This window comes from Peptostreptococcus stomatis DSM 17678 (assembly GCF_000147675.1).
Taxonomy (GTDB): Bacteria; Bacillota; Clostridia; order Peptostreptococcales; family Peptostreptococcaceae; genus Peptostreptococcus; species Peptostreptococcus stomatis.
In genome coordinates, this window is sequence record NZ_ADGQ01000056.1 from 1 (window position 1) to 111,163 (window position 111,163).

95 protein-coding genes are annotated in these 111,163 nt (G+C 38.6%); 11 read left to right on the forward strand and 84 right to left on the reverse strand.

Going from position 1 to position 111,163, the window contains the following annotated elements; all coding sequences use genetic code 11:
* Positions 1–10 precede the first annotated feature (10 nt).
* The 16 genes from HMPREF0634_RS09785 to HMPREF0634_RS05145 form a co-directional block, all read right to left on the reverse strand.
* Complete coding sequence (locus tag HMPREF0634_RS09785; RefSeq protein ID WP_007789680.1) at positions 11–2,284, reverse strand: cell wall-binding repeat-containing protein; 2,274 nt, start codon at positions 2,282–2,284, stop codon at positions 11–13.
* A gap of 741 nt (positions 2,285–3,025) precedes the next feature.
* Positions 3,026–4,291 carry an ATP-dependent Clp protease ATP-binding subunit ClpX gene (gene clpX / locus HMPREF0634_RS05075; RefSeq protein ID WP_007789694.1) on the reverse strand — a complete coding sequence of 422 codons (1,266 nt, stop codon included), beginning with the start codon at positions 4,289–4,291 and terminating at the stop codon, positions 3,026–3,028.
* Between the two features lie 26 nt (positions 4,292–4,317).
* Positions 4,318–4,902: an ATP-dependent Clp endopeptidase proteolytic subunit ClpP gene (gene clpP, locus HMPREF0634_RS05080; protein ID WP_007789698.1), complete on the reverse strand. Its 585-nt coding sequence runs from the start codon at positions 4,900–4,902 to the stop codon at positions 4,318–4,320.
* 164 nt (positions 4,903–5,066) lie between these two features.
* Entirely contained in the window at positions 5,067–6,350 is a 1,284-nt protein-coding gene (gene tig / locus HMPREF0634_RS05085; protein WP_007789674.1) for a trigger factor, read from the reverse strand.
* A 124-nt stretch (positions 6,351–6,474) separates the two neighbouring features.
* A complete protein-coding gene (locus HMPREF0634_RS05090; RefSeq protein ID WP_007789714.1) occupies positions 6,475–6,948 on the reverse strand; it encodes a metallophosphoesterase family protein in 474 nt (157 codons plus the stop codon).
* A gap of 39 nt (positions 6,949–6,987) precedes the next feature.
* A complete protein-coding gene (rph, locus tag HMPREF0634_RS05095) occupies positions 6,988–8,466 on the reverse strand; it encodes a ribonuclease PH (protein ID WP_083799389.1) in 1,479 nt (492 codons plus the stop codon).
* 96 nt (positions 8,467–8,562) lie between these two features.
* Positions 8,563–10,584 carry an NAD-dependent DNA ligase LigA gene (gene ligA / locus HMPREF0634_RS05100; protein ID WP_207326443.1) on the reverse strand — a complete coding sequence of 674 codons (2,022 nt, stop codon included), beginning with the start codon at positions 10,582–10,584 and terminating at the stop codon, positions 8,563–8,565.
* Between the two features lie 211 nt (positions 10,585–10,795).
* Entirely contained in the window at positions 10,796–11,260 is a 465-nt protein-coding gene (gene bcp / locus HMPREF0634_RS05105; protein ID WP_007789712.1) for a thioredoxin-dependent thiol peroxidase, read from the reverse strand.
* 257 nt (positions 11,261–11,517) lie between these two features.
* The gene (locus HMPREF0634_RS05110) at positions 11,518–12,153 is read right to left on the reverse strand and encodes an ABC transporter permease (RefSeq protein ID WP_007789720.1); all 636 of its coding nucleotides are present in this window, start codon (positions 12,151–12,153) and stop codon (positions 11,518–11,520) included.
* A 29-nt stretch (positions 12,154–12,182) separates the two neighbouring features.
* The gene (locus tag HMPREF0634_RS10055) at positions 12,183–13,844 is read right to left on the reverse strand and encodes a glycine betaine ABC transporter substrate-binding protein (RefSeq protein ID WP_007789727.1); all 1,662 of its coding nucleotides are present in this window, start codon (positions 13,842–13,844) and stop codon (positions 12,183–12,185) included.
* A gap of 22 nt (positions 13,845–13,866) precedes the next feature.
* Positions 13,867–15,036 (reverse strand): ABC transporter ATP-binding protein, encoded by a 1,170-nt coding sequence (locus HMPREF0634_RS05120; protein WP_007789634.1) that lies wholly within the window; start codon positions 15,034–15,036, stop codon positions 13,867–13,869.
* A 192-nt stretch (positions 15,037–15,228) separates the two neighbouring features.
* Entirely contained in the window at positions 15,229–16,416 is a 1,188-nt protein-coding gene (locus tag HMPREF0634_RS05125; protein ID WP_007789654.1) for a CaiB/BaiF CoA transferase family protein, read from the reverse strand.
* 224 nt (positions 16,417–16,640) lie between these two features.
* Positions 16,641–16,922 (reverse strand): hypothetical protein, encoded by a 282-nt coding sequence (locus tag HMPREF0634_RS05130; RefSeq protein ID WP_007789625.1) that lies wholly within the window; start codon positions 16,920–16,922, stop codon positions 16,641–16,643.
* Positions 16,923–16,933: 11 nt separating this feature from the next.
* Positions 16,934–17,656 carry a YebC/PmpR family DNA-binding transcriptional regulator gene (locus HMPREF0634_RS05135; RefSeq protein ID WP_040565790.1) on the reverse strand — a complete coding sequence of 241 codons (723 nt, stop codon included), beginning with the start codon at positions 17,654–17,656 and terminating at the stop codon, positions 16,934–16,936.
* A 215-nt stretch (positions 17,657–17,871) separates the two neighbouring features.
* A complete protein-coding gene (gene nadE, locus HMPREF0634_RS05140) occupies positions 17,872–18,630 on the reverse strand; it encodes an NAD(+) synthase (protein WP_007789638.1) in 759 nt (252 codons plus the stop codon).
* 44 nt (positions 18,631–18,674) lie between these two features.
* The gene (locus tag HMPREF0634_RS05145; protein WP_007789747.1) at positions 18,675–19,316 is read right to left on the reverse strand and encodes a YigZ family protein; all 642 of its coding nucleotides are present in this window, start codon (positions 19,314–19,316) and stop codon (positions 18,675–18,677) included.
* Positions 19,317–19,588: 272 nt separating this feature from the next.
* Between HMPREF0634_RS05145 and HMPREF0634_RS05150 the strand changes: the two genes are divergently transcribed.
* Both HMPREF0634_RS05150 and HMPREF0634_RS05155 read left to right on the forward strand, forming a co-directional pair.
* The gene (locus tag HMPREF0634_RS05150; protein ID WP_007789756.1) at positions 19,589–20,266 is read left to right on the forward strand and encodes a HEAT repeat domain-containing protein; all 678 of its coding nucleotides are present in this window, start codon (positions 19,589–19,591) and stop codon (positions 20,264–20,266) included.
* Positions 20,267–20,322: 56 nt separating this feature from the next.
* Positions 20,323–20,745: an NUDIX hydrolase gene (locus tag HMPREF0634_RS05155; protein ID WP_007789725.1), complete on the forward strand. Its 423-nt coding sequence runs from the start codon at positions 20,323–20,325 to the stop codon at positions 20,743–20,745.
* Positions 20,746–20,977: 232 nt separating this feature from the next.
* Here the strand turns inward: HMPREF0634_RS05155 and HMPREF0634_RS05160 are convergent, their stop codons facing one another.
* The 4 genes from HMPREF0634_RS05160 to HMPREF0634_RS05175 all read right to left on the reverse strand — a co-directional run bounded on the left by HMPREF0634_RS05160 (position 20,978) and on the right by HMPREF0634_RS05175 (position 24,215).
* Positions 20,978–21,196, reverse strand: a complete 219-nt coding sequence (locus HMPREF0634_RS05160) for a hypothetical protein (protein WP_050786360.1) — start codon at positions 21,194–21,196, stop codon at positions 20,978–20,980.
* A gap of 95 nt (positions 21,197–21,291) precedes the next feature.
* Complete coding sequence (locus HMPREF0634_RS05165) at positions 21,292–21,966, reverse strand: DsrE/DsrF/DrsH-like family protein (RefSeq protein ID WP_007789623.1); 675 nt, start codon at positions 21,964–21,966, stop codon at positions 21,292–21,294.
* Between the two features lie 104 nt (positions 21,967–22,070).
* The gene (locus HMPREF0634_RS05170) at positions 22,071–23,801 is read right to left on the reverse strand and encodes a CoA-disulfide reductase (protein WP_007789689.1); all 1,731 of its coding nucleotides are present in this window, start codon (positions 23,799–23,801) and stop codon (positions 22,071–22,073) included.
* Between the two features lie 126 nt (positions 23,802–23,927).
* Entirely contained in the window at positions 23,928–24,215 is a 288-nt protein-coding gene (locus tag HMPREF0634_RS05175; protein ID WP_007789738.1) for an ArsR/SmtB family transcription factor, read from the reverse strand.
* Between the two features lie 167 nt (positions 24,216–24,382).
* Between HMPREF0634_RS05175 and hpt the strand changes: the two genes are divergently transcribed.
* Entirely contained in the window at positions 24,383–24,928 is a 546-nt protein-coding gene (gene hpt / locus HMPREF0634_RS05180; RefSeq protein WP_007789760.1) for a hypoxanthine phosphoribosyltransferase, read from the forward strand.
* Positions 24,929–25,110: 182 nt separating this feature from the next.
* On the opposite strand, the gene yihA is transcribed toward hpt, so the two are convergent.
* A complete protein-coding gene (yihA, locus tag HMPREF0634_RS05185) occupies positions 25,111–25,731 on the reverse strand; it encodes a ribosome biogenesis GTP-binding protein YihA/YsxC (protein ID WP_040565801.1) in 621 nt (206 codons plus the stop codon).
* Between the two features lie 111 nt (positions 25,732–25,842).
* Complete coding sequence (lon, locus tag HMPREF0634_RS05190; RefSeq protein WP_243440515.1) at positions 25,843–28,158, reverse strand: endopeptidase La; 2,316 nt, start codon at positions 28,156–28,158, stop codon at positions 25,843–25,845.
* A 1,036-nt stretch (positions 28,159–29,194) separates the two neighbouring features.
* On the opposite strand from lon, the gene HMPREF0634_RS05200 reads away from it, so the two are divergent.
* Positions 29,195–29,716 (forward strand): DUF2975 domain-containing protein, encoded by a 522-nt coding sequence (locus tag HMPREF0634_RS05200; protein WP_040565792.1) that lies wholly within the window; start codon positions 29,195–29,197, stop codon positions 29,714–29,716.
* Between the two features lie 17 nt (positions 29,717–29,733).
* On the forward strand, positions 29,734–29,973 hold the full coding sequence (locus tag HMPREF0634_RS05205) for a helix-turn-helix domain-containing protein (protein WP_007789742.1): 240 nt from the start codon (positions 29,734–29,736) through the stop codon (positions 29,971–29,973).
* A 70-nt stretch (positions 29,974–30,043) separates the two neighbouring features.
* On the opposite strand, the gene HMPREF0634_RS05210 is transcribed toward HMPREF0634_RS05205, so the two are convergent.
* The 4 genes from HMPREF0634_RS05210 to HMPREF0634_RS05225 all read right to left on the reverse strand — a co-directional run bounded on the left by HMPREF0634_RS05210 (position 30,044) and on the right by HMPREF0634_RS05225 (position 36,525).
* Positions 30,044–31,498: a carbon starvation CstA family protein gene (locus tag HMPREF0634_RS05210; RefSeq protein ID WP_007789661.1), complete on the reverse strand. Its 1,455-nt coding sequence runs from the start codon at positions 31,496–31,498 to the stop codon at positions 30,044–30,046.
* Between the two features lie 127 nt (positions 31,499–31,625).
* Positions 31,626–33,326, reverse strand: coding sequence for an arginine--tRNA ligase (gene argS, locus HMPREF0634_RS05215; protein WP_040565793.1), 1,701 nt, complete (start codon positions 33,324–33,326; stop codon positions 31,626–31,628).
* Positions 33,327–33,494: 168 nt separating this feature from the next.
* On the reverse strand, positions 33,495–33,962 hold the full coding sequence (locus tag HMPREF0634_RS05220; protein ID WP_007789650.1) for a DUF523 domain-containing protein: 468 nt from the start codon (positions 33,960–33,962) through the stop codon (positions 33,495–33,497).
* A gap of 139 nt (positions 33,963–34,101) precedes the next feature.
* A complete protein-coding gene (locus HMPREF0634_RS05225) occupies positions 34,102–36,525 on the reverse strand; it encodes an endonuclease MutS2 (protein WP_007789676.1) in 2,424 nt (807 codons plus the stop codon).
* A gap of 138 nt (positions 36,526–36,663) precedes the next feature.
* On the opposite strand from HMPREF0634_RS05225, the gene HMPREF0634_RS05230 reads away from it, so the two are divergent.
* Positions 36,664–38,112 carry an aminoacyl-histidine dipeptidase gene (locus HMPREF0634_RS05230; RefSeq protein WP_007789685.1) on the forward strand — a complete coding sequence of 483 codons (1,449 nt, stop codon included), beginning with the start codon at positions 36,664–36,666 and terminating at the stop codon, positions 38,110–38,112.
* 102 nt (positions 38,113–38,214) lie between these two features.
* On the opposite strand, the gene HMPREF0634_RS05235 is transcribed toward HMPREF0634_RS05230, so the two are convergent.
* The 20 genes from HMPREF0634_RS05235 to pepF all read right to left on the reverse strand — a co-directional run bounded on the left by HMPREF0634_RS05235 (position 38,215) and on the right by pepF (position 63,340).
* Complete coding sequence (locus tag HMPREF0634_RS05235; RefSeq protein WP_007789668.1) at positions 38,215–39,090, reverse strand: DegV family protein; 876 nt, start codon at positions 39,088–39,090, stop codon at positions 38,215–38,217.
* A gap of 19 nt (positions 39,091–39,109) precedes the next feature.
* A complete protein-coding gene (gene trmL, locus HMPREF0634_RS05240) occupies positions 39,110–39,580 on the reverse strand; it encodes a tRNA (uridine(34)/cytosine(34)/5-carboxymethylaminomethyluridine(34)-2'-O)-methyltransferase TrmL (protein WP_007789648.1) in 471 nt (156 codons plus the stop codon).
* Positions 39,581–39,612: 32 nt separating this feature from the next.
* On the reverse strand, positions 39,613–40,251 hold the full coding sequence (gene nth / locus HMPREF0634_RS05245; RefSeq protein WP_007789740.1) for an endonuclease III: 639 nt from the start codon (positions 40,249–40,251) through the stop codon (positions 39,613–39,615).
* 10 nt (positions 40,252–40,261) lie between these two features.
* Positions 40,262–41,917 (reverse strand): nucleoside kinase, encoded by a 1,656-nt coding sequence (locus HMPREF0634_RS05250; RefSeq protein WP_007789645.1) that lies wholly within the window; start codon positions 41,915–41,917, stop codon positions 40,262–40,264.
* Between the two features lie 59 nt (positions 41,918–41,976).
* Positions 41,977–42,582, reverse strand: coding sequence for a signal peptidase I (gene lepB / locus HMPREF0634_RS05255; RefSeq protein WP_007789750.1), 606 nt, complete (start codon positions 42,580–42,582; stop codon positions 41,977–41,979).
* A gap of 53 nt (positions 42,583–42,635) precedes the next feature.
* Complete coding sequence (locus tag HMPREF0634_RS05260; RefSeq protein WP_007789704.1) at positions 42,636–44,129, reverse strand: RsmF rRNA methyltransferase first C-terminal domain-containing protein; 1,494 nt, start codon at positions 44,127–44,129, stop codon at positions 42,636–42,638.
* Positions 44,116–44,706 (reverse strand): DUF3867 family protein, encoded by a 591-nt coding sequence (locus HMPREF0634_RS05265; protein WP_007789716.1) that lies wholly within the window; start codon positions 44,704–44,706, stop codon positions 44,116–44,118. Before HMPREF0634_RS05265 ends, HMPREF0634_RS05260 begins: the two co-directional genes overlap by 14 nt.
* A gap of 217 nt (positions 44,707–44,923) precedes the next feature.
* Positions 44,924–46,228 carry a pyrimidine-nucleoside phosphorylase gene (locus HMPREF0634_RS05270; RefSeq protein ID WP_040565804.1) on the reverse strand — a complete coding sequence of 435 codons (1,305 nt, stop codon included), beginning with the start codon at positions 46,226–46,228 and terminating at the stop codon, positions 44,924–44,926.
* Positions 46,229–46,442: 214 nt separating this feature from the next.
* A complete protein-coding gene (locus HMPREF0634_RS05275; protein ID WP_007789683.1) occupies positions 46,443–50,225 on the reverse strand; it encodes a phosphoribosylformylglycinamidine synthase in 3,783 nt (1,260 codons plus the stop codon).
* On the reverse strand, positions 50,209–51,477 hold the full coding sequence (purD, locus tag HMPREF0634_RS05280; protein WP_007789762.1) for a phosphoribosylamine--glycine ligase: 1,269 nt from the start codon (positions 51,475–51,477) through the stop codon (positions 50,209–50,211). Before purD ends, HMPREF0634_RS05275 begins: the two co-directional genes overlap by 17 nt.
* Positions 51,478–51,495: 18 nt before the next feature.
* Positions 51,496–53,028: a bifunctional phosphoribosylaminoimidazolecarboxamide formyltransferase/IMP cyclohydrolase gene (gene purH, locus HMPREF0634_RS05285; RefSeq protein ID WP_007789743.1), complete on the reverse strand. Its 1,533-nt coding sequence runs from the start codon at positions 53,026–53,028 to the stop codon at positions 51,496–51,498.
* Between the two features lie 102 nt (positions 53,029–53,130).
* Entirely contained in the window at positions 53,131–53,724 is a 594-nt protein-coding gene (gene purN, locus HMPREF0634_RS05290; RefSeq protein ID WP_007789646.1) for a phosphoribosylglycinamide formyltransferase, read from the reverse strand.
* A gap of 94 nt (positions 53,725–53,818) precedes the next feature.
* On the reverse strand, positions 53,819–54,895 hold the full coding sequence (gene purM, locus HMPREF0634_RS05295; protein WP_007789642.1) for a phosphoribosylformylglycinamidine cyclo-ligase: 1,077 nt from the start codon (positions 54,893–54,895) through the stop codon (positions 53,819–53,821).
* Between the two features lie 170 nt (positions 54,896–55,065).
* Entirely contained in the window at positions 55,066–55,542 is a 477-nt protein-coding gene (purE, locus tag HMPREF0634_RS05300; protein WP_007789687.1) for a 5-(carboxyamino)imidazole ribonucleotide mutase, read from the reverse strand.
* Between the two features lie 392 nt (positions 55,543–55,934).
* Positions 55,935–58,415: an FtsX-like permease family protein gene (locus HMPREF0634_RS05305; RefSeq protein WP_007789690.1), complete on the reverse strand. Its 2,481-nt coding sequence runs from the start codon at positions 58,413–58,415 to the stop codon at positions 55,935–55,937.
* 9 nt (positions 58,416–58,424) lie between these two features.
* Entirely contained in the window at positions 58,425–59,138 is a 714-nt protein-coding gene (locus HMPREF0634_RS05310) for an ABC transporter ATP-binding protein (protein ID WP_040565794.1), read from the reverse strand.
* Between the two features lie 136 nt (positions 59,139–59,274).
* Positions 59,275–59,556: a hypothetical protein gene (locus tag HMPREF0634_RS05315; RefSeq protein WP_040565795.1), complete on the reverse strand. Its 282-nt coding sequence runs from the start codon at positions 59,554–59,556 to the stop codon at positions 59,275–59,277.
* A 91-nt stretch (positions 59,557–59,647) separates the two neighbouring features.
* Positions 59,648–61,153 carry a glycerol kinase GlpK gene (gene glpK / locus HMPREF0634_RS05320; RefSeq protein ID WP_007789710.1) on the reverse strand — a complete coding sequence of 502 codons (1,506 nt, stop codon included), beginning with the start codon at positions 61,151–61,153 and terminating at the stop codon, positions 59,648–59,650.
* Positions 61,154–61,391: 238 nt separating this feature from the next.
* Entirely contained in the window at positions 61,392–61,538 is a 147-nt protein-coding gene (locus tag HMPREF0634_RS09790) for a hypothetical protein (protein ID WP_165480191.1), read from the reverse strand.
* A 14-nt stretch (positions 61,539–61,552) separates the two neighbouring features.
* A complete protein-coding gene (pepF, locus tag HMPREF0634_RS05325) occupies positions 61,553–63,340 on the reverse strand; it encodes an oligoendopeptidase F (RefSeq protein ID WP_007789699.1) in 1,788 nt (595 codons plus the stop codon).
* A gap of 289 nt (positions 63,341–63,629) precedes the next feature.
* On the opposite strand from pepF, the gene HMPREF0634_RS05330 reads away from it, so the two are divergent.
* Positions 63,630–64,157: a Gx transporter family protein gene (locus HMPREF0634_RS05330; protein WP_007789744.1), complete on the forward strand. Its 528-nt coding sequence runs from the start codon at positions 63,630–63,632 to the stop codon at positions 64,155–64,157.
* A gap of 200 nt (positions 64,158–64,357) precedes the next feature.
* Entirely contained in the window at positions 64,358–65,440 is a 1,083-nt protein-coding gene (gene htrA, locus HMPREF0634_RS05335; protein ID WP_007789752.1) for a serine protease HtrA, read from the forward strand.
* Positions 65,441–65,644: 204 nt separating this feature from the next.
* Here htrA and HMPREF0634_RS05340 read toward each other — a convergent pair whose 3' ends face one another.
* From HMPREF0634_RS05340 to prmC, 22 genes are all read right to left on the reverse strand, one after another.
* Positions 65,645–66,970, reverse strand: coding sequence for a C1 family peptidase (locus tag HMPREF0634_RS05340; RefSeq protein WP_007789739.1), 1,326 nt, complete (start codon positions 66,968–66,970; stop codon positions 65,645–65,647).
* 135 nt (positions 66,971–67,105) lie between these two features.
* Positions 67,106–68,416 carry a TIGR02679 domain-containing protein gene (locus HMPREF0634_RS05345; protein ID WP_007789706.1) on the reverse strand — a complete coding sequence of 437 codons (1,311 nt, stop codon included), beginning with the start codon at positions 68,414–68,416 and terminating at the stop codon, positions 67,106–67,108.
* A gap of 183 nt (positions 68,417–68,599) precedes the next feature.
* Positions 68,600–71,914 (reverse strand): cell wall-binding repeat-containing protein, encoded by a 3,315-nt coding sequence (locus HMPREF0634_RS09855; protein ID WP_207326442.1) that lies wholly within the window; start codon positions 71,912–71,914, stop codon positions 68,600–68,602.
* Positions 71,911–75,375 carry a hypothetical protein gene (locus HMPREF0634_RS09675; protein WP_040565797.1) on the reverse strand — a complete coding sequence of 1,155 codons (3,465 nt, stop codon included), beginning with the start codon at positions 75,373–75,375 and terminating at the stop codon, positions 71,911–71,913. The genes HMPREF0634_RS09855 and HMPREF0634_RS09675 overlap by 4 nt, the downstream gene beginning before the upstream one ends.
* Before the next feature lie 438 nt (positions 75,376–75,813).
* The gene (locus HMPREF0634_RS05360; RefSeq protein ID WP_007789644.1) at positions 75,814–76,758 is read right to left on the reverse strand and encodes an FMN-dependent dehydrogenase; all 945 of its coding nucleotides are present in this window, start codon (positions 76,756–76,758) and stop codon (positions 75,814–75,816) included.
* Positions 76,759–76,910: 152 nt separating this feature from the next.
* Positions 76,911–77,849, reverse strand: a complete 939-nt coding sequence (locus HMPREF0634_RS05365) for an AEC family transporter (protein ID WP_007789684.1) — start codon at positions 77,847–77,849, stop codon at positions 76,911–76,913.
* Between the two features lie 92 nt (positions 77,850–77,941).
* Positions 77,942–78,517, reverse strand: coding sequence for a hypothetical protein (locus HMPREF0634_RS05370; RefSeq protein ID WP_040565798.1), 576 nt, complete (start codon positions 78,515–78,517; stop codon positions 77,942–77,944).
* A 2-nt stretch (positions 78,518–78,519) separates the two neighbouring features.
* The gene (locus HMPREF0634_RS05375) at positions 78,520–78,789 is read right to left on the reverse strand and encodes a FoF1 ATP synthase subunit delta/epsilon (RefSeq protein ID WP_007789617.1); all 270 of its coding nucleotides are present in this window, start codon (positions 78,787–78,789) and stop codon (positions 78,520–78,522) included.
* The gene (atpD, locus tag HMPREF0634_RS05380; protein WP_007789718.1) at positions 78,789–80,189 is read right to left on the reverse strand and encodes a F0F1 ATP synthase subunit beta; all 1,401 of its coding nucleotides are present in this window, start codon (positions 80,187–80,189) and stop codon (positions 78,789–78,791) included. The genes HMPREF0634_RS05375 and atpD overlap by 1 nt, the downstream gene beginning before the upstream one ends.
* A 10-nt stretch (positions 80,190–80,199) precedes the next feature.
* Positions 80,200–81,198, reverse strand: a complete 999-nt coding sequence (gene atpG / locus HMPREF0634_RS05385; RefSeq protein WP_007789659.1) for an ATP synthase F1 subunit gamma — start codon at positions 81,196–81,198, stop codon at positions 80,200–80,202.
* A gap of 18 nt (positions 81,199–81,216) precedes the next feature.
* Entirely contained in the window at positions 81,217–82,719 is a 1,503-nt protein-coding gene (gene atpA / locus HMPREF0634_RS05390) for a F0F1 ATP synthase subunit alpha (RefSeq protein ID WP_007789647.1), read from the reverse strand.
* A gap of 18 nt (positions 82,720–82,737) precedes the next feature.
* A complete protein-coding gene (locus HMPREF0634_RS05395; RefSeq protein WP_007789754.1) occupies positions 82,738–83,280 on the reverse strand; it encodes a F0F1 ATP synthase subunit delta in 543 nt (180 codons plus the stop codon).
* Complete coding sequence (atpF, locus tag HMPREF0634_RS05400; protein WP_007789652.1) at positions 83,273–83,779, reverse strand: F0F1 ATP synthase subunit B; 507 nt, start codon at positions 83,777–83,779, stop codon at positions 83,273–83,275. Before atpF ends, HMPREF0634_RS05395 begins: the two co-directional genes overlap by 8 nt.
* Positions 83,780–83,814: 35 nt before the next feature.
* Positions 83,815–84,078 (reverse strand): ATP synthase F0 subunit C, encoded by a 264-nt coding sequence (atpE, locus tag HMPREF0634_RS05405; RefSeq protein ID WP_007789619.1) that lies wholly within the window; start codon positions 84,076–84,078, stop codon positions 83,815–83,817.
* Positions 84,079–84,130: 52 nt separating this feature from the next.
* A complete protein-coding gene (locus HMPREF0634_RS05410; RefSeq protein ID WP_007789632.1) occupies positions 84,131–84,835 on the reverse strand; it encodes a F0F1 ATP synthase subunit A in 705 nt (234 codons plus the stop codon).
* A gap of 4 nt (positions 84,836–84,839) precedes the next feature.
* A complete protein-coding gene (locus tag HMPREF0634_RS05415) occupies positions 84,840–85,241 on the reverse strand; it encodes an ATP synthase subunit I (RefSeq protein WP_050786361.1) in 402 nt (133 codons plus the stop codon).
* 66 nt (positions 85,242–85,307) lie between these two features.
* Positions 85,308–85,547 (reverse strand): AtpZ/AtpI family protein, encoded by a 240-nt coding sequence (locus HMPREF0634_RS05420; RefSeq protein ID WP_007789731.1) that lies wholly within the window; start codon positions 85,545–85,547, stop codon positions 85,308–85,310.
* Between the two features lie 212 nt (positions 85,548–85,759).
* On the reverse strand, positions 85,760–86,389 hold the full coding sequence (gene upp, locus HMPREF0634_RS05425) for a uracil phosphoribosyltransferase (protein WP_007789627.1): 630 nt from the start codon (positions 86,387–86,389) through the stop codon (positions 85,760–85,762).
* Between the two features lie 21 nt (positions 86,390–86,410).
* Positions 86,411–86,857 carry a ribose 5-phosphate isomerase B gene (rpiB, locus tag HMPREF0634_RS05430; RefSeq protein WP_007789766.1) on the reverse strand — a complete coding sequence of 149 codons (447 nt, stop codon included), beginning with the start codon at positions 86,855–86,857 and terminating at the stop codon, positions 86,411–86,413.
* 55 nt (positions 86,858–86,912) lie between these two features.
* Positions 86,913–87,950 (reverse strand): L-threonylcarbamoyladenylate synthase, encoded by a 1,038-nt coding sequence (locus tag HMPREF0634_RS05435; RefSeq protein WP_007789641.1) that lies wholly within the window; start codon positions 87,948–87,950, stop codon positions 86,913–86,915.
* 97 nt (positions 87,951–88,047) lie between these two features.
* Positions 88,048–89,112, reverse strand: coding sequence for a peptide chain release factor 1 (gene prfA / locus HMPREF0634_RS05440; RefSeq protein ID WP_007789614.1), 1,065 nt, complete (start codon positions 89,110–89,112; stop codon positions 88,048–88,050).
* A gap of 97 nt (positions 89,113–89,209) precedes the next feature.
* Positions 89,210–90,124, reverse strand: coding sequence for a peptide chain release factor N(5)-glutamine methyltransferase (prmC, locus tag HMPREF0634_RS05445; RefSeq protein ID WP_050786362.1), 915 nt, complete (start codon positions 90,122–90,124; stop codon positions 89,210–89,212).
* Positions 90,125–90,253: 129 nt separating this feature from the next.
* Between prmC and HMPREF0634_RS05450 the strand changes: the two genes are divergently transcribed.
* A complete protein-coding gene (locus HMPREF0634_RS05450) occupies positions 90,254–90,973 on the forward strand; it encodes an AzlC family ABC transporter permease (protein WP_007789670.1) in 720 nt (239 codons plus the stop codon).
* Positions 90,966–91,292, forward strand: coding sequence for an AzlD domain-containing protein (locus tag HMPREF0634_RS05455; protein WP_007789724.1), 327 nt, complete (start codon positions 90,966–90,968; stop codon positions 91,290–91,292). The genes HMPREF0634_RS05450 and HMPREF0634_RS05455 overlap by 8 nt, the downstream gene beginning before the upstream one ends.
* A gap of 111 nt (positions 91,293–91,403) precedes the next feature.
* Here the strand turns inward: HMPREF0634_RS05455 and rpmE are convergent, their stop codons facing one another.
* From rpmE to purR, 16 genes are all read right to left on the reverse strand, one after another.
* Positions 91,404–91,604: a 50S ribosomal protein L31 gene (gene rpmE, locus HMPREF0634_RS05460; RefSeq protein ID WP_007789643.1), complete on the reverse strand. Its 201-nt coding sequence runs from the start codon at positions 91,602–91,604 to the stop codon at positions 91,404–91,406.
* A gap of 105 nt (positions 91,605–91,709) precedes the next feature.
* A complete protein-coding gene (gene rho, locus HMPREF0634_RS05465; protein ID WP_007789737.1) occupies positions 91,710–93,152 on the reverse strand; it encodes a transcription termination factor Rho in 1,443 nt (480 codons plus the stop codon).
* Between the two features lie 131 nt (positions 93,153–93,283).
* Complete coding sequence (gene galU / locus HMPREF0634_RS05470) at positions 93,284–94,177, reverse strand: UTP--glucose-1-phosphate uridylyltransferase GalU (RefSeq protein ID WP_007789701.1); 894 nt, start codon at positions 94,175–94,177, stop codon at positions 93,284–93,286.
* A gap of 25 nt (positions 94,178–94,202) precedes the next feature.
* Positions 94,203–94,442, reverse strand: a complete 240-nt coding sequence (locus HMPREF0634_RS05475) for an RNA-binding S4 domain-containing protein (RefSeq protein WP_007789672.1) — start codon at positions 94,440–94,442, stop codon at positions 94,203–94,205.
* 138 nt (positions 94,443–94,580) lie between these two features.
* The gene (locus HMPREF0634_RS05480) at positions 94,581–94,862 is read right to left on the reverse strand and encodes an HU family DNA-binding protein (RefSeq protein WP_007789649.1); all 282 of its coding nucleotides are present in this window, start codon (positions 94,860–94,862) and stop codon (positions 94,581–94,583) included.
* Between the two features lie 160 nt (positions 94,863–95,022).
* Complete coding sequence (locus HMPREF0634_RS05485; RefSeq protein WP_007789677.1) at positions 95,023–96,036, reverse strand: SAM-dependent methyltransferase; 1,014 nt, start codon at positions 96,034–96,036, stop codon at positions 95,023–95,025.
* 4 nt (positions 96,037–96,040) lie between these two features.
* On the reverse strand, positions 96,041–97,663 hold the full coding sequence (locus HMPREF0634_RS05490; RefSeq protein ID WP_007789741.1) for a putative polysaccharide biosynthesis protein: 1,623 nt from the start codon (positions 97,661–97,663) through the stop codon (positions 96,041–96,043).
* Between the two features lie 306 nt (positions 97,664–97,969).
* Positions 97,970–99,031, reverse strand: coding sequence for a peptidylprolyl isomerase (locus HMPREF0634_RS05495; protein WP_007789764.1), 1,062 nt, complete (start codon positions 99,029–99,031; stop codon positions 97,970–97,972).
* A 12-nt stretch (positions 99,032–99,043) separates the two neighbouring features.
* Complete coding sequence (gene mfd / locus HMPREF0634_RS05500) at positions 99,044–102,448, reverse strand: transcription-repair coupling factor (protein WP_007789663.1); 3,405 nt, start codon at positions 102,446–102,448, stop codon at positions 99,044–99,046.
* 18 nt (positions 102,449–102,466) lie between these two features.
* Positions 102,467–103,027: an aminoacyl-tRNA hydrolase gene (gene pth / locus HMPREF0634_RS05505; RefSeq protein WP_007789635.1), complete on the reverse strand. Its 561-nt coding sequence runs from the start codon at positions 103,025–103,027 to the stop codon at positions 102,467–102,469.
* Positions 103,028–103,043: 16 nt separating this feature from the next.
* The gene (locus tag HMPREF0634_RS05510) at positions 103,044–103,694 is read right to left on the reverse strand and encodes a prepilin peptidase (protein WP_007789758.1); all 651 of its coding nucleotides are present in this window, start codon (positions 103,692–103,694) and stop codon (positions 103,044–103,046) included.
* Positions 103,685–104,749, reverse strand: coding sequence for a type IV pilus twitching motility protein PilT (locus HMPREF0634_RS05515; RefSeq protein ID WP_007789688.1), 1,065 nt, complete (start codon positions 104,747–104,749; stop codon positions 103,685–103,687). The genes HMPREF0634_RS05510 and HMPREF0634_RS05515 overlap by 10 nt, the downstream gene beginning before the upstream one ends.
* A gap of 190 nt (positions 104,750–104,939) precedes the next feature.
* A complete protein-coding gene (locus HMPREF0634_RS05520; RefSeq protein ID WP_007789733.1) occupies positions 104,940–105,896 on the reverse strand; it encodes a ribose-phosphate diphosphokinase in 957 nt (318 codons plus the stop codon).
* 99 nt (positions 105,897–105,995) lie between these two features.
* On the reverse strand, positions 105,996–107,387 hold the full coding sequence (gene glmU / locus HMPREF0634_RS05525; protein WP_007789657.1) for a bifunctional UDP-N-acetylglucosamine diphosphorylase/glucosamine-1-phosphate N-acetyltransferase GlmU: 1,392 nt from the start codon (positions 107,385–107,387) through the stop codon (positions 105,996–105,998).
* A 78-nt stretch (positions 107,388–107,465) separates the two neighbouring features.
* A complete protein-coding gene (locus tag HMPREF0634_RS05530; protein ID WP_007789686.1) occupies positions 107,466–108,116 on the reverse strand; it encodes a C39 family peptidase in 651 nt (216 codons plus the stop codon).
* Between the two features lie 372 nt (positions 108,117–108,488).
* Positions 108,489–109,322, reverse strand: a complete 834-nt coding sequence (gene purR / locus HMPREF0634_RS05535; RefSeq protein WP_007789735.1) for a pur operon repressor — start codon at positions 109,320–109,322, stop codon at positions 108,489–108,491.
* Positions 109,323–109,655: 333 nt separating this feature from the next.
* Between purR and murC the strand changes: the two genes are divergently transcribed.
* Complete coding sequence (gene murC / locus HMPREF0634_RS05540; RefSeq protein WP_007789691.1) at positions 109,656–111,017, forward strand: UDP-N-acetylmuramate--L-alanine ligase; 1,362 nt, start codon at positions 109,656–109,658, stop codon at positions 111,015–111,017.
* Positions 111,018–111,163: the final 146 nt, after the last annotated feature.

Sequence of the window (111,163 nt, forward strand, 5' to 3'; positions counted from 1 at the left end):
ATTTAATTTTCTACTTACCGACTAAATCTAAGATTACACTCTTTGGTAGGTACTTTTCTCCACCTATAGCTGTAATACTAGTTAAGTAAGATTCTTCTATATACTTCTTAACTACAGCATTAGTCTTCTTGTTTCTTGATGCCAGTAATGTTGGCCTGTTGTACTTACCAGATACTGGTGAGATAACTAGGGCATCTGCGAATTCTTCACCTGATGCTATAAAGGCCTCTCTGCTATCCTTAAACTTAGACTTGGCTATGGCAACTGATGTTTCATACCTGTCCTTACCTGCCATTCTCTCTAAAACGCCTGGAAGCTTGGCTTCTGTAGACTTAGATATTGTGTTAGTTCCACCTGCTATATAAGTCTTCTTGATGTCTAGGTCCTTGATAGCCCTTACAACCTGGTCTGGTACAAGGTTCTTCTTAACTAGTAATATTGGGTATCCATCCCTTGATGCGAATGTTCCTACTGATAGGGCATCCGGGAATACCTGGCCTGAAGCTATTACTCCTGTATTCTTCTTGCCTGTTATACCAGTTACTCTTCTTGCTACCATTTCAGATGTACCGTACCTGTCTACACCGGCGATTCTTTCTACATCCTTATCCTTGTCGTAGGCCTTTAGGTCTCCTCTTACCTTTTCAGATATAGAGTCTGGACCACCAACTATGATTACTTCTTCAGCACCTAGTCTCTTTATTTCAGCACCCACTCTAGGGTCTAGCTTGTTTGTTGGGTTAAGTAGGATTGGAGCATCCTTTAACTTAGCCAATACTGATGCTGTCATTGAGTCTGGGAATAGGTCATGTCTAACTACTATTACTGTCTTAGCCTTATCGTAGTATTTTTGAGAAATCTTAATTCCTGTCTCAATTCTATCGTCTCCGTCTACCCTACCAGGATCCGGCTTTCCTGGATTATATGGGTTGGATGGATCCTTTTTAAAATATGCGTATACTGTCATATCGCTATTAACTACTGTATCTCCAGTAAACTTATCTCCCTTACCATCTGGTTGAGTAAACCAACCTTTAAATGTATATCCTAGCCTTGTTGGATCTGATGGCATTGACTGGCTATCATCAATATCACCATTTATTGATTTTCCAGGCTCAACCAATACCTCACTTTGACTGCTTCCATTTATAAAAGTGACAGTACAACTCTTTACAGCCACAGTTATAGACATAATCTTGTCTAAATCCGAAGCTTCATCCTTACCTGCCTTTTCTTGCATTGTCGAAAACGCATTTACATCTCTTATATATGGTTTATAATCTGTACTTTTAGCCATATGAATGGGAAGTTTTGCAAGTATTGGGTCGTGGTCACCATTACTTAAATATCCATAAATACTTCCCTTTATAGTATATTTCTTGTCAAGACTTTTAATGTTATCAAACTTTATACCACCAACACTTAAGTCTATGTTTAAATTAGCCTTATTTTTAAAACCCTCCAAATTGACTCTTTCTACTCTATAAACCAACTCTATAGTTGCTTTTTTACCTTTTATATCAACTATTCTTATCTTATAATCCGGGTTCTTCACATCTACCAATTCTTTTATAGCTTCTGGATCATGTAGAAAGTCATACCTACCATCCGATTTAGTGTAGGACAAACCATCTGGCAATTCTAAGGCTAAATAAATCTTAGTATAAAAAGTACCTTCACGATTTATTGTGTCCTCATCATATGTAAATTCTTCCCAAGCTTTTAATGTACTAAGGTCTGACTTTATATCAATTGTCTTGTTTTTCAATTCATTCGCAGTTAGCTTGCAAACTTTATTGGTTTCACCCTTGGCAGACATATCACTTTCAGGATATTTCACTTTTTTATAAAGCTCACCTTTTCCAGATTGCTCAGCCACACTTCTAAATTTTTCAATTTCAGAACCGGTTACACCCAGAGAACCAAAAATATAACTATCGTATATATAATCAAACAGTTCTTCTTTTGCATTTATTCCTTCCGGTAATAAAAATCCTACAGGTTTTGCAGGTTCCGGAGTGTCTGGACCAAACTGAAAATTTTCAAGCTCATGTATAATCCCAGCTGCAATTAGATTATGTTCGCTATATGGTACTAATTTAAGCTTTAGCCAGTTATTTTTAATATCATAGCCTTCTTTTACACTATCGTTATATTCTTTAAAAAGATCTTTATTGTGAGACAGGATATCATCTTGCTCTTTTGCAAACGATACGAACCCCTGTCCCATAACTGCTAACATAGAAGCACATAATACCATGCTTGTTAATTTTTTAAATTTCATAAAATACCACCCCTATTAAACGTACACCTATTTTTATCTGTAAAAACAGTACAAAAACATTAGCCATTTGTGTCTATTTATATCTAGTACACCAAATCAAATAAAGCCAACGCTATTAAAAAAAAACGATTTCTAATATTATTATAAACCCCTTTTACAGACCGGTCAACTCTTATATAATAATTTGTAAAAACAATTTTATTATTGTTATAAATTATTATATAATAATTTATCTATTAGTCCCTCTTAAACAAATCTCATATTACAATAAAACCCATCTCTTTCCTTATCTTTTATTTAAAGCTTTCAAATTTGCTAGCAACTTTCATGCAATCACTAATATACTCTAATTATAAGTTTGATTTTTCTTTTTTCTACATATTTATTAAACAATAATCTTTTTATAGAAATAAAGCAGTTAATTGCTTATCCTTCTATATCTTGTAATACAGATACTATTAAAATTAGTCAATACCATAATAATAATAACACTTAGAAATACTTTCCATTATTCAAATATTGCTATTATAATAGTTCTATATCAAATAACTTTGGTAACAATTATATAAATATATAAAAAAGAGCAACATCCATAACTATCAGTTTGCTATGAATGTTGCCACATTTTAATAAATTTTATTAATTTGAATTTTCTCCAACCTTATTTGACATAGAGCCATTTTATCGGTCAAAAGATTGATACATTTGTATTTTTTTAATTATAAGCTATCCTATTCTGACTTAGTCTATTGGGCTTGCCTCTAAGGCCTGTCTAGGATCCATGTAAATTATACTTGGCTTGACATCCTTGTCTTCTATACACTCCTTTGTTACTAGGACCTTTTCGACATTCTCTAAAGACGGTATCTCATACATAGTCTCCATCAAAGAATGTTCTATTATAGACCTCAGACCCCTGGCTCCTGTATTTCTGTCAATAGCCTTCTTGGCTATGGCTGAAAGGGCTTCTGGTTCAAACTCAAGCTTAGTATCATCATATTCAAATAGCTTTGTATACTGCTTTACTAGAGAATTCTTAGGCTCAGTCAAAATCTTTACTAGGGATTCTTCATCCAATAGGTCTAGGGTAGCCAGAACCGGTATTCTACCTACAAATTCAGGTATCAAACCATACTTTAATAGGTCATCCGGTATTACCTGTGAATACAACTTACCTATATCCATATCTGTCTTGCTCTCTATCTTGGCGCCGAAACCTAGAACCTTGTCCTTGCCACGCTTTTGAACTATCTTTTCTATACCATCAAAGGCACCACCTAGGATGAATAGGATATTAGTTGTATCTACCTTCAAAAATTCCTGGTGTGGGTGCTTTCTTCCGCCTGATGGTGGAACATTGGCAACAGTTCCTTCTAGTATCTTTAGTAGGGCCTGCTGAACTCCTTCACCACTTACATCTCTTGTTATTGATGGGTTGTCAGACTTTCTTGATATCTTGTCAATTTCGTCTATATAGATGATACCCCTCTGGGCCTTTTCTATATCAAAATCGGCAGCCTGAACTAGTTTTAGGACTATATTTTCAACGTCTTCACCTACATAGCCTGCCTCTGTCAATGAAGTGGCATCTGCTATGGCAAATGGCACATTCAATATCTTTGCTAGTGTCTGGGCAAGTAGGGTTTTACCTGAACCTGTTGGCCCCAACAAAAGAATATTACTCTTCTGAATTTCTATATCTTCTGAAGCAATTTTATCACCATAGATCCTCTTGTAATGGTTGTATACAGCTACAGATAGAGCCTTCTTAGCCTTGTTCTGGCCTATTACATAGTCATTCAGGATAGCCATGATTTCTTTTGGCTTAGGAAGGTTACCCTCTACATATTCTTCACTATCATCTACTTCTTCCTTGATTATTTCGCTACAAACGCTCACACACTCATCGCAAATATAGACACCAGGTCCGGCTATTATCCTTTTTACCTCGTCCTGACTCTTGCCACAAAAGGAGCACTTGTACTGCTTTTCTTCTTGCTTAGGCACTCAATCACCTCTTTCTATCAATATGCTTACTCTCTGTTTTCAATCACATGGTCTATTATACCAAAGGCCTGGCCCTGGTCTGCAGTCATGAAGTTATCACGCTCAGTGTTTTCCTTTACTACATCATATGGTTGACCTGTTCTCTGTGAAAGTATAGTATTTAACTTTTCCTTAGTATTTAATAGGAACTTTGTATGAATCTCTACATCAGTCGCCTGACCTCTTGATCCTCCTAGAGGCTGGTGAATCATTATAGTACTGTTTGGTAGGGCATACCTCTTACCCTTGGCCCCAGCAGCCAATAGGAAGGCACCCATAGATGCAGCCATACCTACACATATAGTACTAACATCCGGCTTTATATACTGCATTGTATCATAAATGGCCAAACCTGCTGTCACACTTCCTCCTGGTGAATTGATGTATAGATGTATGTCCTTGTCTGGGTCGTCAGCCTCTAAAAATAGGAGCTGGGCAACAACTAGACTGGCTGTAGCATCATTTACTTCATCACCTAGGAATATTATTCTATCCTTTAGAAGCCTTGAGTAGATATCATATGATCTCTCTCCTCTTCCATCTTGCTCTACTACATAAGGTACTAATGCCATAATTTTCCCTCCTTAATCCGACTTTACTTGGTCTTAGTATAGTTTACAAATTTCACTTGATAAAGTTATTCTTTAAGACAAAGACCACATAGTCATGTGGTCTTTGTCTATATGTTTTATATTACAATATATACCTAAATTTAACCTATATAATCTAGATTTTATTACTTAAGTACAGCAGCTTCTAGTAGCATGTCTACTGTCTTAGTGTTCTTTAATCTAGCAATGATGCCTTCTCTTTCATCAGGACCAACCACTTCCTTGATCTTTTCAAGTTCTAGGCCGTACATATTAGCCATGTTTTCTAGGTCTGCATCAATGTCAGCTTCTGTTACTTCTACATTTTCTAATTCAGCTATCTTTTCGATTACTAGAGAGTTCTTAACTAGAGCCTTAGCTTCGTCCCTTCTAGCTTCTCTGATTTCTTCTAGAGTTTGGCCTGATAGTTCAGCAAACTTTTCAAGAGACCATCCCTGGTAGCTAAGCTGCATGTTTATTTCGTTCATCTGGTTGTCTAACTGGTTTTCTACCATTGAGTTTGGTATATCTACTTCAACAGTTTCAGCTATCTTTTCAACAACCTTATTTCTCATTTCATTCTTGGCTTCTTCATCAGCCTTCTTCTGAAGGTTAGCCTTGATGTCGTTCTTTAATTCTTCTAATGACTCAAATTCAGTTGTATCCTTAGCGAAGTCATCATCTAGGTCTGGTAATTCCTTTACCTTGATTTCCTTAATCTTTACTTCGAATACTACCGGCTTACCTGCTAATTCTTCAGCTGGGTAGTCCTCTGGGAAAGTAACATCAACATTTATTTCTTCTCCAGCCTTTTTACCTACTAGCTGGTCTTCAAAGCCTGGTATAAATGTACCAGAACCCACTTCTAGTGAATATCCTTCAGATGTACCACCTTCAAAAGTTTCTCCATCTAATAGTCCCTTGAAGTCTATAACTGCAATATTTCCATTTTCTATAGGGCCTTCTGTGTCTACCATCCTAGACTGTCTTTCAACTAGGGCCTTTAGTTCATCGTCAATCTGGTCTTCAGTTACTTCAGCATCAACCTTTTCTATTTCTACACCCTTGTAGTTTTCTACTGTTAATTCAGGTCTAACATCTACATCTACTACAAGTACTAGTGAACCGTCCTCTTTAACTTCCTTTATATCTATACTTGGCTGGCTAACAACATATAGACCTAGCTCGTCTACTGCTGTTGGATATACTTCTGGTAGTAGTATATCTAGGGCATCATTGAAGAATACACCCTTACCATAGTTTAATTCTATTATCTTTCTTGGAGCCTTACCCTTTCTAAATCCAGCTATATTGTATCTAGATTTAGTCTTCTTGTAAGCCTTGTCTATTGCTCCCTCGAATTCTGCAGCATCTATAGCGATCTCAAAATTTACGGAATATCCTTCTTTTTTTATTAACTCTGGTTTCATAAATAATCCTCCTACACGTCACCTAAATATACTATTATTGTTTTTTAATTATTCAAGTTATAATTTTAAACACAATTCAACCACATAATTATACTATAAAAAAGGTTAAAATACAATGCTTTCCTTAATTATCATAATATGAATAGGTATATTTTCCATTTTCCAGGTCCATAACTACATAAGACCCCTTGATTCCATCTCTAGGCAGGGACAAACTTCCTGGATTTATCATTTCAACCCCACCTATTATTTTATTTTCCTTGATATGGGTATGGCCGAAGATAACTATATCAGCCCCCTTTTCATGGGCATCCTGGGCTAGTACTTCCAGTCCGTACTTTACCCTGTGCATGTGGCCATGGACAAGCATAAAGGTTAGACCTTCCAATTCAAAGACCAATTCACCATCTGCTATTTCAAAGTCACAATTTCCCCTAACAGCCATTATCGGCTTGGAAGTCTTGTCCTTTAAGTAAATGGAGTCCCTAAAATTATCCCCTGCATGTATCATCAAGTCTATTTCTTGACTTATGAAGGGTACCAATTTGTCCATACTTCGCCTGTTCCCATGTGTATCAGACAAGATCAATAACTTCATTTTAAACTCCCTTCTCTAGCAATAGGCCTTTTAAAAAGCCTATATAATCCTCGAATCTATAATTTCCTTTAGCCTAAGTTTCATTTGTTCAAGGGCCCTTGACCTATGGCTAAAGGAATTCTTGACTTCAGGCGATAACTGACCAAAGGTTTCTTCATAGCCTTCAGGTATAAACATACAGTCATAACCAAAGCCATTTTGTCCCCTCTCTTCAAGGGCTATCCTACCTTCTACCTTACCCCTGGCCAACATTTCCTTGCCATCTGGGAATACTGTAGCTATTACACAGACAAACCTGGCTGTCCTTTTTTCCATTGGCACATCCTTTAGTTCTTCAAACATCTTTATCCTGTTTTCTTCATCTGTGGCATTTTCACCCGCATACCTGGCCGAATATATGCCAGGCCTCTTACCCAGGGCATCTACCTCTATGCCTGAATCATCACCTATGGCAATCTTGCCTGTCAACTTAGAGATAGTCCTTGCCTTTATTAGGGCATTGTGCTCGAAGGTCTTGCCATTCTCTATTATCTCTACACCATCTAGGTCTACATCCTTTAAAGACTTTATATCAAAGTCCATGTCTGCCAACATCTTCTGGATTTCTTCAAGCTTGTGCATATTGCCCGTTGCTATAATGGCCTCTCTTTCGTATTCGGTTCCAATAATTGCATCGGCGACCTCACCAAGGACCCTTCTCTGGATCCTCATCAGGTCCCTATTTCCTTTTTCTGCATATTCAAGTATCTTGTCCATTTCATCCCTAGTAAAGGGTCTTTCCTCGCCAGTACACTGGATTTCTATAAATTGACCCTTGTTGTTCATGATAATATTTGTATCAACCTCGGCATTTGAATCTTCCTGGTAGCATATATCCAGGCATACCTGGGAATCTACTACACCAACACTAACTGCTGCCAACATACTTGTTAAAGGCATTTTCTTGATGTCACCTGCCTGGTAAAGCTTGTATAGGGCATCTGCCAAGGCCACAAAGGCCCCGGTAATAGAGGCAGTCCTTGTACCACCATCGGCCTGGATAACATCACAGTCTATCCATATAGTCCTCTCACCAAGGTCTTCCAGGTTTACTACAGACCTGATGGACCTACCTATCAACCTCTGAATTTCCTGGCTCCTGCCATCGACCCTTCCCTTGCTAGAGTCCCTCCTCTTCCTTGTCTCAGTAGCAGAAGGTAGCATTGAATATTCTGCACTTATCCAACCCTTACCTGTACCCTTCATAAATCCCGGTACCCCATCTTCTACAGATGCTGTACAAATAACCTTGGTATTACCTACTTCTATTAGGACAGAACCCGCTGAATGCATAGTATAATTCCTGGTTATATTGACCGGTCTTAGCTGGTCATATTGCCTGCCATCTGGCCTTGGCCCTCTTCTTTCACCACCTAAGATAGGCCCTTCATTAGCTATTTCATTTTCTAGCCTTCCAGTAGACTTGACCACTTTGGTCTCTTTAATACTTGAATTTGTCACTAAATCCCCTCTTTTCATCTATATTCCATCTTGATTATATAATCAAGCAATTTATTCCTACTCATATAAAGATACAAGCATAAGTTCAAATAGATTTTTATCTTGCAGCAAGACCTATATTTCTTCTAATATTGCCTTGACATCTTCTTGACTCTGGCATCCAACCAATTCCATAAACTTGGCCTCATCTATTACCTTGACACCCAAGGATAGGGCCTTGTCCAGTTTAGAACCTGCCTCCTCACCAGCCAAGACAAAACTTGTAGACTTGCTGACACTTGAAGTGGCCTTACCCGCCCTTTCTTCTATTAGGGCCTTGGCATCATTCCTCTTCATACTAGGCAGGGTACCTGTAAGGACTATCTTCATTCCTTCAAATACCTTGGCTATACCCTGGTCTTCCTTTTCTATAACTTCCATGTTAAGGCCTGCCTGCCTCAACTTTTCCACTGTCAACTTGTTCTTGTCTTCGTGGAAAAACTTAACCACACTGTCTGACATTATCTGGCCAAATTCTTCTATCTGTATTAGGTCCTCTTCACTGGCTGCCATTATCTTATCCATAGAACCACAAGCATCTGCCAATAGTTTAGCTCCCTTGACTCCTACAAACCTTATACCTAGTCCATTTATCAACCTCCATAGGTCATTTGACTTGGACTTTTCTATAGATGCCATAAGGTTGGCAACAGACTTTTGTCCCATACGGTCTAAACTTACCAATATATCTGGATCCATATAGTAAAGGTCAGCTATATCCTTTATTACCCCCTTGTCCAGGAGACTTGTGATAATTGACTCACCCATCCCTTCTATATCCATGGCATCTCTTGATACAAAGTGGATAATGCCCCTCCTGATCTGGGCAGGGCAAGAAATATTGATGCACTTGACAGCTGCCTCCCCATCTAGCCTTACAGTTTCCTGACCACAGGCTGGGCACTCATGAGGCATATCAAACATGACTTCTTGGCCAGTCCTATCATCCAGGGACACCTCAACTACCTGGGGAATAATATCTCCAGCCTTTTGGACCAAGACCCTATCCCCTATCCTTATATCCCTTTCTTTAATGTAGTCTTCATTGTGGAGGGTTGCCCTGCTAACCATGGTACCTGCCAATCTTACAGGCTCCAGTATTGCAGTAGGGGTTATAGTACCCGTCCTGCCTACTTCTACCTCTATATCCAACAACTTGGTCTTCTTCCTCTCTGCCGGGAATTTAAAGGCAGTAGCCCACCTAGGACTCTTGGCAGTGAAGCCTAGGGCCTCTCTTTGGGCTATGGAATCAACCTTGATAACCATGCCATCAATCTCATAGGGCAGGCTAGACCTATTTTCTGTCCAATATTCTATATAGTCTATTACCTCTTCAATGTCCTTGCACAACTTGTACTCTTCATTTACCTTCAAGCCCAGAGACTTCATATAGTCAAATGACTGACTGTGCTTTTCTATCCCCAGGTCATCAATATTTTCTAGGTTAAAGATAAATATATCCAGAGGCCTCTTGGCTGCCAATTTTGGGTCCAACTGCCTAAGAGATCCTGCTGCTAGGTTTCTTGGGTTGGCATATGTCTGGAGGTCGTGGTCCTCCTGGTAGGCATTAACAGCCTCAAAATCACTTTTTGATATATAGACCTCACCCCTGGCAACTAGCTTTCTCTTTTCATCTATCTTGATAGGTATACTGGCTATAGTCTTTATATTCTCAGTTACATTTTCTCCTATATAACCATCACCCCTGGTAGCTCCTACCCTCAGATAGCCGTCTTCATAGGTCAAACCTACCGACAAGCCATCTATCTTGGTCTCAACCACGTAGTTTACCTGGCCATTAGCTGGCTCTAGACCCCCACGAACCCTCCTGTCAAAGTCTCTTATTTCCTCATTATTAAATACATTGGAAAGACTCAACATAGGCCTCTCGTGCTGGTATTGGTCAAACTTGTCAAGGGCCCTACCTCCTACCCTTACTGTTGGGGAGTCCTTCTTTTTGTATTCTGGAAAGGCCTCCTCTAGTAAAATCAGGCTCTTCATCAGCCTGTCATAGTCCATATCACTTATCTCTGGACTATCTGAATTATAATACCTGTCACTGTGGTAGTTCAGAATTTCAATAAGGTCCCCTACCATCAAACCTGCTTCTTTTTTTGAAATCAGATTTTGAGTCAAGCCATCCCTAACTTTTTCCATATATAAATTTTCATCTATTAACTTCATGTTTTTACCTACCTGTTTTTAATCATTTATAATATATAGCATTTAAACTTTAGCTGGTCTATCGCCTTTATATTATATCTACTATGCAAGTTTTTAAAAATACCTATATGCAGGCAACCTAGCCTTAGTCTAGAAAGCCACCAGCAATTATATCATCTGCATTTGTAGCAGCCTTCATCCTCTTGCCATTTACTATATCTACTATTATACCCTCTTCATCTATAAGGAAGCTTGTCCTTTCTATGCCCAAGAATGTCTTTCCATACATCTTCTTTTCCTTCCAAGCCCCATAGGCCTGGATTACCCTAACATCTGGGTCTGATAAGAGTATAAATGGTAGCTCGTGCTTAGTAGCAAAATTTGTATGAGTTTTAGCACTGTCCTTGCTGATACCTATAACCTCAGCCCCCTTGGCTACTATCTGGGGGTAATTGTCCCTGAAGTTGCAGGCCTGTTTAGTACAGCCTGGTGTATTGTCCTTTGGGTAAAAATACAAGATTACCTTCTTGCCCCTAAACTGACTTAAAGTTACTTCATTATTATCCTTGTCCATTAATTTAAAATCTGGTGCCTTATCTCCTATGTTCATAATCTTCTCCTTATTTTCTCCAAATTTTTATTGTTTTTAATATATATTCAATACATAAATTATAAACCATTCTTCCTTAAATATCCACGATATTGGGCCTAAAGTTAAAATATATTAAAAATACCGACCTAGCAAGACTCAGACTTTTAATCTAACCCTTGCCAGTCGGCACATTTTCTATCCTTGCTTAAAGTATCATAAGACAGTTTGCCTGCACTTTTATATGGAAATTTATAGGTTTACCCTCTTAAATATTCCTATGATACTCTTTTTGTTAATTTCGATTCCAAACCTCCTAGAGCCAAGTCAAACACGACGGCCATAATTGCTGTTGGTATCGTTCCAGCCCAAATAATGGCAGAACCATTAGTAACAACTATTCCCCTTGAAATTATATCTCCTAGTCCACCAGCACCTATAAAGGTACCTATTGTAGTAACACCCACTGCTATAACCAAGGCATTTCTAATACCTCCAATAATCACCGATAAAGAAAGTGGTAGCTTGACCTTAAAGAGAATCTGTCCCCTTGTCATACCCATACCCTTTGCTACATCAATCAGGTCATAACTCACATTGTTTAGACCTGTACAGGTGTTTTTCAAAATCGGCAATATTGAGTATAAAAATACTGTCGCTACAACCGTATTAGTCCCAAGCCCCATCGCTACCATTAATATTGATAGCAAGGCCAAAGATGGTATCGTCTGAATGACATTGGCTATACCTATAACAAATCCAGAAAGTTTTCTATACCTACTGATATACATACCGACTGGAATAGCTAGCAAGCATGCAAATAGGACTCCGTATACGGAAATTAAAAAGTGCCTTATAAACTGTTCAAATACAACATGTCCATTTATCTGATAATACTCAAACAATTCTTTCAAAGAATATCACTCCCTTCTCCATAGGTACCCTACATGCCAAGCAATTTTTTATACATGGCCCTAGACTGTAGAGGACTTATTTTCTTTGACTCAAAATAGTTGTTGGCTTTTAAAAACCTTTCTGCAACTACATTTGCTTCAATCTTGTGACCATCACATAGGTTATTTAACTCCTGCATTTTTTCACTAGGAATTGCTCCATCCAACTTCAATAGTACATCTACAATTTCCGGATGTTCTTTTAATATCTTCTTGTCTACAACAGGAGAAGCATCATATGGTGGAAAGAGTCTTAAGTCATCCTCTAATAATTTTAGACCATAGGCCTTTATCCTACCATCAGTAGAAAATCCTAAAACAACATCCATTTTGCCTGAATTAACTGCACTGTATACTAGACTAACATCCATAGGTAGTATGGACTTAAAATCAAAACCATATTTTTCCTTAAAGGCTTCATAACCATCGCCCTTTCTATTTATCCAACTCGTATCAACGCCCGCCATTATATCTTTGGATATCTTCTTTAGGTCACTGACCTTTTCGAGTTTATGTTTCTTGGCAAAATCTTCTCTTACCATAAATACATAGGTATTTTCAAATCCATATGTTGGCAACCAAACCAAGCCAAATTCTTTATAGAAACCATTGACTACTTTTTTTAGGGCAAAGTCAGTATCTGTCGTAGGCTCCATCTTTAGTTCACCAGTCAAGGATGTCCCTGTATACATTACAGAGGCCAAATTGGCATGTCCACCATCCATAGCCTGGAATAGTAGCATGGATGAAGACAGGTTGTTAATTATAGATACCTTCCTTTTAGGGTAGTAGTGTTCTATCATTTGCTTCTGTATTTGTGAGACTATCTGTCTTTCTGATGTACTACCACCAGCTATAACTATATCTCCCTTAGATGTATCTCCCTCCAAACCTGGTAAAGAACATGCGGTTAGACTTATCGATAAAAATAAGGATAAAAATAGAAGTGGTACTTTTTTAACCGTATTTTTCTTCTTGCCTTGTATATCTAACTCAACTTCTTTTGAACCTGACTTGCCCTTATACTGTGATTTGGTTTTAGGCTGAACAAATTTTTCTAACCTGGCTAATATAAAATCAATTACTAGGGCTATAACTGTAACTGGTAAGGCTCCCATTACAATCATGGGTACATTAAATAAGGTCAGACCAGAAAATATGAAATCTCCAAGACCTCCTGCACCTACATAGGATGCCAGCGTAGTCCAGGCTATGACATATACAGCCGACAACCTAATACCTGCCATTATTACGGGTGCAGCCAACCTAATCTGTATACGACAAATTATTTGTGAAAATGTCATCCCCATGCCCTTTGCAGCATCTAATATATTTTCATCTACTCCATTCATACCAAGAACTGTATTTCTAAGAACTGGAAGTAGGGAATAAATAAAAATAGCTATTATAGCAGGTAGCTTACCTACTCCAAAGATAGGTATCATTATAGCTAACAAGGACAAGGATGGTATAGTCTGAAATACAGATGCTATAGTCATTACTACCTTTGTTAGGGTCTTATTTTTTGTAATTAACACACCTACTGGCACTGCCACCAAAACACCTAAAGACAAGGCTATAAGTGATATATATAGGTGTTCTCCTATTTTTAAAAATAATTCTGGCCATTTTTCTATAATTAAATTTATCATTTAACCACCTACTTCAATTATTTTATTCGACTTCATACTCTTCAGTTAGCAAGACTTCTGAATCTCCAGGCTCATAATCACTCCAAAAATTATTATATAAGTAATCAACCATAGCAGCCCTAGTAATAAGACCCACAAGACAGCCCTTACTATCTATCACTGGTATATTCCTATATTTAAGTTCATTTATATAGTACAAGGCTGATTTGACCTTTGTATCCACACGTATTGCATAGGCCCTTTTGATAAAATCTTCTATCGGCCTAGAAAACTTATTTTCTTTTACCTTTACTGCGAATGCATCTATCACACCTAATAAAATGTTATTGTCATCTACCACAAATAGTGTGTCGACTCTTTTTTTATACATTAAATTCATTGCAGCTCTAAGGCTATCTTTTACATTTATTTTATAAGGATTCTTCATCATTATTTCTTCAACCGTGCTCAGATCAAATTTGGCTTCCGTCAGTCTATCTTCACCAATCATATTCTTGACAAATTCATTTTTAGGATTTAACAAAATATTTTCTACAGTATCGAATTGAATTAATTCACCCTTGTCCAATATGGCAATTTTATCCGCAAGTTTTATAGCCTCATCCATATCGTGGGTAACTATCACAAATGTCTTTCCCGTTTTTACTTGTAACTCTTTAACGATATCCTGGAGTGACTCTCTAGTCACTGGATCTAAAGCACCAAATGGTTCATCCATCAAAACTATATCCTGGTCGGCTGCCAGGGCTCTTATAACACCTATCCTCTGTTGCTGTCCACCAGACAATTCAGATGGATATCTATTTAAAAAAGACTCTGGCAAATCCACCATCTTAATCAATTTGACAGCCTTCTCTTTCATTTTATTCTCTGGCCACTTCAATAATCTCGGCACCATAGTTATATTTTCATATATAGTCATATGTGGCATCAATCCAATTTGCTGGATTACATAACCAATTTTTCTACGTAATTCAACCTCATTAAAGTCTTTTATATTTTTACCATCTATCGTAAGTTCGCCACTAGTTGGCTCAAGCATTCTATTTAACATTCTCATTAGGGTTGTTTTACCACTACCTGAGGTTCCTATAAAACAGACAAACTCACCCCTATTGAATTCCAAATTGATATCTTTAACTGCCATTTTACCATTAGGATATTTTTTTGTTATATTCTTGTACTTTATCATATGTTCTCCTTTCTAGGATTATTATTTTAAACATACTCCGTTTTTTATTTAAATATATCAAGTAAACCCTAATTCTCTCTTAACCGTATATGCTAATACCGACTGAACGGTCCTATCTAACCCCAGCAGTCGGCATTACAAATCATATTTTTCTTAATAAAAAGTACTTTTACTTATATACTTGTTTTTAATTTACTTAAATACATCTTCAGAATCCATGTCAGCTATATCCTGGTCACTATAGCCTAGCTTCTTCAGTATATCTTGAGTATCATGGCCTATTTCCCTACCAGCATACTTATAAATAACATCTGATTCTGAGAATTTTATAGGCATGGCAAACTGACGAACTTTCTTTTTGCCAGCATCCACCTCTACTATCATCTCTCTAGCCTTGATCTGTGGTTCATGATTGAAGGCTTGCTCAAAGTCTAAGACTGGTTCAATACAAGCGTCCAAGTCACCGAATACCTGGTTCCAATGTGCTAATGGTTTAGACTTGATTATTTCAACTAGTCTAGCCTTTAGAAGACCACCGTCATTTGGAGTAGGTCCCTTGTCTATTAATTCCGGTAAGCCGACTGCCTCAGCTAATTTCTTTAGGAACTTAGGCTCTAGAGACCCAACTGTTATATACTCCTTGTCAGAAGTTTCATATATATCATATATTCCCTTACCATTCAATTCAAAGCCTTCTCTTTCTCTCTTATTGCCATCCAGCAAGAAAGATGCCCCCTCAAAGGTATTCATCGGTATAATTGTATCCATCATAGAAATGTCTACATACTGACCCTTTCCACTCAATTCCCTATAATTTACAGCAGCTAGGATACCTATTACTGAATGCAGGGCACCACCTGCTATATCCCCTAACTGTGTACTCATTAAAGATGGTCCTGTAGACTTTCTACCTGCAACAGATAGGAGACCACTTAGGGCCATAAAGTTACAATCATGACCCGCCTTGTTCATGGCTGGTCCTGAATTACCATAAGAAGATACTGAACAGTAGATTAGTTTAGGATTAACCTTTGAAAGTTCTTCATATGATAGGCCTAACTTCTTCATTACACCCGGCCTGAATTGTTCAATCACTATGTCGTATTCCATAATCAATTCCTTGATAATTTCTATGGCCTTAGGTGATTTTAGGTTTAAGGAAATGGTTTTCTTATTCCTGTTAAGCCATAACTGATTAGCACTCAATCCTATTTCTTCATCAAAAGCTCCCATATTGTAAACTAGGTCTACCTTTGATTTTGAGCTTACCTTCAATACTTCAGCCCCCATATCAGCAAGCATTAGAGTTGCATATGGACCTGGCAAAAGAGTAGTAAAATCTAGGATTTTAAGATTTGATAAAGCTGTATTATTAGTCATAATAACCCCCCATAATTAATTTGTCTATGGTTTTATTATACATTATATTAGTAGAATTTTAAACAGCGTTGAAGAAAAGATTCTAAAATTACAAAAAAATAATAAAAACTTCTATTATTTATAAAGAGGCTAGTCATAAGACTAACCTCCCAATATACTTCTATTATAAGCCCTGCATAGCTACCTATTACATAAGCAAGGCTAGCTAGCATGATAAGCAGGATCTAGTTTTCAACAGAGTCTTCAGACTCCTGGTCTGCTGCCAGATAGAACTCTTCATATAGGGCTTCACAAACACCTACTGGCTCTGTTTCCTCAAAGTAAGGGGCCCTGTAAGTCTTTATATAAAGAACTACAGGATGGCTCAACTTGTAAACATCTATTTCAACAAACTTCTCACCATTTTCAACTTCTTCCCTATAATTAAAGACAAATGTGCCTATCTGATACATAGACATGTCATACTTTCTCACGTCAAATTCCTGACCTATATTCATATTTTCCATATATATCCTTCCTATGCTTCAGGCATTTCCCAGTTATGGTGTACATTCTGTACATCATCATCTTCTTCTAGTATGTCCAATAGCTTTTCCATAGACTTGATCTGGCCTTCATCTTCCAAAACACTAGTAGTCTGAGGTATTAGCTTAACATCAGCTGCCAGGAACTTGTAGCCCTTTTCTTCTAGTCCATCCCTTACATCATTGAAGTCTTCTGGGGCAGTTAATATTTCATAGCCGACTTCTTCGGCTATAAAGTCTTCCGCACCTAAGTCTAGTGATACTTCCATCAATTCATCTTCTTCTGCATCCTCTGCAGATATAAAGATCTGACCCTTCCTATCAAACATAAAAGATACACAACCTGGTGTTCCCAAGTTACCATTGTTCTTGTCAAAGTAGTACCTTACATTACCTGCTGTCCTGTTCTTGTTGTCAGTTAAAGTTTCAACGATTATGGCTACTCCACCTGGTCCATAACCTTCATAAGTTATTGATTCATAGTTTTCACCTTCACCGCCACCAACACCTTTCTTAATGGCCCTGTCTATATTATCATTAGGCATATTGTCTGACTTTGCCTTTACTATTGCTGCCTTTAGAGATGCATTGTATTCTGGATCTCCTCCACCCTCTCTTGCTGCAACTGCAATTGCCCTTGCATGCTTTGTAAATACATTTGATCTTGCTGCATCCTGTTTATTTTTTCTTCCTTCAATATTATGAATACGACCCATAATTTCACTCCTTAATACTTATTTATATATTTAAAATACTTTATACGGATTATCCTCAAATATTATATCACAAATTTTACCATTCGTTAATATAAATCGCCTTATAATAGGCCCTAACTCACATTTCCAAGTTGGGGCCTACTTTATCATTTATTTAAATCTCTTATTCTAACCAATGAAGCTGGTCTTTAAACTTTCTATGAAAAGGAGTTTCCCTATTCGAAAATTGGCGGCCTGGCTGCTGGCACCCTCTTGTGCTCACTAACCCTGTGTAGTCTATCAATTATAGCCTTATCTTTTTCAGGAACCTGGTCGGCCTTGCCTTCTAGAACCATATCTATATACTTGTAACTAGTTCCCATTTCGCTCTCATCTGTCTGCCCTTCCCATAGGCCTGCTGATGGGGCCTTATTAATCAAGTCTTCATGGATACCCAATTCCTTGGCCCATTCAAAAACCTCTCCCTTTGTAAGGTTTGCTATTGGTAAGAAATCGACACCACCATCTCCATGCTTCGTAAAGTAGCCTGTATGGAGTTCTGCTGCATTATCAGTACCTGCAACCAGATAACCCAGGTTATTGGCTACTGTGTAAACTGTTGACATCCTAATTCTGGCCCTAAGATTGGCATCAGTCATCTTTAATGATTCTTCCCTGTATAGGCCCTTGTCCCTTAACTTGTCAGTCACCATGTTTAGGATATCCACCTGTGGTTGGTCTAGGTCAAATTCCAGGTAGTCAATACCACACCCATCTATAACCTTCATGCCATCAATCTTGTCCTGGGGATTACTCTTGATGTTCATTATTACACCCATGGAATTATCAGGAAAGGCCTCCTTGATTAGGTAGGCAACTACTGCTGAATCAATACCGCCTGATACACCTACTACTACCCCCTTACAATGGGCTTCTTCAACCTTTGCCCTTATCCACTCTACAGTCTTGTCAATCTGCTGTCTTCTAGTCAACATAAAATCCTCCCAATTAATACAATTATATTTTTACTTTATATTTACTATAAAATCTTACCATCCTTTACAGATAGGTAAAAGCTCCCCATCTCCTTTATTTGGGCCTGGCCACTGGTCAATTCTACAAACAAGGCCTTCAAATCTTCTAGTCTATCTTGTTCACAGTTGATTATTATATTTACACTATCAGTGTATTCTATGTCCTTTACATGGTAGCCCCTATTGGCCAACTCATTTTGGGCCTTGCCTAGTAGTGTATAGTCCAATTCTACAGACACTTGGATAAAGGGCATTTTTTCAACAATCTGACCTGCATCCAGGCCAATCTTTGCCGTCTTAGTATAGGCACGAACCAGACCTCCAGCCCCCAGCTTGATCCCACCAAAGTAACGGGTACCTACGACAACCACATTGCATAGGCCTTCCTTTTTTATAACTTCTAGTGTAGGTATTCCGGCAGTACCTTGGGGTTCACCATCATCACTATACCTCTGTATATTCATATTTTGTCCAATCACATAGGCCCATACATTATGGGTAGCATCCTTGTGCTTAGAACTTATTTCAGCTATAAAAGCCCTAGCTTCTTCCTCACTTTCAACTGGCTTGGCATAACCGATGAAAAGGGACTTCTCTATTGTAACTTGGTCCATGCCATAGTCGTGTATAGTCCTGTATGTATCCACCAAAACACCCCCCTTTATTCAATAACCTTATTATACCACATATAAGAAAGTTTTTTGACAAAGTAGCTGATAATCTGTCAAGTATTGGCCTAGAGAAAATATTTCTAAATTAAATCGTTAAATATTTCCGAATATTTAAAAAATTTATAAAGAATTTTTATCAATAAAAAGGAAATCGTATACTTTTATAGAATAAGATTATAATATTATTTTTGGGTTCTGGTAGTACTAGTTCTCACCAAGCCTAAAAATCATAGAAGGAGGGGACAAAATTGGTAATAGGATGGGATAATGTCGACGACCTTGAGGATTACTTTATAACTTATCTCCTTTATAGAGACTCGCTAACTGTACCTCAGATAGCAAGGATAAGGAACTTGTCACAAGATGAGGTCAATCTTCAGCTTATCACTGCCAAGACCGAGATTCGTAAATCAAAGCAGGAAAGCAAGAAGGATGCTGAATGTGATATTATTGTAGACTACCTTACCTTGACTAAGGAGGAGCGCCTAGAGTTTTTGGATAATTTATCTGATAAGGATAAAAATGCTTTTAAAAGACAGGTCTATAAAGGTATCCTAAAACTTAATAATGTCGATGATTTGATGGTTCTTGTTTGGACCGTAGGAGAATTTAGGGATGACAGGTTTTTAAATATCCTCTACCCCCTAACTCAAAAGGGGCACTCAAATCTCAGGAGAATAGCCTACTCAGCCATAGGTAAAATTGGCAGTACCAGTAGTGTCTCCGTTGTGGAAATGGGACTCATGGATGACAATCCTCAAATCAGACAATATTGTGCCAAATTCTTAGGTGATATTGGCAATAGGGACAGTATAAAAGTCTTAGAAAATGTTATAAAAAACAAGACGGATTTTGAAAAGGAATATGTGATTAGGGCCTGTGTCCTTTCTTTGGACAAACTATATTTCAAGTACAAAATCAAATAATAGCCACGTAGATGCGTGGTATAGTAATATTACTTATTAAACTGGAGGGATTCAAGATGATAGTGAGACGTTGTTCTGGTGGTGTTGTGTTTTATGCAAATAAGGTTCTACTAGTTGAGAATGATAAGGGCGAATGGACTCTACCTAAGGGTAAGATCATTGGTGATGGTCTACCTCATGAAAGCGCAATAGATAGGGTAAAATTTGAAACTGGCGTTGATGCTAAAATACTCGATATAGCTGGTGATACTATATATGAATTTTTCTCAAGGAGTAGAAACCAGAGAGTATGTAATGCGATTATGTGGTATGTTATGGAATCACCTAACCAAGAAGTTAAATTAACAGGTGAATTTTTAGGCGGTGGCTTCTATAAGGTATCAGAGGCACTGGAAATGTTAACACATAGCAAGGAGAAATCTCTAGTGGACGTTTCTTATAAGAAGTATAAGAACTTCAAGAAAAGTGATGATAAATAATACTTTTTTAAAAAAGTAGGTCTTCTTTTATTTGAAGACGGGGGAGTATTATAAAAATTAATATATGAGGGACTAACTGGCATAGGTAGTCACCTTAAAAAGGGCATTGCAACTAATATTAGGTAGGTGTGGTGCCCTTTATTTTCTTCCTCCATTATAATTACTTTTACAAAAAAAGCAGGGTCAAACTATAAAACTTGACCCCACTTTTTTCTAATCTCTATGGATATTACTAATTCATTTTTCTATTCAAATTGTATCTTACATCATACTCTTTGTCTAAGTCTTTCCTTAGATCAAGATTTAACTCTAGTTCAAGAGCAAAGAAGGTATCATCCTCAAACATGTTGCCGAACTTTTCAATGGCTATCCTCTGCTTGGCTTCAAAAACTTTCTTTCTTTCGATGCTTGAAAAATTCATTTCTCGAATCTGTCTAGTCTTATCTTTCATAATGGATCTCCTTATATTGGATTTTTTACACTACCTTTCCATTATACCTTGAATATGATTTTTTTCAAGCCTTTTTTATAAGTATTTGAATATTTTTATATAAATAGGTTTAAGTTACCTTCTTCAGCATGTGCTAAATAACTTGCAACACCAGCTATTTCCACACCATCGATTAGTTCTTCTTCCCTGATACCCATTATATCCATACTCATAGAGCAGGCCACAAATTTTACACCCATTTCCTGGGCCCTAGTCATCAGTAATTCCAGACTATCGACATTTTTCTTGTCCATTACACCCTTAATCATCTTAGTTCCTAGTCCACCCATGTTCATCTTGGATATCTTAAGTTCATCGATTCCCTTAGGCATCATCATGCCGAACATCTTTTCCATGCCCTTCTTATCTACATTAGCATCACTTCTTCTAAGTATATTCAAGCCCCAGAAGGTAAAGAACATAGTAACTTCCTTGCCCATGGATGCCGCCCCAGTCGCTATAATGAAGGAAGCTATGGCCTTGTCCAGGTCACCACTGAAAACTACCATGGTAGCTCCATTTGATTTGTTGGCTGGTTCTTGGCCACTTGTCATACAAGATATTGGCTGGCATGGTCCATTTTTCTGGATTACAGCCTTAGTTACCATATTTTCTAAGGAGACATCTACCAAACTGTGCCCCATTTTCTGGCACCAAGCCCCTATATCCTTCCTAAAACCTGGATCTCCCGCTAATATCTCTATCCTGTCGCCAATGCAAGCCTCATCCATAGCCTTAAATACCTTGGCTATAGGGCCTGGGCACTGAAGTCCTCTTGCATCTATTCGTATAAGTTTACCCGTATAGGTATCGTCTGGTGAAGACTCTTCATTATCTAGTTTTTTTTTATAACATCTGAGTTATCTGTACAAGCAATACCTAAACCACCTAGGTTATCAGAATTTGATTCCTTATTTACATTTAACTTTAACTGGTCATATGAGCTGACACCACCATCAAGGTTGATTGGCTTGAAGCCCTTTTGAGTAAGAATCCTAGCAGCTAGGTAACCCCTTAGACCAACCTGGCAAGTTACATATAGGTCCTTGTCTTTAGGTATTTCATCTAACCTATCCCTCAATTCATCTAGAGGTATATTTACCGATCCTTCTATAGAACCAAGTTCATACTCTTCTGGTGTCCTAACATCTATTAGGAAGGCTCCCTGGGCAACCAAATCATCTATCTTGTCAACCGTAACAGTCTCTACTAGGCCATCTATTATATTAGTAGCCACATAACCTGCCATATTTACCGGGTCCTTAGCTGATGAGAATGGTGGAGCGTAGGCTAATTCTACATCTTCCAGGTCTCTTACTGTAAGACCACCTGCTATTGCTGTAGCTATTACGTCTATCCTCTTTTCAACTCCTGCAAAACCAACTACCTGGGCACCTAATATCTTACCACTTGGTACTTCAAATATTAACTTGAAGTCAAGAGGCATAGCTGTTGGATAGTAACCAGCATTTGACAACGGGTGAAGGTGAACTACCTTGTAATTGTCAATACCCATCTGCTTTAAGCTCTTTTCATTCTTACCAGTTGATGATGCCGTCATATCGAATACCTTTGCTACAGATGTTCCCAAGGCACCCTTATATCTTACATCTATACCGTTTAGTCTATCGGCAAGTATCCTGGCCTGTCTATTTGCAGGAGATGCTAGGGCTATGCTGGCTGGCTGGCCATATACCCTATCCTGTGTTTCTATAGCATCACCAAGGGCATATATATGTGGCTTAGAAGTTTCTAACTTGTCATTAACTTTTATATGACCCCTAGGTCCCATTTCTAGACCTGCAGACACTGCTAGTGCATTTTCAGGCTTAACACCTATTGATAGGATAGTTATATCTGTATGTATTTCCCTACCGCTCTTCAACACAATAGTTCTTCCATTATCCTTAAATGAGTCTACTCCATCACCCAATACCAGGTCAACTCCGTGGTCTATCATGTGGGCATGTAGGATCTGGGCCATCTCAAAGTCAAATGGTGCCATTACCTGGTCTAGCATTTCTACCAAGTGTACCTTAACACCTCTTTCAACTAGGTTTTCAGCCATTTCTATACCTATGAAACCTCCACCGATTACTACTGCTTCCTTAGGTTCTTTTTCATCTACATAAGCCTTGATAGCATCTGTATCCGGTATATTTCTAAGAGTAAATACATTGTCAGCATCAGCCAGTCCTGGAATTGGAGGCTTAACTGGGTTAGCACCTGGTGACAAGATTAATTCATCATATGATTCAGTGTATTCCTGGCCTGTTTGAAGATTTTTTACTGTAACTTCCATCTTGTCAGGATCTACAGCAGTTACCTCACTAAAGTTTCTGATATCTAGACTAAATCTAGCGCTCATACCTTCAACAGTTTGAACTAATAGGGCTTCTCTTTCTGTTATAACCTGGCCTATATAGTATGGTAGACCACAGTTGGCAAATGAGATATACTCGCCTCTCTCAAACATTATTATATTAGCTGTTTCATCTAATCTTCTCAATCTAGCCGCTACTGTTGCACCACCTGCAACCCCACCTACAATCAGTATTTTTTTCATAATTTTCTCCTCTCAATTTTATAAGTTGATACTTAAAATTTCACAAATTAATTCTTATTCTTTAATTTCGTATACTTGATTTTCATAAATTAATTTGATTTTATAAATTAATAATTCAAACCTATTTTAGTCATTCATATTTTTCACTATTTCAGCTACAAAATCATTGTCTATGGAATAGATAATCTCCGTCCCATTTCTCTCTCCCTTAATAATACCTGCTGACTTTAGCCTTGACAGGTGCTGGGATACCGTGGACTGGGCAAGTTCTAGACAGACATGCATGTTAGATACATTACTAGGTCCTTCCTTGACCAAGCCCTTGACTATACATAGTCTGGCCGGATGAGATATAGCCTTTAAAACATTAGCATACTCAACTAGGGCCTGGGCATTTACATTTAGTTCTTCCATATACCCACCTCCTTATATATAACTTTCTGTATATTCATATATTACAATATTTGAATATATGTGTCAATAGGCATTTTATTTTTTATGTCGTATATTCTGATAAATAAAAATATGATATAATGAATATTATACTAATTAAGCATGAAAACTAATATATGGAGGTTACAATGAACATAGAAGAAAGAAAATGGGAAATTATGTACGACCAAGAAGCCTTACAGACTAGAATAAAAGAGCTCGGAAGTCAAATTAAAAATGATTACCAGGACAAGAATCTCTTGGTAATATCCCTACTAAAGGGTAGCTTTATTTTTTGTGCAGACCTGGTTAGGGCAATAGACATACCTAGGCTAAAAATCAACTTTATGACTACATCAAGCTACGGTGACTCCACTGACTCCAGTGGCAAGGTCCAGGTCCAGGCTGATATTACAATAGACGATCTAAGCCAGTATGATGTCATTCTTCTTGATGACATAGCTGATACAGCCAATACAATGGACTTTGTTTACAAACATATAGCAAGAAAAAATCCTAAAAGTCTTAAGACATGTGTTCTTTTAGACAAGCCTAGTAGGAGGCAGGTAGAATTTGTACCTGATTATATTGGTTTTACTATAGAGGATAAGTTCGTAGTTGGCTATGGATTCGACTTTGAAGATATGTACAGGAATGTCCCTTATATATTCAATGTTACTGAGGAATTATTATAAATAGAAAAACAAGCAAGTAAAAACTTGCCCATATTTTGAATTTTATTAATGGAAATACTAAAAATCTTCTTACTAATAACCCGGATTAGAAGATCTAATCCGGGTTGCTTGCAAGAAATTACTGGTATTTCCTTTTTATATTTTTATCTTTAGTATTTCTTCTTGGAGTCCAAGTTCAAATACTAGACCATTTTTTCATAGGTTATCTGGTAGCCATATTTTTCATACTGGTCTACTATTGTCTCCCAAAGGTCTTCTAGGCCATTTTTCTTGGATGAAGATGTAATTACCACCTTGTCATCCTTGTCCATATTCAGGGTCCTCCTGATAATGGCTTCATGCTTTTGGTACTGGCCTCTGGTAATCTTGTCTGCCTTAGTTGCAACTACCACACAGTCATAACCAAAGTGCTTGATCCAGTCGTACATCATCTGGTCATCTGCTGTCGGTTCATGCCTTACATCAACTAGGAGAAAGATAGCACACAACTCTTCCCTGTCCTCCAGGTAGCGCTCCATGATGCCACCCCACTTGTCCTTTTCTGTCTTGGATACCTTGGCATATCCATATCCCGGCAGGTCGACAAAGTAAAATTCATTGTTTATCAGGTAGAAATTTATAGTCCTTGTCTTACCAGGTGTTGAAGATGTCCTTGCAAAGGTCCTCCTGTTTAAAAGACCATTAATCAAAGATGACTTACCAACATTAGACCTACCTGCCAGGGCTATTTCCGGTATTCCCTCGGCAGGGTACTGGCTTTTGCTGACAGCACTCATGGTAATTTCAGCACTCCTAATCTTCATTATCTCCTCTGTTGGAACCTCACTCTGGCGGCTCTTGTAGTAGTGGGGAGGATTGGTCATGGTCTTCTTATTGTTCTTTTTCTTGGTATTATTCTTAGCCATAGTATCAACCTACTCTTTTTCCATCAAGGCTATGTCAATTACCTGGTCCATAGTCTCTACTAATACAAACTCTATGTCCTGCCTTACATTTTCCGGTATCTTGTCAATATCTGCCTTGCAATCCTTAGGTAGGATAATCTTTCTAATGCCCATCCTATAGGCGGCTAGGACCTTTTCCCTTACACCACCAACAGGCAAGACTCTACCACGCAGGGTAATTTCACCTGTCATGGCTATATTTCCTGGTACCGGCCTGTCTGTCAGGGCAGATATAGTAGCCAGGGTCATGGTAATACCGGCAGATGGACCATCCTTTGGAGTAGCCCCCTCTGGTATATGGATATGTATATCCTTATCCTTATGGAAGTCAGCTGGTATACCTAGCTTGTCTGCAATAGACCTGATATATGAAATACCTGTCCTGGCAGATTCCTTCATGACATCACCCATCATACCAGTAAGTACTATACCACCCTTACCTGGTAGGGCACTGACCTCTACCTCTAGGGTAACTCCACCCACAGCTGTCCAGGCTAGTCCATTTACCACACCTACCTGTGGGTTAAGGTCAAGTGGCTCCTCCTTGTACTTCTCAGTTCCCAGGTATTCTACCACCTTTTCCCTGGTCAAATTGATAGGCTTCATTTTTGGATTACCGACCATCTCCTTAACTACCTTCCTGCATAGTTTGGCAATTGTACGCTCTAACTGTCTAACACCAGACTCTCTTGTGTACCTACTGATAATGTATTTAATTACATCGTCATCAATAGTAATAAAGCCCTTGGCTAGACCATTTTCCTTGATCTGCTTCTTCAATATGTACCTTTTAACTATTTCTAGCTTTTCCTCTTCAATATATCCCTCTATATCTATAATCTCCATCCTATCAAGTAGGGGCCTAGGTATCTGCCTTAGGTCATTTGCAGTAGTTATAAACATTACCTTTGATAGGTCAAATGGTAGCTCTAAATAGTGGTCTACAAAGTACTTGTTCTGCTCTGGATCCAATACTTCCAACATGGCAGATGTTGGGTCTCCCTTAAAGTCACTGGACATCTTGTCAATTTCATCCAAAAGGATTACTGGGTTTTTAGACTTGGCCTCCTTCATGGCATTTATAATTCTACCTGGTATGGCCCCTATATAGGTCCTTCTATGACCCCTGATTTCAGCCTCATCCCTGACACCACCAAGTGATATTCTTATAAAAGGTCTGCCTATTGCCCTGGCAACTGACTTTGCTATAGATGTCTTACCAACACCTGGAGGTCCGGCTAGACATATGATTGGTGCCTTCATATTCTTTGACTGCTTTCTAACTGCCAGGTACTCAAGTATCCTGTCCTTGACATCATCCAAACCATAGTGGTCTTCATTTAGGATCTTTTCAGACTTGTTTATATCAAACCTGTTTCTGGACTCCTTGTTCCATGGTAGGGAGAAAATAGTATCCAAATAGTTCTTTAAAATACTGTAGTCAGGAGAATTAGAAGGTGTTCTTTCCAACTTCTCTATTTCCTTTTCAATCTTCTCACGAGTCTCATCAGAAATCTTCAACTCATCCAACTTGGCCCTATACTGGTTTTCCTGGCCATCATCGCTGATATCACCGAGTTCCTTCTGAATGGCCTTTAACTGCTCCCTTAAGTAGTAGTCCTTCTGGATCTTGTTCATCTGCTTTCTAACATTGTTGTGGATTTTCTTGTCTATCTTGATTACCTCTAACTCTTCTAGTAGGTAGTCGTATAGGAGTTTCATCCTATCTTCAATATCAAGGGTAACCAAGACCTTCTGCCTATCACTAAACTTTAAGAAGAGGCTAGAAGCCACTATATCAACTATCATAGAATAACCTTCAGCATCTGAAAGGTCCATGGAAGCATCCGTAGGCACATCAGCTGCTATACTAAGGTACTCTTCAAAGCCCTTTAGTAGCCTTCTTGAATAGGCTTCTAGTCTAGTCTTTTCTTCCTTTGTAAATTGTTCTTCATCAAATTCTATAGGTGTGATCTCACCCATCCAGGCATCATTTTCATCTATCCTCATAGACTCGAGTCTGGCCCTCTCTATACCCTCTACCAGGACCCTGATAGAGGTATCAGATGTCCTGATTACCTGCTTGATGCTACATATAGTACCAATTGTATATATATCATCAATCGTAGGATTTTCTATACTGGAATCCATCTGACTAACTAAAAATATCTTTTCATCATTTATCATAGATAGCTCAAAGCTCTCAATAGAATTTAACCTTCCTATATCGAATGATTGTAGGATACATGGAGATATTGATATCCCCCTTAGAGGTATCATTGGCATCTCTATCTTATCCTTGAATATTATTACACCCTGGTCCTTAGCCTGCTTTTTTTTATTTTCAGACTCAGTAACTTCTATTTCATCTATTTTATCATCTAATTTACTCATAGCTTACTCCTTTCAAACTACAAATTTACGTGTAATCCTATTATATACATAATTTCTACCTATTTTCAATACAATTACCCAAAAACATGGAACTTATTGACTTTTTTTGTAAAAATATGCTTCTTAATGGTATTTTACTGCAAAAATGACTCCCTTATTTTCTCAATTAATATGATATATGAAAAATATTCTTCTTATTTAATTTTCCACCAAAAATTATATTCTAAATATAGCCGACTTTTTTTAAGATCGGCTTAAGAAATAAATTATCGTTTTTCAATAATTTATTATTGACATTCAATAACTTTAATCCTATAATTTAAGTAAGCAATATTTAATTTAGTTGATTGTATAAGTAAGGAGAATTTTTATGAACGATCAAATATTTAATAAGAAGCAACTTTCTTTTATTAAAATTGTACTAGTCTTGTTTATATTAGCTTGGGTTCTATTTTCCATAGACGATTTAAAGTTGATTTTGAATCCAAATTATACAAAAAAAGACCTCGTATTTAAGATTTCCTATATGATATTTTTTATAACTAGCCTTGTTTCTTTCGTCCTCGTCTATATAACTCTGAATCAAATAAAAGTTAATCCCTTCTCAAGTAAGGTGGTGACCTTGATAAAGTGGACTTCCCTCTTATTTTTTATAATAGGAGTAACTTCGACGTTTAAAGATACATATAGGGGGTTAGATGGTGCCTTTGTTGTTTTTGGGCTTACGATTAATCTAGTCTCTCTTATATTTTACATATCTTCCATTTCTTTACTTATTTTAAGTGATATATTGTCTGAAATTGTTAGTATTAAGAAAGAATCTGAATATATAATTTAGTTTAAATTCCAGACCTTATACCAAAGTATATTTTGAAAATGTGGTATTTAATACAAATTTCATATAAATTTTTAAAACGGAGGCTTTATTATGAATAGAAATGTAAATAAATATAAGGGTGAAAAGTCCACTTCTTGGACAAATTTCATATATAAATATCAAAGGAAATTTCTTGTAAGAATATTACAATTGTTATTGTTTTCTAGTATTTTAACCACTGGATTAAATTTCTTAGCACTTCTTGTCGGGTTAGCAAGTATAGTTAATTTTCACGTTGATCTGTCCCCTTTTATTTTTGAATTTACTGTTATGCTTTTCGTATCTTTAGTTTTGTTCTATCTGCACAAAATATACACTGCTATAGAAAAAGCCTCTCCTTTAAATATCAAGAATGCAAGATATTTACAGGTCTTAAATAGGCTTTTTATGGCACTCTTAATAATCTTATTGCTATATTCTATCTTTATAAGAAAGCAGGATAACCTCTTATGCGTGATTGAATTTCGCAGTCTATTTTTTTCCCTTTTTATATTAGCATGTTTATTTTATGTTTTCCATAAGATCTTTATAGGTATAATCAAAGTGAAGGAAGACTATGACTTAACAATATAGGAGGTATGCAAAATAATATGTCTATAAAAATAAATTTAGACCTGGTCTTGCTAAAAAAGGGCATTAGCTCCAAGGACCTGGCTAGGACTATAAACATAACTAGTGCCAACCTGTCTATATTAAAGACCGGCAAGGCCCGTGCTATCAGGTTCTCAACCCTGAATGATATCTGTAAGGCTCTGGACTGCCAACCAGGTGATATACTTGAATATATAGATGATGGTTTAGATGATAATATAGAAAATGATATAGATTAAAAAAATAGACTTTGTCTAGTAACACTTGGGTTACTGACAAAGTCTATTTAGATTAATCAACTATTTAAGATTAAGCTTCTAATCTTTCTGCGTTTGATAAATCCTTCTTACCAGTTCTTATAATTAGGTAAGCATATACGAATGCTAGTACTATACCTGCTATAGTGGCAATGCCTAGTGGTAGGTTGAATCCTATCTTAGCATTTAGTAGGTATGTAGATATGATATACATATAGAACATACCTGGTATTAAGCTCATGATGTAAGGCTTCTTCAACTTGTACAAGTACAATGTGATCATAGCAAATGCAAATACTGCTATAGTCTGGTTAGCCCATGCGAAGTACTGCCATAATACGTTGAATCCTTCTGCATTCAACTTAGCGAATATAAGGATTGCTATAACCGGTATAAATATACAAATTGATAGTGTAACCCTATTTTTAGCCTTTGACTGATCGTATCCAATAGCATCTGCTATCATCAATCTAGCTGCTCTAAGGGCTGTATCTCCTGATGTTATAGGTAATACAATTACACCAAGTACGGCAATTAGACCACCTATCGTACCTAGCATATCATTAGCGACCAAACCTATGATGGCCGGTTTACCAACTAGTTCTGCTGGCACACCCTTATAGTAGATACCCATAGCTGCTGCTGCCCATATCATGGCGATGAAACCTTCTAGTATCATCATATCGTAGAAAGTCCTTCTACCTTCTCTTTCATCAGATACAGATCTACCAATTAGTGTAGCCTGAGTTGAGTGGAAACCTGATACTATACCACATGCAACAGTTACGAAGAATATTGGTAATAACGGAGTTCCCTTAGGATGTGAACCCATCCAGTTAGCCGCAGTTACATTATCTAGGTGATATCCCTTGATAAATAGTCCAAAGAATATACCAATTGCTGATAACAACAATATTGCACCGAATATTGGATATATTCTACCAATAATCTTGTCAATTGGGAATAAAGTAGCTGCTAAGTAGTAGAAGAATATAACAGCATATACTACCCAAACTATAGGATTTGAGCTGACAGCCTGCTGCTTTAATAGACTGGCTACTACCAAGTCCCCTGGTGTGTAAATAAACACAGCACCAACTAGAATCATTAGGACGATTATAAAGATATTATATACCTTATAAACCTTTCCACCTAAGTGGTCCTGAATAAGGGCTGGCATCTGCTTACCATTACTTCTGATAGAAATCATACCAGAAAAATAGTCATGCATTGCTCCACCTAGCACACAACCTATTGGTATCAATAGGAATGCTATAGGTCCAAACAGGATACCCTGGATAGGTCCAAGAATTGGTCCTGTACCCGCAATATTAAGTAATTCAATAAGTGCATTCTTGCTCTGCTTCATAGGAACATAGTCTACACCGTCGTTTATACTAACAGCTGGTGTTGGTCTATCATCTGGTCCGAAGACTTTTTCACAGACTTTACCATAGGCTAATCCGCCACCGATTAGTATAACTAATCCAATTATAAAAGTAGTCATTTTATAATACCTCCTAAAATTTTATTTAAATCAATATTGATTGATTTACGTGTTTAAGGCTATTTTTGCTTTGGCTATCTATCAAATAAATAGTCAAGCACATTTAGGCCTGATTCTGTCCCCTATCCTACATTTTTTGAGGAGCCTTCATGCCCAAAATCTTTAGGGCATTTTCAATTGTCTGTCTAGTTGCTTCAACCAGGGCTAGTCTTGCTGCCCTTAAGTCATCATCTTCAACCAAGATAGGACTGTTGTGATAGAACTTGTTGAAGGCCTGGGCCAGGTCCAATACAAACCTAGTCACTATATGTGGCTCATTCTTCTTCATGGCAGTCATAATACTCTTGTTGAATGTTTCTAGCACACTTAAGACATCTGCTGCATCCTGGTCAGACAGGGCTTCATAGTTAATATCTGCACTTATAGGCTGGTCAGCCTTCCTTAGTACAGCACAACACCTAGCATGTGTATACTGAACATATGGTCCTGTTTCCCCTTCAAAGCTAAGTGTCCTATCCCATGAGAATGTGTAGTCCTTGATCCTACTATTAGATAGTTCTTGGAATACTACAGCTCCCACACCTACTGCCTTTGCAACTTCATATATATTCTCTGCATCTGGATTCTTTTCTTCAATTATCTGTCTAGTCCTATCTATTGCCTGGTTTAGGACATCTTCAAGGAAGACTACCCTTCCCTTTCTAGTTGACATAGTTCCCTCTTCTAGGGCAACCATACCGAACTGAACATGGACCATATCCTTATACCAGTCATAACCCATCCTCTTAATTATTTCAAAACACTGTTTAAAATGTAGCTCTTGCTGTGCCCCTACTACATATATCGACTTGTCAAAGTTATATATTTTCTTTCTGTAGAAGGCAGATGCCAGGTCTCTAGTCAGGTAAAGCGTAGAACCATCCCTCTTCTGAATTAGGGCTGGTGGTAGTTTGCTATCTTCTAGGTCTACTATCATGGCACCATCAGACTCTACCAATAGGTTTTTCTCCTTTAATTCTTCAATTACTGCTGGCATCTTGTCTGAATAGAAAGATTCTCCAACATATGAGTCAAAATCTATGTCTAGTAGGTCGTAAACTCTCGAGAATTCTTTCAAACTCTCATCCCTAAACCATTGCCATAGGTCTTTGGCTTCTTGATCTCCATTTTCTAATTTAGTGAACCATTCTCTGGCTTCATCTTCCATTTCTGGCTTGGCTTCAGCCTCATCATGGAACCTGATATATAATTTTAGTAATTCCTTTATAGGGTCTTTTTCTACTGCCTGCTTGTCTCCCCATAGTTTGTAGGCCACTATCAGTTTACCAAACTGGGTACCGTAGTCACCAAGGTGGTTTAGTTTTTCAACGTGGTAACCCTGTGACTGGTATATCTTACTAAGGGCATTACCTATTACAGTCGTCCTTACATGACCTATATGGAAGGGTTTAGCTATATTTGGAGAAGAAAACTCTACTACTACAGTCTTACCCTTTCCAAATTCACTCTTACCGTAATTTTCCTTTTCACTTAAAACTTGATTTATTACCTTCTTGGCTAGACTTTCCTTATTGACAAAGAAATTCACATAGCCTCCCAGGTTTACTATTTTATTTATGTCATCTGTTGGCTGTATTTTTCCTGCCAAGTCCTCTGCTATTGCATTTGGAGCCTTTCTAAATATCTTTGCTAGCTTAAAACAAGGGAAGGCATAGTCACCCATTTCCTTGTTTGGTGGTACTTCTATAAGGGCTGTTATCTCTTCAAGAGTCAAGTCTTCTATCTCAGACTTTATAATTTCAGATATCAGCTTTTTAAAATCTGCCATTAGTCTTCCTCCAATATATTTATCTATAGTCATATAATCGTTCTGCTTTCTTCAATATTATATGATATACCATTTTTTTTATTTTTTCAATACTTTACGTCTTATTTCCTATATATATTATTATTAGTCTAAGCCTTTGTAAAAACGATAATTAAGTTTATATACGAATCAAAGATTTTCTTCAGTTATTACCCTTATTCCATGCTTTCTAAGTAGGGCAGCAGTCACGCCTTGTCCAACCTTTTTTTGGCCATCAAACCTGCCTGTATAGATCTTGTTGCCACCACAGGATGGACTAGATTCCTTTAGTATAGCCAGGCTGGCCTGGTGTTTTTGAGCCTGGTCCAATGAAATTTGTGCCCCCCTTAAAAATTCTGCTGTTACATCTTTACCATCCTCATCATATACCTTTGCCCTACCCTCTACTACATCTACCCCATCATATCCGGGCTCTATTTCAGATGGCAGACGTGGTGACTCAAGGCCACCCATGGATTCGGGACATATCTTAATATAGTCCCTTCCTTCCAAGAATTTCAGGACCCTTTCACTTTTATTGTCGCCACCATTGTACTTACATTTTACACCTAGGAGGCAGGCAGATACTAGGACTGGCCCCTTATCTATATTTTTCATTTTTATCACCTTTTTGACTTTAGTTTTTTATATTCACTTTATAGCTTTTATCTATCTTTCTAAGTGTGGCTATCATATATAGTATTTAGCCTATGCTTGACCTAGCTAGATTTAGGCCATATACATTGATTTTTCTAACCTATTTTACAGTTACAATGGTTACTCCTGCCCCACCTTCACCGTACTGGCCTGGCCTCGTAGACTTAACATGGGGGTTCTTTTTCAATAGCTCTGTCATACCCTTCTTCAGTATACCTGTGCCTATACCATGTATGATCGTTACCTCTTCATGGCCTGCCATACAGGCATCATCCAGGTACTTTTCAACTGCCATGGTTGCTTCTTCAAGGTTCATACCCCTTAGATCCACCTTTCTTTCTACACTACCGGACTTGGAGTTTATAACCTGTCTTGTAGTCTTGGTCACCGTATTCTTTTCCTTCTTAGCTATAAGTTTAAGCGACTTATACGGCAGACTCATCTTCATGATACCAACCTGGACTATGGCTTCCTTCTTCTTGTCATCTGCTGATATAACTGTACCATCCTGCCTTAAGGTTATTATATTTACATCTGTACCAGGTTTTAGGGTCTTGATTTCCTTGGATGCATACTTCGGAACAACCATACTCTCCACACTAGGCTGAAACTTGCCCATAGACTGGCCGATTTTCTTTCTAATCTCCTCAAGTCTACGGTCTTTTTCCCTGCTATCCTTAAGCCTGTCTGTCTTCCTGATTTCCTTTATCATGGCATCCGTATCTTCCTTGGCCTGCCTAACTATAGAGAAAGCTTGACTTCTGGCATTTTCCAGGACCTTGGCCTTTGACTTGTCTAGTTTTTCCAACTTGGCCTGGTAGTCTAGCTTTATATCCTCTATTTCCTGCCTGTACCTCTCTGCCCTTTCTAGTTCCTCTTGGGTTTTAAGCCTGCTCTTTTCGACATTCTGTAAGACTTCTTCTATTTCTATATCTTCGTTAGTAAGAAAGTTTTTTGCCTGGTCAATAATATGCTCACCTAGGCCTAACTTTCTAGATATTTCAAAGGCATTTGACTTGCCCGGTACCCCTATTAGGAGCCTATAGGTAGGAGAAAGAGTCCCCATATCAAACTCTACTGCTGCATTTTCCACATCTTTTTTGGCTAGGGCATACTTTTTCAACTCACTGTAGTGGGTAGTTGCTATACAAGATGCCCCAGACGACCTTATATTTTCCAAGATTGCTATGGCCAGGGCTGCCCCTTCTTCTGGGTCTGTACCTGCCCCTAATTCGTCAAATATTACTAGAGACTGGTCTGTCACCCTTTCTACTATATCTACAATCCTAGTCATATGGGATGAGAAAGTTGATAGGTTCTGTTCTATACTCTGGTCATCACCAATATCTGCAAATATCTGGTCGAATATGCACATACTAGTCCCGTAATTTGCCGACAGGTGTAGTCCACACTGGGTCATCAAGGCAAATAGGCCCAGGGTTTTGATAGTTACAGTCTTACCCCCTGTATTTGGTCCTGTAATAAGTAGGGTTGAATAATCTCCCCCCAAGATAATATCATTGGCTACAACTGACTTCCTATCCAATAAAGGGTGCCTACCCCCTACTATCCTGACCAACCTATCTTGGTTTAGGTCTGGTTCTGTTGCCTTCATATCTATCGAAAGCTTACCCTTGGCAAAGGCAAAGTCCAATTTGGCCAAAATTTCCTGGTTGGATAGTAATTCCCTACTCACCTGACCTACCATGGCTGACAGGTTGGCCAGGATTTTTTCTATTTCCTCTTTTTCCTGAAGTTTTAACTGTCTTAGGTCATTATTCATCTCTACTATAGTCATAGGCTCTATAAATAAGGTAGCTCCTGATGAAGACTGGTCGTGGATAATTCCTGCCATCATAGACCTGTACTCTGCTTTGACTGGTACTACAAACCTGTCCCCCCTCATGGATATAATTGCATCCTGGAGGTACTTTTGGTAAGTAGTTGAAGATATAATACCATTTAATTTAGATCTGATAGACTGGTTTTTCTGTAGGATCCTCCTCCTGATTGACCTTAGTTCTGGTGAAGCAGAGTCAGCTATTTCCAACTCACTGATAATGGCATTGAAAATCTCCTCTTCTATATCCTTGTGTATATATAGGGATGTGGCTAGGCTCTGGATGATAGGATACTTGATTTCATCATCCTCTTCATCTATTGAAGTCTCAGAATTACCAAAGGTCTCCTTCTTAATCTGACCACTTAGGACATTACTAAGTACCCTGGTTGCCCTCATGGTGTCAGCCAGGTCTAGGAGGCTTTTCGGTTCTAAAACAGCTCCCAGGTCTGCCCTCTTGGCCTTGTCTCCTATGTCATGGATCCCCTCTAGTGGAACGTGCCCCCTATTTATGAGGATTGACTGGGCCTCAGTAGTTTCTTCCTGGGCAGTCTTTACCTCCTCGAAAGTTGACATTGGTCTTAATTTTTCTATCATTGAAAGACCTAGACTGGATGTAGCCTTGGCCTTTAGCATATCTATTATTTTATCTAATTCTAACACCTTATAAAATTTAGCTTCCATATTCACCATCCTTTTCTAAGGCCTTGATGCCTACTTTAATTTCTATCTCAATATTATACCACATTGGTCTTTAACCATGTTATAATATATATGTAAAGATTTATTTTGGAATTATACTACTTAGGGAGGTGCTTTGAGATGAAGTATATAACAGAAGGTTTATTTCCAACATTGGTTTTCAAAAATTTTGAATGTATCTCAAGAATCCCTAGACCATCCGGTCACGAGGGAGCCATCAGCGATTATATTATGAATTTTGCCAAGAGCCTAGGTTTAGAGACCTACCAAGATAGCTACAAAAATCTAATAGTAAAGAAGCCTGCAACAAATGGGAGTCCTGACCCATCTACAGTTATGCTACAGGCCCACCTGGATATGGTGCCGGAAGCTAGCGACTCTGTAGACCACGACTTTACCAAGGACCCAATTGAGTTAATCCTTGAGGGCAATAATCTGAGGGCTAACCAGACTACACTTGGTGCTGATGATGGTATGGGTGTAGCCTATATGATGGCTATCCTAGAAAGCGAAGACCTGTCACATCCAAACCTTGAATGTGTCTTCACAGTAGATGAAGAGGTCGGCTTGATAGGTGTGGAAAAATTAGATATGTCAGACCTAAAGTCTACTTATATCTTAAATCTTGATGGCGAAGAGGATGATTCTATCCTTGTGGGCTGTGCAGGTGCAGTAAATGCAAGCATGGTTTTAAGGAAGGAATACAAGCCCGCTATTTCTACAAACCTGGCCTTAGAAATAAATGTCAAGGGCTTATTTGGAGGCCATTCAGGCATGGATATCGACAAACAGAGGGCCAATGCCAATGTGATTATGGGTAGGATACTTAGCTCTATCACTTATGATTACGACTTGTTCTACATAGGTGGTGGTTCCAAGAGAAATGCTATACCTAGAAGTTGTGAGGCCGTCCTATCTATTAAAAATGAAGACCTGGAAGCACTTGTTAGAGAAATTCAAAAACTTTCTGCTAAAATACAAAAGGAGTACTACCCTACTGATCCTAATTTAAAGATAGAATTGAGAAGGTCTGCACCTACTGATTTTAAGGTGTTTACAGATAATTGCAAGAATAAGATTGTAGATATACTCAGCCTAACACCAGATGGCATTATATCAAGGGCAATAGACCTGGATATGGTAGATACATCTTCTAACTTTGCCGTAATCAGTGAGGACAACCAGAATATAGAATTCAACAGCCTTGTAAGATTCTCTGCAGATTCTAAAAAGGACTATGTAAAGACAAAATTGGCCAGACTGGCTAAACTGGTTGGGGCCCAGCTAGAATTCTCTGCTGAATACCCTGCCTGGGAGCATGACAAAAATTCTAAGTTAGAAGACTTGTCAGTAGATGTCTACAAGGAAGTATTTGATAAGGACCCTAATGTTGTAATCATGCATTGTGGCCTAGAATGTGGTATCCTTTTAAACAAGCTTAGACACAAGGCCGAGGCGATTTCAATTGGACCTAATATGTTCAATGTACATACACCGCAAGAACATGTAGAGGTTGATTCTGTAGCTAGGATGTGGAAGTTCATCATTAGGCTACTAGAGGTACTATAGAAAATATAGGATTTTTATCACAGACAAGACAAAAAGACACCCTGGTTACCAACCTTGGTGTCTTCTTTAAGTTTGCATAAATATATTTAATTATAATTTCTCTTATAAAAGTTCCCTGGCCTGGTCCTTCCAGCATATAAATCCAGTAGTCCCTGGACCTCCATGGGTTCCTATTCCACAGCCTATCATAAAGTACCTTATCTCAGAAGGATTTAACTCTGATTTGATTAGCTCTTCTAGCCTATCCCTCTCTTTTAGGTCATCTGAATACCCTATATAGACCGTCCTGCCTTCTAGGCTAGATATTCCATTTCCCCTGGCTATATCTACCAGCTTACTAGCAACATTCTTCTTGCCCCTGGCCATGCCAACATTATCAACTATACCATCCTTTATGATGCAAAGAGGTTTGATGCTCAGGACTGTTCCTATTGTAGCTGTAGCCCCAGATATCCTTCCTCCCTTACTAAGGTATAGGAGGTCGTCACAGGAAAAACAACCAAAGGCCATATCCTTCATAGCCTCAATCTGGTCGACGATTTCGTCAAGTTCCTTACCCTCTTCCCTTAGCTGACAGGCCCTTATCACCTGGATGGCTATGGCAAAACTAAGGGTATTAGAGTCTATAATCCTAATCTTGTTATAAAAATTATCTTCCAGCTCTGACTTTGCCATCACAGCACTCTGGTAGGTGCCTGTAGCACTTGCAGCAGCTGAAATATATAGGATATCATAACCTTCTTCACAATACTTTTTAAAATTCTCATAGAAGGCACCATATGTAACCTGGGAAGTCTTAGGTATGATTCCTTCCTCTCTTAAAAGTTTGTAAAATTTTTCTCCATCTATATCTATCCTATCCTTATATTCAACACCATCAATGATTATGCTTAGTGGCAGCATATCAATATCATATAAGTCCAAATAGTCTTGGCTTATATCAGATAAACTATCGCAGACTATCTTAATTTTATTCATATTTACCTCCATATATTACCTATACCAGACCGTCAAAGTCTAACTGCCTCATGGCCTCGTATACTACAATGGCTACTGCATTGGATAGGTTGAGGCACCTGGCACCCTCTATCCCCCTCATTGGTATCCTGATACAAGTATCCATATTAGCTTCTATCAAGTCCTTGGGTAGGCCCTTAGTCTCCTTGCCAAATACCAAAAAACATCCATCTTCATACTTTACATCCGTATGATTTTTCTGGCCATTTATGGTAGAGAAGAAAAACTTTGCACCCTTATGCTTGTCTTCAAGTTCCTCAAAACTATCGTAATATTGTATATCAGCTATATCCCAGTAGTCTAGACCACACCTCTTAAGGTGCTTGTCATCTAGGGAAAAACCCAGAGGTCTTACTAGGTGGAGTATTGCTCCTGTATTAGCGCATGTCCTAATTATATTACCTGTATTATGTGGTATTTCTGGCTCAACAAGGACTATATTGATAGCCATAATATCAACCTCCTTCTTATAAAATATCCTGTCTAAAAGCTATAGTAGTTGCACATATGGCTTATGGAGCAATTACTACATTCTGGTTTCCTGGCCTTACAGACCCTCCTACCATGGAAAATCAGTAGGTGGTGGGAATGGGTCCACCTGTCCTTTGGGATTGCCTTCATAAGGGCAAATTCTGTTTTCTCAGGAGTGGTTTCCTTGACTATGCCTATCCTATTGCTAACCCTAAATACATGGGTATCCACAGCAATAGCTGGTACCCCAAAGGCATTGCTCAGGACTACACCTGCTGTCTTTCTTCCTACACCTGGTAACTTTACCAGGTCTTCTAAATTATCTGGTACCTGGCCCCCATATAAGTCTACCAATATAGAAGATGTTTCCTTTATCTTCTTGGCCTTAGACTTATAAAGACCACATGTCTTGATCATATCTTCTATCTGTCCTATACTAAGGTCCTTAAAATCCTGGGGCTGGTTGTATTTTTTAAACATTTCCTCCGTAACTATATTGACCCTCACATCCGTACATTGGGCTGACAGTATGGTTGCTACCAGTAGTTCAAAGGCAGATGAATGCACCAACTCACAATGGGCATCTGGGTGCTGGTCAGCCAGGAGGTCAAGTATTTCTATTGTTTGTTTTTTTGTCTTTTTTCTCGGCATTTTTCCTCCTCTAGTCGACTATCCTACTTCCACCTATAAATTCTCTGATTATGGATGTAGGCCCTATATCTCCCGTATCATCTATTGTATTAAAGTACTGCAAGAACTTTCTTAGCCTTAGGGCATCCAGATAATAACAAGAGTCTTCGTCAACCTGTCTCAATAGCTTTATGGCCATTGGTTTTAGGACTGACAGCTCATAAACACTTGCTGAGTTGAACATTACATCCGCCTCTTCCTGGTAAGGGAAAATATTTATTTCTTCACCCCTCCTAACTGAGGCCCATTTTTCCAGAGTACTCTCAGCATTAGAGTTTCTAAATTGATGGTCCCTAACTATCCTCCTTATCAACCTGAAATCAGTGGTTGGTATCCTATTGTGGTCATCTAAATTTATCTGGGTTATGACACTCAGGTATATCTTAAACTTTAAATCATCTGGTAGGTCCTTGGTCAAATTTGGATTTAGGCCGTGGATACCCTCCAAAATTATAGGATTATCACCCTCTAGTTTCAAGGTTTTATCAGTATAAACCCTAGACCCAGTCATGAAATCAAATTTTATTTTTGCAATCTCCTTGCCTTCCAGAAGGTCTTTTAAGTCCCTATTAAATTGGACTATATCAATTGCATCTATGGATTCAAAGTCGTAGTGCCCATTTTCATCCCTTGGAGTATCATCCCTATTTACGAAATAATCATCCAAAGATATAGGGAGTGGTGTCAGGCCATTTACCCTCAACTGTATAGACAACCTGTGGGCAAAACTGGTCTTGCCTGAAGAAGAAGGGGCGGCTATCAAGATCAGCTTACTCTTTTTCTTTACTATCATATCGGCTATTTCAGCTATCTTTTTTTCGTGCAGGGACTCTACAGTTCTTATCATATCACCGTACTCATTGTTTTCTATAATCCTATTTAGGTCTACCAGGGTCTCTATGCCTAAGGTTTTTGACCACTGCTCAGACTCCCTGTAGATATCTGATAACTTTGGTAGGGGCTTAAATTTAGATACTGTGCCCTTGATACCCTTATCTGGACCCAGGATTACCAGACCTTCCCCCATCCTTACCAGGTCAAAATCCTCGATATAGGATGTAGATGGGAACATATAACCATAAAAATAGTCAAAGTATCCATTACACTCATAAACCTTAGTCAAGTCATCATCCCTATACTTTAAAAGGTTGGACTTGTCAAACCTTCTAACCTCTTCAAACTTATCTATAGCCTGGTCATTTGGCATATAGTGACAAGTTATCTTATAGTCTTTTTTTATATATTCTTTCATCTTTGCCTTTAAGATCTCAACATCTTCATCAGTTAGGTCTTTTGGCATCTTAAGTAGGCAGTAAAGGCCACCTGCTATAGAATGCTTGATAAATACCTTACACTTATCAAATACATCCCTGCAGGCCATAACTAAAAGTAGGGACAAGCCCCTAAAATATAGGCGGATACCATCATCACCAGTAGTATCTATAAGGTGGACATCCTCACTAGTATGCAATACATAGTTGAGGTCATGGTACTTGTTCTTAATTTTAGCCATACAGATATGGCCCTGGTAGTCATCCTTTAGCATTTCTGCCAATTTGGAAAGCCTAATCTTACCATCCTCTATCCTTATTTCCTTACCATCTACTCTAACAATCAAATTACTCATCTATCTATCCCTTCATACTATGACAAAATTCAAGGGGGTCCCCCTTGAATTTCAAACATCTATTTTACAGTCCCTATATTTTGCAAGGGAAATAATCTGACCAATACATTTCCTACCAGCCTGGATTCTGGCACGAATCCAACCTCTGAATACCTGCTATCTAGACTGTTTCTCCTATTGTCACCCATGCAAAAAAGCGTGCCCTTTGGTACAGTAGTATCTATATCGCCATCTGTATAATTATCCTTAGAAATATATTCCTCATCCAGGACCTTTCCATTTACCTTGACGACCCCATCCTTGATAGTAATGCGGTCACCACCTACGGCTATTACCCTCTTAACCAGGTCTTTAGTACTGCTATCGTCCTGTAGGATAAAGTCTAATACCTTCTTGGCCGTGCTCTTTTCTTGTGTGTTCAAGTTTTTTATAGGCATATAACTATCAAATACAACTATATCTCCCCTCTTAACACCAGTATACCTACTAATCCTGTTTATAATTAGGTAGTCGCTATTTTCAAGGGTTGGGTACATTGATAGACCATCTACCCTGGTTGGCCTAATAACCTGAACTATAACTACAGCCAAAATAGCTGCCATTAAAAAAACTTTTATAATTTCTTTTACTTCATACATAAATCCTTTTTTCTCTACTCGACTCAATTTAGTCTCCTTCCTCAACCCTGAATATTGTATTTTTCTAGCCTATAGCCACTCTACCTTCTAAGCCCCTTTGGGTACTTGTTTTTAAGGATTCCGTTTGATTCCTTGCCCCATCCTAGGGACACTCCTTCCACGCTTACCAAGACCCAACCTCTGGATTGGGATGTTGCTATGGATTCTCCCCTCAGATAGGCCTTGATTTCATCAGAGTCATTAGCAAAATCAATGGTATTTTTTACATCACCAGGTCTCAAGGCCATGGCCAAAGAATGGGCTGGCTCGAACCTGTTTTTCTTAAATTGACCTATAAAAAGGCCTGCTCTTAGTATCTTCAAACCCCTTAAATCATAATCAAGCGGCTGGTAGTAGAGTCTATCTTCTTTTAGAGATAAGCCACTTTCTAAGACATTTTTCAATCCACCATCTAGCAAATAAGTAGTGGCAAAGTCCTCAAATAGATTAAGGTTTCCTGAATTCTTATTGCTAGACTTAGCCCTTGATTTTTGTTTTTTCTTGGATTTTTTTGCATAATCCCTGCTTGGATCTTTCTTGGTATCTTCATAAGAAGTTGAAACACCAAAGTCTCCAGACTCAAGGTTTCCTGTCTTATCTGCCTCTTTTAGTATCCTGGCACAAAAGTGCCCTTCTCCCCTGTCCTTATGGGGCCAAATCCTATCCATATCCACTAGGCTAGCAGTCGGATAGTCCCCTAAGAAGGCTTCTATTATATCCTCATTTTCCTGCCTGGTAAAGGTACAGGTAGAATATATGAGCATACCTCCATTTCTTAACATTTCATAGGCATCCCTGATTATCTGCCTCTGGATACCAGCACACTCATCAACCTTGTCTTGGGACCAATCTTCAATGGCAAAAGCATCCTTCCTAAACATCCCTTGACCTGAGCATGGTGCATCTATGAATATCTTATCAAAGAAACCTTTAAAAAACGTTAATAAGCTACTAGAATCTGAATTGGTTATAATAGAGTTTACAGCTCCAAACCTCTCAAGATTTTCTCCCAAGGCCCTAATCCTATTTGGATTTATCTCATTGGAAACCAAGAGTCCCCTATGGTTCAACTTTGAAAGTATGTAGGTAGACTTGCCACCTGGGGCTGCGCATAGGTCTAGGACCCTGTCCCCCTCATTGATTGGAGTCTGGCCAACAACACTCATTGCAGACGGTTCCTGTATATAGTAGGCCCCTGCATCGTGTAGGGGGTTCTTGCCAGGATTTACATCTCCTGATATGTAGTAGCCCTCCTTGGCCCAACTGATATTATCCCTGTCAAAATCAATATTAAAAAGGCCCAAATCCTTGAACCTTTCTATAGGCATTTTCAAGTTATTAACCCTGATTGCAGAAGTTTTTTCATCCTGGTAGGAATCCAAGAAGTCCTGGTATTCATCACCCAAAATTTCCTTCATTTCCCTTAGGAAGCTTTCTGGCAAAGATAATCGCTTATCCTTTATATTAAATTGATCCTGGTCCCCTCCTGGGGCCTCCTCCTGTAAGTTTATGTTCCCGCTATTAGAAGTAGTCATATGCACTCGTTGCCTCACAGATTACTACCTTGATTTTTTCATTGTTGGCCTGCCTATAACCAGCTATAAAAGTATTTACATCTGGGTCTGACAGGTCTATCTTCTTCTCACTTACAAGGGTCAAGTTGCTTCCATCCATGATAAACTTGACCTGGTTGACACCGTTGTCCAAAAGGTAATGCATGATAGTCTTTTCTTCAATACCATCGTACCTCTCAAAAAAGGCCAACTTGTCCCCAAAGTCCTTGACGCTGTAAGACTCTTTCTTGTCCTTATTATTTATTATATAGGCACCTTCATTCATGTCAATGCCCATCCTCTTCATTTCTTCTTCTATATTTTTTGGATCAAAACCATACCTCTCCAATAGCTTCTCCTGCATCTGGCCGAATTTTTCCACAGAGATATTGTTCTTCTTTAGGAATTCATTGATACTCTTCGAAAAGTCCAGAGGGCTCATAGTCCCGCCAGAAACGTTGGTATACATTGAATACATATATTCTTCTAATTTATCTATATCTGAATCCTTGACCTTATTTTGAAAAGAGCCAAAGTCTATTATCTTATCGTCTGACATAGGTCTTACCTCCTTAGTTAGATTTAAGTATATTATACCATTAGACGGCTTAATTTAACCATAAAATAGGGCACCTATTTTAAGAAGAAAAACCTAGCTAATCTACACAATTATACTCTTCTATATTTATTCAGTATATTCCTCGTATATTCCTTGTATATTATTTCCATATGTACTATCTTTCTATATGCATTAAATTTTACCCTTATACAAGAAGTTATTCCCCCAAAATAGCTTCAACTATTGGAATTGGTTCTTGCTTGTCATCAGAATACTGGAAGCTTCTATACATATCTTCAAGCCAGTCTTGAGTCAAGTCTCCATCGTGGTAGACCCTGCATAAGAGGTCTCCCTCTTCCACCTTGTCACCTTTTTTGACAGCCATCTTTAGTCCTACAGCATAGTTGATTGAGTCTGACTTTGTAGCCCTACCGGCCCCCAACTTCATGGCTAGTATACCTAGTTGCATTGAGTGGATACGACTGATATAACCGGCCTCCCTAGACCTGATTTCGGTAACATATTTTGCCTTTGGAAGGAGGTCTGTATTTTTTATTTGCTCTAGGTCTCCACCCTGGTATTGAACCATCTGGGCCAGTTTTTCAAAAGCCCTGCCTGACGATACTGCTTCTTCTAAGAGCCTTCTTGCCTCCTCCTTTGTGGATGCTAGTTGGCCCTGGACTAGCATAATTTCTCCCGCCCTCATGCACAATTCAGTAAAGTCTTTCGGACCTTTACCCCTTACTGTTTCAATGGCTTCCTGGACTTCAAGGGCATTTCCTATTGTATTTCCAAGCGGTTGGTCCATGTCCGTTATCATGGCTATTGTATTTCTACCCAGCCTTTTTCCTATAGATATCATGGCTTGGGCCAAGATCTTGGCATCTTCTATAGTCTTCATAAAGGCCCCTTCCCCATACTTTACATCCAGGAGGATAGTATTTGCACCTGAAGCAAGTTTCTTTGACATGATTGATGAGGCTATAAGGGGAATTGAATTTACAGTTGCCGTCACATCCCTCAGGGCGTATAGTTTCTTGTCTGCTGGTACCAGGTCACCGGTCTGTCCTATTATGGCCAAGCCTATTTCCTGGACCTGGATTTTGAACTGGTCTTCTGTCAAGAAACAGTTAAATCCCCTTATGGATTCTAACTTGTCCAGGGTTCCACCCGTATGGCCTAGGCCTCTTCCAGACATCTTGGCAACCTTTAGGCCACAAGCTGCTACCATGGCACCCAGGGCCAATGAAGTCTTGTCACCTACACCACCTGTTGAGTGTTTGTCTGCCTTTATCCCCCCTATTGATGATAGGTCCATGACATGACCACTATTCATCATTGCCTCTGCAAGCTTGGCGGTTTCATGGTCATCCATACCATTTAAGACTATGGCCATCAAGAGGGCACTGGTCTGGTAGTCTGGTATAGTCCCATCCGTTACACCGTCAATCCAAAACTGAATTTCTTCGTCACTTAGGGTTAACTTATTTTTCTTTTTTTCAATAATATCTAAAAATCTCATCCTTACCACCGCACACTCCTCTAGCATGCCTTCCTTTCAAAAGTTTATCTATGGTCAAACCACTATAGCTATATGGTCATTTATAGTTAAATCCATGGGTATACAAAATAGGTCCTAAGCAAATTTCAACATAATTTAAAAGAAACTTGTTTAGAACCTATTATACTACTATCTCTTGAAGTTTACCAATTTGTATCCAAGAAATTTATTTTTATTACTTAAAGTACTTAACACCAGATTCAAATAGCTTCTGGTCCTTTTCCCCTATAATGTTCTTGATTACATAGTCCCCTCTTCTTTCTGAGTGTCCCATCTTACCAAATATCCTACCATCAGCTGAAGTAATACCTTCCACTGCCCAGTATGATCCATTAGGGTTAAAGTCTATATCATATGTAGCATTTCCGTCAAAGTCTACATATTGTGTTGCTATCTGTCCGTTTTCTATTAGGGTCTTCATAACCTCATCACTGGCTACAAACTTACCTTCTCCATGAGATATGGCGATTGAGTGGATGTCTCCAACTTCTGTTCCCACCAACCATGGTGACTTGTTCGATGCAACCCTAGTTTGAACTATCTTGGCCTGGTGACGACCTATATTATTATATGTCAAGGTAGGCATATCTGCACTTGGAGTCTTAATCTCACCATATGGCACTAGGCCGAGCTTGATAAGGGCCTGGAATCCATTACAGATACCTATCATTAGACCATCCCTATTCTTTATCAGGTTCATTACAGCCTCTTCTATCCTTGGATTTCTAAATACTGTGGCTATAAACTTGGCTGAACCATCCGGCTCATCACCTGCTGAAAATCCACCTGGTATCATGATAATCTGACTCTTATTGATTTCTTCAACCATCATGTCTATTGATGCCTCTATATCAGCATAGGTCATATTCCTAAATACACCTATATGGGTCTCTGCTCCTGCCCTTTCAAAGGCTCTTGCGGAATCGTATTCGCAATTAGTACCCGGGAAGGCTGGTAGGAATACCCTTGGCTTAACTATGCTAAGTGATGACTTGGCTGGCTTGGCATCTAGCTTGTAGCTTATATTTTCTATCTTGTCATTTACAAGCTTGCTTGCCTTAGTTGGGAAAATTGGTTCTAGAGTCTTTTCAGATTCAGCATATAGCTTGTCTAAACCCACTTCCTGACCAAATACATCTATAACCGGCTTATCTATAGTCTGACCTACTAGGACATAATTAGCTCCTTCTAGGACTCCTAGGTCTGCCTGGTCGATTTCTACCAGGATAGAACCATAGCTCTGCCTAAATAGGTCATCCCTGTTTTCATACCTGCTAGCTAGCTTATCATCTAGCTTGACACCTATCCTATTACCAAAGGCCATCTTGGCTATAGCTTCACCTAGACCACCATAACCTAGGGCATATGTTGCCTTTAACTTGCCTGCTAGGGCTGCCTGGTGTAGAATATCAAAGTTCTTTTTCATTATGTCAAAGTCTGGGAAGGCATAGTCCTTGTGAGGTGTTTCCACTAATACAAGGGCATGGCCAGCAACCTTTAATTCTTGGGAAACTATGTTCTTGGCATCTTCGGTATTTACTGCAAATGATACTAGGGTTGGTGGTACATCTATATCCTTGAATGTTCCGCTCATTGAATCCTTACCACCTATAGCCGGTATCTCGAAGTTTGACTGGGCATAGTAGGCACCTAGTAGGGCTGAGAATGGCTTTGCCCACCTAGTTGGGTCCTGACCTAGCTTTTCAAAGTATTCCTGGAATGTCAGCCTTGCTGTTGAATAGTCACCACCTAGGGCTACCAGTTTGGCAACGGATTCAACTACTGCATTCATAGCACCATGGAAGGTAGACCACTTACCTATCTTTGGATTATAGCCAAAAGTCATTATAGATGAGGTATTAGTTTCCCCACCTAGGACTGGTATCTTGGCTACCATACCATTAGCTGGAGTAGCCTGGTACTTACCACCTAGCGGCATTATAATCGTGTTACCACCTATAGTATTATCAAACTTTTCTACAAGTCCCCTCTGTGAACAAGTATTCAGGTCTGACATAGCTGCTAGGTACTTGTCTTCTATAGTCTTGAACTTGCTAGTCACACTAGTCAAGTCTAGATATCCAGATTCTGGGTCTATTCCCTCAACCTTAATATCAGTATCCTGCTTTGATCCATTTGTATCTAGGAAGGACCTCCTTATATTAACGATGTCCTTGCCATTCCAGTATATCCTTAGATAACCAGTATCTGTAACTGTCGCTACATGGGTTGCCTCTAAATTTTCTAGGCCAGCCAATTCTATAAACCTATCCATATTTTCTGCAGCTATTGCAACTGCCATTCTTTCCTGAGATTCTGATATGGCTAGCTCAGTACCGTCTAGACCATCATACTTCTTTGGAACCAGGTCAAGGTTGATGTCAAGTGATTCAGCTATTTCACCTATAGCAACAGATACACCACCTGCACCAAAGTCATTACACCTCTTTATCATCTTTACAGCTTCTGGATTTCTGAAAAACCTCTGGATTTTTCTTTCATTAGGGGCGTCACCCTTCTGAACCTCTGCAGAACAAGTAGATATAGACTCTTCACTGTGTTCCTTAGATGATCCTGTCGCTCCTCCGCAACCATCTCTACCAGTTTTTCCCCCTAGTAGGATGATTACATCTCCAGCCTCTGGTCTCTTTCTAATTACATTTTCCTTTGGAGCCGCTGCTATTACTGCACCAACTTCCATTCTCTTGGCAACGAAGTTTTCGTCGTATACTTCTGCTACCTGGCCAGTTGAAAGACCTATCTGGTTACCATATGAAGAATAGCCACTAGCTGCTTCGGTAGTTATCTTCTTCTGCATTAACTTACCTGCTAGGGTATCTTCTAAAGATGTTCTTGGGTCTGCTGATCCTGTAACCCTCATAGCCTGGTATACATATGACCTACCTGACAACGGATCCCTAATAGCTCCTCCAAGGCAAGTTGCCGCACCACCAAATGGTTCTATTTCTGTTGGGTGGTTGTGTGTTTCATTCTTGAACATTAGGAGGTATTCTTCCTTCTTGCCGTCAACTTCTACATCTATATTTATTGAACAAGCATTTATCTCTTCACTTTCATCAAGGTCTGCTAGCTTGCCTTCCTTCTTCAACTTCTTCATGGCTACTGTTGCCATATCCATTAGGCATATATCCTTATACCTGTCTCCATAGACAAACTTCCTATCGGCCAGGTACTGGTCATATGTCTCTTTTACTATATCTGTAAACCTACCACCTGCTATATCTACATTTGCTAGCCTAGTCATGAAGGTAGTATGTCTACAGTGGTCTGACCAATAAGTATCTAGGACCTTTATTTCAGTTATAGTTGGGTCCCTCTTTTCATCATCCCTGAAATAGGCCTGGATGCACTTTAGGTCGTCTATAGTCATGGCTAGACCCATATCAGCCAGAAATTTCTCCAGGCCTGAAGGTTCTAGGTCTATAAATCCATCTAGTGTAGCCACTGTCTCAGGTATTTCGTATTCAACTGCTAGGGTTTCTGGCTTGTCTAATGAAGCCTCCCTGGAATCAACCGCATTTATTAGGTAGTCCTTTATCTTGTCGAATTCCTGGTCATTTATAGTATTCTCTATAACTATTACCCTGGCAGAATTTATATTAGGTCTCTTTCCCTCATTTACTATTTCAGCACACATTGATGCCCAGTCAGCCCTCTGGTCGTACTGGCCTGGTAGGTATTCTATGGCAAATACCCTCTCATCACTTAGACCTGGTATTTCTTCATAGTATACCTGGTCTAGGTTAGGCTCTGAAAGAATAGTCTCAGCCACCTTCTTGTAGGCTTCCTGACCTATGCCTTCCACATCATACCTATTGATTACCCTTAACTTGCCAACACCTATATGTAGACTTTCTCTTATGTCATTTTGCATTGCAAGAGACTCTAAAGCAAAACCATCCTTCTTTTCAACAAAAACTCTACTTACCCTGCTCATAATCAACCCCTATATCCTTTCTATAGTGCATTCCTTCAAAACTGATCCTATCTATATTCTTGTAGACATTTTTAGCAGCAGCTTCAACATCCTTGCCCCTAGAACACACGCCTAGGACCCTACCACCATTTGTAACTATACTGTCTCCATCAAACTTAGTTCCACTATGGAATACCACTATACTGTCATCTACATCATTAAGCCCAGTAATTAACTTGCCCTTTTCATATTCCTCTGGATATCCTCCAGATGCTAATACAACGCAGGCAGCCGCTTCATCTGTATACTTAATATCCAGGTCTGCCAGCCTATCCTCTGTAATAGCCATCATTATCTCACTTAGGTCGGTTTCCAGCCTCATCAAGACTGACTGAGTTTCAGGATCTCCGAACCTACAGTTAAATTCTAGGACCTTTTCCCCATTTGGAGTAATCATTAGACCTACAAAAAGGATTCCCCTGTAGTCAAGTCCATCAGCCTGGAAACCCTTTAAAGACTTAATCAAGACCTCATCATAGACCTTCTTTGCTAGGTCGTCCGTATATATAGTACTTGGTGAGAAGGTCCCCATACCACCTGTATTTGGTCCCTTTTCAAGTTCAAATATCTTCTTGTGGTCCTTGGCTGATTCCATAGGCACTATGGTATTCTTATCAACAAAGGCTAGTATTGAAGTCTCAATTCCTGTCAAGAACTCCTCAACTACCACTAGGTTACCAGCGTCACCAAACTTCTTGTCTGCCATTATCATCTTTAGGGTAGCTATTGCATCCTCCCTATTTTCTGGTATTACAACCCCCTTACCAGCTGCCAGACCATCGGCCTTGATAACCACCGGATAGCCGAAAGAATCTATCTCCTCTATGGCCTTGTCTATATCTGTATATTCCTTGTACTTGGCTGTAGGAATGTCATGTCTTACAAAAAATTCCTTGGAGAAAAGCTTACTACCCTCTAGTCTAGAGCAAGAAGCATCTGGACCAAATACCCTAAGTCCCCTCTTGGCAAATACATCTGATATACCCATTACTAGGGGAACTTCGGGACCTACAACTGTAAGGTCTATCTGGTTTTCCTCAGCAAAATCTGCCAGTTTATCTAGTTCAGTATCCTTTATATCAAGGCATTCAGCCACTGATGCTATACCTGCATTACCAGGTGCACAATAGACCTTTTCTACATTTTTTTCCTGGCTCAGCTTCCAACAGATGGCATGCTCTCTTCCTCCACCACCTACTACTAAAATCTTCATACTCGTCTCCCTCCTCTATTAATGCTTGAAGTGCCTAATTCCTGTAAATACCATACTAATTCCCAATTCATCACAGGCCTTGATTGAATCCTCATCCCTAATTGATCCACCTGGCTGGACTATGGCCTTAATACCATGTTCTGCTGCCAATCTTACACAGTCGTCAAATGGGAAGAAGGCATCAGAGGCTAAAACAGCACCCTCAAAATTTTTCTCATTTTTATTGTTTTCTATAGCATTAGAAAGGGCCCATATCCTGGATGTCTGGCCACAACCTACTGCCAAAGTCTGACCATCCTTAACTATTGCAATGGCATTAGACTTTAAATTCTTGGCAACCTTCATACCGAATTCCATATCCTTCAACTGGTCGGCTGTTGGTTGGGCCTTAGTAACAACTTCATTCTTGTCAGCTAAAAGCCTATCCTTATCCTGGACTAGGAGCTTGCCATCAAGATACTTCATATCGTATGCTTGCTTGCTGTCTTCTATCTTAGCTAGCTTTAATATTCTTAAGTTTTTCTTTTGCTTTAAAACTTCTAGGGCATCCTGGTCAAAGTCATAGGCTACGACTATTTCCAAGAAGATTTCATTTATCTTTTCAGCAGTAGGCTTGTCTACCTTTGATGTAATACCTAGGATGCCTCCGAAGATTGAAACCTTGTCGGCCTCAAAACACTTCATATATGAGTCGTAAACACTGTCTGCAAGCCCAATGCCACAAGCATTAGAATGCTTGATAGCCACGCTGCAAACCTGGTCAGAATCCTTGAATTCCCTCATAAACTCCAGGCAACCAGCCAAGTCATTTATATTATTAAAGGACAATTCCTTACCGTGTAGTTGGACATAATTTATAATTGGATTTTTTGCATTAGGCTGTGAATACATAAAGCCTCTCTGGTGGCCATTTTCACCGTACCTAAGTTCTGTGTCCTTCTCAAATGTAAGGTTTAGTATGTCTGGATACTGGTCACCAACCACACCTGCAAAGTAGGTAGATATCAAAGTGTCATACCTGGCAGTTGTAGCAAAGGCCTTATAGGCAAGCTGTCTCCTGTCTTCTTCAGTCAAGCCACCCTGGGCCAACTTTTCTATTACCATATCGTAGTCAGCTATATCTACAACGACTGTTACATCCTTATAGTTCTTAGATGCAGACCTGATCATTGATGGACCACCGATATCTATATTTTCAACTATTTCTTCATGGGACTTGCCACTCCTAACAGCACCTTCAAAGTCATATAGGCTGACTACAACCATGTCTATAGATCCTATATTCAAGTCCTTCACTGTGGCTACATGCGAATCTAGATCTCTTCTATACAAGATGCCACCATGGATATATGGGTTAAGTGTCTTTACCCTGCCATCCAATATTTCTGGAAAGTTTGTAACTGATTCTACCTGGATTACATTCACACCTGCCTCGTGAAGTTTCTTGAATGTATTACCTGTAGAAACTATCTCATAACCAAACTCATTTAATTTTTTACCAAATTCTACAAGACCTGTCTTGTCTGTAACACTTATTAAAGCCCTCTTCAATTCTATGTACCCCTTTCATACTAAATATCTGTATCTACTTCCAGCCTATACTTAAACCTGAACCTTAAATATTTTTTCCTCAACCAAAATGGTGAATTTATTTTAGTCTTCTATAAATACCCTTCTGCCAACTACCCTTATCTTGTCATCACAATAGTCGGCAACCACCTGACTCAAAATCTTATGCTCTATCTTCAAGACCCTCTGCTGTAGGTCTTGAGGACTATCTCCAGCAAAAACCTCTACCGTATCCTGTCTTATAATAGGGCCTGTGTCAGCATTTTCATCAACAAAGTGGACTGTAGCCCCACTTACCTTTACCCCATATTCTATGGCAGCCTCATGTACCTTTAGTCCATAGTACCCCTTACCACAAAATGATGGTATCAAGGATGGGTGGATATTGATTATCCTATTTTCAAATGCCTTAGTGAAACTAGGGCTGAGTATCTTTAAAAAGCCTGCCAGGACTACCAGGTCTATCTTATTTTCCTTCATAATATCAATGATGGCCTGCTCATCCTTTTCAAATACTGCCCTTATATTGTGCTTTTTAGCCCTCTCTAGACCATAAGCCCCTTCCTTGTTGGATATTACCAACTTGATCTGGCCATTTATCTTACCCGCTTCTACAGCATCTATTATAGACTGTAGGTTGGTTCCACCACCGGATACTAGTACAGCTATATTCTTCATCAAATTACCTCTTTATTCTCAACTTATGTATATAAACAAGAGCCTGTATTTCTTAATAGTTAACTCCACTTGTCATTTTATACTCTTTTGTCTCTTATATTAGGTCTACACCCTCATGTGAGTCTACTACGCTTCCAATAATATAGGCCCTGTCATCCATTAGGTCCTTGTACTTGTCTTCTACAAAGTCTACATTGTCGCTAGGTCTATTGTTGATGTAGTCAACTAGGCCCTGGGCTTCATCCTTGTCAACTATCATTACAAGGCCAACCCCCATGTTAAAGCTCTTGTGTAGTTCCCTCTTTTCTATGGCATCAAAAGCTTCTATCATCTTGAAAATCGCTGGCTTGTCCCAGGACTTAGTGTCTATATCCAGACCTAGCCCCTTAGGTATAACCCTTACTATATTCTCTACTAGGCCACCACCTGTAATATGGGCTATAGCCTTTATATTGTGCTTAGCTAGGGCGTCCAGTGCCAACTTAACGTATATCTTAGTAGGAGTTAGCATAGCATCACCCAACGACATGCCCAGGTCATCTATATGCTTGTCTAGGTCATACTTGTATTCTTCTAGGAAAATCTTCCTGATAAAAGAAAAACCATTTGAATGGATACCACTTGAAGATATACCAACTAAAAGGTCTCCTGCCTTTACATCCTGGCCGCTAACTATCTTTTTCTTGTCGGCTATACCGATAGAAAAACCTGCCAAGTCATAGTCATCTTCACCGTACATACCCGGCATTTCAGCTGTTTCTCCACCTATCAAGGCACAGCCACTCATCTTACAACCATCTGCTATACCAGCTACAACCTTTTCTATATGCTCAGGCACCAACTTGCCTAGGGCTATATAGTCTAGGAAGAATAGTGGCCTGGCCCCCTGACAAATCAAATCGTTTACACACATGGCAACCAGGTCTATACCAACTGTATCGTGCTTGTCCATTAACTGGGCTATCTTAAGCTTAGTTCCAACCCCATCAGTTGATGCCAGTAGGACTGGTTCTTCCATACCCATAAAATCCTTTAAGGAATATAGTCCACTAAAGTTACCCAGGTCACCAATTACATTTGAATCATAAGTTCCCTTTATCTTATTTTTAATTAAATCTACCGCTCTGTTTCCTTCATCAATATCTACGCCTGAACTCTTGTAAGTAAGCATTTTTTCCCCCTTTTAACCACATATACTTTATTAATTTATATAAGTCTCTATATAATTTACACCCTTAATTTATATGAGTTTCAGCTTCTGGATACCCCTATACTATATACTCACGCAAGGTATCATATCAGCTACTAAATCTCACCTACTAAAATTGCTGATATTAAGTACTAAAACTCTACTGAAGCATCATCAGCCAGAACTTTTTCTTCCATTTCCTTCCTATAGCCAGCCAATTTTTTCCTCAAGACCGGATACTTGACGCTGGCAATCTGAATTGCCATCAAGGCTGCATTCATGCCTGAATCTATAGTTACAGTTGCAACTGGGATACCACTTGGCATCTGAACGATTGACAATAATGAATCCAAACCATCCATTGTAGATGACTTGATTGGTAGGCCAACTACCGGTATCAAAGTCTGGGCTGCTATAACACCAGGTAGGTGGGCAGCCTTTCCAGCTGCTGCAATTATAACATCCGTATTATCCTTTATTTCATCTAAAAAACTAGTTAATTCCATTGGAGTCCTGTGGGCTGAAAGTATCCTAACCACAACCTCTATACCATAACTCTTTATCAAGTCTATGCCCGACTCAAGCTTAGGTAAGTCTGACTTTGAACCCATAACTACTGCAATTTTCATAACAAAATTCTCCTTTTCAACTTATTAAATCTAGGTAAAATATCTTCCACTCTTTAAAAATCATTTGTTTGTCCCTATCTACTTAAGAGATAAAACAATATGACTATTTTTACTTGATTATCTATATATAATTCTTATATATACGAACCTTTATACTAAAATGATATCCTAATGTGCAGTTTTTTTCAATACTTTTTTCAAAAATTATTATAAAAAAGCCGGTTTTAACGAACTATATACATTTTTATAATTATATTTATTCGTGTTTTATGTGGATTTTGGCAAATGATGGTAACTTTGTCCATTTTAGGTATATAAATAAAATCCAGGCAGATACCATTTTTGATATTTACCTGGATTTAAATTTTATACTGAATATTGCTATTTATCTTTTACCTGTCTTTTAGGACTTCCGACATATTAATTTTCTTTATCCTTCTGACCAGAATCCACCTATTTATTAGGTAGACCATCATTCCACATATAATCGTTGAAAGATATACATATGTAGGTATATGTGGATTTACGTAACCATCAAACTTATAAAAGGCCATCCTTACAAAGGACGTTACTAAGTATTTTTCTAAAGGAATAAGGATAACTAGAAATATAGCAACAGCTATTGTGGATACCCTAATAAATACCTTCTCTATCTCCTTGTCATAATAGCCAAATATCCTAAGATAGGAGATTGACTCCTTGTATTTGTCTACTATAGTCTTGGTAAGGACATACATAACTACCAGGTATATTATAATAGCTACAGACATAATCATAGGCATAAGGTTTTTGAAATTCACCATAAACTGACCGGCAATTTTTTTCATGTCCGAAGAATTTATAAGAGTAGCCAGTTCTTTATCTTCAACCTTTATTTTTTTATCCGTGAATATCCCATTATAATAGTATTCCTTCATACCGACCATTTTATTACAATCCTTCCTGTCCATTATTATCGACATGGAACTTGCAAATAGGTCTGTATGACCAACCACCCTTAGTTTATACTCTACATCTCTACTTTCGTCCTTCACAGATATCTGGTCACCCATATTTATTTTAAACCTATTCATTAGGCCATCTGAAAGGTAAACATCATATACCCTTGTTTTTTGCTTGGAAGTTTCATTTTTACCAGGTTCCTCGTCCTTTTTGTCCTCTTTCCCATCTTTTGAGCTCAAATCTTTGGCTCTTGTAAGACGCTCTTTTATAAAGGCCCCGTCCAAATTACCAGCATATATATTGACCTTTATGTCTTGGTCAAAAGTCTTATCCCTAATTTTGACCCCATACATGGTGAATAGGTTGACTTTATCCTTGCCAATTGACAGGGCATCAGATAGATACTTGTCTTGTTGATCATAAGTAGGCTTGTCAAATATATCCTTGTCCCTCTTTACTATTGATTCTTTTAACCTTGCCTCCACCTCTTTTTCAAGGGGTCCTTTTAGTATGGTCTGGTAGCTAGATGGCATAGATTTCTCTATATCATCCATATAGCCATCAATCAAAATATTTAAAGATAGGCCATATATCAAAAGTATATTTCCCAATAGCAGGCCAATACACAAAACCAGGTAACTAGCCTTATTTTTCAAGAAGACCCTCATCCTAAATCTCGATAAGAATGCCACCTGTGGTAGCCTAATAGCCTTCTTCTGCCTGCTACTAGATAACTCTCGCCTCAAAAATCTAAGAGGACTCAGTCTCAACTTCCTAAATATAGAGACAAAATTTATCAGTAATATCAAGCCTATAGGTATCAGACTTGTCAATAAAAAGGCATAGGCATCCAATTGCACCTTGACAGGAAATAGGGAAAAGGCGTCCGTATATAGGCCCAAATATATATTCTTCATATAGGTATAGGCCAACAAATTACCCACCAATACGGCAAATATCGTCACATACAGGGGCAACTTTATGTAGTGCCATATAAGGCTAGCCTTACTATAACCAAAGGATAGTAGGCTTCCTATTACACTAGCTTCATCCTCTATCATATTCTGAACTAAAACAGCAAATATAAAGGCCATTACCAGAAGTACGATTACCATCAAGGATGTCATCATAGGCACATCTCCACCCATATCATCCATAACATAGGAAATCCTGGAATTCCTATACTTATGTTGGGCATTTAAAGGAACTAAACCCTTATCTACAAAGGCATCAACTAAATCCTTTAATTTATCAGACTGGACCTTCCTGTTTTCACTGGCATTTTCTAACCTATAAGAGTATGTGTAGTTTATGCTATAACCATCTTTTACCAGGTCATCAAAAGTCTTTTTGTTTACACTGGCCACTGCAAAATTTTTGTTGTCCATCAAGATATCGCCCGGTCGTCTCAGTAAACAACTATAGTCTGGAAAGGCTACTAAACCAACTACTTTTAATCCACCTATAGCCGGCTTTTTATCATTTACAGATGATGGCAAGTCTAATTTGTCACCTAGGGACATCTTATTTTCTTTGACATAGTTATAATCCAGGACTACCTCACCATCTTTATAAGCTGGCCTGCCCTCATGGATACCAGGAATATTTACCTTATCCCTATTAGGATATATCCTAATTAATTTATCGTTCTTGTAATTGATAGACAAATAGTAGTTTTTATAGGCCTTAACATGCTTATCCCTAAAAATTTTTTCTTCATCCTTATTTAATTCCCTGTTAAACTCTATATAGCCATCCTCTATCTTGCCCCTTATATGGCTGTCATCATAGGATATCTTGACAGAATTCTGGGATATGAAGAAGGAAGATATAAACGATATAGTCATTAGCATAACTATAAATATAGACCCATACCTACCAATATTTGACCTAAGTTCTCTAAAAATTCTCTTGTTTAGTGGATTCTTCATAACTACCACCTACCAAACCAATTCGCTAGCATCTACTATACAATCATTTATTCTATGCTCCATTATAGTCCCGTCATGCAAACTCAAGACCTCATGGGACATACCAGCTATAGCCGTATTATGTGTTGCTATAATAATAGTACTTTTGTATTCCTTATTTATTTTTTGTATCATTTTTAAAACATCCTTGGCAGTAGTGTAGTCCAAGGCCCCAGTAGGTTCATCGCAAAGGAGGATAGTTGGCCCCTTAGACAAGGCTCTGGCTATAGCAGTCCTCTGTTGCTGCCCTCCCGATAGCTGGTTGGGAAACTTGCTTTTATGGTCTATCAGGCCAAGTTTTTCTATCAAGTCATCCACATCCAAGGGGTCCTTACTCAAATAAGCCCCTACCTCTATATTTTCCTTCAAAGTTAGGTTGGATACCAGGTTGTAAAACTGAAAAACAAAGCCTAGCTTGTCCCTCCTATATTGGAGTAGGTCCTTCTTAGAGAGGTTCTTAAGTTCTAAACCATCAACTATAAGACTTCCTTCTTCAAAGGACTCTATCCCACCTAATATATTCAAAAAAGTTGACTTACCAGACCCAGACGGCCCTAATAAGGTACATATACTCCCCTTCTTTATTTTACAATCTATGCCCTTAAGGACATCTACCCTGTTGTCACCCTGACCATATGATTTCCTTAAATTAGAAACCTCTATTAGATTATCACTCACTAGCATAACCCCCTATTCATAATAAATTACTATAAAACCTACAAAAACGTTTTCTTTACACTCATACGCCACTCTTAGTTAGAATAAGTATAAATCTACCTCTTATCTATATAATATAATAAATTATAATGATTTTCAATACTTATTGGTGATTGAATAGCAGGGTAATTATAGATACTAAAATACCTATAATAGAAAGGCTTAAAAATTTCCTTTCCTTCTTATCTACAAAAAAGTAGCCCAGGGCTCCACCAATCATAAGCAGTCCATCTAAACCTATAACCATCAACTTAGGATAGACATTAGATGGCTTGCCTGAAGCCCCCACCTGAACCACCACATTATCTGGCAAAACTACAAACCCATATATGGATAGGACTAAGCCTACAAATACTAGTATACCTAGCACTATTGTCTTCTTCATTACATCCACTACCTTTCCTATAAAAAATATACTTAGATTCTAAATATTTCCTATTAATATTTAGAATCTAACCAATACATAAAAATCTTTCCTACTCATCCTCTTTGTCTAACCAGTCCATAGACCTCTCTATAGCCTTCTTCCAATACTTATAATTCTTGTCCCTCTTTTCCTGACTCATCTGAGGCTTGAAGGTCCTATCTATAGAAAAGTCCTCCGATATTTCATCAAGGTCCTTCCAGTAACCGACTGCCAGGCCTGCCAGATAGGCTGCCCCCAGTGATGTAGTCTCTAGGGTCCTTGGTCTGTGAACCTCAGTATTTAGCATATCAGCCTGGAACTGCATCAAGAAGTTGTTGGCTGATGCCCCTCCATCTACCCTTAGGTAGGCTAGGGGTATCTTGGCATCCTCCTGCATAGCCTCAATTACATCCTTTGACTGGTAGGCTAGCGATTCCAGGGTAGCCCTTACCAGGTGCTCCCTCTTAGTCCCCCTGGTCAAGCCGAAAATTCCACCCCTTGCATACATATCCCAGTATGGGGCCCCTAGGCCTGTAAAAGCCGGCACAACAACTACACCGTCAGTATCTTCAATCTTGTTGGCATAGTATTCACTCTGGGATGAATCATATACAAGTCTCAACTCATCCCTCAACCACTGGATGGCTGCACCTGCTATAAATACCGACCCTTCTAGGGCATAGGATACTTTCCCATCAATCCCCCATGCAATTGTAGTCAATAGGCCATTTTTAGACCTAATCATTTCCTGGCCTGTATTCATCAATACAAAACAGCCTGTTCCGTAGGTATTTTTTACCATACCTGGCCTAAAGCAATTCTGTCCAAATAAGGCTGCCTGTTGGTCACCAGCTATACCTGCTATTGGTATCCTGGCACCCCCATAGGTATGCTCATCAGTATAGCCGTAAATACAACTAGAATCCTTGACCTCTGGCATCATTGACCTAGGTACATTCAAGGCTTCTAGAATTTCATCATCCCATTTTAGGTCTTTGATATTAAATAGCATGGTCCTTGAGGCATTAGAATAGTCTGTTACATGGACCTTCCCCCTTGTCAGGTTCCATACTAGCCATGTATCTACTGTACCAAAAAGTAGGTCTCCCCTTTCAGCCTTTTCCCTGGCCCCTTCCACATTGTCCAGTATCCAGGCTATCTTCGTGGCTGAGAAATAGGCATCCAATACCAGGCCTGTCTTGTCCCTAATCTTGTCAATCCAACCCTTTTCCTTAAGCCTCTCACAATAGCTAGCCGTCCTCCTACACTGCCATACTATGGCATTATAGACTGGCTTGCCTGTATTTTTATCCCATACAATTGTAGTCTCCCTTTGGTTTGTAATACCAATTCCAACAATCTGGTCAGGCCTGATAGCAGACATTTCCAATACTTCTCTTGCCACCCCACTCTGGGATGCCCATATTTCCATCGGATCATGCTCTACCCAGCCAGCCTTAGGATATATTTGCTGGAATTCCTTTTGTGCTACATTTATTATTTGACCCTTTTTATTAAAAATAATCGCCCTGGAACTCGTAGTTCCCGCATCAAATGATAGTATATACTTTTCCATAATTTTGTCCCCCTTAGAATAAGACCTAAATATTATCTAGGAATCACTTAAATTATATCATTACCTGTATGCTACTTCCATATGGATTTATATTTTTATTACAAATATCAATATGTATGAAATATATCTATAAAATTCCAATGTAATTTTTATATTGATATTAATAAAAAACCTCCCAGGCCCTAAAACCTAGAAGGTTGATTTTATCTTGTATATATTTTATATAATCAGCTTATCTCTACAGGGTCCTATTTTTCCAGTCATCCTTCTGCCTGTCCCTAATCTCTCTTAACAATAAAAGTATCTTATTTAGGGTCAACTGTATAGATATAAGAACCACAAAGAGCATGACCCAGGCAACTATTTTAAAATTAATAATCTCCATATCTCCACCATCCACTACTTACTTATCAAGGCCTCTAGCTCATCAACCAGGTCAGCAAATACCTTCAAGGCCCCGTCTACAGCTGACTTATCTTCCATATCCACGCCCGCATGTCTCAACTGGTCTAGTGGGTACTCTGAGCCACCACTCCTCAAGAATTCTATATACCTTGGTACTGCCTCTTCTTCATTTAATATCATATTGCTAAGGACAGTTGCTGCTGAAAATCCTGTCGCATACTTGTATACGTAGAAATTAGAATAGAAGTGGGGTATCCTAGCCCATTCTATACCAACCAATTCATCCACATTACAAGAACCACCATAATAAAGCTTGTTCAGGTCATAGTAGATTTCAGTAAAGTGCTTGGCTGTCATTGGCTGGCCAGACTCCACCTTTTCATGGCTGATCTTTTCAAACTCGGCAAATAGGGTCTGCCTGTATACAGTAGTCCTAAACTGCTCCAGGTAGTAGTTCAAAAGATATATCTTTTCTTCATCAGACTTGGCATTCTTAAGCAGGTATTTGATCAACAAGTTTTCATTGACCGTCGATGCCACCTCTGCCACAAATATCTTGTAACTGGAATATATGTATGGCTGGCTCTCATGAGATAGATAGCTGTGCATAGAATGACCCAACTCGTGTATCAGGGTAAACATAGAATTGAGGTCATTGTTATAGCTCATCAATATATACGGGTGGGAATCGTAGCTACCCCATGAGTAGGCTCCACCCCTCTTTCCCTCATTCTCATATACATCTATCCACTTCTCATCAAAGGCACGCTTGATTAGAGTAACATAGTCCTGACCCATTGGTTCTAGGGCCTTGATTATTATTTCCTGGGCCTCTTCATAGGAAATCTCCATCTTAAAGTCTTCTGCCATAGGAACATATAGGTCATACATATGGACCTCATCTAGGCCAAAGTACTTCTTCTTTAGGCCTATATACTTGTCTAGGGCAGGTATGTTTTCATGGATTGATTCAATCAAGTTATTATATACATCCAGGCTGATATTGTCGGCATATAGGGATGCAAAAAGGGCCGATGGATACTTCCTAATACTGGAGTTGAATATCTCTGCCTTGATACCACCAAATAGGGTTGAAGCCATTGTGTTTGAATACTTCTTGTAAGTTCCAAACTCTGCCTCAAAGGCCTCCTGCCTAACCCTCCTGTCCTTGGACTTGATAAACTTGCTATAGTTAAACATATCCAACCTAACCTTCTTGCCTTCTTCATCTGTAATCTCCGGGAACTTCATATCTGCATATGACAGCATTTCGTAGGTATTTTCAGGTACCCCTGCTAGCTCTGATGCCGCAGCCATTATCTCTTCTTCCTTGTCACTAAGTGTGTATGGCTTGTCCCTCAGGATTTCATCTATCATCTTCTTGTAGTGGCCTAGCCTCTCGTCCTTAAGATAGCTTGTCAAAAGCCCTTCATCCATAGTGATAATCTCAGGAACTATATAGGCTGTGGCCTTGCTTAGGTCGGTTGATATCATCTCACTCTTGCTGGAATCTGCCAGGTTTTCATTAATCCTGGTATCTTCATGGTGTCTCATATGTGTATAGACATAGTAGTGGGATATCTTTCTTGAAATATCCTCCATCAACTTTAGGACCTTGTAAAGGCTGTCTGCTGAATCAGATAGCTTTCCCTTGTAACTGGCTACTTCCTTTAGTCCTCCTTCTATGTAGGCTATATCGGCTTCCATAGCCTCCCTGTTTGGGTACATCTTGTCCAAGTCCCATTTATATTCATTGGAAATTTCTTTTCTCTCTCTTGCCATAATTACCTCCACCTTTTATTTATTGTTATTTCTTTCGTATTTTTTAGATTATACATTCTCTATATTTAGCAATTTATTATATTTTATATTATACTCCACTTACCTTTATTTTAACTATAGGTTTAGATATTTTATGACATTTAAAAGTAATTCTCATATTATTGGCCAATCTATGCTATACTAATTATATTCAATTTATTTACGTAAGCTAGGACCTATATCGGTTATAAAAAATACAAAAAATATGATACAAGTTAAATATACTAGTTAGAAATAGGAAGGAATCATTATGCATAATAGTCACTTAAAAACCAGAAAATTAGTCTTCTATAGTCTCATGGTAGCCTATAGTTTGGCCTTATATTTATTAGAACAATTTATACCAAACCCTTTGATAGCCCTATTCCCAGGAGCCAAGTTGGGTTTGAGCAATATCATCACCCTCCTATGTCTCTTGAATTTTGGCTTTAAGGATACCTTTAAGATTTTGACAGTCAGGATCATCCTATCATCAATATTTGCAGGGGCTGCTACGGTCCTCCTATACAGTATAGCCGGTGGTTACCTCAGCCTAATTGGTATGTATATTGCCATCAAAATCAAGGGCTTTTCCAAGGTTGGAATCAGTGTTTTTGGGGCTATAATGCACAATATCGGCCAGTTGCTTGTTGCAAGTGCCATGATTGAGAATTTGACCATGATGACCTACCTGCCTATTATGCTTGGGGCCTCTCTGGTTACAGGTATTTTTATCGGTATTGTAGTCAATTTCACTGACCCCCTATTTAAGAAACATAGCCTCAGATTCAATCTATAAGATTTAATGGTAGGTCTGGGATGTATAAAATAAATTTTTATAATTTTTTTCACAGCAGGTAACTTGTCTTTACCTGCTGTAACTATATTCTTAATTTATCCTGAATGTTTTATTTTATATATTTAAGTTTATTTTAAGATATGATAACTATAATGTAAAAAAACAGCCACATAAGTAAATTTAGAAAGGAAGTATATGATATGAAATTCAAAACACTTATTTTAATCATAGTGGTCGCTATGGTATCATCCTTTGGTGGTGCTTTTGCAACTCTAAAATTCAGTCAAAATAATACATTTAAGAACCAGCCTACAAAGGCGACTAATACTACTCAGATAATTTCTGACGGTAGCAACAAGTCTCAAAACGTCTACCAGGCGGTTGCACAGAAGGCTTCCCCATCCGTAGTCGGAATTATAACAGAAGCTCCTTCAAGCTCTGACCTATTCGGAGAGGGCGAACGGACTACTAAGAGTTCCGGTACTGGTTTTGTTGTAGATAAAAGGGGCTATATATTAACTAATTCCCACGTGGTATCTGATGGCCGTACTAAAACTGTCAAGGTCCTATTCAATGACGGAACTACTACTACTGGTACTGTAGTTTGGAATGACCAAAACCTAGACCTGGCAGTTGTAAAGGTAAATAAATCTAACCTGGTCCCAGCAGAGCTAGGTGACAGTGACCAGGTAACTGTTGGTGATATAGCTATAGCAATAGGAAACCCACTTGGTACAGACTTTAGAAACTCTGTTACCCAGGGTATTATCAGTGGACTAAACAGGGATGTATCAACTCAGTCAAGTAATATGTCTGGCCTACTTCAAACAGATGCCAGTATCAACTCTGGTAACAGTGGTGGACCACTACTTAACCAGGATGGCCAGGTTATCGGTATTAATACAGCCAAGGCCAATGCAGACAACCTAGGTTTCTCTATACCTATAAATACAGCCAAGGCAATTGTAGAGAAAATAGTTGAAGGTAAGAATTATACAAGGCCAACTCTTGGTATATCAGGTATGGACGTAAAAACTTATACGGCTTATACGGGCCAGTCTCCTGATGTAAACAATGGTATAATAGTTAGGTCAGTCAGCTCTGGATCGGTAGCAGACAAGGCAGGCTTAAAGGCAGGAGATATAATAACAAAGATTGGTGATTCAGAAATTAAAACTATGAATGACTTGAGCAAGAAGCTATATTCCTACTCTTCAGGGTCAAAGGATACAATTACAGTCTATAGAGATGGCAAGGCTACAGACTTAAAAATAAGCTTCTAGTTGCTAAATAAAAGAACCTTAGTAAAAAGAACTTAAAAAACAAACAAAAAATTTCATATACTAATAACCTAAAAAATATACACTAAAAAGACACCCGAGGGATCTTCTAGTAAACTTTCCATAATAAGAATTCTATTTTTACTATGATCTTGCTAGACTTCCTTCAAGGGTGTCTTTTTCTTTTCTATAAAATTACATTAAAATCTAGGCTAGAGATCCCATTGGGTCCCATGGGGCCAGGACTATTGGTTGACTCTCAAAGGCCTCCCTTTGCTGGTCAGTTAAAAGGTCCTTCTTAATTACTATCTGGTAGGTATACTGGTCCATCCAGCCATCTGTCATAACGTAATATCCCTTATGGCCTACCTTGTCACCCCAGCTGTTTTCTACCTTCCACCTGGTAGGCTGGCCATCAACTATATCTACACCAGTCAAGACCATGGCATGGGTCATCAAACTCTCGCCATACATCAACCTATCAGCCTTGCTAGTAGAAAAATCTACATCAAATAAGTCCCCTATCTCATATGTATCCAGGGCCATTATGCCTGATTGGTTGTTGGAAAATTGGCCTACATCACAACCAAACCATACGGATTCTCCTGCAGATAATTGGTCTATGGCCAATTTCTTAAAGTCTTCCATATCCAGGTTGATATATTTTACCTCCTTACCACCAACTACATTTCCCAGCATCTCAACGGTATAAGACCTCATATATGGCTTGTCTTCTGTTGGTGCATTTATAACAGATACATATTCGTTTAGGTCAAGACCTACATACTTGTCGTAGAAGGCCTGTGGTGTCATATCCTTATCTATGTGGTATTCCTTGTCCTTGTCCCTATATTTAAAGTCAAACTTCTTTACCGGACTGCCAAGAGATATGGCTAAGATATCGTACACTTCCTTCATCAAGGTCCTTCTGGTTTCCAGAATTTCTTGGTCACTAGCCCCCCTGGCAACCAAGTTCCTCAGTATCATGGCATCCTTACGAAGCTTTTTATTTAGGTACTTGTTGACTTCCGTTGAGTTTGAGCTGGCCTGGACTTCCGGCATAGCCTCCTTTGGCACTAGTCCATACTTCTGGAAGATGGAAACAATCATATCCCACTGGCCTCCATCCTGTTGGGGTAGGTTTAATAAAAAGGCAACCTTCCTATCATCAAGGGGTTTATTGGCTGTAGCCAATATATTTTCATGGAAGAAATTGGCCTTTTCATACTTGTCCCAGAAAAATACATAGTTCTGGGATAGCTCAAAATCATCTATCTTAAATTTTTCAATTATCCTATGCCTAAATGTATTTAGGGCAGCAAACATCCAGCAACGACCTGACCTCTTTTGGTCTGTAACCTTGCCAGTCTCCAGGTCAATAGAAAAGACTGGTCTAACGGTCTGCTTTGCTTCTATTGACTCACACGATGCCTGTATTCCATTTTTGTGGACAGCCCTCTGGGCCAATACTTTTTTCTTATCCCTTATAAATTCATCCTCAAATATATCAGTTAAGTTCCTGCTTAGATCCATAATACACCTCCAATTAATCTTATATTTATTTTAAATTATTATTTATGCTTACGTTTATATACCTATCTATTCTTATTTATTTCTATCCTTATACATATCTTTATATCTATATCTTATCTATAGGCAATTTTCATCTTATAGGTCGTTTATAATCCTATAGAATATATGCTCAACATACATCTCTATCAAATTATACTGGTGGCCTACTAATTTGGTATCTTTAATTGCCTCTGCCACTTCTTTAAGTTTTTCATCCCTTATCTTATCTAATATGTCCAGGTTGGCAGGCTTTATCTTGGTCCTAGGCTTGGATCCTTCATAATATTTCATCCTCATCAGGCTAAGGTCTATCATATCACCATAAGCCTGCTTGAGATCATCAGCCATCTTTAGTCCCTCAGGGTCAAAGTCACCTGCATAGTATACCTTGGCATCCTTGCTCAACTTGTCCATAAAGGTCCATATAGACTTTCTCAGCTTACCATGGAAGCAGACTATTGGTAGACTGTTAAACATGGCGCTTAGTATATAGAATACACTGGCGTTTTCTACCAATATTAGAGCATCTCCCAACTCCGGATATATAAGGTCCATCTTTAGTATGTGCTTAAGTGGTGCCTTCCATGAAACCTGGTTCCTACAAGATGCTGACCAAACAGAATTGACCTCGCCATTAGACCTGGCCAACATATGGTTTACACTCAAGAAGTGGAATATATCATCCAGGAGAATTCCATAGTGTTCGAATACCCTGTCCCTATACTCCATATAGGACATGCCCGCTGGCTTGTCCCCGTATGTAAGGGCTAAAATTCTAAAGAGCCAGTCACCCAAAACTGTTCCCTCATCAAACTCATAAGGGTTGGCCGTAATCTCTGCAGCAAAAACTGCCAAATATATGTAATTATCAAAGTTTACACCATCAAACTGGCCCTCCCTCTGGTTTATCTTTTCTATGGCATTACCAAGAAAATATATATCGCCAAGGGAAATCTCCTTGTACTTGTTTTCATAATATATCTTGTCCATAATCTCATCTAGGACATCAGGTCTAACAGCCGAAAGTAGCTGCCTAATCTCATCTCTGATAGTTTCCTTGATAGCCTCTTTGGACGGTTTGCTACCATCTGAGTCAACTGACAAGCCAATGCCTGTTACCTCTGATGCCAGGTAGGCTAAGTCATAGTCTCCATACTTGGTATCCAAGTGGGCACTTTTTATCTTGGCCACACTTACATCATTTTTAGACCCAAGGTCTGCCACTGACTCACCCACAAAATCTGCAATCTTGACCTTTTGCTTGTCAGTATAGTCCTTTAGGCTAATCCTGCCAGTTAGACGGCCATATCTTTTGTATTTCATCATCAGGTCCTTGCACATCTTCCTATAGGCTGATGAATTTTTATAATAGTTTATCGCACTTTTTCTACTAACCTTTCTACCCATGTACACCTCCAAAAATTTATCTTACAAAAGTCTACACACTTATACACCTATTATATACCTTAAATATATATAATTAAAGACCCCACATTTATATTATGTGGGGTTCTTACTCTTTTACAGTATTTCAAATATCCATACTATATTTAATATTTGCTCTTATGTATTTAGATAATTTATATTTGTCTACCTTACCAAATCTCTTAATACACTATATGGTAGATACTTTTCTCCACCTATAGCTATAATACTAGTCAAACCAGCATCCTCTATATACTTCTTAACTACAGCATTAGTATTCTTATTTCTTGATGCTAGTAGTGTTGGCTTGTTATACTTACCAGATATTGGTGAAATAACCAAGGCATCTGCAAATTCTTCACCTGATGCTATAAAGGCTTCTGTACTATCCTTAAACTTAGACTTGGCTATGGCTACTGATGTTTCATACCTGTCCTTACCTGCCATTCTTTCTAAAACGCCTGGAAGCTTGGCTTCTGTAGACTTAGATATTGTGTTAGTTCCACCTGCTATATAAGTCTTGTTTATATCTAGGGCCTTAATGGCCCTTACAACCTGGTCTGGTACAAGGTTCTTCTTAACTAGTAATATTGGGTATCCATCCCTTGATGCAAATGTTCCTACTGATAGGGCATCTGGGAATACCTGGCCTGAAGCTATTACTCCTGTGTTCTTCTTGCCTGTTATACCAGTTACTCTTCTTGCTACCATTTCAGATGTACCGTACCTGTCTACACCGGCGATTCTTTCTACATCCTTATCCTTGTCATAGGCCTTTAAGTCTCCTCTTACCTTTTCAGATATAGAGTCTGGACCACCTACTATAATTACTTCTTCAGCACCTAGTCTCTTTATTTCGGCACCTACTCTAGGGTCTAGCTTGTTTGTTGGGTTAAGTAGGATTGGAGCATCCTTTAACTTAGCCAATACTGATGCTGTCATTGAGTCTGGGAATAAGTCATGTCTAACTACTATTACCGTCTTAGCCTTATCGTAGTACTTTTGAGAAATCTTAATTCCTGTCTCAATCCTGTCTCCTCCGTCTATCCTATCAGGATCCGGATTTGTTCCCGGATTGAACGGAGAATAAGTCTCCCTTTCATTAGTTATAGTAAGGCCATCTTTCATAGTACCCTTATATAATACCTTGTATCCCCTACCACTGAAGTTGATTGCATTATTGTTTTCTCCAACTTCCTTGACTGTATACTTATAGTATTTATTACTTCCAACTCCGTCTTCTAGTTCAAGCCCCTTGAACTCACCTTTCCAATTATTTTCCTTTGTAAGTTCAAGTTTTTTTCCTGTAGCAACATCATCCTTGTATAGTTCTACTTCAATCTTTTCAACTGGAGCCTCTATGCTACGACCAGCCTCTTTCCATTCCTTAGTAACCCTTAAATACCTTGTGGCTGGTATCATTGGTGTCCACGTAATCTTTTCCTTGTTGGTAACTGTAAGACCATCTTTCATGGTTCCACCATATTTAACGCCATACCACTTACCGGCTAACTTGACTGCTGATCCACTTTCTCCTATTTCCTTGACTGTATACTGGTAATAGTTTGTAGATCCTAAACCATTTGCTACTTGTAGATTCTTGAACTGACCTGTCCAATTATTGTCCTTTGTAAGTTCTAACTTATCACCTGTTGCAACGTCATCTTTGTATAGTTCTACTTCCACCTTGTCAACTGGAGCTTCTATAGTACTTCCTGTTGCACTTTGCCATTCCTTGGTAACCTTGATCTCCCTAGTCGGTGGTATCATTGGTGTCCAAACTAAGGACCAAATTGCATACAATTTTATATCCTTACCAAGCTTTCCTGTCTTAAAAGTATCTCCTTTGGCATACATAGTACCCTTACCATCTTCTTGGCTATTCCACCCCTTGAACTTGTAACCAGATTTTTTCATTGTGCCTGCATCTAAAACAGTCACCTTATCTGTATTGGCATCTTTTCCATCTACTGTAACAGATGGATAATATTGTTTATTATCTTTTGGTACTTGTCCTGATACATCATCATGGTTCTTATCGTAAATGATATTTCCATATACAATAATATCATAATTTCCCTTTACTGTATCTTCAGGCATTGCCTGGTTGCTAGCTGCTAATGTATTCGTTGCTGTAACCTCAGCTTTTATCTTTCCTGTATTCTTTCCCCTTACTTTTCCGTTAGAATCAACATCTGCCACATCATCGCTTAGTTGAACATACTTTAATACTGGATTTTCAGTAGGATGGTCACTTGTCGCAAGTCCTTTAGCCGCCGCATCACCTGATTCCTCACCAACATGAATCTTTACTGTCTCTGTTTTTATCTCAGGTAATCGGATAAGCCCACAACCAATAGAATCAAGTGGCTTTTCTCTTACCAGTTCAGGCAATTTAGGTGTTTTGTATGTAGTTCTATCAAAATCAGAATTCTTAGATTCTAGTAAATGCAAGTCTTCTGCCTTTAATGTAAGCTTAGTTTTACCATTTGGCATAGTAACCTTTATCCATTGACCTTCATTAAGCATAAAACTTTTTAATTCATATCTTCCGTTACTGTCAGTGGTCACACTATCAATTAAAGTATTAGCAGCTATGACTTTCTTATTAATAGTTATATCTTGGTCAGGAGAATATAGTTCAAGCTTAAGACCGCTGACTTTCTTCTCTCCATCATCAAGTTTTCCATTTTCATTCTTATCCCACCATACATCTGATGAAATAACAGCAAAATTCCCATATACATACTTCGCAGGATTAATATATCCATTCATCTTAAAACCTGTATAGTCAGTTGTTTCAAAACTTCCTCCAATATATGCTTCAAGCTCATCTGTCGTAGTTTTCGCATTAGTTTTAAGCGGTAATTTTATATTTACCTGACTGCCCTTAGGAAGTTCTCCCAAATCAAGTTTAACATGGGTTACCTTTGACCAATCAGTTATATTAGCTGCTGGAAGGAATGTATTTCCACCATCTATGCTATAACTAAATTCCTGCTTGCCCGGACGGCTATCTCCCATTACAGTTGCCTGACCTGTCAAATACATATTGAACTCGGTTTTAGGCGTTTGAACTGTCGAATTTTGGTTAGTATAAGAGACTGTTTTATCCTTTTTAGGAATTTCTATAACAGTCTTAAATTCCTTAAATCCATCTGAATCTGGTGCTTGAACAAAGAAGTCTCCACGTAAATCATCCTTTTCATCCGGATAGAATTTTTGTGTAGGGAACTTACTTCCAGCTGTACCATAAACAATATTTTCATGTTTTCCAGGGAATATATTTGAACCTACCGCTGTATTCTTAGATACTATTACCTGTACCCTACTCAAGTCTATTCCAAATAGTTTCTGTTCCCTAGTTGAACCAAGGGATCTTGCTGCATTTTCAGATAATTTATATAAATCACCTTCAAGTCTTGCATGACTATAATGTTCTTTTTTACTACCATCAAGCTTGCTTTCAAGTTTACTCATATCGTAGTAAACCATTCCATATGGATAATGCTCACATTTTCTCCTGGAGATGTGACACTTGTATATCTAAAACTCTTTAATGCAATTGTCACCGGATCTTCCATAAATTTAAGTGGATTATCATTGTAATAATAGTAGTATGAATATGCATTGTTCTTAGTGATTTCTCTAATTTTTCTATTAAGAGCCTTTATTCCGGCTTCTGTAATCGACATCTTAATCCATACTTTACCGTCACTATCCTTAACTTCTTTAATTAAAACATTACCAGATGCATTATCGTATCCTAAAAACTTACATTTGTCTACATCCGCAGAAAACTGTCTATCTTTTATTTCTACATAGGCTGCTTCAGGAATTCCATAAGGCATCTTGCCTGGTTCTGGTACGTCTGAATTCATTGCATATGCATAGGCTTTAGTACGGAAATTAACCTTTTGCATACTAGTTCCAGTCTGCGAAATTGTATTAATTGTATCATCACCAGTTTTTGAAATTACATTTTCTGCAGTCTTATTAGTAACAATATAGGTCCTAGTTAAAAGTCCATAACGTTGTGGTCCCTTAATATAGTTCCATGCTCTTCCACCAAAGGCTTGCCCCTTTCCAGCATCATGAATATGATTACTATCGCTACAGCTATCATTATAATATTTGCCTTCTAAATTCTGAACAAAGTAGTTAGGTCCATACCATGCACCCTTTTCCTTTTCTATAGTAAGCGGCTTTCCTTTAAAATCCGTATTTCTAAGTTCATATTCGATATTAGTGAATAGGGTTACTCTTCCTGTTTCTTTATCTGCAAATGGTTCCATATTATAGGTTCCATCAAAAGTTAAGACAAGACTTGACAAATGCTCAAGATTTCTATTGATACCAAGATCTATCTTAGCACCGTCACTAATATCTCCAATATTATATACCTTTTCTGCACTCTCTTCACCAGATGCATTTTTAACTGTTTTATACCTTATTTTCCATCCACTTAAGGCCTTAGTTGCCGTGAATTTTCCAGTCAATAGCCCTGTTTTATCTGCCTTAGTATCCAAGCCCTTGAGATTTAGGGTTCCTACAGTCAAATCAATTCTTGGATTTTTTGTTACAGGAGAAAACTCCTTCTTAGTTCCATAATTGAAGAAAAGCGTCCAAGTATCATAAAAAGTTCCATTTTCTGCCTGATTAGGATACAAGACATTTTCTTTTAATCTATCCCCAGTACTTTCTGCTTGCAACTGAGTACACTTTTTTTGTGTTACTGTTGTCCAAAAGAAATCATCCTTGGCTTTTTTGCTAAGATTATTTACTGGTTTTGCTACAGCCTTATCAGCCTCGTAGTCAAAATTGTCATTTGCATCTGCACTTGGGTCGGTTGACTTGGCAGAATACTTGACCTGTATGTGTCCTGTGGCTGTAGGTGTAACATAATAGTCGAATTTACTTTGGGCATACGACAACTTATGAGTGTTTTCATTATATTTTCCAGCAAAGTGTGTACTTGCATTAAAGCTATCGTTGTTTAGATGTTCCCAATAAACCTCGACTTTAGTTACTCGTCCACCAGAAGTATCAAATTTTACTTCCGGATAATTATTTACATTACTTGCCAGGTGTACAGGAGAATTCACATTTACTGTATGCTTATTGCCATCTGCAGTAGTATAAACAAGCTTTGCTACCTTGTAGGAATTAGTGTTCCATGTAACTGATGTTCCCTTCCATGCGGTCGGTTGAATTTCTTCAGGAAATTCATATGTTTCAAGTGTGGCTCCAGTCTTGTTTTTTGGAAAATACTCATTCCATACTCCATTTGAATCTTTTAGAATATAGTATTCATTACTTAAACGGGTATAACCAACATCTGAATAGTTGGCATCTGGAGACACTGCATTTGCTGTATAGAAACCTCCAGCATTTTTATAGAGCTGGTAGCCTGGTCCTGCAAATGAATAAATTTCGTATGCGTCTACAGTATGGCTCTTCATGGTTTTAATCTTTACACCTTGATTCTCAGCTTTAACAACAACTTCCTTTTTACCATCTGTACCATTTGGAGTCTCAAAAACAAATTCAGGTGTTGTAGCTTCATATAGGGTATCAGATCCTAAATCTGTTACTTCATCCTTAACCTGCCAAACTGGTGAAAATCCATTTTTAAAGGCTTGATACCATTTATGGTCACTCCCATTGTTATATAGGGCTTTTCTAGGTGTTATAAGATAATAATTTCCCTTACCGTCATTATCATTTTTCATTTCACTGAAACCAGCATAATAAGCAAGATCTAAATCATATAAACCATTTCTTACTTGTAATCTTTTTAAAATAAAATTTCCGTCAGCATTTGCCGTTTTAGGAACGAAAACCTTTATGTGTTTTAAACTCATTAAAGGAGTATTACCATCATGGATTGTACCCTGTGTATAGTAATAGTAGTCCCTATTGCCTGTAAATGGACCACTTGTAGGATCTGCATCATAAAAGCTTACAAATCCAGTATTTGTTATATTGGCCAAACTACTTGCATTTAGATGGCGATCACCTGTCACTGTAGTTTTAGTATCTTCATAATTAATTGGAGACATTTTCCACTTATATACAGATGGATTTCCTGTACTGTTAATCGGTGTATTATCCTCTCCTTCACAGGCAGCAACATTAAGACTTGTTTCAAGCTTTCCTTCATCAATCCACTTTTTACATTCTTGATCTGTCAAACTACGTCTATCGAAAGCTATATTAAATACAAGACTTGAACCACCGCCCAAAGACCCTAGAAAGCTATCATTCACATCATATATAATTTTTACTACCTTTTCATAATTTTTTTGGGAAACAGAATCCAGAGGAATTTCATTGCCATTTGCATCAAGCATTGTAATTTTTCCAAACTGTGTGCCCTCTATACCAGGATTGGATAATTTGAATCCATAAGATGGTATATCAACTACTATTCTCTGGTCACCATAATCGTTGCTACCATCATCTTTCACATGGAAGAAAGGTGTATAATTTATGGTAAACAGTGTCTTTGTCATAGTTGCCAAATTGTATTTATTTACTGATATTCCATCACCATTAGATACGTCCTCAATCTTATGACTATCATCATATACCAATAATTTACCATTACTCATAGGTGTTCCTTTATCGAGAGATAATGACCTTTTGGTACGTTTAGCTGAAGGTTCCTTGCTTTTCTCTATATTTTTATCTTCTTGTTCAGACGTATTTTCAGATAAATCTTTCTTATCCCCGTCATCCAAGTCTTCAACCTTACTTACATCAGTTAAAGCTCCTTTGCCAGTTTCTTTTTCCTGTGAAACCTTTTCTGAAGTAACCGTAGCCCCCACCTGCTCTCTTTCTGCTAAAACTAGGCTATTGGGGAAAGCCACTCCTAAAAGCATTACAAAAACCAAAAAAATTGCTATTATTTTTTGTAATACTATCCTATCCTTCTTCATAATTATCTACTCCACCTTTCATTTTATAAGTTTACCATTTTTTATTTAAAGCAGTACTTATACTTCTACATAAAAATTAATCATAAATAAAAAATTACTCAAGAGATATCAATTTTTTACATTTACAGTGCTTACTAATTTTTACTTATGATAATAGTTATAAATACTTCTACTAGTATTTTAAAATATTATAATTTACCAATTACGTTTTATACCCTTTTTTTTGAAAAATAAACCTCAAAATCTCAACTATTCGCTACATCAAATTTTTATAATAATCCAAATTAATCAACGTTTCAAAATACACTATTATATACAAAATAAAAAACTCCTTAGTAAAATCCTTAGGAGCTTTTTAACTATCTATATTATACAATACCTATGTAAATATTTATACCTATCTTTATTGAGACATACCCTTAATTTAGTTGTATTTTATTATATATATAATACACTGGCATCAAAAGATCTTGTATCTTTAATACCCGTGTACATCATCATCTCTGATAATTCTTCATTCATTCTTTCTAGCTTAGTCACTACTCCGTCCCTGCCATCTGATAGGAGTGGACCTAGTATACCCCTACCTACTGACACTGCATGGGCTCCTAGTGCTAAGGCCTTATAGGCATCGTAACCCGTATCCATAGAGCAGTCACAGAAGATAGTCACTCCACTTCCCTTCAAGGCATCTACTATTTCTGGTAGGACCATGATAGGTGGTATACCAAATGGAATTCTGCCGTGGTGGTGGGATACCACTATAGCCTGGCAACCAGCATTTCTAGCCTTTATGGCATCCTGGACTGACAGGACCCCCTTGGCTACAAATGGTATGCCTGCATGGTCTACATACTTTTTCAAGTCTTCTTCCATTACCGGTCCCATTGGATAGCCATCTACTACATCATACTTTCCATCCGTACCTGGAACGTGGTCTATATCTACACCAACTGCTACCGCGCCTGTCTTCTTGGCAAAGTCTATCTGGTCAAGTATTATCTGGTGGTCGGCGAATGGCTTTATTATACGGATTGTATCTGCCCCAACTTGACTAATCTCTTCGTATTCATCATCTGGTTCCATACCTACCCAGTTTAATAGGCCCATGTCTTTAGCTGCCTTTGCATACTCTACCATAGGTTTTTTTCCATCCTTGCCTACCTTGTTTAAGTGGGAGAAGGCTGGCATCATTATAGGAGATGAATATTTCCTTCCAAATATTTCCGTTGATAGGTCGGGTTCCACTGAATCAATTACCCTCATTTCAACAAGGATACTATCTAAATAGTTCCTGTTATGTACATTAGCATCTTCTGCCTTGCCACTTGTCACTGGTATCAGACCCTTAGGACCTGGCCACGGGCTCTTCACTTCGCTCATAATATTACCTCCCTAATTTTCTTATACTTATTGCATTTTAAATTTCATTGCATCTCATCAAGTTTGTTAACTTCCACTAGCTTCATTTACCCTATTAAGTTCATGGTACTTCATTATCCTTATAGACTTTACTTATCCCTATCAACCTGTTCCTAGAATGGCCTAAATATTGTTATCAGTGTATAGGCTACTAGGGTTATAAACATATAAACTGATATAAAGGCCGACATAAAGCTTTCTTGGTCCTTGCCATCACATAAGGCTGACAATTGGAGTGGAACCGGAAAACCTGTTGGACACATAAAGTATAATAATACTGCTGTCTTAAAATATGGATTGGCCATAAGACCTGGGAATACCAGGAAGAAGCCTCCTATTATTAGACCACATAAAACCAATCTTATCACAACCAGTGATAATAATGATTTTAGGGTTGATAAATCCACCTTAAGGTCATAGCCTAGTGTAAACAAAATTATTCCTGTAATTGGTGCTAGAACAGCAGTTATGGTGTTGTTGTACAGGGTTGATAATTCAATAGATTCCAAGATACCATATAGGCCTAAAAGATTTGCTAAGACACCCAAAATTACAGCCAATACAAAAGAATTTGTTAATATATTCTTCAATAAGCCCTTTGAAGATTGACCTGTATTTACCTGTCTAGATACCAAGATAGGAACTAGACCAAAGTTTATAATTATACCTGCCACATCAAAGGTTACTATATTAAGGGCATAGGCTGATCCTACCAAAGTAATGTATAGGGGTAGGGCTACGTTGCCCCCTTCACAAGTCATCAATAGGAAGGGTACTAGCTTCCTATATCTTTCACCTATATACCTAGACAGTATTTTTCCTATAATATAGACTACAATCCATGCTATATCCAGGAATACAATCTGCTTTAATAGGTTGGTTGATAAGTTAGATACAAATATTACATGGAATATCAGGGCTGGGAATAGGATTTTAAATACTATTTTTTTTGCCCCTTCTTTTTGGTCCCAGTTAATCCAATTCTTGCTCCTTGATAAAATACCTAGGAACATCATAAAAAATACCGGGAACAGGGTTTCTATTACTTTCATTAAGTCCTCCATAAAATAAATATGTAAAAATAAACGCTGACACGACAAAACTCCAACTTGGAGAATGGTCATAATCAGCGTTATTTCAATCATTAGTCTGGAATTAGCTCAATCTTAGCTATCCTCCAAGCTCCGTTTTTTATTTTTACTAACCACATTTTTTCCTTTTTATTCTTGTATACCTTCTTATTGGTATCCTTATAGTCTTTGTTACCATACTCACCATACATAATACTTGGATTCTTTGTGTTGAAATACCTTATATTATATGTTACCTCGTATAGGACAGTGTCTTCTAGTGGGAATGTTTCTATCTTGCCATCCCTTCTTGGGAAGGTGATTGGCTTACCCTCATAGTCTAGTTCCTTTTTGGAAACCATACGTATACTCTTGATGTTTTTAATCATGTGGGATGTAATCCTATGACCTGGCTCCCCCTTGTCATTATACAATTCCCACCTTGAATACGGCTTCTCACTTAGTACTAGAAAGGGGATATTCTTACCCATTCGCTCATCCAATGAACTATAGTACTTAGCTATTATATTTTCTGGATATATCTCATCCAGTGGAACTTTGGCATCGTGTTTTTTCGACATTGCATATAGTCCAAAAACTGTAGCTAGTGCAACAAACAAAATAATAACTACCCAATGTCTAATTTTCATTATTAAACCTCATCTTCGCACCAGGCTGCAGACTCAATCAGTATTACAGTCTCAGTATCTGAATTAACAGTTACAAATCCCCTACCTATGTCAGCCGTCCTGAAGCGACCCCCGTCTTTTTTTATTCTCAATTTTCCTTCTTTAATACCTGCAACAATCGGTATATGCCCCTTCAATATAGCCCTATCTCCAACCGTAGTTCTGAATATAGCCATATCTACCTGGTCTTCATAAAAAGTGCTGTTTGGAGTTACTACTTTTAAACTAAACATTAGTTAGCACTTCCTTTCGCCTTTCTAACTGCATCTTCTATAGTACCTACAAACAAGAATGCTGATTCTGGTAGGTCATCATGCTTACCGTCAAGTATTTCCTTAAAACCTCTGATTGATTCCTTAACTGGTACATATACACCAGGTATACCAGTAAACTGCTCACCTACTGTAAATGGCTGTGACAGGAATCTCTGTATCTTTCTAGCTCTGGCAACAGTCACCTTATCTTCATCAGATAATTCATCCATACCCAAGATAGCTATGATATCCTGTAGTTCCCTATACCTCTGTAGGATTGACTGGACACCTCTGGCTACTTCATAGTGTTCCTTACCAACTATATTTGGGTCTAGGACTCTGGATGTAGACTCTAGTGGGTCAACTGCCGGATAGATACCTAGTGATGATATCTGTCTAGATAATACCGTCTTGGCATCCAAGTGTGAGAATGTTGTCGCTGGTGCTGGGTCAGTCAAGTCATCGGCCGGTACATATACTGCCTGAACTGATGTAATTGATCCCTTCTTAGTCGATGTAATTCTCTCCTGTAGGGCACCCATCTCTGTAGCTAGTGTTGGCTGGTAACCAACTGCTGATGGCATACGTCCCAGTAGGGCAGATACCTCAGAACCAGCCTGAGTGAATCTGAATATATTATCTATGAATAGTAGGACGTCCTGACCCTCCTGGTCCCTAAAGTGTTCAGCCATTGTAAGGCCTGTTAGGGCAACCCTCATTCTTGCTCCTGGTGGCTCATTCATCTGACCAAATACCATAGCAGTCTTGTTTATAACGCCTGACTCAGTCATTTCGCCATATAGGTCATTACCTTCTCTCGTTCTCTCTCCAACTCCTGAGAATACAGATATACCACCGTGTTGCTTGGCTATGTTGTTTATAAGCTCCTGAATTAGGACTGTCTTACCAACACCGGCACCACCGAATAGACCTATCTTACCACCCTTTAGGTAAGGGGCAAGCAAGTCAACCACCTTTATACCTGTTTCCAAAATTTCTGCCTTAGTTTCTAGTTCATCGTAGGCTGGTGCTTCCTTGTGTATAGGAGAAAGGCTCACACCTTCTGGCATAGGCTTTAAGTCTATAGCCTCTCCTAATACATTGAAGACCCTACCCAAAGTTTCCTTACCAACTGGAACTGATATAGGAGCACCTGTATCCACAGCTTCCATACCCCTGACTAGTCCATCTGTAGCACTCATGGCTATACACCTTACTGTGTCATTACCTATATGCTGGGCTACTTCGGCAACTATCTTATTTCCATTTTCCAACTTTATTTCTAAAGCATTTAATAGGTTAGGTAGATTTTTTTCATCTTCAAACCTAATATCTAGTACAGCTCCAACAATCTGTACAATTTTTCCTATATTTGCCATTTTTTCCTCCTTACTTTAGGGCTTCTACACCACCGCTGATTTCCGTTATTTCTTGGGTAACAGCACCCTGTCTAGCCCTATTGTAGCTAAGTTCTAAATTCTGAATCATTTCATTTGCATTGTCTGTAGCTGATTCCATGGCAGTTCTTCTTGCTCCCTGTTCAGAAGCATATGACTCCACTATAGCCCCATTAACCGTACCCGTGATATAGGTAGGTATAAGGAATTCTAGGACACTCTCCGCTGAAGGAAGGTACTTGACCTTGGCTTTTGGACCAGTTTCCGTCTTCTTGAATTTATTGATAAATTCTTCTGCCTCCTTGGCCTCAGCCTCTCTTCTTTCATACCTTTCACGAAGGATTTCTTCACTAATATAGACATTAGGATCTTTTTCTTCCTGTATTTCCCTATATCTTTCACCACCATATTCAAGTGGTTGGTCGAAAACCAAAGGCAGCAGTTTAATAGCCTTAGGCTTTTGTGACAATGCAGATTCAAATTCTGTATAAGTAAGGATGACTTCATCGATTTGGCCTTCTTCATACATCTTCATAAGCTTGTCGGTGATTGCCCTTACCTCTTCATACTCATACTTTTCTACTGATTCAATCCTATCTATTATCTTTACATCTTTCTTGGAAAAATAATCATATGATTTTTTTCCAACTGTTATTACGTAATCTTCAACTAACCCCATATACTTCTCTGCCTCTTTAAAAGCACTCGAATTATATCCACCTGCCAGACCCCTGTCTCCGGCAATTACTAAGTGACACCTAGTCTTTAGGTCTCTAGCCTTTAAAAATTGGTTATTTAGTCCCTTAGTATTTACTGAAATATCAACTATAGTTTCATACATTGTATTAAAGTATGCACTAGAGTTTTCTGTGGCCTGCTTAGCTTTTCTCAGTTTTGATGAGGCTACCAGATGCATGGCGTTAGTAATTTGCTTGGTACTATTTACGCTGGCAATACGATTTTTAATTGCCTTCATTCCAGCTCCTGCCATTGTACGCCTCCTTTAAAATTATACTTCTGTTTTGAATTTTACCTTGAACTCTTCTATTGCCTTTGTAAGTTCTTCGTTAAAGTCTTCAGCATTTAGTATCTTTTTAATTATTTCAGGGTGTACGCTATCCATATAGCTGTATAGTTCTGCCTCAAACCTCTTTATATCTTCTAGCTCGATATCTGCTAGTAGGTTATTGATTACTGCATATATTATAATTACCTGGTTTTCTACTGTTATAGGATTATGTTCATCCTGCTTTAGAACTTCTACTATTCTCTGTCCCTGGGCAAGTCTTCTCTTAGTATCTTCATCCAAGTCTGAACCGAACTGAGAGAAGGCTGCAAGCTCTCTATACTGAGAATATGCGAGCTTTAATGTACCAGCTATCTTCTTCATTGACTTAATCTGGGCAGATCCACCAACTCTTGATACTGATATACCAGGGTCAACGGCTGGCCTGACACCTGCATAGAATAGCTCTGGCTGTAAGTATATCTGACCATCTGTGATTGATATTACATTTGTTGGTATATAGGCGGCAACGTCACCGGCCTGTGTTTCTATAACCGGTAGGGCTGTCATTGATCCACCACCCAAGTCATCAGATAACTTGGCAGCCCTTTCTAGTAGTCTTGAATGTAGGTAGAAAACATCACCTGGATAGGCTTCACGACCTGGTGGTCTCCTTAGTAACAGAGACATTTCTCTGTAGGCAACCGCCTGCTTAGAAAGGTCATCATATACTATTAGGACATGCTTTCCATTGTACATAAATTCTTCACCTATAGCAGCACCAGCATATGGGGCTAGATACTGTAATGGTGCAGATTCTGATGCTGTTGCTGATACTACTATCGTATAGTCCATAGCACCAAATTCTTCAAAAGTTGAAACCAACTGGGCTACAGTTGACCTCTTCTGGCCTATGGCCACATATATACAGATTACATCCTTACCCTTTTGGTTGATAATAGTGTCAGTAAGTATAGATGTCTTACCTGTCTGCCTATCACCAATAACCAACTCTCTCTGACCCCTACCGATTGGTATCATTGAGTCAATTGACTTAATACCAGTCTGTAGTGGTTCAAATACTGACTTCCTGCTCATGATTCCTGGTGCCGGATACTCAACTGGTCTAGTCTTGTCAGTTAATATATCTCCCCTACCATCTATAGGCTGACCTAGGGCATTTACTACCCTACCTATCATGGCCTCGCCAACTGGTACTTCAACTATCCTACCAGTCCTCTTTACCAGGTCACCTTCCTTGATACTTGAATCATCACCAAGTATAACGGCACCTACAACCTCTTCTTCAAGGTTAAGGGCCATACCAAATACCTTATTTGGGAATTCAAGTAGCTCACCTGACATGACACTTTCAAGGCCATATACACTTGCTATACCGTCACCAACGCTTAATACGCTACCAGTGTCGGTAAGTTTTATCTTATTGTCATAATTCTTAATCTGACTTTTTATTATGGAACTTATTTCCTCTGGTTTTAAATTCATTGGTTCACCACCATTTCCTTATGATATTACCTGAGATAGGGTATCCTTTATACCATCTAACCTGGTCTTTATACTACCATCTATCTCTTCATTACCTATTTTCACAAGGGCACCACCTAGTATGCTCTCGTCTATTTCATTTGTTAATTTTATTGTTTTATTATATTTGGCAGAAAGCTTGCTCTCTAGTTCAGCCAACTTGTCTGGACTGAGTGCTATAGCAGTTATTACCTTTCCTTCTGCAACATTATTTTTTGTATCCAACATGAGCTTGTATGACTTCACTATTGAATCCAGCTCAGTAGTCCTCTTATTCTCTATCAAGACCATCAAAAAGTTTCTGACATCCCTTGATAGCTTGTCAGTGAAGAGCTTGTCTGCTATATCCAATTTTTCGTCCTTACCTATAAAAGGGGACCTCAATACATCATATAAGTTTTTATTGTCTAAAATAAGCTTGTTTAAATCCTCTATTTCTGAATATATTTCGGAAAGTTGATTTTCTTCTTCTGCTAATTGAAATAAAGCCTCTGCATACCTATTTGCAACTTGACTAATCATTCTTAGCTTCTCCTACTTCTTTAATAAAGTTCTCTATCAAATCTTCATGCTTAGCCTTGTCTATATCTTTTTCGATAACCTTTGATGCTGCCAATACAGCTATCTCAGAAATCTCAGACTTAATATTATTAAAGGCCTGTTCTTTTTCCTTTGCAATTTCATTATTTGCCTTTTGCTTGATATATTCAGCTTCCTTCTTGGCTTCTGAAATTATAGTATCAGACTTCTCTTCCGCCCTCTTCCTGGCAAAATCAACTATCATCTGACCCTCATCACGGGCATCTTGAATCTTAGTTTCATATTCTGACTTAAATTTCATACCTTCTTCCTTTGCCTTCTGACCTGCTTCTATATTGTTCTTTATGTCAGCATCTCTAGCATCCATGACATCTATAATCTTCTTGAACAAGACCTTTCTCAATATCAAGAACAATATCAGTACATTGGCTAGGGTAAAGAAAAGCTCATATGTCAAGCCTACTAATGGCTTAAATTCCATATTTGTTGCCTCCCATCTTTAGCTGTATTCTTTGATTACATCTGTATCCAAGGGTTAACAAATATTAGTATAATCGCTATTACTAGACCGTATATAGCTGAAGACTCTGCAACCGCCTGACCTAATAACATAGTTGATATGATATCACTCTTTGCTTCTGGCTGGTTGGCCACTGCCTCTGCTGCCTTACCTGCTGCAAAACCCTGACCTGCGCCTGCACCTATACCTGTTGCAACTGCTATACCAGCACCTATTGCTGAACCTGCTATCGCTATTCCTAAACTCATTCCTTCTAACATATTCTTCTCCTCCTAAATTTTATTATTTCCATATTATACTTTTTTCTTATCATTACTCTTGTGTTGCTCCACTTACAAATACCATAGTCAGCATTATAAATATAAATGCCTGTAACGAACCTGCAAAGAGGTCAAAATATAGGTGTAGTGGAACCGGTATTAAAAATTCACCAACCGGAATCTTCAATGAAGGTATCATACTTGAAAAATATTCCAGCATCTTGTAGAACAAGGACATTATTATCGAACCACCCAATATATTACCAAATGGACGGAAACTCAATGATATAGGTCTTGCAAATTCACCTATTATATTAAGTGGTGCCATCAAAGGTGTCGGCTCTAACAAGCCCTTGAAATATGCCATACCCTTGAACTTTACACCCATGACATAGATCATGAAGAATGTAATCAAGGCCCAGGCTACTGTTGTATCCAAGTCTGTAGTCGGTGACCTAAATCCTAACATTACTATTAGGTCCGAACATACAAAGAACAAGAATATAGTTCCAATATATGATATCATCCAAGGTGCACGCTTTATAAAAGCAGTTCCCGTAGTCTCAGTAACCAGGTTCCTAAGTCCCCCAATTGCCCATTCCAAAAAGACCTGTTTCTTGCTGGTTGGAACTTTCTGAATGTTCCTAGTAAGCAAGAAGGCTACTATAATCAAAAAGGCCATTATTATCCACTGGGTTACTATGGTCTCACTTAGTTTAAAGTTACCAAAATAGAGAACATATTTTGCTTGATACATAAGCCTAATCCTCCTTTCTCATTTTCTTTATTAAGTTTTTGCCTCCAAGGAGGTTTTGGGCTTTTATTACTATATTAGTACTAATCAAGCCAAATGCAACAGTATACACGTTTATATGCTTTGTAGTTGCTGCAAAAACCAGGATGGCCCCATAGATAAAAATCCTGAAAGCATAGCTTCCCAAGGATGACAGGGTTGCTTTAGTCTTGTCCCTATCACCTAGGCCATCTAAATTTTTAGCTATAGAAAATAGGCCTAGCATGGCAACTATACTGCCTGCTATAAGACCAGCCATAGTGCTGACTGATGCCTTTCCAATCAAGGCTATCACAACCAGTCCCACCAGGTCATATACTCCTATACCTATGTATATTTTTTTCAAATTTTCTATCAGTTGTTTATCCAATGCATCACTTCCTAACCCATCAACATATAAACCTATACACTATTAAAAACCCTTTTTCAAAGATGTCTACTTGTATTTATCTTCCTTTTTAGTGAACACCTTGAGGGTCTTGTATAGACTGACAAAGGCACTTGCTATGCCTAATATTATGAATATTATTGAAAATATTGGCGAAGTACCCAACTTCTTGTCGATAGTTATCCCTATAAAGCCGCATCCAAATATACACACTACTACCATAATTCCTAATTGCGTAAGTAATGAAAAAGACTTCATAGCTTCAAACCATATGCTATTTTTACCCATATTTCCTCCATAAATTCAATTGACTACTAATTATATCACATTTTAACCCTACTTACCCTTAAGTATACCCAAAATTTAACAATTTTAAAAATTATTAACATTGATTTCATATTAGGTTCACAAAGGAAGTCTATATGTATACCAGTAGGTATTAAAAAAACTTAAAGGCTGCACTGACAATAAAGTCCGTGCAACCTCTGTTTTTATTGAAACTACTTAGTTCCAAATAATCTATCTCCAGCATCGCCTAGACCTGGTACGATATACTTATGGTCATTTAATTTTTCATCTACAGAAGCTACATAAATGTCTACTTCCGGATACTTGCTGTGAACTACTTCTATACCTTCTGGAGCAGCAACTAGGTTTATCATTCTGATATTCTTTGCCCCCCTAGCCCTTAATAGCTCTATGGCAGCTGTAGCTGAACCACCTGTAGCCAACATAGGGTCAACCAAAAATACTTCTCTCTCACCTATATCCTGAGGCATCTTACAGTAGTATTCTACTGGTTCACATGTTTCAGGGTCCCTGTATAGACCTATATGTCCAACCTTTGCAGCTGGAATCAGGCTGATAAAGCCATCAACCATACCTATACCTGCCCTAAGAATTGGAACTATAGCCAACTTCTTACCGTCTAGTTCCTTGGCCATTGTCTTCTGTATAGGTGTTTCTATTTCTACATCCCTAAGTGGTAGGTCCTTAGTAACCTCATAACCCATCAACATAGTTATCTCAGTCAATAACTCTCTGAAATCCTTTGAACCCGTTGATGTCTTTCTCATTAAAGTTAACTTGTGCTGAATTAATGGATGGTCTGTTATTACTACTCTTTTCATGTCTTCCTCCTAAAATATATGTTATAAATTTTTATTTTCTATCGCTCTTATCTTGTCTACCCTATTCTGGTGCCTTCCACCTTCAAATGATGAATTAAGGTAAGCATCTACTATATCTAGGCCAAGGCCTATGCCTGTAACCCTTTCTCCTAAGGCTATCATATTAGCATCATTGTGGGCCTTAGTCATCCTGGCAGAGAAAGTATCTCCCACTGTTGCACACCTAATCCCCTTTACCTTGTTGGCTGCTATTCCGATACCTATGCCTGTTCCACACACTAGGATACCACATTCAGTTTCACCACTGGCAACACTCATTGCTGCCTTTTCAGAATAATCCGGATAATCTACTGAATCACTTGAATTAGTTCCAAAATCTACTACTTCATGACCTGACTTTTCTAGGTGCTTTTTTATAGCAGCTTTTAGGTTTAGTCCACCATGATCACATGCTAATGCTATTTTCATATTTATTCCTCCAAAATTTTATTTTAACTACACGACAGTATAGCTTTATATACTATTATATAATCCTGTAGCCAGCTGCCTTTTTCAGCCTATTCATTATGGCTACACCTAGACCTTTTTCCTCAAAGTAGGGAACATAGGCTATGTCTATAGATTCCCTATCAAGGCTTATAAGGCTATCAAACAGGTTCTTTGCGACTTCAGCATCAGACTCCCCTAGGTCAAAAACCTGGGCCTGATAAGGGTGTTGGTCAGAACTTCTGGTCAGAACTCCGGTTTTTAGTCCCTTCTTGGCATTGTCCAAGCATAGTTCATCCACCCTCCTGGCAAAGTCTTCCTGGTCACCAGCCCTTACTATATAGACCTGGGCCTGGGGCGAATAGTGTTTGTACTTCATGCCTGGAGCCTTGGCCCTGATATTATCGTCCTTATTTTTCAAAGACGGGTCTAGGTCTACCTGGCCTAGGACCTCTCCCAACATTTCCAAGGTTATACTACCTGGCCTAAGCACCATGGCTACATCACCGGATAGATCAACAATAGTGGACTCTACCCCATAGTTACAAGGTCCTCCGACCAGTATTCCATCTACCCTACCATCCATATCCCTGATTATATGCTCGGGTTTGGTTGGGGATGGCCTGCCTGATATATTCGCTGAGGGTGCTGCTATTGGAACCCCTGCCTGCCTTATCAGGTCTCTGGCCACCTGGTCTGATGGCATCCTAATGGCCACCGTATCCAGGCCACCACTGGTCCTATCTGGTATAATATCCTTTTTTTTGAAAACTATGGTCAAGGGACCTGGCCAAAATTTGTCCATCAATAATTTTGCCCTATCATCTATATTCTCCACCAGACCGTAGACATCCTCCTTATCTGCAATATGAACTAGAAGGGGATTATCACTTGGCCTCCCCTTGGCCTGGTATATCTTGGCAGCTGCCTCTTCATCCAGGGCATTTGCCCCCAGGCCGTAGACAGTCTCCGTTGGGAAAATCACTGTCTTACCACTAGCCAGCATACTGGCAAATACTGCTATCAAGTCTTTGTCTGGCTTGTTTACATCTATTTCTTTTATAAGTGTTTTCATAAAATCAACCTTCTTTACAAGTCTTATCTCTTATTTAAAAGGATTACTTCTCTAAAAAAGGCTTTAGTAAAACCAAAGCCTTTTAAAAATATCTAGATTATATTGATGACATCTTTTCAGTCTGGTCAACTGTGATCAATGCATCTATCATTTCATCTAAATCCCCGTCTATAAATGAATCTAACTTATATAGGGTTAAATTAATTCTATGGTCACTAACCCTTCCTTGTGGGAAGTTATATGTTCTGATTCTTTCTGATCTGTCTCCAGTACCAACCTGGCTCTTTCTTTCTGCAGCTATATCCTTCTGCTGTTCAGCCAGGGCCTTGTCATAAAGCCTAGCCTTCAATACCTTCATGGCCTTTTCCTTGTTCTTTAACTGAGACTTTTCGTCCTGGCAAGAAACAACTTCACCTGTAGGTATATGAGTTAGTCTAACCGCTGAGTCAGTTGTGTTGACACACTGGCCACCATTACCTGATGCCCTAAATACGTCAACCCTTACATCTTCTGGATTTATATCTATTTCAACGTCCTCTACCTCTGGTAATACAGCTACTGTCGCCGTAGATGTATGTATTCTACCACCAGATTCTGTAGTAGGTATTCTCTGAACCCTATGAACACCTGATTCATACTTTAGTCTAGAATAGGCCCCCTTACCCTTTATCATAAAGGATACTTCCTTGTAGCCACCTACTCCAGTTTCATTGGAACTCATCAATGAAGTCTTCCAACCCCTTCTTTCTGCATACCTAGAGTACATCCTGAACAGGTCTCCTGCAAATAGGGCTGCTTCATCACCACCAGCTCCACCCCTAATCTCTATGATAACATTCTTTTCATCATTAGGGTCCTTTGGTACTAGTAGTATCTTTAGTTCATTTTCATATTCTTCTAGTAGGGCTTCAGACTCAGATAGCTCCATCTTGGCCAATTCTCTTAGGTCTTCGTCACTCTCTTCTTCAAGTATCTGCTTTGATTCTGCAATACTTTGGCTTGCCTTACTGTATTCCCTGTACTTCATTACAATTGGTTCTATTTCAGAAGTTTCCTTCATCAACTTTTGCCAAGTAGGTTGGTCACTGATTATATCAGGATCTGCTACTTTTTGGCTTAGTTCCTTGTACTTATCTTCCAAAACCTTTAGCTTATTTAGCATTTGATTTTCACCTTCCTGTATTTTATCTAAACATATATATTATTCCTAAATTTCCACATAATCAATTGTATATTTTAACATAAGTCGACCTAAAATGTCAATATTTATAGGCGGCAACAAGGCGGTCAAAACCCTGTATATCCTTTTTTGTATATGCCTTGGTATAGCCAACTTGAGCCATCTTTTTTAGTATTTTTTCTGCCTGGTCATGGCCTGATTCAAAGACTAGTTTTCCACCCAGTTTAAGGTAGTCATAGGCATCTTCTATAATCCTGTTATAAAAGTCCATCCCATCATTACCACCGGCCAGAGCCAACCTAGGCTCATAGTCTTTTACATCCCTTTCTAGACCTTCTATAACCTGGTCTTCTATATAGGGTGGATTAGATACTATTATATCCAAGCATCCCCTGTAGTCACCAAGATTAGTAAAGAGGTCCGATTCTATAAGCTTAACTGTATCCAGTCCAAAAGACTTTCTATTTATAGTCGCTACCTCCAGGGCCGACTTGGATATATCAACACCTATAAAGTTAACAGTCCCATCCTTGGCTTTGCCAGAATCTTCTTTTGCCCTATCCTTCCATAGACTAGCCCCACTAAGGATGATGGCACCTGACCCAGTACACATATCCAGGACATTTATATCTCTAGCCTGCTTAGTACTTTCCATCTCTCCTATACTTTCCACCAGGTCCTCTACCAACAGTTCTGTATCCGGTCTTGGTATCAAGACCCTCTCATCCACATAAAAGTCTAGGCCCATAAATTCCTTCTTATTTATTATATAGGCTATGGGCATCTGGTCCAACCTCTTGGCTATCATATCTTCAAAAATAGACATCTTATCCGAGTCTAGGTCCTGGCCATAATTAATCATCAACTTTACCCTGTCCCAGCCTAGGATATGGCACAAGATTATCTCTACATCTAGCCTGGCTGTAGGGCTTGTAGCTGACAAAAGACCACTATATTTTTCTATTATATCCTTAATTAGCACTGCTAAATTCACTCTCTCTTTCTCTTTACCTTTAGAATTATATCATAGATAGGATAACTTGTGGTAAAATAGGGTAATAGTCTAATAAGATTGACAGAAGAATTAATATAAAGAATAATAGCAGAGTTAAAAGGAGAATATATGAATTTAAAAAAGATAAAAAAAGCCCTTATAACCGCCCTCCCCATAGCCTTTTGTTATGTATCTTTGGGCTTCATAGGCGGTACTATGATAAGTAAGGTAGGCTTCAACCTACTAGACATAACATTAATTACCATATTTGTCTTTTCAGGCAGTGCAGTATTTATAGCCTCCAATATGCTAATAGGGGGTATAAATCCCCAGATATCTATATATCTGACCCTAACTATCATAATTACAAACCTGAGAAATACCCTGTATAGCTCGGCCCTGGTAAATGATACCAAAAATCTCAAGGGATGGAAGAAGCTAGTCTTCTCCATGTTTATAGCTGATGAAACCTTTGCTATCAATAAGACCTGCTACGAGAATGACCCTGAATGGGATGGGGACCTTGCCCTATATGTCAATATCTTTAGCTGTATATTTGGCTTGATAGGCAACCTACTCGGTGGATTTTTTGGTCAAATTATAGATATACCATTGGATATGGGAACCTTTATGATGTCTAGTATGTTTGTAATCCTGGCTGTCTTACAGGTTAAAAATAAGCAAGACCTACTCATCCTAGTCATAGCCATACTTGTATCATTTGTAGTATTATACATCTACCAGGGTGGCCTAGACCTGATTATAGTTGCCCTAATAGTAACTAGCATAGGATACTTTATAGATAAGAATAATGAAAAAAAAGGAAAGTTGGTGGACACAGATGAATGATAATATATTAAAACTGTGCATAATAGGTGTATCATTTATATTTATGTTTGCCATGAGGTACCTTCCCTTCGTAATCTTGGGCAAGAGTGGCAATTCAAAGGAATTCGATCGATTTATAAAATATATCCCCCTAGGTGTTTTTATAGCCATGATAGTAAAGGATATATTCTTTAAAAACGGCCAGTTATTCTTGTCAATTTCAAATATTAAGTTGATACCACTTATACTGATAATCCTGATATCGGTTAAATTTAGGAATATAGGTGTATCAGTTGTTTCCGGTGGAATTATAATGCTTATCGCCCTAAACTTTTTTTAAAACTACCCCCACTCATGTGGGGGTGATTTTTTACAAAAAAAGACTACTGCAAAATTTGCAATAGTCCCTTAATACATAAATTCGAATTTAAATATTAATCTAGGTGTAAGATTACTCCATATTGAATCTCTTCTTGAACTTATCGATTCTTCCACCCTTTTCGATATTCTTCTGCTTACCTGTATAGAATGGATGACATTCTGAACAGATTTCTACTCTTATCTCGTCCTGAGTTGATCCTGCCATAAATGTATTTCCACAAGCACAACGTACTTCAACTTCCTTGTAGTTTGGCTGTATATCCTTCTGCATGAAATTCACTCCTCTCTTTATAATAACGAACCTTTCCGATTCTAATAAAATTCAACTCCCTTATTATAACACAATATATGACTTAGTTCAATAACTTTATAGCCACTATTTAAAATTAATTTGATTAATCTTTTCTATAAATTCCTTGTTATCCCTAGTTTTTTTCATTTCCTCTATTATGTTATCAGATATATTCTGGTTGTTACCATTGGTAAATGACCTCCTAAGTTTGTACAGGGCATCTATCTCTTCAGCAGTCAATAGGAGGTCTTCCCTCCTTGTTCCTGACTTATATACATCTATGGCAGGGAATATCCTCTTTTCTGCCAGGTTTCTATCAAGATGAAGTTCCATATTACCTGTACCCTTGAATTCTTCAAAGATTACATCATCCATCCTAGACCCTGTATCTATCAAGGCTGTACCCAATATAGTCAAGGAACCACCATTTCTTATATTTCTAGCTGCACCAAAGAACTTCTTAGGTCCATATAGGGCTCCTGGATCTAGACCACCAGTAAGGGTCCTTCCCGTTGGATTTATAGTAAGGTTATAGGCTCTGGCTAGCCTGGTTATACTATCCAGTAGGATAACTACATCCTTGCCGTGCTCTACCAACCTCTGGGCCCTACTCAATACCATTTCGGCCACCTTTACATGGTGGGAAGATGCCTGGTCAAAAGTTGAATATATTACCTCACCATCTATAGACTCCATCATATCTGTAACTTCTTCCGGCCTTTCATCTATCAATAGAACTATTAGGGTCACATCCGGATAATTTTTAGTGATACTATTGGCAACACTCTTCAATAATACAGTTTTACCAACCTTAGGTGGTGCCACTATCATACCCCTCTGTCCCTTACCTATAGGTGCAAAAAGGTCGATTATCCTGGTAGAAATACCCTCTCTATCAGTTTCCAAAACCAGTTTTTCATCTGCATATATTGGCAATAGCTGTTCGAATGGGGTCCTTGACCTTCCAGTTGATATATCATCTCCATTCACCTTATATATATACATCATACCCCTAAAACGTTCATTTGGATTTTCTGGCTTTACTACACCGGTTATAAAGTCTCCAGTCTTAAGGCCAAACTTTCTTATCTGGTTGGGAGATACATAGGTGTCATTTTCTGTTGACAAGTAGTTACTTCCCCTCAAAAAACCAAATCCATCTGGTAGGATTTCAAGTACACCTTCAGCCTTATTATCTTCGTTCATCTCTGGAGGAGTCATATATAGGACCCTCTTTTGCTGGCCCTGGTTGCCATCTTGTTGGCTCTTGTACTGACCTCTTTCTCCACTTGGATTTCCGCCATGCCTCTTGGTATCTTCATTTATTTCTTCTTGTCTATTAAGGTCTTCCTTATTGTCAAGACCTTGACTAGAATCAGTATTTCCACCCTGTATAGCTTCTTTTATCTTTTCTATTAGGCCAGACTTATTGTAGGTAGTAACCGACTTAACCCCTAAATTTCTCGCCTTAACCCTCAATTCTACTAAACTTTCGCCTTTTAATTTTTCAATTTCTCTATCTGTCATAAGGGCCTCCTTATCTTAATCACCTATCAATACACTAATAGCAAAGGCCACACTAGAGACCGCAAACATTAGTGCTATTAGAATAGATACCACCTTATATACGACTTTATTCTTCTTAGCCATTTAAATAACTACCTTTCACTATTTTCCTTTTCACAAACCTGGTTTAAATACTTCAAGAATTCATCTCTAAGTTCTGGTTTTTTAAGGGCTGCATCAACTGTAGCCTGCAAAAAGCCCAGCTTGTCCCCCAGGTCATACCTCCTGCCCTCAAATACATAGGCATACATATCTTCCCTGTCCTTTAATATCTCCAGGGCATCAGTCAGTTGGATTTCACCATTCTTGCCCGGTGGTATCTGGCCCAGAATATCAAATATCTGAGGTGTAATTATATACCTACCCAGGATAGCCACATTTGATGGGGCCTGGTCTGGGTCTGGCTTCTCAACCAGGGCATTTACCTTATATATATTGTCTGATAGCTTTTTACCATCGATTATACCGTACTTGTCAGTATTTTCCTTGTCGACCTCTTGGACACCAAGTATGCTGGCATTGTGGACTTCATAGGCATCTATCAACTGCTTTAAGCAAGGCTCCCCCTGGCCATTATCCACCATGTCATCACCCAACATAACAGCAAAGGGTTCGTCACCTATAAAGTACCTGGCACAGTATATGGCATCACCCAAACCCTTAGGCTCCTTCTGCCTTATATAGTGGATATTTACCATATTTGATATGCCCTTCACTATTTCTAGCAGGTCTGTCTTACCCTTGTTCTCCAATTCTAATTCCAGCTCTACAGACTTGTCAAAGTGGTCTTCTATAGACTTCTTATTCCTGCCTGTGATTATCAAGATTTCTTCAACACCAGATGCTACTGCCTCTTCTATAATATACTGAAGAGTCGGCTTGTCTACTATTGGCAACATCTCCTTAGGCTGAGCCTTGGTTGCAGGCAAAAACCTCGTTCCCAAACCGGCAGCTGGTATTACTGCTTTTTTCACTACCTTATTCATTATACTTCCTCCAGCTTTCAATAAGCTAAACTAATTCATACAATTCTTTAGCCTCGTCCTTTAAGACGTGTTCTTTTATATTTGTTATCCTATATTCAACAATTCTCTCACCAAATGTGATTCTAAGGACATCACCTACCCTCACCTCTGAAGACGACTTGGCTAACTTACCATTTATTTCTACCAGTCCCTTTTCACAAGCCTCTTTGGCTACTGTCCTTCTTTTAATTATCCTTGACACCTTAAGGTATTTATCTAATCTCATCCTAACTTCCTTTTTACAATATTTATTACAAATTCCTTATTTATACTATTATCTATTATACCACACAAGAAAAAAATAGTACTGACAATTTACACTGTCAATACTATTTTGTAGTAAACTTTATTAAATTCGCTTTTATTACTTGTTGTTTACTAATTCCTTAAGACCCTTACCAGCCTTGAATACTGGTGCCTTAGAAGCTGGTATTTCTATAACTTCTTCTGGCTTTCTAGGGTTTCTTCCTGATCTAGCTGCTCTTTCTCTAGTTTCGAAAGTACCGAATCCTACTAACTGAACCTTATCTCCAGCTACTAGAGTTTCTTCAACAACCTTCATGAATGCATTTAATGCTAATTCACTTTCCTTCTTTGTTAAATTACTCTTTTCTGACATCTTTGCAACTAATTCTGCCTTGTTCACAATAACTACCTCCTATATTTATAATTTCACAATAAAAAATGTAACTCACTTTCTAGTTAACAACATTATTATACATAACTTTTGTTCATTTTTCAATATTTTTATACAAATAATTTGTATTTTTTATCTTTTTTTTACAATTTTCAACTCAAATCCTAGTTTATTCAGCCTCAAAATAGGAAAAATATGCCATATCAGATAGTTCATCCAGGTCAAAATAGCCTTCCCTGCTTCCCTCTTTAGCCATAAGGGTCAGGGCATATAGAAGGTCAGATAAGTCTTCTAACATAAGTTCAAAGTCAGAATCAAGGTCTTTTTTGGCCTTTTGACAAACTGCAAGCATCCTATTGAGTATAACTTCATAAGAGTCTTTCATATCTTTATCTAATTCAAGACCAGCCTTAAGGAGTTTTACTTCCAGCCTTTCTAACATCTCACCAAGGTCCTGACTTTCTAATCCCCTTATTATATCCTCAAGAGCCCTGTATTTCCTTCCCTGACCTGGCCTTCCATCAGACCTTGGTATATATACACTGGTCAAGTGGTCAAAGTCATTGGCTTGACTATCCAGGTCGTACAAGGCTAGCCTTGTCTTTCTTTCTAGCCCCTTAATACCTGCGCCACTGACTATCCATACCTCTTGGTCGTCCTGGTAGTAGTCCATTAGTACCAACTTTACATTAGAGGCTATATACCTATCATAGACCTGGGTAACTATTATATTAGCCCGGTCATCCAGATTAACCTTGTCTATAGTGAAGGCATCCAAGAGCCTAAAACCCTCTGCCGGATCAAAGCCCAGATAATTATACATGGCATCTATAAAGCTCATGGAAGGTATGATTTCTATACCTACCCCTTCTTCCAGGGCATATTTTTCAACTAGCCCCACCGTAGATTCAGCTACCCTAGGGTGGCCTGGTACAGCATAAACTATATCTGTATCCCTGGCCAGGTTGATAAGCTCCCTGGCTATAGACTCATAAACTTGCTCAAAGTCTTCCTTACTATCATAGTATTGGTCAAAAGACCTATATCCTATATCCAAAAGGTCTACTATGGGATGTTTTTCGGTCCTCAGGTAGACTGGCCTACCAGACTTCAAGAGCTCCATGGCCCCATGACTTATCTGTGATATATCTCCAGCACCTAAACCTACTATACTAAGAGCCATAAACCTAACCCCTTATCAACCTATATTTTTTCAACTTAGCAAGCAACTTGTTACCCTTTGGCATGGCTAGGATTTCTTCCTGGGTAATACCTCCAAATCCCAGGATACCAAATACATATACTAGACCACCTATAGAAATAGCTATCAAGGTAGCTATCTTAGTATTCAAGAAAATTGCCATTCCTATATATGATAGCCTGGCTGCTACAAACATTAGCATAACCACTAAAAGTGGCTTTATAAAGAATTCCATCTGGTTGAACTGTAACTTTAGCGACTTTTTTATATATACGTATTCAATGGCCGCAGCTATCACATAGGATACAAGGGTACCAAAGGCTGAACCCAAGATATTTATCGATGGTATGGCTGTCAATACATAACTTACTACTATCTTACCTACTATACCACATAGAAGGGCTACAACTGGAACCATCGGCTTGCCCATCCCCTGTAATATACCATTAAATGTATATAGTAGACCAAGGAAAATGCAGGCTGGTGATAGGGTAAACAAGATCATACCTAGGGTAACTCCCGTCTGTTTTGGGAATAATAGGGCCATTATCGGTGTAGACAATGAAGCCAAACCAAAGGCACATGGTAATAGAAGTAAAAGGGTAATCTTTATAGCCAGCTTGGCATTATGTCTGGCCTGGTTGTAGTCCTTCAAGGCATATGATTCTGAAATAGCCGGCACCAAACTCATACCTATAGCTGTAGTAAAGACCATTGGCATGGCTATAATCGGCATAGACATACCCGTCAACTGGCCAAAAAGTGAGTTGGCAGACAATAGGGTATAACCGGCAACCTTAAGCCTCATTATGACTATAACTGAGTCAACCACATTTACCAAAGGCATTATACATGCTCCTATACTTATAGGAAGAACTACCCAAAGTATATTTTCTACTATCTCACCCATAGGCTTCTTCACATAGCCTACACTCTCAGAAATCATAGTTTTTCTCTTCTTTGTGTCCTTTAGGTATACTAGGACCAAGAACAAGAAGGATGCAAAGGCACCTATGGTCGCACCTGATATACCTCCTGCAGCACCCATCTTAGGCCCAAACTGCTTCATAAGTACATAGGCCAAGCCAAGTCCTAGGAAGACCCTAAATACCTGTTCAAATATCTGTGATATTGCTATCCTGCTCATCTGTTGGTAACCCTGGTAGTAACCACGGTAGGCAGACATTGACGGTACAATCAACAAGGCAGGGGCAATGGCCCTCATGGCCGTAACTGCACTTGGATTGTGTTGGACATTGCTAACTATAAAGTCCGCCCCAAAGAATAGGATTATAAACATGACAAGACCCGTAGCAAAAAGCATTATATGGGTTATCTTAAATATTTCGTTGGCCCCCTTATGGTTGCCTAGGGCCACCTGTTCAGAGACCAACTTGGCTATAGCAGTTGGAAAACCGGCTGTAGCCAGGGTTAAAAACAAGGCATATACCGGGTAGGCTGTCTGGTAGTAGCCCATACCCTCAGACCCTATCAAGGAGCCTAGAGGTATTCTAAATACTGCTCCCAATAGCTTGATTATTACTCCTGCCGCCCCCAGTATCAGGGTTCCCTTAATAAATTTATTACCTTTTTTTTCTTGTGCTCCCATTATTTCCTCCATCTACTTAATTGTCTATACTCATCAAAGTCCGTAAATCTCCTAGATACATAATCTCTGTTCAAATTTACCTGTAATCAAATACTTACTCATAGTAATTCAACCTATATTATATCATAGATTATTGATTTATCTTTAACTGTCTAAAAAACTTTTTTAAAATATATAGCCTTTGGAAAAACAAACACAAGAGAGGCCACCTTATCTAAAATGATTGGGTAGCCTCTTAATAATTTTCTTAGTCAATAAAGAGTCCAGACTTTTTAAGTCTTCTTTATTGCTTGTTAGTATATAAGCTTATTTCTTAGAGTCCTTTGAGTTTGAATCATTAGACTTGTTTGTATCAGTTGACTTTTTTTCATCAGTCTTCTTATCACTTGAAGTTTCAGTATCATCAAAAGGAATATCCTTTAACTTGTCTTCGTGTATTTCTGTCTTAGTTCCCTTTACTATCTCATCAACCAACTTCTTAATCTTTTCATTTATAAGACTTGTCTTTATTTTATCCTTGCTCTTTTCATAGTCTGCCTTTACCCTCTTATTTAACTTGATAATATGGTAACCAAACTGCGTTTCAACTATAGGAGATATTTCACCCTCCTTAAGGGCAAATGCCGCCTTTTCAAATTCAGAAACCATCTGGCCCTTACCAAATTCACCTAGGGCGCCACCTTTGGCAGCACTTCCTGGATCCTGAGAATTTTTCTTGGCTAATTCAGCAAAATCTGTACCTGACTTCAACTGCTTAAGTAGGTCTTCAGCCTTCTTCTTAGCCTCAGCCTTCTTTTCATCTGAAAGAGGCTTGTTATTATCATCAACAGTCTTGATTAAGATATGAGAAGCATCTAGCTTATCTCCTTCTGTTTCAAACTTAGCCTTTACCTCCTCCTCTGTAGGCATTGCCTTCTTCTGTAAGAAGTTTAATAGGCTTGTCATTGTAGCCGCCTGTTCAGAATACTTGTCCATGAAGGCCTGGTCTATTCCTGCCTTCTCAAACTTTTCCTTAGCCTTGGCATTTTCAAAAGCTTCCTTGTTCTTTTTCTTGTACTGGCTTAGGACTTTTTCATCTGGCTTTACATTATTTTTTTCTGCATAGCTTAGGTATACCCTAGACTTAACCATAGACTGAAGAACATTCTTCTTAACAGTTTCCTGATATTCCTTGTTCTGAGACTTCATCTGGTCCCAAATTTTGTCACCATACTGCATCTCATACATCAACTTTGTAAACTTTAGCTGCTCTATGTACTCCTTCTTTGAGATACCCTTTCCGTCTACAGACGCTACATCATCACTTGAACACGCCACTGTAGATAATCCCACTACTGCAGCCAATAAAATTGCTAATACTTTTTTCAAAATTACATCCTCCTAATTTATAATTTTATCTATATTTTGACAGAAACCCTCTAACATGACCAATAACTCCTCTACTATTTCTGTACTGCCGACCTCCTTGGTCTCGTACTTGGTAAGTGGTGCTAGGTCTATAGTGGAACCTGTCTGTTTAACTTTTTCTATCTTTAACTTTCTACAGAGTACCTTGGCATAGGCTATCTTTAAAAGAGTCTGAGTTTCCCTAGGTATATCTGAAAACCTATCTTCCAGCTCTTCCTCTACTTCATACATGTCTTCCTTGCTATCAATGGCTGCAATCTTCTTGTACATTTCCAACTTGATCATTTCATCTTCTATGTAGCTAGATGGTATAAAGGCATTGACTGTTAGGTCTATTTCTACATCAAGGCTTTCCTCAACCTCTTGTCCCTTGACCTTGGCTATGGCCTGGTTGAGCATTTTTACATAGAGTTCATAACCAATAACAGCCATATGGCCATGCTGTTGGGCACCTAGAACATCTCCTGCCCCTCTTATTTCAAGGTCTCGCATAGCAACCTTAAAGCCGGAACCAAACTCTGTAAATTCCTTGATGGCCTTTAACCTCTTTTCAGCAACCTCGCTTAGTACCTTATTTCTCTCATACATCAAGTAGGCATACCCCTGTCTAGTAGACCTGCCTACCCTACCCCTTAGCTGGTAGAGCTGGGACAAGCCCATCTTGTCTGCATCGTATATTATCATGGTATTGGCATTGGCTATATCCATTCCTGTCTCTATAATTGTTGTACAGACTAAGACATCAAATTCCTTAGACAAAAAGGACAAAATCGTGTTTTCTAACTGGTTAGATGACATTCTTCCATGGGCAACTCCCACCTTGGCATCTGGGACTAGCCTCCTAATCCTGGCCGCCATTTCATCTATACCCTCTACCCTATTATATACAAAGAAAACCTGACCAGCCCTGGTCAACTCCCTCTGAATTTCATCCTGGATAATACTGTCCTTGGCCTCTGTAACATAGGTCATGACTGGATACCTCTCCTGTGGAGGTTCCTCTATAATCGACATATCCCTTATACCACTCAAGGACATGTGTAGGGTCCTTGGTATAGGTGTGGCCGATAGGGTTAAGACATCTACATTGGCCTTCATCTTCTTGAGAGACTCCTTGTGTCTTACACCAAACCTCTGCTCCTCATCAACAACTACCAGGCCTAACTTCGGCATATCTATATCCTTAGACACTATCCTGTGGGTTCCAATTAATACATCAACTAGACCCTTTTTTGCATCTTTGATTATATCCTTCTGTTGCTTGGCCGTCTTGAACCTAGACAAGACCTCTACCCTCATAGGGTATTCTTCAAATCTCTCCACAAAGGTGTTGTAGTGCTGTTGGGCCAAGATGGTAGTTGGCACCAAGACTGCTACCTGCTTGCCGTCCATGACTGCCTTGAATATTGCCCTGATGGCTACCTCTGTCTTTCCGTAACCTACGTCACCACATATCAACCTATCCATGGCTTTACTAGACTCCATATCCTTCTTGGTATCCTTAATGGCCTTTAGCTGGTCATCAGTCTCTTGGAAAGGAAACTTTTCTTCAAATTCGCCCTGCCATATGGTATCCTTAGAAAACTTATAGCCCTTTCTTGCCTCACGCTTAGCATAAAGGTCTATCAGTTCCTTGGTCATATCCTCGATTTCCTTCTTGACCCTGTGCTTGGCCTTGGACCAGTCATGACTGCCTAATTTATTTAATTTGACCCTCTCTACATCTCCACCTATATATTTCTGGACCTTGTCCATCTGGTCTATAGGTACATAGAGGTTGTCACCACCCTGGTATACAATTTTTAAGTAGTCCCTCTTGATATTGTTGACAGTGATTTGTTCAATGCCGGTATACTTACCGACACCACTATTTTCATGGACTACATAGTCTCCAACCTTTAGGTCCAAGAAAGAATCTATCTTTGAAGAATTGGCCTTCTTCTTTTTCTTGGACTTGGACTTCTTGCCCTGTTTGTTGGCTCCCAACATCTCCCTATCTGTGATTACCTGGAACTTGATAGAAGGATATTGAAATCCCTGGCCTATATTGGCTGCCAAGACAACCACCTGGGATGTCTTTATCTCCAAGTCCCTCTTGGAAGTATAGATGTTATCTATATCATTGTCATTTAACATATTTGATAGTTTTTTTGCCCTATCATTAGTGGCAGCAGCTATAACCAGCTTGTAGCCAGCATGCCTCAACCTCTTTACATCCTCTACAAACATGTCTATCCTACCACTGTAGCTAGGTACTTCCCTGGTATCAATGCTAAAGTCATGTTGGATATTCATATCATTGACAGGCTTGTTTAGTAGAGAATTTACTATCAGCTTCCTATCACCCATCCAGTAAATCGAATCACTTAAGGAATAGAGTAATTTGCCCTGACCCTTAATAGCCAGACCTCTTTCAAGGTTTAGCATATACTTGTCCTTAAATTCTGAATGGATATTTTTAAACCTCTCCCTGTACCTGGATATATCGTCTATAAATATAAGGGCATCATCTTCCAGATACTCAAAAAGACTCTTGTCCTGGCCCTCATACATATAGTCTATATAGTTTTCCAGACCATCAAAATATTCCTTGGCCCCTATTTTTTCTATATTCCTAAATACATCTGAGTCTGTTATATCACTTAGGTCTGCCCTGATTTTTTCCACGGCCATACCTACATTATCAGGGTATATAAAGTCCCTGGATGGGGTAATTGTCACAGACTTGAACTTGTCAATCGACTTTTGTGAGTATATATCAAATTCCCTAATAGAGTCTATCTCATCATCAAAAAATTCTAACCTCAGTGGGAAGTTATACATAAGGGTAAATACATCTATTATGCCACCCCTCATACTAAACTGGCCAAATCCTTCAACCTTACCGACCCTCTGATAGCCAAGATCTACTAATTTCCTAGCAAGGTCCTGCATATCCATGCTTTGACCCACCTTTAGTTTGAATATATTGTCCAGGATTATCTTTTTGGGAACATACTTCCTTGTGATAGCCTCTACTGAAGTAACCAGGATTATCTTTTCCTTCTTCAGTAGTCTCAATATGGTTTTCAGGTTTCTAGCATCCGCCTTCCTATCTCTGGCATCCAGGTGGTAAAATAGGATGTCGGTCGTAGTCAAGAATTCAACCTTCTTATTTAGGTAAACACTTAATTCATCATATATTTTTTTTGCTTCATACTCTGTATTAGCTATATACATGACCTGCCTGGAGCTATCCTTGAATATAGAATATACCATATTAGGCTTACTCACTGGTAACAGGCCACTTATATGTATATTCCCCTCTCCATTTATGGCAGATAGTATACCGCTATAGTCCTTGTCATTTTTCAAGGGGTATATTAGTACGTCTTCCATTTATCTCAACACCACACTTTAACCGTTATACTTGTTCATGGCCATATCTATATCAGTCCTAATGATTTCTTCGACAGTCTTAACTGCCTTTTCTAGGCCTGACTTCATATCTTCAGCCTGGTCCTTGGAAACCCTAGATAAGACAAAGTCAGCCAAATCCCTATTTGGGTCAGGCCTTGATACGCCTACCCTAACCCTTGGAAATTCCTGAGATCCCAGACACTTGATTATCGATTTCATACCATTGTGGGAACCAGCACTCCCCTTTTTCCTAATCCTCAGCTTGCCTATATCCAGGTCAATATCATCATATACTACAATTAGGTGGTCCATATCCACCTTATAAAACTGAAATACGCTCTGGACAGATTCGCCACTTAGGTTCATATAGGTCTGTGGCTTTACCAAAACCACCTTTTCGCTGCCTATCCTCCCCTCGCCTATCAAGGCCTTGTGCTTTATCTTATCAATCTTTATACCGTATTCCTCTGCCAAGATATCCAAGGCATCAAAACCGGCATTGTGTCTAGTATGCTCATATTTTTTGCCTGGATTACCTAGCCCCACTATTATATACATTTTTTCTTAATCCTTCCTAAATAAGTTTAATTACTTCATATGTAACTATAAATCCAATAGAAATAAACGGAGTGAAAGCTATCAAACCGTCCCTTTTTCCAGTATTTATCCCATTTATCAAAATTACTACACAGTAAAGGCCAGCACTTATAAAGGACATGAAAAATACCATCAGAGAGTCCATCCACCCACCCATGGTCCCAACCATGGCAAATACCAGGACGTCTCCCATTCCTATCCCCTTGGTCAACCTATAAAGACCATAAGACAGACCAACTAGTAGCATTAAGCCTATTATATTATTATAAAGCAATAAGCCAATTTTATCTACATCATTTACCTTATCAAGTAAAATTTCCAATATTTTCAAACCTAGTATAAGTTGACTAACCAGGGTTCCTCCCACCACATCTATATCAAATACCCATCTAGTCCTAGCATCAACTATGGATATACTTATCAAAAAAGGCACCATAAAAATAATCCTGCAGTTATACAAGAAGTCTTCTACAGGCCCATAGTAGCTATTATATAGGATGAATAAAGAGATAAGGCCAAATAGGCATATTCTTTCTTGTAACCCTGTGTCAATCCCCTTGTCCTCTAGGAGATAAATTGTTAATATAGCCAGCAATAGGCAGGTCAGCCCAGAATACACTAGTCCCATAGTCCATAACCCTCCCTGGTCCTGCCCCTCTTTTTCATAAGGTAGTCCTGGTCAAGGGCATGGTCTAGGAGGCTGTCTAGGTCTATCAGGTTAGAATCATAAAGGGCCAACAGGTTTTCATCCATAGACTCCATCCCCCTAGACTTGTTTGTAAGTATATAGTTGGCAAGTTGGTCTGTCTTGGACTCTTTTAATATATTGGCAGTAGACTTGTCACAGAAGAGGACCTCCACCACCAATTTTCTCCCCTCTTTTGTTTGTATCAATTGTTGGGATACTACCCCCCTCAAGACCATGGCCAATTGGGACCTTACCTTACCCTGGTCAGCTGGGTCAAACATATCTATGAGTCTTTCTACACTTGCCCCTGCCCCCAAGGTGTGGAGGGTGCAAAAACACAGGTGACCTGTCTCTGCCGCCCTCATGGCTATCTTTACTGTCTCCTCATCCCTAACTTCTCCTATCACTATCACATCTGGGTCCTGCCTCAGGGAATACTTGAGGGCATTTTCAAGGGAGGTTGAATCCATACCCAACTCCCTCTGGCTAATGACAGACTTCTTGTCCTCATAGTAGTACTCTATGGGGTCTTCTATGCAGATTATATGTTTTGAAAAATTCCTGTTGATATAATCTACTATGGCTGCCAGGCTACTGGACTTTCCTGACCCTGTAGGTCCCGTTATTAGGACCAGGCCACTTGACATCCTGGCAAAGTCAGTAACAATACCAGGTAGGCCCAGGTCTTCAGGGGTCCTGATATGGCTATTAATTTTTCTTAGGACTAGGCCTAGGCCTGACCTCTGCATAAATAGGTTGCCCCTAAACCTTAAGACCCCTATCTCCACCGAAAAATCAACTTCACCCCTGGTTTTAAGCCTGTCTAAGATATCCTTGCGCCCGACACCCTCCATAAATTCTACTATATCACTATGGGATATCATCTTGTCTGTTTTTACTATATTTCCAGCCTGCCTCAAAGCCAGATTTTTTCCCTCCCTTATATGTATATCCGAATAGTCTACATTATCTAAGTTCCTTATATAGTCTAGCATTTTAGTTTCCTCCTCATTATTTGCACATAGGTTACTTTTAATCTTATGTACAAAAGGAGCAAAATTAGCAAGTTATAGTCAGATTTATAATTTTCCATCCAATCTTAATTTTTTCCAACAAAAAAACTCAAGCTAACTTGAGTTTTTCTGTTGTTGTTATGAATTTTTATATTTCAAAAATAAACTGATACTAGAACAGCTTACTTACTGAATCACAAGTATAAATCCTGTTAATAGCATCTGCAAATACACCTGCTACTGACATGACTTTAATCTTATCTATCTTCTTTTCTTCTGGAAGTTCTATAGTATCAAGAACTATCAATTCTTTAATTTCTGAGCTTTCTATTCTTTCAATAGCCGGACCGGATAATACACCATGTGTACAACAAGCATATACATCCTTAGCACCAAATTTCTTAAGGGCATTTGCTGCATTTACTATTGTTCCTGCAGTATCTATCATATCGTCAAGTAGGATTACATTCTTACCCTTTACTTCACCGATAATATTCATTACCTCACTTACATTTGGCTTAGGTCTTCTCTTGTCAATTATTGCAATCGGCACTTCCTTGCTAATGTTGTTGGCAAACTTTCTAGACCTTGTAACACTACCCAGGTCTGGTGATACAACTACCAGGTCATCGATTGACAGCTTCTTTGAGAAATAGTCAGCCAATATCTTTCCACCTAATAGGTGGTCAACTGGTATGTCAAAGTAACCCTGGATCTGACCTGCATGTAGGTCCATAGTAAGGACTCTGTCTGCTCCTGCTGCTGTAATCAAGTTGGCTACTAGCTTAGCAGTAATTGGGTCTCTTGCCTTAGCCTTTCTATCCTGTCTAGCATATCCATAGTATGGAATAACTGCTGCAACAGTTCCTACAGATGCTCTCTTAAGGGCATCTATCAATATTAATAGTTCCATCAAATTGTTATTTACAGGACTATTTGTAGACTGGATAACGAAAACGTCGCATCCTCTAATAGTCTCATTTATTGTAACGGCTATTTCACCATCACTAAATGTATTAACCTGACAATCAACTAGTTCTAGTCCTAGCTTACCCGCAATCTTGGCAGCTAACTCCTTAGACGCGTTACCAGCTATAAGCTTCATCTTATGGCTATTGTAACAACTCATAATACACAAACCTCCTAAAAAGTAATACTTAACTTATTTTTTACACTCTATTCTAATTATAACATATTATTTACCTTTATTCATCTATTTTTGCCTATCTTATTTATCTTTCTTTACAGAGTTTTCCGCGTCTCTTTTCCTCTTTTTTTCTACCCAGCCTACCTTTAATTCTTGTCTCTGTCTAGCTATCGCCAGGCAACCAACCGGTATATCATCAGTGATAGTAGAACCTGTAGCTATAAAGGTATCCTCTTCCACAATTACCGGAGCTACCAGGTTTGAATTTGATCCTACAAAGGCATTATCCTTTACTATAGACCTAAACTTGTTCTTTCCATCATAGTTTACAAAGACAACTCCACAACCTATGTTTACATTCTTGCCAACCTCAGCATCACCTATGTATGAAAGATGAGATGCCTTTGAACCGTCACCAAAGCTAGCATTTTTGACCTCAACGAAGTCTCCTATCTTACAGTTATTGCCTATATCTGCCTTTGGTCTTAGGTAGGCAAATGGTCCTACATTAGTATTGTCACCAACCCTAGCATCGATTACTTCAGACTTCTTGACACTTGTATTATCACCTATTGTAGAATTTTCTATACTCGTATGTGGTCCTATCTTACAAGACGAACCTATCTTAGACCCCCTAGTCAGCATACAACCCGGTAGAACTATGGTATCACTTCCTATTTCAACATCTGCGTCTATATATGTAGATGCTACATCTATAATTGTTACACCATTTACCATATGCCTTTCATTGATCCTCTTTCTCATTGTAGCTTCAGCCTCTGATAATTGTAGCCTGGAGTTTACACCCATAAGTTCCTCTATAGTCGCACCTTGGTAGGCACCTGCTAGACCACCAGCATTCCTGATAAGTTCTATAGTATCAGGCAAATAGTATTCTCCCTGGGCATTGTTGTTGTCTACCTTGGCTAGGGATTCTTTTAAATACTTGCCATTAAAACAATAGATTCCTGAATTTATTTCCTTTACGGCCCTTTCCTGGTCATTGGCATCCTTCTGCTCAACTATCCTAAGTAATCTATCCTGGTCATCCCTGATAATCCTGCCATAACCTCTTGGGTCATCAACTGCCGTAGTCAATACAGACACTGCATAGCCACCCTCATCGTGGAAGGCAAAAAACTTCTCCAAGGTATCCGCTTCAATCAGTGGAGTATCTCCACACAAGACCATTATAGTATCGTCTAGACCCATATATTCATCAGCCATCATAACCGCATGACCTGTACCCAACTGTTCTGTCTGAACAGCTATCTTAACATCTTCTCCTACTGTAGCCCTTACTTCATCTATACCATGACCTAAGACAACTACTGTCTCGCCTACACCAGCAGACCTAGCTGCATCAATCACATGGTTTACCATTGCCTTACCACACACCTGGTGAACTACCTTAGGGTGAATAGACTTCATCCTAGTACCCTTGCCAGCCGCTAATATTATTGCCTTTTTCATATCCTATCCTCCGTCACTTTTAGTTAATAAAATTATTATATCATATATTGGGCATTTTTCATCTCAATTCTGGTAGATTTATTCTAAGACCAGGGCCCTTTGTCCCATCTGCATATATAGTTTTGAAAATTCAAGGAAGTTAACCTTCCTATAACCCCTAATAGGGTCTATTATATTGACCATACCCTTGTCCACACCATTTACTACCACACAATGGAGGTTCTTGTAGAGTCTCTCTTCCTGTCCACTTACATCCCTGTATGTTCTGTCACTGTAGGCAGGGGCCTTGTCATCCAAGGTATACCATACAGCCACAGGTTTTTTCTTAAATATCACATAGTTAAGTAGGCCAAATGGGTTGGTTCCTGTTATATCCTTGGCCTGCCTTGACACACCCTGATTAGAAAAATAGGTATTGGCACAGGATGCTAGGGGACCTGGATAACAATAAAAGCCAGCCCTGCTGTAGGGACTACCTATATAGGCCTTGTTGGGGTCTCCATTACTGTAACCTGACTTGGCCAGGTAGGCCTCAAGGGTCTCATTGGATACATCAAAGCCCTCATAATTCATAAGCATCTCCAAAGATGTTACTTCACAACCATTTGGCATATTGGGGTATTGGTAGGCTGCCCTTACATTTAGATACCTGGTTGGAACCAGGTAAAAGGCTCCTCCTGCCACCATGACAAGAATTGCCAGGACTAGCAATTTTCTAATAAATTTCATCTTCTATATCACTCCTATTTACTTTAAAAATTTAAGGTTTTTGCATACTCACTTAGGTTTAGTCCTTGCATACCCTATTGGAGGTCTAAGTTTTACATCAGCCCACTGATAACCAGAGAACATCATATTTCCTTAGTAATTAATATATAGGATTCCTAAGAACTTAAAATCCAAGTATGCAGGTAAAATTTATCAAGTATATTTCTCTAGTCTATACCCCCTATATAAATTAAAGCTTAATCGGATAATTTTTTTCAACATAATAGCGTCCCAAATGCCCTTGTCAAATAAGCAAAAGCAAGTGGAACGCCCATAAACTTTTATTTTTTGTATTTTATAAATTCTGACCCTTCCCCTATAAAGCCGTTCAAACTAGTCCTGAGGGTGGTATTCAGAGTTAAATGTCTTTAGGTTAGGATATACTATTACCTCATTATTTGCAGTGTCTAACTCCAATAGTGAAATATAGTTAGAAACCAGCTTGTTTTCAGGATGGATAGTTGAGATAAATACTCCAGTCCCCACCACCTCGGCATCAAATTCCTTCATCAGTTCAGTCATACCCTTGATAGTACCGCCACCACGCATGAAATCATCTATTATTATAACCTTGCTACCTGGCTTTAAGGCCTTACTTGGAAGACTCATTGTCTCTATCTTTGAAGATGAACCTGTCACATAAGTCATGCTAATTGTTGGTCCTTCAGATACCTTGGTATTCTTCCTGATTATTACAAGTGGTAGGTTCATAGCCTTGGCAGTCATAAGGGCCATAGGTATACCCTTAGTCTCCATGGTAACTACACAGTCAGCCTGGCTATAGTCTATATTAGAGGCAAATATCTCACCAATCTTGTAGACAACACTTGGATCATATATCAAGTCTATCAAGTATAAAAATCCACCTGACAGGATACGACCCTCTTCCTTTATCCTATCACACAACTGGTAAAGGAATTCTTCATTTTCTTCCTTAGATGTCTTAGGTATATACTTGACGCCACCAGCAGCCCCGGATATTGTCACTACCCTACCAAGCTGTAGTTTTTCAAATACATTTTTAACCACTATAAGGTCCTCACTAATAGTGGACTTGGCAGCATTAAACTGGCTAGTAAAAAAGCTTAGGGTAAAAATCTTGTTTGGGTTGTCAGATAGGATTTTTACAATGGCTCCAATACGCTCATTTCTTTTAAATTTGTTCATGATTCCTCCATTTCTATATAGTTATCTCTTCTTTTTCTTAAGTATTTCCTTAAATATTCACGGTAAACCTTATATAATAAACTTTCCTTATCGAACAATTTCTTTTAAACACATCAAACTAGCACACACATACCCTTTATGGTATAATGTAGCTATTGGAATAAAAACTTTATTTTATTTATAATATACATTATACGGTTTCTAATCTTGTTAAAAGCTTAAAAAACCAGATACATAGTGAACGTTCCTTAATTATAACATATAAAACGTTCATATTGTATATTTTAAACAAATATTTTTAGAGTTTTTTAAATAAGGAGAGGTGACACATACATGAACATACATTTTATCGGTATAGGTGGCATTAATATGAGTGCCCTGGCAGAAATTTGTCTAAACAAGGGATATAGGGTATCCGGTTCTGATGCCCAGGATTCCTACCTTCTAGACCATCTTAGGAGCCTAGGAGCTACTATATATGTTGGTCAGAAAAAGGAAAATATATCCAATGATATAAATATGGTAGTCTATACAGCTGCCATATCTGATGACAATGAAGAACTGGTAGAGGCCAAGAATAAGAACATTCTCTTGATAAACAGGGCTGCATTTTTAGGCCAGATAATGAGGGAATACAGGAATTCTATAGCAGTTGCAGGTACTCATGGTAAGACATCTACCACTAGTATCCTATCAACTATCTTTGACTATGCCCAGACTGACCCAACTGTATTGGTTGGTGGCAACCTTAGTACCATAGGTGGTAATGTTAGGATAGGAAACTCCAAGCACTTTATAACTGAAGCTTGCGAGTATGTTGATAGCTTCCTTAGCTTTAACCCCTTGATTGGAATTGTCTTGAATATTGAAGAGGACCACCTAGACTATTTTTCAGGCCTGGATGAAATCAAGGCTTCCTTCAACAAGTTTGGTAAACTCCTACCTCAAAGTGGTTACTTTATAATCAATGGTGATAACGAAAATACCAAGGACATAGTCTATGATGTCCGTGCTAATATAATCAGGTTTGGTCAGAACCCTGACAATGATGCCATCATATCTGATATCAGGTATGATGAGAATGGCTATGCCATATTCAACCTAAAATATAAGGGGGTAAACCTGGGAGGTTTCCACCTATCTGTGTACGGCCTACACAATATCTACAATGCTACAGCTGCTATCTTGGCCGCCATAGTATCGGATATAGACGTAGACACAATTAGAAAGTCAGTCTTAGAATACCACGGTGTTGGCAGGAGGTTTGAAAAGAAGGGCTATTATAATGATGCCCTGGTAATAGACGACTATGCCCACCACCCAACTGAAATCAAGGCTACCCTGGCTGCCGCAAAGAATTTAAGAGACAAGAAACTTTGGGTGGCCTTCCAGCCTCATACCTACTCTAGGACTAAGAGTCTGTTTAAGGAGTTTTCTGAAGCCTTCTATTCAGCAGACAAGGTCATAGTTACGGATATATATGCTGCCAGAGAAAAAGACCCTGGCGATATATCATCAAAAGACCTGGTCCAGAGCCTATACCAAAACAATGTTGACGCTATCTACCTGCCAACATTTGATGAAATAGTAGACTATATCAAGGACAAGTTGGGACCAAATGATGTCTTTATGACTTGTGGGGCAGGACCTATCAACAGGGTGGCAGAAGCCCTTTTAGAGCTTAAAGACAAGTAATCTTACTTTAAGGAATTATTTGTGGATTTTGCTATATATACAAGCCTAGTTAATATAGCAAATAGCTTTCTTGATAATGCTCAATCTAATAATCTTATACCCAAAAAACAAGGGTACGAATTAAAACCTTAACTTTAGGTTGTNTA

What these genes read in the sequence shown, in the direction of transcription:
- tig (WP_007789674.1), bottom strand. Translation starts at nt 6,350, where the DNA reads ATGAAACCAGAGTTAATAAAAAAAGAAGGATATTCCGTAAATTTTGAG.
- HMPREF0634_RS05360 (WP_007789644.1), bottom strand. Translation starts at nt 76,758, where the DNA reads ATGAGCGAAGTGAAGAGCCCGTGGCCAGGTCCTAAGGGTCTGATACCA.
- atpF (WP_007789652.1), bottom strand. Translation starts at nt 83,779, where the DNA reads ATGGAATTTAAGCCATTAGTAGGCTTGACATATGAGCTTTTCTTTACC.
- HMPREF0634_RS05135 (WP_040565790.1), bottom strand. Translation starts at nt 17,656, where the DNA reads ATGGGTCGTATTCATAATATTGAAGGAAGAAAAAATAAACAGGATGCA.
- HMPREF0634_RS05235 (WP_007789668.1), bottom strand. Translation starts at nt 39,090, where the DNA reads ATGAATAAAATTAAGATAGTCTGCGATAGTTTATCTGATATAAGCCAA.
- HMPREF0634_RS05515 (WP_007789688.1), bottom strand. Translation starts at nt 104,749, where the DNA reads ATGCTAGACTATATAAGGAACTTAGATAATGTAGACTATTCGGATATA.
- upp (WP_007789627.1), bottom strand. Translation starts at nt 86,389, where the DNA reads ATGAAAAGAGTAGTAATAACAGACCATCCATTAATTCAGCACAAGTTA.
- HMPREF0634_RS09785 (WP_007789680.1), bottom strand. Translation starts at nt 2,284, where the DNA reads ATGAAATTTAAAAAATTAACAAGCATGGTATTATGTGCTTCTATGTTA.
- HMPREF0634_RS05120 (WP_007789634.1), bottom strand. Translation starts at nt 15,036, where the DNA reads ATGATAAAGTACAAGAATATAACAAAAAAATATCCTAATGGTAAAATG.
- HMPREF0634_RS05155 (WP_007789725.1), top strand. Translation starts at nt 20,323, where the DNA reads ATGATAGTGAGACGTTGTTCTGGTGGTGTTGTGTTTTATGCAAATAAG.
- HMPREF0634_RS10055 (WP_007789727.1), bottom strand. Translation starts at nt 13,844, where the DNA reads ATGATAAATTTAATTATAGAAAAATGGCCAGAATTATTTTTAAAAATA.
- HMPREF0634_RS05345 (WP_007789706.1), bottom strand. Translation starts at nt 68,416, where the DNA reads ATGGGTAGAAAGGTTAGTAGAAAAAGTGCGATAAACTATTATAAAAAT.
- HMPREF0634_RS05485 (WP_007789677.1), bottom strand. Translation starts at nt 96,036, where the DNA reads ATGGCTCTTAGTATAGTAGGTTTAGGTGCTGGAGATATATCACAGATA.
- argS (WP_040565793.1), bottom strand. Translation starts at nt 33,326, where the DNA reads ATGGCAGATTTTAAAAAGCTGATATCTGAAATTATAAAGTCTGAGATA.
- HMPREF0634_RS05230 (WP_007789685.1), top strand. Translation starts at nt 36,664, where the DNA reads ATGAAGTATATAACAGAAGGTTTATTTCCAACATTGGTTTTCAAAAAT.
- HMPREF0634_RS05475 (WP_007789672.1), bottom strand. Translation starts at nt 94,442, where the DNA reads ATGAGATTAGATAAATACCTTAAGGTGTCAAGGATAATTAAAAGAAGG.
- prfA (WP_007789614.1), bottom strand. Translation starts at nt 89,112, where the DNA reads ATGCTAAATAAGCTAAAGGTTTTGGAAGATAAGTACAAGGAACTAAGC.
- HMPREF0634_RS05125 (WP_007789654.1), bottom strand. Translation starts at nt 16,416, where the DNA reads ATGACTAATAATACAGCTTTATCAAATCTTAAAATCCTAGATTTTACT.
- HMPREF0634_RS05225 (WP_007789676.1), bottom strand. Translation starts at nt 36,525, where the DNA reads ATGGAAGCTAAATTTTATAAGGTGTTAGAATTAGATAAAATAATAGAT.
- trmL (WP_007789648.1), bottom strand. Translation starts at nt 39,580, where the DNA reads ATGGCTATCAATATAGTCCTTGTTGAGCCAGAAATACCACATAATACA.
- HMPREF0634_RS05455 (WP_007789724.1), top strand. Translation starts at nt 90,966, where the DNA reads ATGAATGATAATATATTAAAACTGTGCATAATAGGTGTATCATTTATA.
- HMPREF0634_RS05395 (WP_007789754.1), bottom strand. Translation starts at nt 83,280, where the DNA reads ATGATTAGTCAAGTTGCAAATAGGTATGCAGAGGCTTTATTTCAATTA.
- HMPREF0634_RS05510 (WP_007789758.1), bottom strand. Translation starts at nt 103,694, where the DNA reads ATGGGACTAGTGTATTCTGGGCTGACCTGCCTATTGCTGGCTATATTA.
- HMPREF0634_RS05260 (WP_007789704.1), bottom strand. Translation starts at nt 44,129, where the DNA reads ATGACTACTTCTAATAGCGGGAACATAAACTTACAGGAGGAGGCCCCA.
- atpD (WP_007789718.1), bottom strand. Translation starts at nt 80,189, where the DNA reads ATGGCAAATATAGGAAAAATTGTACAGATTGTTGGAGCTGTACTAGAT.
- rho (WP_007789737.1), bottom strand. Translation starts at nt 93,152, where the DNA reads ATGACAGATAGAGAAATTGAAAAATTAAAAGGCGAAAGTTTAGTAGAA.
- pepF (WP_007789699.1), bottom strand. Translation starts at nt 63,340, where the DNA reads ATGGCAAGAGAGAGAAAAGAAATTTCCAATGAATATAAATGGGACTTG.
- purE (WP_007789687.1), bottom strand. Translation starts at nt 55,542, where the DNA reads ATGAAAATTGCAGTAGTTATGGGTTCAAAGTCAGACTTACCTAAGCTT.
- HMPREF0634_RS05175 (WP_007789738.1), bottom strand. Translation starts at nt 24,215, where the DNA reads ATGGAAGAACTAAATGTAAATGCCCAGGCCCTAGTTGAGTATGCTAAT.
- HMPREF0634_RS05330 (WP_007789744.1), top strand. Translation starts at nt 63,630, where the DNA reads ATGCATAATAGTCACTTAAAAACCAGAAAATTAGTCTTCTATAGTCTC.
- HMPREF0634_RS05170 (WP_007789689.1), bottom strand. Translation starts at nt 23,801, where the DNA reads ATGAAAAAAATACTGATTGTAGGTGGGGTTGCAGGTGGTGCAACAGTA.
- lon (WP_243440515.1), bottom strand. Translation starts at nt 28,158, where the DNA reads ATGCCAATGATACCTCTAAGGGGGATATCAATATCTCCATGTATCCTA.
- HMPREF0634_RS05205 (WP_007789742.1), top strand. Translation starts at nt 29,734, where the DNA reads ATGTCTATAAAAATAAATTTAGACCTGGTCTTGCTAAAAAAGGGCATT.
- nadE (WP_007789638.1), bottom strand. Translation starts at nt 18,630, where the DNA reads ATGTTGACTAGAAGACAGCAGATTGACAAGACTGTAGAGTGGATAAGG.
- rpiB (WP_007789766.1), bottom strand. Translation starts at nt 86,857, where the DNA reads ATGAAAATAGCATTAGCATGTGATCATGGTGGACTAAACCTAAAAGCT.
- HMPREF0634_RS05275 (WP_007789683.1), bottom strand. Translation starts at nt 50,225, where the DNA reads ATGAGCAGGGTAAGTAGAGTTTTTGTTGAAAAGAAGGATGGTTTTGCT.
- pth (WP_007789635.1), bottom strand. Translation starts at nt 103,027, where the DNA reads ATGTATATAATAGTGGGGCTAGGTAATCCAGGCAAAAAATATGAGCAT.
- HMPREF0634_RS05370 (WP_040565798.1), bottom strand. Translation starts at nt 78,517, where the DNA reads ATGAAAATTAGACATTGGGTAGTTATTATTTTGTTTGTTGCACTAGCT.
- purN (WP_007789646.1), bottom strand. Translation starts at nt 53,724, where the DNA reads ATGAAGAATATAGCTGTACTAGTATCCGGTGGTGGAACCAACCTACAG.
- HMPREF0634_RS05490 (WP_007789741.1), bottom strand. Translation starts at nt 97,663, where the DNA reads ATGGGAGCACAAGAAAAAAAAGGTAATAAATTTATTAAGGGAACCCTG.
- galU (WP_007789701.1), bottom strand. Translation starts at nt 94,177, where the DNA reads ATGAATAAGGTAGTGAAAAAAGCAGTAATACCAGCTGCCGGTTTGGGA.
- HMPREF0634_RS05130 (WP_007789625.1), bottom strand. Translation starts at nt 16,922, where the DNA reads ATGGAAAATATGAATATAGGTCAGGAATTTGACGTGAGAAAGTATGAC.
- atpG (WP_007789659.1), bottom strand. Translation starts at nt 81,198, where the DNA reads ATGGCAGGAGCTGGAATGAAGGCAATTAAAAATCGTATTGCCAGCGTA.
- HMPREF0634_RS05450 (WP_007789670.1), top strand. Translation starts at nt 90,254, where the DNA reads ATGAATTTAAAAAAGATAAAAAAAGCCCTTATAACCGCCCTCCCCATA.
- HMPREF0634_RS05305 (WP_007789690.1), bottom strand. Translation starts at nt 58,415, where the DNA reads ATGAAGAATCCACTAAACAAGAGAATTTTTAGAGAACTTAGGTCAAAT.
- atpA (WP_007789647.1), bottom strand. Translation starts at nt 82,719, where the DNA reads ATGAATTTAAAACCAGAGGAAATAAGTTCCATAATAAAAAGTCAGATT.
- HMPREF0634_RS05365 (WP_007789684.1), bottom strand. Translation starts at nt 77,849, where the DNA reads ATGAAAGTAATAGAAACCCTGTTCCCGGTATTTTTTATGATGTTCCTA.
- HMPREF0634_RS05165 (WP_007789623.1), bottom strand. Translation starts at nt 21,966, where the DNA reads ATGGATGAGGCTTGCATTGGCGACAGGATAGAGATATTAGCGGGAGAT.
- yihA (WP_040565801.1), bottom strand. Translation starts at nt 25,731, where the DNA reads ATGAAGATTAGGAGTGCTGAAATTACCATGAGTGCTGTCAGCAAAAGC.
- HMPREF0634_RS05265 (WP_007789716.1), bottom strand. Translation starts at nt 44,706, where the DNA reads ATGTCAGACGATAAGATAATAGACTTTGGCTCTTTTCAAAATAAGGTC.
- HMPREF0634_RS05315 (WP_040565795.1), bottom strand. Translation starts at nt 59,556, where the DNA reads ATGAAGAAGACAATAGTGCTAGGTATACTAGTATTTGTAGGCTTAGTC.
- HMPREF0634_RS05160 (WP_050786360.1), bottom strand. Translation starts at nt 21,196, where the DNA reads ATGAAAGATAAGACTAGACAGATTCGAGAAATGAATTTTTCAAGCATC.
- HMPREF0634_RS05250 (WP_007789645.1), bottom strand. Translation starts at nt 41,917, where the DNA reads ATGAGTAATTTGATTGTTAGAGTAGATGGTAAGGAAATAAGGATAGAG.
- purM (WP_007789642.1), bottom strand. Translation starts at nt 54,895, where the DNA reads ATGCTTACTTACAAGAGTTCAGGCGTAGATATTGATGAAGGAAACAGA.
- HMPREF0634_RS05410 (WP_007789632.1), bottom strand. Translation starts at nt 84,835, where the DNA reads ATGTATCAAGCAAAATATGTTCTCTATTTTGGTAACTTTAAACTAAGT.
- nth (WP_007789740.1), bottom strand. Translation starts at nt 40,251, where the DNA reads ATGCCGAGAAAAAAGACAAAAAAACAAACAATAGAAATACTTGACCTC.
- purR (WP_007789735.1), bottom strand. Translation starts at nt 109,322, where the DNA reads ATGAACAAATTTAAAAGAAATGAGCGTATTGGAGCCATTGTAAAAATC.
- HMPREF0634_RS05520 (WP_007789733.1), bottom strand. Translation starts at nt 105,896, where the DNA reads ATGAGTTGTTACAATAGCCATAAGATGAAGCTTATAGCTGGTAACGCG.
- HMPREF0634_RS09855 (WP_207326442.1), bottom strand. Translation starts at nt 71,914, where the DNA reads ATGAGTAAACTTGAAAGCAAGCTTGATGGTAGTAAAAAAGAACATTAT.
- murC (WP_007789691.1), top strand. Translation starts at nt 109,656, where the DNA reads ATGAACATACATTTTATCGGTATAGGTGGCATTAATATGAGTGCCCTG.
- HMPREF0634_RS05310 (WP_040565794.1), bottom strand. Translation starts at nt 59,138, where the DNA reads ATGCTAGTGAGTGATAATCTAATAGAGGTTTCTAATTTAAGGAAATCA.
- glpK (WP_007789710.1), bottom strand. Translation starts at nt 61,153, where the DNA reads ATGGAAAAGTATATACTATCATTTGATGCGGGAACTACGAGTTCCAGG.
- rpmE (WP_007789643.1), bottom strand. Translation starts at nt 91,604, where the DNA reads ATGCAGAAGGATATACAGCCAAACTACAAGGAAGTTGAAGTACGTTGT.
- HMPREF0634_RS05340 (WP_007789739.1), bottom strand. Translation starts at nt 66,970, where the DNA reads ATGGATCTAAGCAGGAACTTAACTGATATATTTGAGGATGAATTTATA.
- HMPREF0634_RS05375 (WP_007789617.1), bottom strand. Translation starts at nt 78,789, where the DNA reads ATGTTTAGTTTAAAAGTAGTAACTCCAAACAGCACTTTTTATGAAGAC.
- clpP (WP_007789698.1), bottom strand. Translation starts at nt 4,902, where the DNA reads ATGGCATTAGTACCTTATGTAGTAGAGCAAGATGGAAGAGGAGAGAGA.
- HMPREF0634_RS05210 (WP_007789661.1), bottom strand. Translation starts at nt 31,498, where the DNA reads ATGACTACTTTTATAATTGGATTAGTTATACTAATCGGTGGCGGATTA.
- HMPREF0634_RS05435 (WP_007789641.1), bottom strand. Translation starts at nt 87,950, where the DNA reads ATGAAAACACTTATAAAAGAAATAGATGTAAACAAGCCAGACAAAGAC.
- HMPREF0634_RS05270 (WP_040565804.1), bottom strand. Translation starts at nt 46,228, where the DNA reads ATGAGATTTTTAGATATTATTGAAAAAAAGAAAAATAAGTTAACCCTA.
- purD (WP_007789762.1), bottom strand. Translation starts at nt 51,477, where the DNA reads ATGAAGATTTTAGTAGTAGGTGGTGGAGGAAGAGAGCATGCCATCTGT.
- HMPREF0634_RS05090 (WP_007789714.1), bottom strand. Translation starts at nt 6,948, where the DNA reads ATGAAGTTATTGATCTTGTCTGATACACATGGGAACAGGCGAAGTATG.
- mfd (WP_007789663.1), bottom strand. Translation starts at nt 102,448, where the DNA reads ATGGAAGACGTACTAATATACCCCTTGAAAAATGACAAGGACTATAGC.
- HMPREF0634_RS09675 (WP_040565797.1), bottom strand. Translation starts at nt 75,375, where the DNA reads ATGAAGAAGGATAGGATAGTATTACAAAAAATAATAGCAATTTTTTTG.
- htrA (WP_007789752.1), top strand. Translation starts at nt 64,358, where the DNA reads ATGAAATTCAAAACACTTATTTTAATCATAGTGGTCGCTATGGTATCA.
- atpE (WP_007789619.1), bottom strand. Translation starts at nt 84,078, where the DNA reads ATGTTAGAAGGAATGAGTTTAGGAATAGCGATAGCAGGTTCAGCAATA.
- rph (WP_083799389.1), bottom strand. Translation starts at nt 8,466, where the DNA reads ATGAAAAGAGGGGATTTAGTGACAAATTCAAGTATTAAAGAGACCAAA.
- bcp (WP_007789712.1), bottom strand. Translation starts at nt 11,260, where the DNA reads ATGAACATAGGAGATAAGGCACCAGATTTTAAATTAATGGACAAGGAT.
- glmU (WP_007789657.1), bottom strand. Translation starts at nt 107,387, where the DNA reads ATGAAAAAGGCAATAATATTAGCGGCTGGCAAGGGTACTAGGATGAAG.
- HMPREF0634_RS05420 (WP_007789731.1), bottom strand. Translation starts at nt 85,547, where the DNA reads ATGGGTAAAAATAGCATATGGTTTGAAGCTATGAAGTCTTTTTCATTA.
- HMPREF0634_RS05220 (WP_007789650.1), bottom strand. Translation starts at nt 33,962, where the DNA reads ATGAAAAATATAGATAAGGGGCCAGTCCTAGTATCTGCCTGCCTCCTA.
- HMPREF0634_RS05530 (WP_007789686.1), bottom strand. Translation starts at nt 108,116, where the DNA reads ATGAAATTTATTAGAAAATTGCTAGTCCTGGCAATTCTTGTCATGGTG.
- HMPREF0634_RS05200 (WP_040565792.1), top strand. Translation starts at nt 29,195, where the DNA reads ATGAATAGAAATGTAAATAAATATAAGGGTGAAAAGTCCACTTCTTGG.
- hpt (WP_007789760.1), top strand. Translation starts at nt 24,383, where the DNA reads ATGAACATAGAAGAAAGAAAATGGGAAATTATGTACGACCAAGAAGCC.
- HMPREF0634_RS09790 (WP_165480191.1), bottom strand. Translation starts at nt 61,538, where the DNA reads ATGGAGATTATTAATTTTAAAATAGTTGCCTGGGTCATGCTCTTTGTG.
- ligA (WP_207326443.1), bottom strand. Translation starts at nt 10,584, where the DNA reads ATGGTAGGGGACCTTATTGAAATTCTGAACTACCACAGTGACAGGTAT.